The organism is Laspinema olomoucense D3b (assembly GCF_025370785.1).
GTDB lineage: Bacteria > Cyanobacteriota > Cyanobacteriia > Cyanobacteriales > Laspinemataceae > Laspinema > Laspinema olomoucense.
Window position 1 is genome coordinate 1 of the sequence record NZ_JAMXFA010000026.1, and the last position, 97006, is coordinate 97006.

At 47.3% G+C, this 97006-nt stretch carries 60 protein-coding genes and 1 pseudogene; 28 read left to right on the top strand and 33 right to left on the bottom strand.

What is annotated here, in order from left to right; translation table 11 throughout:
- Window positions 1-33 precede the first annotated feature (33 nt).
- The 3 genes from NG792_RS18380 (at window position 34) to NG792_RS28980 (ending at window position 7930) form a co-directional block, all read left to right on the top strand.
- The gene (locus tag NG792_RS18380; RefSeq protein ID WP_261236342.1) at window positions 34-492 is read left to right on the top strand and encodes a peptidylprolyl isomerase; all 459 of its coding nucleotides are present in this window, start codon (window positions 34-36) and stop codon (window positions 490-492) included.
- Between the two features lie 5 nt (window positions 493-497).
- Entirely contained in the window at window positions 498-5156 is a 4659-nt protein-coding gene (locus tag NG792_RS18385) for a two-partner secretion domain-containing protein (protein ID WP_261236343.1), read from the top strand.
- 89 nt (window positions 5157-5245) lie between these two features.
- A complete protein-coding gene (locus NG792_RS28980) occupies window positions 5246-7930 on the top strand; it encodes a CHAT domain-containing protein (RefSeq protein WP_261236344.1) in 2685 nt (894 codons plus the stop codon).
- Window positions 7931-8044: 114 nt separating this feature from the next.
- Here the strand turns inward: NG792_RS28980 and NG792_RS18395 are convergent, their stop codons facing one another.
- The 4 genes from NG792_RS18395 to NG792_RS18410 all read right to left on the bottom strand — a co-directional run bounded on the left by NG792_RS18395 (window position 8045) and on the right by NG792_RS18410 (window position 14719).
- Window positions 8045-8731 carry a DUF928 domain-containing protein gene (locus NG792_RS18395; RefSeq protein ID WP_261236345.1) on the bottom strand — a complete coding sequence of 229 codons (687 nt, stop codon included), beginning with the start codon at window positions 8729-8731 and terminating at the stop codon, window positions 8045-8047.
- A 106-nt stretch (window positions 8732-8837) separates the two neighbouring features.
- The gene (locus tag NG792_RS18400) at window positions 8838-11336 is read right to left on the bottom strand and encodes a CHASE2 domain-containing protein (RefSeq protein WP_261236346.1); all 2499 of its coding nucleotides are present in this window, start codon (window positions 11334-11336) and stop codon (window positions 8838-8840) included.
- A gap of 40 nt (window positions 11337-11376) precedes the next feature.
- Window positions 11377-12834 (bottom strand): DUF1822 family protein, encoded by a 1458-nt coding sequence (locus NG792_RS18405; protein WP_261236347.1) that lies wholly within the window; start codon window positions 12832-12834, stop codon window positions 11377-11379.
- Window positions 12824-14719 carry a SigE family RNA polymerase sigma factor gene (locus tag NG792_RS18410; protein ID WP_261236348.1) on the bottom strand — a complete coding sequence of 632 codons (1896 nt, stop codon included), beginning with the start codon at window positions 14717-14719 and terminating at the stop codon, window positions 12824-12826. Before NG792_RS18410 ends, NG792_RS18405 begins: the two co-directional genes overlap by 11 nt.
- 775 nt (window positions 14720-15494) lie before the next feature.
- Here NG792_RS18410 and NG792_RS18415 point away from each other — a divergent pair.
- The gene (locus NG792_RS18415; protein ID WP_261199255.1) at window positions 15495-16082 is read left to right on the top strand and encodes a sugar O-acetyltransferase; all 588 of its coding nucleotides are present in this window, start codon (window positions 15495-15497) and stop codon (window positions 16080-16082) included.
- Window positions 16083-16387: 305 nt separating this feature from the next.
- The gene (locus tag NG792_RS18420; RefSeq protein ID WP_261236349.1) at window positions 16388-17446 is read left to right on the top strand and encodes an NAD(P)-dependent alcohol dehydrogenase; all 1059 of its coding nucleotides are present in this window, start codon (window positions 16388-16390) and stop codon (window positions 17444-17446) included.
- A 380-nt stretch (window positions 17447-17826) separates the two neighbouring features.
- On the opposite strand, the gene NG792_RS18425 is transcribed toward NG792_RS18420, so the two are convergent.
- A complete protein-coding gene (locus NG792_RS18425) occupies window positions 17827-19668 on the bottom strand; it encodes a sensor histidine kinase (RefSeq protein ID WP_261236350.1) in 1842 nt (613 codons plus the stop codon).
- A gap of 167 nt (window positions 19669-19835) precedes the next feature.
- On the opposite strand from NG792_RS18425, the gene NG792_RS18430 reads away from it, so the two are divergent.
- Entirely contained in the window at window positions 19836-20027 is a 192-nt protein-coding gene (locus tag NG792_RS18430) for a hypothetical protein (RefSeq protein WP_261236351.1), read from the top strand.
- Between the two features lie 766 nt (window positions 20028-20793).
- On the opposite strand, the gene NG792_RS18435 is transcribed toward NG792_RS18430, so the two are convergent.
- The 13 genes from NG792_RS18435 to NG792_RS18495 all read right to left on the bottom strand — a co-directional run bounded on the left by NG792_RS18435 (window position 20794) and on the right by NG792_RS18495 (window position 38796).
- Window positions 20794-20964, bottom strand: coding sequence for a hypothetical protein (locus NG792_RS18435; RefSeq protein ID WP_261236352.1), 171 nt, complete (start codon window positions 20962-20964; stop codon window positions 20794-20796).
- Window positions 20965-21018: 54 nt separating this feature from the next.
- Complete coding sequence (locus NG792_RS18440; RefSeq protein WP_261236353.1) at window positions 21019-22980, bottom strand: sensor histidine kinase; 1962 nt, start codon at window positions 22978-22980, stop codon at window positions 21019-21021.
- A 376-nt stretch (window positions 22981-23356) separates the two neighbouring features.
- Window positions 23357-23560: a hypothetical protein gene (locus tag NG792_RS18445; RefSeq protein ID WP_261199247.1), complete on the bottom strand. Its 204-nt coding sequence runs from the start codon at window positions 23558-23560 to the stop codon at window positions 23357-23359.
- Window positions 23561-23756: 196 nt separating this feature from the next.
- Window positions 23757-23969, bottom strand: a complete 213-nt coding sequence (locus tag NG792_RS18450) for a hypothetical protein (protein WP_261199246.1) — start codon at window positions 23967-23969, stop codon at window positions 23757-23759.
- A 451-nt stretch (window positions 23970-24420) separates the two neighbouring features.
- Window positions 24421-24972 (bottom strand): porin family protein, encoded by a 552-nt coding sequence (locus tag NG792_RS18455; RefSeq protein ID WP_261199245.1) that lies wholly within the window; start codon window positions 24970-24972, stop codon window positions 24421-24423.
- A 400-nt stretch (window positions 24973-25372) separates the two neighbouring features.
- On the bottom strand, window positions 25373-27244 hold the full coding sequence (locus NG792_RS18460; protein WP_261236354.1) for a hypothetical protein: 1872 nt from the start codon (window positions 27242-27244) through the stop codon (window positions 25373-25375).
- 542 nt (window positions 27245-27786) lie between these two features.
- On the bottom strand, window positions 27787-29919 hold the full coding sequence (locus tag NG792_RS18465; protein ID WP_261236355.1) for a CHAT domain-containing protein: 2133 nt from the start codon (window positions 29917-29919) through the stop codon (window positions 27787-27789).
- 24 nt (window positions 29920-29943) lie between these two features.
- Window positions 29944-32775, bottom strand: a complete 2832-nt coding sequence (locus NG792_RS18470) for an NACHT domain-containing protein (RefSeq protein ID WP_261236356.1) — start codon at window positions 32773-32775, stop codon at window positions 29944-29946.
- 41 nt (window positions 32776-32816) lie between these two features.
- A complete protein-coding gene (locus NG792_RS18475) occupies window positions 32817-33845 on the bottom strand; it encodes a DUF1822 family protein (RefSeq protein WP_261236357.1) in 1029 nt (342 codons plus the stop codon).
- Window positions 33842-34555, bottom strand: a complete 714-nt coding sequence (locus tag NG792_RS18480; RefSeq protein WP_261236358.1) for a hypothetical protein — start codon at window positions 34553-34555, stop codon at window positions 33842-33844. Before NG792_RS18480 ends, NG792_RS18475 begins: the two co-directional genes overlap by 4 nt.
- 147 nt (window positions 34556-34702) lie before the next feature.
- On the bottom strand, window positions 34703-34897 hold the full coding sequence (locus NG792_RS18485) for a hypothetical protein (protein WP_261236359.1): 195 nt from the start codon (window positions 34895-34897) through the stop codon (window positions 34703-34705).
- A 163-nt stretch (window positions 34898-35060) separates the two neighbouring features.
- Window positions 35061-36797: a protein kinase domain-containing protein gene (locus NG792_RS18490; protein ID WP_261236360.1), complete on the bottom strand. Its 1737-nt coding sequence runs from the start codon at window positions 36795-36797 to the stop codon at window positions 35061-35063.
- A 64-nt stretch (window positions 36798-36861) separates the two neighbouring features.
- A complete protein-coding gene (locus NG792_RS18495) occupies window positions 36862-38796 on the bottom strand; it encodes an NB-ARC domain-containing protein (protein ID WP_261236361.1) in 1935 nt (644 codons plus the stop codon).
- A 614-nt stretch (window positions 38797-39410) separates the two neighbouring features.
- Between NG792_RS18495 and NG792_RS18500 the strand changes: the two genes are divergently transcribed.
- The 5 genes from NG792_RS18500 to NG792_RS18520 all read left to right on the top strand — a co-directional run bounded on the left by NG792_RS18500 (window position 39411) and on the right by NG792_RS18520 (window position 45594).
- Window positions 39411-39851, top strand: a complete 441-nt coding sequence (locus tag NG792_RS18500; RefSeq protein WP_261236362.1) for a hypothetical protein — start codon at window positions 39411-39413, stop codon at window positions 39849-39851.
- 125 nt (window positions 39852-39976) lie between these two features.
- Entirely contained in the window at window positions 39977-41203 is a 1227-nt protein-coding gene (locus NG792_RS18505) for a hypothetical protein (protein WP_261236363.1), read from the top strand.
- Between the two features lie 312 nt (window positions 41204-41515).
- Window positions 41516-42919 carry an FHA domain-containing protein gene (locus NG792_RS18510; RefSeq protein WP_261236364.1) on the top strand — a complete coding sequence of 468 codons (1404 nt, stop codon included), beginning with the start codon at window positions 41516-41518 and terminating at the stop codon, window positions 42917-42919.
- 28 nt (window positions 42920-42947) lie between these two features.
- Window positions 42948-44456: a caspase family protein gene (locus tag NG792_RS18515; RefSeq protein WP_261236365.1), complete on the top strand. Its 1509-nt coding sequence runs from the start codon at window positions 42948-42950 to the stop codon at window positions 44454-44456.
- Window positions 44457-44490: 34 nt separating this feature from the next.
- Entirely contained in the window at window positions 44491-45594 is a 1104-nt protein-coding gene (locus tag NG792_RS18520) for a protein kinase family protein (protein WP_261236366.1), read from the top strand.
- Between the two features lie 123 nt (window positions 45595-45717).
- On the opposite strand, the gene NG792_RS18525 is transcribed toward NG792_RS18520, so the two are convergent.
- Window positions 45718-45849: a hypothetical protein gene (locus NG792_RS18525; RefSeq protein ID WP_261236367.1), complete on the bottom strand. Its 132-nt coding sequence runs from the start codon at window positions 45847-45849 to the stop codon at window positions 45718-45720.
- Between the two features lie 893 nt (window positions 45850-46742).
- Here NG792_RS18525 and NG792_RS18530 point away from each other — a divergent pair.
- Window positions 46743-48602: a 3'-5' exonuclease gene (locus NG792_RS18530; RefSeq protein WP_261236368.1), complete on the top strand. Its 1860-nt coding sequence runs from the start codon at window positions 46743-46745 to the stop codon at window positions 48600-48602.
- The gene (locus NG792_RS18535; RefSeq protein WP_317619516.1) at window positions 48581-49327 is read left to right on the top strand and encodes a Uma2 family endonuclease; all 747 of its coding nucleotides are present in this window, start codon (window positions 48581-48583) and stop codon (window positions 49325-49327) included. The genes NG792_RS18530 and NG792_RS18535 overlap by 22 nt, the downstream gene beginning before the upstream one ends.
- 49 nt (window positions 49328-49376) lie before the next feature.
- On the opposite strand, the gene NG792_RS18540 is transcribed toward NG792_RS18535, so the two are convergent.
- A complete protein-coding gene (locus NG792_RS18540; protein ID WP_261201444.1) occupies window positions 49377-50276 on the bottom strand; it encodes an alpha/beta fold hydrolase in 900 nt (299 codons plus the stop codon).
- Window positions 50277-50483: 207 nt separating this feature from the next.
- Between NG792_RS18540 and NG792_RS18545 the strand changes: the two genes are divergently transcribed.
- On the top strand, window positions 50484-51152 hold the full coding sequence (locus tag NG792_RS18545) for a ParA family protein (RefSeq protein WP_261201443.1): 669 nt from the start codon (window positions 50484-50486) through the stop codon (window positions 51150-51152).
- On the top strand, window positions 51152-51853 hold the full coding sequence (locus NG792_RS18550; protein ID WP_261236369.1) for a hypothetical protein: 702 nt from the start codon (window positions 51152-51154) through the stop codon (window positions 51851-51853). The genes NG792_RS18545 and NG792_RS18550 overlap by 1 nt, the downstream gene beginning before the upstream one ends.
- A 48-nt stretch (window positions 51854-51901) precedes the next feature.
- Here the strand turns inward: NG792_RS18550 and NG792_RS18555 are convergent, their stop codons facing one another.
- Both NG792_RS18555 and NG792_RS18560 read right to left on the bottom strand, forming a co-directional pair.
- Window positions 51902-53608: a methyl-accepting chemotaxis protein gene (locus NG792_RS18555; protein WP_261236370.1), complete on the bottom strand. Its 1707-nt coding sequence runs from the start codon at window positions 53606-53608 to the stop codon at window positions 51902-51904.
- Window positions 53609-54125: 517 nt separating this feature from the next.
- The gene (locus NG792_RS18560; RefSeq protein WP_261201440.1) at window positions 54126-55268 is read right to left on the bottom strand and encodes a leucine-rich repeat domain-containing protein; all 1143 of its coding nucleotides are present in this window, start codon (window positions 55266-55268) and stop codon (window positions 54126-54128) included.
- Between the two features lie 818 nt (window positions 55269-56086).
- Here NG792_RS18560 and NG792_RS18565 point away from each other — a divergent pair.
- Entirely contained in the window at window positions 56087-56437 is a 351-nt protein-coding gene (locus tag NG792_RS18565) for an FHA domain-containing protein (RefSeq protein WP_261201439.1), read from the top strand.
- Window positions 56438-56466: 29 nt separating this feature from the next.
- Here the strand turns inward: NG792_RS18565 and NG792_RS18570 are convergent, their stop codons facing one another.
- The 6 genes from NG792_RS18570 to petC all read right to left on the bottom strand — a co-directional run bounded on the left by NG792_RS18570 (window position 56467) and on the right by petC (window position 61686).
- Complete coding sequence (locus NG792_RS18570; RefSeq protein ID WP_261236371.1) at window positions 56467-57573, bottom strand: NAD(P)/FAD-dependent oxidoreductase; 1107 nt, start codon at window positions 57571-57573, stop codon at window positions 56467-56469.
- A 125-nt stretch (window positions 57574-57698) separates the two neighbouring features.
- Complete coding sequence (psbQ, locus tag NG792_RS18575; protein ID WP_261201437.1) at window positions 57699-58142, bottom strand: photosystem II protein PsbQ; 444 nt, start codon at window positions 58140-58142, stop codon at window positions 57699-57701.
- 122 nt (window positions 58143-58264) lie between these two features.
- On the bottom strand, window positions 58265-59113 hold the full coding sequence (locus tag NG792_RS18580) for an alpha/beta fold hydrolase (RefSeq protein WP_261236372.1): 849 nt from the start codon (window positions 59111-59113) through the stop codon (window positions 58265-58267).
- A gap of 141 nt (window positions 59114-59254) precedes the next feature.
- On the bottom strand, window positions 59255-59707 hold the full coding sequence (locus NG792_RS18585; RefSeq protein WP_261236373.1) for a nitrate reductase associated protein: 453 nt from the start codon (window positions 59705-59707) through the stop codon (window positions 59255-59257).
- A gap of 363 nt (window positions 59708-60070) precedes the next feature.
- On the bottom strand, window positions 60071-61060 hold the full coding sequence (petA, locus tag NG792_RS18590) for a cytochrome f (RefSeq protein ID WP_261201434.1): 990 nt from the start codon (window positions 61058-61060) through the stop codon (window positions 60071-60073).
- A gap of 86 nt (window positions 61061-61146) precedes the next feature.
- Complete coding sequence (gene petC, locus NG792_RS18595) at window positions 61147-61686, bottom strand: cytochrome b6-f complex iron-sulfur subunit (RefSeq protein ID WP_261201433.1); 540 nt, start codon at window positions 61684-61686, stop codon at window positions 61147-61149.
- 261 nt (window positions 61687-61947) lie between these two features.
- Between petC and NG792_RS18600 the strand changes: the two genes are divergently transcribed.
- On the top strand, window positions 61948-62265 hold the full coding sequence (locus NG792_RS18600; protein ID WP_261201432.1) for a DUF3067 family protein: 318 nt from the start codon (window positions 61948-61950) through the stop codon (window positions 62263-62265).
- Window positions 62266-62513: 248 nt separating this feature from the next.
- On the opposite strand, the gene NG792_RS18605 is transcribed toward NG792_RS18600, so the two are convergent.
- On the bottom strand, window positions 62514-63701 hold the full coding sequence (locus tag NG792_RS18605) for a PAS domain-containing sensor histidine kinase (RefSeq protein ID WP_261201431.1): 1188 nt from the start codon (window positions 63699-63701) through the stop codon (window positions 62514-62516).
- Window positions 63702-64491: 790 nt separating this feature from the next.
- Complete coding sequence (tatC, locus tag NG792_RS18610; RefSeq protein ID WP_261201430.1) at window positions 64492-65298, bottom strand: twin-arginine translocase subunit TatC; 807 nt, start codon at window positions 65296-65298, stop codon at window positions 64492-64494.
- A gap of 851 nt (window positions 65299-66149) precedes the next feature.
- Between tatC and NG792_RS18615 the strand changes: the two genes are divergently transcribed.
- Window positions 66150-66935: a COP23 domain-containing protein gene (locus tag NG792_RS18615; protein WP_261201429.1), complete on the top strand. Its 786-nt coding sequence runs from the start codon at window positions 66150-66152 to the stop codon at window positions 66933-66935.
- Between the two features lie 326 nt (window positions 66936-67261).
- Here NG792_RS18615 and NG792_RS18620 read toward each other — a convergent pair whose 3' ends face one another.
- The 3 genes from NG792_RS18620 to NG792_RS18630 form a co-directional block, all read right to left on the bottom strand.
- Window positions 67262-68899 (bottom strand): LCP family protein, encoded by a 1638-nt coding sequence (locus NG792_RS18620; protein WP_435387590.1) that lies wholly within the window; start codon window positions 68897-68899, stop codon window positions 67262-67264.
- 239 nt (window positions 68900-69138) lie between these two features.
- Window positions 69139-69651: a magnetosome magnetite crystal formation protein family gene (locus NG792_RS18625; RefSeq protein WP_317619431.1), complete on the bottom strand. Its 513-nt coding sequence runs from the start codon at window positions 69649-69651 to the stop codon at window positions 69139-69141.
- Between the two features lie 49 nt (window positions 69652-69700).
- A complete protein-coding gene (locus NG792_RS18630; RefSeq protein WP_261201427.1) occupies window positions 69701-71374 on the bottom strand; it encodes a S8 family serine peptidase in 1674 nt (557 codons plus the stop codon).
- 51 nt (window positions 71375-71425) lie between these two features.
- Between NG792_RS18630 and rpe the strand changes: the two genes are divergently transcribed.
- The 10 genes and pseudogenes from rpe to NG792_RS18680 all read left to right on the top strand — a co-directional run.
- Window positions 71426-72142, top strand: coding sequence for a ribulose-phosphate 3-epimerase (gene rpe, locus NG792_RS18635; RefSeq protein WP_261201426.1), 717 nt, complete (start codon window positions 71426-71428; stop codon window positions 72140-72142).
- A 1047-nt stretch (window positions 72143-73189) separates the two neighbouring features.
- The gene (locus NG792_RS18640) at window positions 73190-77872 is read left to right on the top strand and encodes a PAS domain S-box protein (protein WP_261236374.1); all 4683 of its coding nucleotides are present in this window, start codon (window positions 73190-73192) and stop codon (window positions 77870-77872) included.
- A gap of 220 nt (window positions 77873-78092) precedes the next feature.
- Window positions 78093-80648 carry a penicillin acylase family protein gene (locus NG792_RS18645; protein ID WP_261236375.1) on the top strand — a complete coding sequence of 852 codons (2556 nt, stop codon included), beginning with the start codon at window positions 78093-78095 and terminating at the stop codon, window positions 80646-80648.
- 653 nt (window positions 80649-81301) lie between these two features.
- Window positions 81302-83866: a sensor domain-containing protein gene (locus tag NG792_RS18650; RefSeq protein WP_261236376.1), complete on the top strand. Its 2565-nt coding sequence runs from the start codon at window positions 81302-81304 to the stop codon at window positions 83864-83866.
- 161 nt (window positions 83867-84027) lie between these two features.
- Entirely contained in the window at window positions 84028-84849 is an 822-nt protein-coding gene (locus tag NG792_RS18655; RefSeq protein WP_261236377.1) for a PHP domain-containing protein, read from the top strand.
- Between the two features lie 15 nt (window positions 84850-84864).
- Window positions 84865-85203, top strand: a complete 339-nt coding sequence (locus NG792_RS18660; RefSeq protein ID WP_261201419.1) for a cupin domain-containing protein — start codon at window positions 84865-84867, stop codon at window positions 85201-85203.
- A gap of 238 nt (window positions 85204-85441) precedes the next feature.
- Window positions 85442-91369: a PAS domain S-box protein gene (locus NG792_RS18665; protein ID WP_261236378.1), complete on the top strand. Its 5928-nt coding sequence runs from the start codon at window positions 85442-85444 to the stop codon at window positions 91367-91369.
- A gap of 198 nt (window positions 91370-91567) precedes the next feature.
- Window positions 91568-93652: a hybrid sensor histidine kinase/response regulator gene (locus tag NG792_RS18670; protein WP_261201417.1), complete on the top strand. Its 2085-nt coding sequence runs from the start codon at window positions 91568-91570 to the stop codon at window positions 93650-93652.
- 135 nt (window positions 93653-93787) lie between these two features.
- A complete protein-coding gene (locus tag NG792_RS18675) occupies window positions 93788-95065 on the top strand; it encodes a response regulator (RefSeq protein ID WP_261236379.1) in 1278 nt (425 codons plus the stop codon).
- Between the two features lie 948 nt (window positions 95066-96013).
- A pseudogene (locus NG792_RS18680) lies at window positions 96014-96928 on the top strand (RNA-guided endonuclease InsQ/TnpB family protein); the annotation flags it as partial.
- Window positions 96929-97006: the final 78 nt, after the last annotated feature.

The following is a 97006-nucleotide window of genomic DNA, read 5'->3' on the forward strand; positions in this document are numbered from 1 at the left end:
CAGACGGCTGTGCTCTAACTCTATAATTTCTCCTTGTCAAGTACAATTTATACCAAATTAGATGAGCTTACCCTGTATCCACGTATATTGGTAAAATGGTTAGTTGTAATTATTAAAAATAAGCTTAGGGAAACAATCCCATCCCTGACAGCAGAACAATTAAAACAAAAAATTGATAGCAATGAACAATCTTTTGAAACGTTGGCGCGGAAGCATTCCATCGCCCAGGAAGCAAATGCTAATGGAATGATGGGGCCAGTACGAGTCTCTACCTTGCCGGATGGTATCAAAACTGCCCGGGAAAATGCTACCCCTGGCGAGGCGATCGCGCCTGTGGAATTTGAAGGCACTTATGGATTGTTTCGGGTTGAAGAAATTCTCCCTGAACCCGAACTGAACGATAGTTTAAAACAAACTATCCGTAACCCCTTGTTTGAGAAAGGGTTGCAGGATAAACTAACAAAGATGACCCTTACCTTGGAGATGGATTGAAAACGGTGAAGCCCCCTGTTTATGATATCAAGCATCTACTCGCGCTCACGGTGACAATTTCTCTGGGTTGTTTTAGTACAACTCACGCCGCTTTCTCTCAAATTGTACCCGACGCTACACTTCCGGAAAATTCCACTGTCAGCCCTAATGGGAATATCATTGAAATTAATGGCGGCACCGTTCGCGGCAACAACTTATTTCATAGTTTCCAAGAATTTTCTCTGTTCACAGGCGAAACCGTATTTTTTAATAATAATTTAACCCTGGAAAATATCTTTTCCCGCATCACGGGCGGCAATCCTTCCAATATTGATGGGGTAATTCAAGCCAACGGTGCGGCAAATCTATTTTTACTTAATTCTAATGGCATCGTTTTTGGCCCTAACGCCCAACTCAACATCGGGGGTTCATTTTTAGCTTCAACCGCAAATCGCCTCAACTTTTCTGATGGGAGTTTTTTCAGCACCCAACCCACCCCGAGCGATTCCTTACTAACGATTTCGATACCAACCACCTTGCAGATGGATAACAATTCTGCTGAAATTCGTGTGGAAGGGGCGGGTCACAATTTTAGTTTAAATCCATTCACCGTAGAAATTATTCGAGGTGAACTTTCTGGAGGGTTAAGGGTACAACCGGAAAAAACGTTAGGATTTGTTGCAGGAAACGTTACTTTAAACGGGGGAAATCTAATTGCTGAAAGTGGAAATATTGAACTGTGGTCCGTGCAAAATGGAGCAGTTCAGTTCAACAATTTTAACGGACAATTTCAACTGGGAAATTCAGTAACTCCTCCGGAATATGGCACGATTCAACTTTTAAATGCTGCTTCGGTTGACGCCACGGGTTCCAGGGGTGGCCACATTCAAATCCAGGGAGGACAACTGCTGCTTACTGACGGTTCTACTATCTTAAACCAAACTGAAGGAGGGCAAACCGGAGGCGATTTGATTGTTAGAACATCAGAATCAGTAGAATTAATTGGCACTACTTTAGAACCGAGATTACCCGAAGGATTTTTAGAATCCTTAGCAGGAGAAGATGGAGAGATTCCCAGTCCGGAAGAATTGCCTTTTCCGCCGGATGGCTTGGTTTTTCCGACGACTATGGCAGTGGAAACAGTAGGAGAAGGAAATGCTGGCAATCTGCTGTTAGAAACGGGACAGTTAACGATTTTTGATGGCGCTTCAGTTTCTACTTCGACATTTGGAGCGGGGAATACGGGAACGCTAACAATTCGCGCTAGAGAGGCGATCGCGATTGAGGGATTTTCTATAGATGGATTGCCTGCTGGTATCTTTTCCACTGTCACCCCGGAAGTAAGTGGTTTGGGACAAACGATGAGTATTGAAACTCGCGAACTAACCATCGCAGTCGGAGGAACAATTGCTACGGGCACTTTTGGAACGGGAAGTGCCGGAGATGTGACGATAAAAGCGGCTAATTTTGTTGAAGTTCTTGGAGGCGTTATCTCTTCCCAGACGGAAGGATTGGGTTCTGGTGGTAATTTACTCATTGAAACGGGGCGAGTTTTGGTCAATGATGGGGGTGGAATATCAGCCTCTACTTTTACAGAGGGAGATGCCGGAAATTTAGATATTCGTGCGGTTGGTTCCGTTGAAGTTAGCGGAGGATTTCAAACCTCAGAAGATGAATTTTTTCCGAGTGGTATCTTCTCTCAAGTTAATTTTATTACCCAGGAAAATCCGGAAACTCAAGAAACGCAAATTTTTCCGGCGGTGGGTTTTGGGGGAAATCTAACTATTGACACGCAACGAGTAATTGTTGAAAATGGAGGCTTAATTTCCGCCTCTACAACCAGTGAAGGAGCCGGAGGAACCCTTAGCATTAATGCTACGGAGTTTATTGAACTCCGGGGAATTGCGCCGAATGGTACTCCTAGTGGCTTATTTGTGATTACGGAAGGAGAAGGAACGGCGGGGAATGCGATCGTTAATACTGCTCAATTAACCGCAACAGATGGCGGACAGATTGCCGCTTCTACATCGGGTTCGGGAAATGGTGGCACGGTGACAGTCAATGCCACGGAGTTTATAGAATTGCGCGGGGTAGGAATTTTACCCAATGGAGAAGTTGCACCCCCGGTTGCGGTATTAGCAGATGGAACCGTCGCACCCACTGATGAAGATGATATTTTGCGCAGTGGAATTTTTGCTCGCAGTCGAAATCAGGGGTTAGGAAATGCAGGGACGGTTAACGTAACTACTAATGAATTAACCCTCGCTGATGATGCCACCCTCACAGTCAGCAGTCGTCTGGGTGCAGAAACTGCCGCTGCTGGAGATTTGAATATTAATGCGGAAGAAATTAATTTAGACAAAGGCATTCTCACTGCTGAAACCAATGCGGGAGATAGCGGCAATATTAATATAGAAAGCGAGATTGTCCTGTTAGGCGATCGCAGTCAAATCACTACGAATGCTGACAGTACCACCGGGGGTAATATTCGCATTGAGACAGATATTTTAGCGGCATTGAACAATAGCGACATCACCGCTAACGCGCGACAAGGGCCAGGGGGTCGGGTTACGATTGAAGCACAAGGTCTTTTTGGTACCGAATTTCGCGATCGCGAAAGTTTTGCCACCAGTGACATCACCGCCACTTCGGAACTCGGTCCCGAATTTGATGGAATTGTCGAAATCAACACCCCCGACATTGACCCCAGTCGTGGGACGGTGGATTTAGAAGACGACATCGTAGATGTCGCCTCCTTAATTGATCGCGATCCCTGTCGCATTGTTCAAAACAGCGAATTTGTCCAAACCGGCAAAGGCGGTATCCCCCCCAGTCCCACGGATACCCTCACTCCTACCGATGCCTGGGAAGATTGGCGCGTCTTACAAGTTGAAGAAACTCCCGCTACCCTAGAACCCATCCCCAACACTCCCTCACCGGCACAAACTCGCCGCATCTCCAAAATTGCAGCAACCGGCATGAGACTCACCGATCGCGGTGAACTGGAACTGATTGCACCGGAATCTGCCGTTCCCCTCACGGATCAATCCTCACTCTCCCCCGGTTGCCTCTCGGCACAACAACCCAAAACCCTCCCTGCCACCCCCATCGCTGCCGTTCCCGAAACCCTTACTGTTGAAAGATTTGAACTGCGCGACAGCAGTGCCATTTCCCCGGAACAACTCGCCGCGATTACCGAACTTTACAGCAACCGCAATCTCACTTTTGCAGAACTTCAGGAAGCAGCAGAGGCGATCGCCCAGTTTTACCAACAACAAGGATATATCGGTTCCGGTGCGTTTCTTCCTCCTCAAATCGTGCGCGATCGCGTTGTCACCATTCAGGCGATCGAAAACCGTCTCGAAGATATCAGCGTTACCGGCAACTCCCAACTCAACAACCAGTATGCCACCTACGTGAGAAACCGTCTCAAATTAAACCCAGGGGACATCGTAAATGCCGACACCCTATTAGAATCCCTCTACCTGCTGCAATTCGACCCCCGCCTGGAAAAAATATCGGCTGAACTTGCTGCGGGGGTTGAACCTGATACCAGCTTCCTCGCTGTTAGAGTCGAAGATGCGCGATTTTTTAGCCCTCAATTGGCAATCGATAACGGGCGATCGCCTTCCGTTGGCAGTTTGCGTCGTCAAGCACAACTTACCCAATACAATTTGTTAGGACTCGGTGACATTGCCACCTTCAACTATGCCAATACCGATGGCAGTAACAGCTTAGAATTGGGTTATGCCGTCCCCCTCACTGCCAACAATGGCACCCTCAGTTTCCGTTACAGCACAGGAGATAGCAACATCGTCGAACCGCCTTTCGATGAAGTGGATATCGAAGCGAATTCTCGCACCTATGAACTCACCTATCGCCAACCCATCCTTCAACGGATTATTTCTCAATCTCCTACCCAATCCCTCCAAAATGCCAGTGACTTAATCCGCACAGAATTGGCGTTAGGAATTACCGCGTCCCGTCGTTCAAGTGAAACTTCTTTATTAGGGGTGAATTTCCCCCTTTCTCCTGGTGCAAATGACCAGGGTGAAACCCGGGTTTCGGCGATTCGATTCTTTCAAGATGCCTTATGGCAAGACAGTCAACAAATCTTGGCAGCGCGATCGGAATTCAGTTTAGGGGTAGGATTGTTTGATGCTACAATAAATGACAACGAACCCGATAGTCGATTTTTGGCATGGCGGGGACAGGGACAGTGGGTACGCCGAGTCGCGGGACTGGGAGGAAAACGCCAGGATCCGTTACTCATCCTACGCGGAGATCTCCAATTAGCGACCACTTCTTTACTCCCATTAGAACAGTTTAGCGTAGGCGGCTTCAATAGTGTCCGGGGCTATCGCCAAGATGCTTTACTGGTGGATAATGGTGCATTTGCTTCCCTGGAGTTCCAATATCCCCTTGTCGAGTTTCCTAAGTGGCAAGGCAGTTTGCAAGTGATTCCATTTCTGGATCTGGGGGTGGGGTGGAACTGGGATGAAGGAAATCGCGCGAACCCGGATAAAAATACGTTACTTTCTACCGGATTGGGTTTACAATTACAACTGGGAAATGATTTCTCCGCTCGCTTAGACTGGGGAATTCCTTTAGTTGAAATTGATTCGAGGGACAGAACGTGGCAAGAAAATGGGCTGTATTTTTCCGTGAGGTGGAATCCCTTTTAAAGCGGGGGTTTAGATTCTTCCTGTTAGGGATGTTGGGGGTAATTTTCGCTCTCGGCATCCCGGTATTGGAGATAGCACAGTCACGGGAAGTGTCCCAGACAATTTCACCACAAGCAACGCCTCAGCAATTAATGGAAAGAGGCAGGGAATTGTATCGGCGCGGTGGCTATTCTGACTATTCTGAAGCGGCAGAAATATTGCGACAAGCAGGGGATATTTATGCAGCAGAAGGCAACCGTTTAAATCAGTCTTTGGCATTGAGTTATTTGTCCTTAAGTTATCAAAAATTGGGACAATGGGAAGAAGCGCAGCGGGTGAGTGATGCTAGTCTGCAATTAGCGGGGATGGGAGGAACGAGAGGCGATCGCATTGCTCGTGCAGTAGCATTGAATAGTCAAGGTCATTTATTCTTATCTTTGGGAGAGGCAGAAACTGCCTTTGAACGTTGGCAAAAAGCCGCCGATGAATACCAACAACTGAACGATAAGGAAGGAAAAATCGGAGCGTTGGTGAATCAAGCTCAGGCGTTAGAGCAGATGGGGTATTATCGGCGATCGTGCAATACTTTATTGCAGGCAATAGGTGCAGAAAATCCGTCTTGTGACGAGATAAAAACCGAGGAAGATATTAAGTTGTTGCAAAACCGTCTGGCAGCAGAAAACAATGGGGGACTTAAGACGATCGCCTTGCGGAGTTTGGGCAATGTATTGCGCGCGATCGGCTATTTGGAGCAATCCCAACAAATTTTAAATTCCACTTGGGAAGTAGTTAGCCAAACTAATTCTAACACCGATAAAAGTTTAACTTTATTTTCTTTAGCCAATACCCAAAAAGCGTTAAGTAAGCAGCAAGAAGAGTATGGGGATAACCCAACCGCTCAGAATTATCGAGATAAAGCGGTACAAAATTATAACCAGGCGATTACCCTTGCACCTTCATCCCCTATCAAACTCTTAGCTCAATTAAATCTCTTCAGCTTGCTGCGTCAATCAGAAACTAATACAAAAGAATTACAAACCTTACTGGCGCAGATTCAATCTCAGATGAGCGAGATGAGACTGAGTAAACCGCTGGTGGAAGCGAGAATTAAGTTAGCCTGTAGTTTGATGCAGTGCGAGAAATTGGTGCAGGGAGAAACAGCAGAATTAGAACTGGTTTCCATTGAAGAGATTGATGGATTATTGCAGCAGGCGCTAACAGAAGCGGAGACATTAAAAGATGCGCGACTGAAATCTTATGCGATAGGGACTCAAGGGAAACGGTATGAATATTTCGTGCCACCGCAAGCGCAAAAACAGGGAGAAACTACTACTTGGGAGAAAGCGAAGACTTTAACCCAGGAGGCATTAGAGTTAGCGGTAAAGAGTAATGCACCGGAGTTAAGATATCAGTGGCAGTGGCAGATGGGACGGTTGTTAGCGGGTGAAGAAAACCTGGAAGATGCGATCAATAACTATACCGTTGCGGTGGAAACCCTAGATTCGCTGCGAAATGATTTATTAGCAGTTAATACCGATGTGCAGTTTTCATTTAGAGATAATGTGGAACCTATGTATCGGCAGTTTGTGGATCTGCTGTTACAATCTGCCGATGGAAATCGCGATCGCCTGCAAAGTGCAATTCAGTTTATTGATGCGCTGCAACTGGCTGAACTCGAAAACTTCCTGCAATGCAATCTCAGCGTTTCTAACTCCGGACAATTGCTAGATTCAGCCGCTCGAATTGAGCGATCGCTGAATGAAATTACCCGAGATGCTGCACTCATTTATCCCATTCTCTTGCCGAATCGGATAGAACTTTTGTTTAAATTACCAGCTCGACCCTTAGAACGTCATATCGTTCCCATTTCTCGGATAGAAGTGCAAGAAAATGTCACCCAACTCCGAGGTAAACTAGCCAATCCTTCATCTTTAGCAGAGCGGTTAGAGAGTTCTGATAATCTTTACCGCTGGTTAATTCAGCCTCTGGAACCCAGTTTAGAAACTAGCACTGAAATCAAAACTTTGGTTTTTATCTTGGACGGGGAGTTAAAAAATATTCCCCTCGCCGCATTATATGATCGCGCAACTGAAAAATATGTAGTGGAAAAAGATTATGCGATTGCTCTCTTGCCCAATTTACAAACTTTTGACTTAGAACAAAAGTCAGCCCAACGCCGGGTACTGGCAACAGGAGTTACAGAAGCTCTAACAGTAGAAAATAAAAATTTTCAAGCCCTTGAAGTCCGCACGGAACTAGAAAGTATTAGCAATCTAGTTTCGACTCAAATTTTATTAAACTCCGAGTTTACCCAGCCCCGCCTAAAACAAGAGTTAAATATCGGACCCTTTTCCATTGTCCACATGGCAACTCATGGACAATTTAGTTCAAATCCCCAGAATACTTATATCTTAGTTTATGGTTCAGCAGACTCCACCGGTGAATTAATTCGCTCTAACGAATTTGATAGACTACTTCGCGATCGCTCTCCCTCTACTACCATTGAATTGCTCGTTTTGAGTGCCTGCAAAACCGCCGATGGAGATAACCGCGCTACTTTAGGATTAGCGGGGTTAGCAGTCCGGGCAGGAACTCGCAGTACCCTGGCTACCCTCTGGCGAGTTCAGGATGACTCAACCACTCAACTGATGAAACAGTTTTATTTGGAATTTATCCAAAACGGACTCACAAAAGCTGAGGCACTTCATCGCGCTCAAAAAGCTTTATTAGAAAATCTTAACTATCAAAATCCGACATCGTGGGCATCTTACATTTTAGTCGGAAATTGGCGCTAAAGTTGCCCAGCTCTAGGAAGGAGGACAGAGCCTCAATAAATGGTGTAGGTTTAATTGATAAATTTCCCCTACACCCAAAAATAGGAGACTGATAGCTATACTACCAAAATGCTCTTACTCGTCGGCTTCTCCACTCACCACTGGGTTAATCAATGGCTCTTGACTCAAGTGTTCTCTGCCTAACGCTTGCAACAAATTCTCCCACGCTTCTTTAAATGCTTGGTTCTGGGGATTAGAGGCATAACTTTGAGCCACAAGGCTAACGGCATCGTACCAAATTCCCTCATTCATATAGGTGATGTATTGAGGAATCGAGGGATTTTTTAACGCAGCCTCCAGTTCTTCCGTCATCGGTTTGCGATGAATCCAGCCGTTAATTTCCACGTCTGGGCCATCAGTCCGGCGTTCTGAACAATAGGCGGTAAGATACCATCGATAGGTTTGATTAACCTCTAAAGCATAATCAGCCTCTTCGGGAAGCCTCAGTTGGATAATTCCTGGATTTTCACTGGGTTCTATTTGAGTTTTATAAATGGTGCGGCGTTCGCCTTTGTCATAGAGGGAAAACTCAATCAAATCCAAATTTTCTGGGGAATAAGGATTATAAAAGAAAAAAATCGGATATTCGCCTAGGGTAAAATCACTCTCGTTTCCATGATTAATGGCCGTTAGAGGTGTTTCCGTTGGTGGACAAGTTGATTCGGGTCGGCTTCCCGCTGGTTCAGAAGTTCCTCGTGGAGTTCCTGGATCGTTTCGTGGTGCGCCTTGGGCTACTTGCTGTCGTCCCACTTCCGTGCTCATGGAGCCCGGAACCCTCAGCATACTGGTCAGAGGAAAAACGCTCGCTAATAACAATTGAATCAGCAGTTTCATCATAGAAAATAGAAAGAGCAATCAGTGCATGATTTTAATCAAAAGACTTCAGCTTGAAAAAGGTATAGAAAGTCAAGCAGAAGGTGGGGGTTAAGAGAGTTAGAAGGGGGGGGATTAGTGGAATCCAGCCCCCTTGAGTTAAAGCCCACAAACAGATTCCATATAATATCAGAATAGCACCGCTAAGGGCTATCCATCGTTGTAAGGGTTGAGGAAAAAGCCAGACGAGCATTCCACCCAGAGATGACCATAATAACACCCAAAGTGCATTAACCCATTGAGGCCACCACCAGATCGAGGGCCGCTTATTTTCGCCCTTCAATTCGCCCTCAACACTACTAAGAATCTGGCTCACTACATGGGCATGAATGTTTAACCCGTTAATTTTCCCATAAGGGGTAGAAAACGACCTCTGTACCGTTGGAGCGGTCACACCAATCAAAACCACCTTTCCTTCAATTCGAGATGGCTTAAACGGATGGCGTTCTTCCAACAGATCTCGCACGGTAATTTGGTGAGCAATTTGATTCGGATCTGGAGTATGGCGATAACGAATCAGTATTTGATTGCCTTTGGCATATTCTCGCAAATTCTGGTATCCACCACTACGATTTGCGAGGGTTTGGATCCGAACTGGGTTAAATTTTGAGTCGCTATGGAAGAGGCTCAGGTCAATAGAGTGATGAGCTGTTAAATAACGCTCCACTAAATGCCAAACTAACGAGTAAGGAGTATGACATTTCGTCGGTTCGGGAACGGGATTATCACTGCGATATAAGAGATAGCGACGTAAGCGATTGTGCGGTGCGAAATCCCGATCATCAAACACATCCAGAAAGCCCACTTGTTGATTGCCCTCTAAGAGTCCCGGTAAAGGCGCTGTACTATTATCCAAACTATTTCCTATAAAACAGACTAAAGCTATATTTTTAGAAGCGTTTATATGATTGATTAGGGTGTCATGGCCACCGGAATAATTTTTATTTTCAACCGGCTGGTCCCGGATAATATTCAAACCTATGGCTGCTGGGTTATACCTGTTTATTTTTTCTAAAACTTCTGTTAAAATAGCATCGGGTAAAGGATTTCCATACAAGCTCAGATCGGTTTCATCAGCTCCCACAATTAAAAGCCTGCGATCTATATCTTCCACGGGAAGCCGCCTCATTAAGTGGTCAAAGGCTTGCAGTTCCCAACTTTGAAGTTTTCCTTGCCATTGTGCGCTTAGAACAAACAGCGCGATCGCAAAACTTACGGCTAAGGAGCGACCCAGTTTTCTCCATCCAATTTGATGACGGCGAACTGGAGAACGAGTGAGTTGATCCGGCGCTGGCTGTTCCCGATCGCTGAAAATACTTCCAGAATTGCTTACCTCTATCGGTTCGGAAATAGAAAAATTTTTCGGTTTCCTCCCGCGCAACTCCTCCCAGGTTGGCGGCACTTCGGCGGGATTCTGACAGATGATCGGCAAGCCGGTACATCCTGGAAAATCCAGAAATTCTTCTAAACATTTTTGCGATCGCCTGACTGCCGTATATAAATAGGCTCCAGCGGCATATTCTTTCAAAAATTCTTTTAAGAAGCACTGCGCCACCTGATCTGGAACGGGTTCTTTCATCACGATTGCGACTGGCAGTTGCAACGCCGCCAGCTTTTGAGCTAATCCTAATCCGTCACAAGAATTAAAAATTGCTAATTGCAACCCCTGGCGAATCGCCTCCTTTAAAGCCTCCTTAAACTGTCCAATTTCTAGGCTTTCACGTTCATTTATATAAATAATTCCCTCATTCCCTTTCGTTTGGCTATGACCGGCAAAAAAGAAAATATCCCATCCTCTCTTATCCCGTAACTTCTGAATGACTTCTGCTGCCGACGGTTGGTTTAACGGTTCTAACTCTACATCCGGCAGTTGCGCGATCGCCTGTTTGTCCGGTTCCAAATCAATGTTCTCGTTGTTGCCAAACACCGCCAAAATCCGCACCACAGCGCCTTGCTTATCACTGCGGGCGATCGGCTTGGGTTTCTGATACTCAAGCGGACTAAACCCAATTCCCACCTCGGGATACTTTATATTGTCAAATACATCCCATTCCAGCCAAGGCATTTTCCATAATTGGGGATCAGCTTGAATCATTATCCGAACGTGGCCTTTATTTTCCGCTAATTCTTCAACGACTTTTTCTCGGATTTGTTGCCATCCTGCATCAACAGTATGCAAAAGCCAAGTTTTCATATTTTGTTCTAACAACTTAGCAAACTTGCGGCAAGCTTCCAGATCGTCATCACCGCCCACCTGTTCAGGTAAGTCGTCCTCAAAACCCCAGTCCAACTCCTCACCCCGATTTGGACTATTTAACCGGCAAAAACGCGTTTGCCAGTTAAAATAATATCCTTCCAAATGCAGATGAGGTGGAAGATAACCCGACTTATCTACAGAAGGAAAACCGCCGCAGTCGTGCCAAACTTGTAACCCCACAGAAAATCCGCTGTCAAAATTACCACAAATTATTTTTAAAACAATCACTTTTTCCATGACTGTAGCTCCCTATTAATTTGCTTGAAGGCGGCAGATTTTAGGCGACAAACTCCTCCGTAATGCTAACCTCATTCAGTGAAACTCTGACCTGAAATCGAGTGCCAGAACGCGGACTAAACCGCAATTGAATCAAATTATCTGTCCCTTCTCCTTCCTCATCACTTCGAGTTTCCACTTCTCGCTTCGTTTCCCCCGATTCCGAAAGCACGCTCAATTTTAGATGGGGTGGCAATTTCCTTCCCTCAATCGGTTGGACTTGCAAAAACACGCCGAGTTTGTCATCATTTCTGGGCATAATTGCCACAATCAGCGCCACGGAATGACCCTCTAACTGCATTCCAAAATCCAGGTATCTAGCTTTTCTAATTCCTGCTTGAGGATGACCTGGACTAACTTTACCCAAACTTAGTGCCGCTTGCCAACGGGTTTCTTCATCGCGAGCCGTATGCAACAATTGGATTAAGGCATCGATCGCCTCGGGATTACCCACTCCAAGTTCTCCTAATACCCCCGCAGCATGACGACGAGTCTGTTCGATTTGGTGGGGTTCCAGCAACCGAATCACCGGCGCGATCGCACCCACAACGTCTCCTTTTCCTCGCACTGCGCTGGGTTCCGGTGGAGATACCAACGCCTCAAACTGTTGCCATCCATCTTCTAAGGTATTCTTTCCCAATTCAAGCACATTCTCTAACCATTCTCGTAATTTCACCGGCGTTGTTTTTGCCGCTACTGTCTCTAATTGTCCCATGCGCCGATCGCACAGTTGTTGTCTGAGGCGATCGTCTGTTAGCAGCGCTGCCCATTTCTCAAAAGGTACTTGTAATTGTAAACGCGGCGAATACAGGGAGGCATCTCCCAACTGCTCTAACCATTGTTTTGCCTCTATTTCTGATAACTGTGGCAACGGTTTCACCGCTTCGCGCACTTGAAGTCCCAAAGTTATCTCCATGACCGTTAAATCTTCAGTTAATTCTGCCAGGGGGACCGAATAACTGCGATTGTTTGCATCATATTTTCCTTGATTTTTTACCTGGCGATGAGTAGCAAATCCCTCTACTTCGAGCCAACAGTCATCTTCATCCCCTTCCAAACTGACCTTCACCGCTAAATAATAATCTCCGATCCAGTTGGGATTGTCTACCCATTCCTGGGGTACGATTAAGGATTCGGGTTCTATTTCATCCGATGGAATCAGAATTAAGCGAGTTTTACCCAGTTGAATGGCAGTACCATTGACGAGTTCTAAAATACTAAGTAATGTGGCTTCACTCGGCCAAATTGAGGGATTAGGTAACTCTTCTTCTAATGCCCATTCCTCCACCCAAGGTAAGAAAGTTTTGACACTCAGCCAGTTGAGATAAGCCTGATACCGAGCGATCGCATTAGAATGGCGATCGGCAAGCTCCCATCCTAATTCTTGGTCATCCGGTGCAATCTGCAACAGTAACGATTCTCTTTCCATGCTGCTTGTTTGTGCTAGACTAAATCTCATTTTCTTGTACTCCTGCTTCAAAAACATAAAAATTTTTTAACCAATTTTCTACAATTTGATTAATCTTCTTCCGTTCTTCATTTCCAGTTAGGGCAATATCCAAGCAGTCGGCAGTCCACTGGATTAAACCCTCTTCTAGTTGACATCTTCCTTCCCACAATAGAGTAAGCTCTGGGGCTTCACTTTCTTCCCGATTTTGCTCTATCTGTTCCCGAAGGACGGACTGTTTATAATAAAGTTGCAAACCCTCCTGAATGCTATCTGGAAGCCCCTTAAGTTGATGGATTAATGCTTCTTTAAGGGGTGTTTGATAAAAAATATGCAACCAGTGGTTAACATACTCTTTCATCCACTTCCCTATACAGTTTAGTAAAAAAATATGCAATTGTGTTTCAATAGAGGCAAGTTTCGCTTTGACTTCATCTGCGGAACATCCCCAGCGATCGCCAATTACGCTAACAACCAGTTTTTCTCCATAACGCAGGGACAATAACTCTCGTTCTGCTCCAGTAAGCTGTTTTAAAGATTCCACTAAAGCCGCGTGAATAATATCCGCACGATTGGGGGAAGGAAAGTATTTCTGCAACCACTCCGTAACATAATCAGACACCCATCCTTCGGGCTGACTTAATTGAGTTAAAGCCTTCAAAAGCGGTTTTGTATATTTATTCGTCAGGTCCCGACTGACTTTACATTGTTGGATGCCACACAGAACAGCAATCTGCTTTTGAGTCAAGCCAAATCCGTATTTAAGCGGCAGAATTTTAGCTTTGTCGATTAACCAAATGCGTTCGCTCAGTGGCACTTCGATAATATTCCCACACCGTTTTAGTTCGGTTTCCAAGAGTTGCTTAATTTCCTCGGTTTGATTAAACCATGCCAAAGATAGCTCATCTTCCCCGAATTCCCCCCAAGCCGAATCTTCTGGTTCGGTTTTGGGGTCAGCAATTTCTATTCCTAGCTTGGCATTTAGTTCGTCAAGAGAACAGGTTTGATATTCTAAATTTTTGCACTCTTTTACCGCTTCAAAGCAGCTTTCCATCCAGCGTTGAATCTGTTCTGCCGTTACTGGATGGGGATTAGATGCCACTTCAGGCGGTGCGGAAGGTAAAAGCCTTTCGGCATTATAACAGTGGGCAGTTTCGGCAAAATCTTCCGGTTGGGGGAGCGGCCAAGTTTCTCCGCGTCTTCTCGTTCGCCCTTTAACTCGGTTGAAAAAATAAACCTTGGTGAAATATTTCTGGGCAAAGAGAATCTGCGATATTTCTCTTTGTCCATAGTGGGCAGTTTCCAAGGCATTTAATAATTTTTTTTCAGACGTCTTGCAGACTAAGCGCCAATATGAGTAGCGGCCCACCGCAGTTTCGGATTTAATCGTTCTCGTTAAAACTTCGTGCAAGTAAGTGGAAAGTTTGGCGCTTCCTTTGGTTTGAAACTTCCTTAAAATGTCTGCCAATTTTTTGGGATTATAAATAAAGGCGCGGGCAATTGTCAGGGTTTCTTCCCAAGACACTTGGGAATGTTTATGGGCGATCGCTTTGGCCGCTTGATGACAAATGGATTCATAGTAACTCGCTAAATGTTGGAATGCCAATTCGTGGCGATTGGCCGGTTCCCACTCTTGTGGCGGCGGGGGATTGAGCGCGAAATTTATCCAGAACTGTTCTAATTGTTCTTCTAAATCCCCAGCGTCGCGCAACCGGGGAAAGTGGGGGTCGTGGGCAGCATATCGCTGAAGGTTGCGCCTCAAACGGGGTTCTGCTATCCATTGCAACACCACACGCCCCTGGTGATTATCCACCATCAGATAGGTAGAAAATCGGTCGGTATTATTGGACCGTTGGGGTGGGTTGGGCATTCCATCGCGCTGGAAAGGAGTTGACATTCTTGTTCTGCCTGGGGAAATCATGTGAGATACGGGAAATGAGTTTTTTGACGGCTATCGGTTTACTAGGCGACTCCGCCGTGAATTATGCAAGGATGCTGCCAATGTTGGCTGACTCTAGCAGATGGACCCGCGCGATCGCTACTGGGGTCACACCCCCTTTTAGGTAGTTTATTAATAATCTGTAACTCAGCAAAGGAAAAAGTTTTCTATCGTTGCATATTTGCTTTTGCTCCATCCCAGTGACTTTGTTGTCGGGCGATCGCCCTGTGTCTCTCAGGCCGAGTGTAAAGGAATGTTACAAACAAACCCCTCAGCCGTAAAAGTCGCGGATTTTTACCCAGAGAAGAAACACAGAGGTTGCTTAATCACGCGGTTGAAAGCAGAATCCTTGGCTTCGCCCACTGCATTCAGAGAACTGCTCATAGCGGGGGCCCGGTTGCAGAACAAGATGCCCCAAAGCATAATCACTAACCATTGAGACCCATCCTCACGGCTGAATGTGGGCCGTAGACTTTGGAGGATTTGCTCAACTCGCTGTTGAGTGTGCTTAATAGGAGCACTGGTTAAGCTTAGACTCTTGAACAGTATGACTTAGGGACGGGTTTTAGGCCGGTCCCTTTTTTTGAGGCCCCATGAAAGACCGAGGAGGGGTTATACAGAACTTTTAACTGTCCAGTAGAATAACATCATTGAATTTGTCTCTAGTAAGCATTTAGCGAATTAGAGATCCAACAGGCGAGGAATCGCACCTACTATAGTTGAGCAATAACCCATGAATCAATCGAACGCCGAGAAATCGATGTGCCAAAGAATGCTGGCAGGAGAGCCTTATCTGGCAACCGATCCCGAACTGGTGGAGTTGCTTGTGCGATCGCAACGAATTTTACATACTTTCAATCTCTCAGTTCCTGATGCCACCGAAGAACGACAATCGCTCATCCAAGAACTGTTTGGGGCGATTGGAGCAGGTTCTGAAGTTAAACCTCCATTTCGATGCGACTACGGCTTTAATATTTTTGCAGGGGAGCGCCTGTTTATCAACTACGATTGCGTAATTCTCGACTGCAATACAGTCCGCCTGGGCGATCGCGTCCTGATAGCACCCAAAGTGCAAATCTACACCGCCACTCATCCGCTCAATCCCACTCAGCGCCAAGAGGGATGGGAGTCTGCTTTGCCAGTGGAAATCGGTAGCGATGTTTGGATTGGCGGAGGTGCGATTATCTGTCCTGGGGTTACCATTGGAGATGGCGCTACCATTGGCGCGGGGAGTGTCGTGACGCGAGATGTGCCGCCGAGGGTCGTGGCGGCGGGAAACCCCTGTCGGGTGATTCGCCACCTCGATAGTGAGATCCCATAATCCGTCATCCGTTTACAGCTTTGTGCCAGAGTCGAATCAATGCCAAGGGTCGCACTTTGGAGGGACTCCACTCCGGCGGTTGAGACAGGCGATCGCCTCGCCACAGACAGACCCGAACGGAATTTTCTAATCAATTTAACTTGACCCCAATGCGGTAAACAGACCAAAATAGTATCCAAGCTACCCTTCCTTTAAAAAAATCCCATCCCACTGATAGAGCAACCCCTCCCTGTTCAGTCTTTACAATGGGGAGCGCAACCTCGACGCCATTCAAGTCCAGGAATCCCAAAAAGGAGCATCAATTTATGTACAAAACAAAAGCTTATTCCGCTGCCAGTGCAACATCGCCCCTAGCCTCCGATACTATCCCAAGGCGCGATCCCACCGAACATGACGTCCAGATTGAAATCCTCTACTGCGGCATCTGCCACTCCGACCTCCATTCGGTGCGCAACGAGTGGAGCAACGTCATGGCTACAGTCTATCCCATTGTTCCCGGTCATGAGATCGTGGGCCGCGTCACCCAAGTTGGTTCGGCAGTTACGAAGTACAAGACGGGCGACCTCGCTGGGGTCGGCTGCATGGTCGAGTCGGACGGGACCTGCCCCCATTGCCAAGACGGTCTTGAGCAGTTTTGCTCAAACCTGACCCTTACCTTCAACTCCCCGGACAAGCACCTTGGAGGTGTTACTTATGGGGGCTACTCCGATAGCATTGTCGTGGATGAACGCTTCGTTCTGCGCGTTCCCACGAACCTCGATCTCCCTGGAGTCGCGCCACTCCTGTGCGCCGGAATCACAACCTACTCGCCCCTGCGTCACTGGGGGGTCACCAAGGGCCAGAAAGTTGGCGTAGTCGGTCTTGGCGGATTGGGACACATGGGTGTGAAATTTGCTCATGCCTTCGGTGCGCAGGTCGTTGTCTTTACCACCTCACCCAACAAGACGGAAGACGCACTCCGCCTCGGTGCTGATGAAGTAGTCATCTCCCGCAATACGGACGAGATGCAGAAACAGGCGGGTAGCTTTGATTTCATCCTCGATACGGTCTCGGCCCAGCACGACATTAACGCTTATCTCAACCTACTGCGCCCTGATGGGAACATTACCCTTGTCGGCGCACCTGAGAAGCCTCTGGAAATCTCAGCATTCAACCTGCTCATGGGCCGCCGCCGTCTCTCCGGCTCAAATATTGGTGGCATCCCTGAAACCCAGGAGATGCTGGACTTTTGCGGCGAGCATAACATCACTGCTGATGTTGAAGTTATCCCCATCCAAAAGGTCAACGAAGCTTATGAGCGACTGCTCAAGTCTGATGTCAAGTACCGCTTCTGTATTGATATGGCATCGCTTAAATCGGAATAGTCCTCAATGAGGCCACTTCCCCTGACCCGCATAACGGACAAACCACAGAAAAAATCAATTTTTTACCAGGGGATCATTTGAGGAAAGCAAGTATTTACTCGGCCCCGGGTGATGTACGCATTCATAGGGTTCCCGAACCTGTAATATCAAGGCCGTTTGATTAACCTAAAAAAACAGTTCTTTCTCTTGTGCCCCATCCGGGCAAAGGATGGGGGGAAAGGGGGTTAGGTCTGTATGGGTGCGCGTGCAAATATGATATGATGCTAATTTAGCTCGGCGCGAGATGCAGGTAAATCAAGTGTGGGCGATCGCCGGTTTGATAATTTGCCCTTTTATTTTCCTGTGCCTCTTTTTTTTGATGGCCAACGGCCCCGAAAACTCTAAGACGCCTCGGGTTTGTGAACTACTGCGGGAAGGCGGCAGGTGAAACTAGACCCTACTCCGGGTTGACTTTCTACGGTAATACTTCCCCCCATCATCTGACAGAAATTCTGACCGATCGCCAACCCTAAACCCGTCCCCCCATATTTGCGGGTATATTTCTCATCCGCTTGGACGAAAGGCTGAAATATTTTCTCAATTTGTTCTGGAGTCATGCCAATCCCCGTATCAGTGACGGTAAATACAAAGATTGCTGCATCGGGATTTGGGTCCAGTTCTCCATTGACGGTAACGGCTTCAATCCGCTCTACGGAAAAGGTAATTTGTCCATTGTGGGTAAACTTGGCGGCATTACTGAGCAGATTAAACAGCACCTGCTTAACCTTGGTGCGATCGCCAATCATCGTCCCCAGTTCATCCCCATACTTTACCTCTAGTTGATTGCTATTTTTCAGAATTGATAAGTGGGTATTGCTTTGCACTTCGGCAATCAGGGCCGTCATATTAAACCGTTCTAAATAAAGCTTTGTATGACCCGCTTCAATTTTAGAAATATCCAGAATATCACTAATAATTGTGAGTAAATTCAAACCGGACTGATGAATTTGCTCTAAATCCGACACAAACTCCTCTAATCCGTCTTCCTGAGCTTGATCTCGCAACAGGTCACTATACCCAAGAATCGCATTTAGGGGTGTTCGCAACTCATGACTCATGGTGGCTAAAAACATACTTTTAGCATGACTCGCCGCTTCAGCGGCTTCCTTGGCCTGTTCTAATTCTAATTGAGTTAATTTATTCGCCGTAATATCCCGAATAATTGCTAAGACTTGTTGATGACCGCTGACCACCATGCGGACTTCAAAATAACGGCGGGTTTCATTAATAAACCAATCATATTCAAATACCTGAATATCATGGGTTGCCAGGGCAATCTGGACATATTTAAAATACAGACGGGCTAATCCTGGGGGTAAAATACTGTCGAGATTTTGAGTTAATAAGTCTCCCGCCGGTCGCAGCAGGGTATCCCCCCTGCCCCCCTTAAAGTCCATGAAAGTCCCGTCTTGACTAAATTGCAACATTAAGTCGGGAATCGCCTCTAAAAGGGCGCGATTTTTGGCTTCACTTTGGTGCAGAGCTTCCGCACGCTCCTCTAGGGTGGCGATCGAGGTTTTGAGTTGCTCGGTCATGCTATTAAAGGATTCCGCCAGCAGGAAAAGCTCGTCATGGCTGCCCACCACGATGGTTTGATCCAGGTCCCCTTCGGCAAGGCGCTCAGTCGCTGCGGTCATTTCCTGTAAAGGTCGGGTGATGGAACGCGCCAGGAATAAGGCGAAGAGGGTACCCGCTAGGGAGGCGCTCAAGGCGGCGATGACCCCTTGATTCCGAACGGCTGCCATTTTTTCCCAGAGCTGGGCAGTGGAGAGGCCAATACTAACGGCTCCTAGGAGTTGCTCATCTCGGATGACTGATTTCCCAGCAATCAGGCGATCGCGTTCCCATTTAAAGACGGTCTGCTTACTGTTAACCAAAATCACGCCAAAGGCATCGGGTTCGGTATTGTAACGCCAAATATCATCGCTATAGATATCGGCCACAATTCGTCCATCTGCGCCATAGATGCGGCCAACGACCAAAATTTGCTCACTGCCGAGTTGTTCTAGAATTTCTTCTAAAAAGTCCGCCTGCTGGTTCTGGAGTGCATGAGCGGTGGTGACCGCTAAGGTCGTCACTACGATCTCGGCTTGATTTTCGAGTTCGCTGCGAAAGTTTTGTTGGGTGCGGCGAAGGAAAAGCCCGGTGACGCTCCCCACGGTGAGGATTGCTAACGTGGTCATGGCTAACGCTAGTTTACTGGCAAGGGAAAGCCCTTTTTTCCTGTTAAAGATAACCATCCCACTCACCTATGTTTTAGCCTGGGATATAACTCCGGCATTTCGACCTGAGGTCGATCCCGAGCCACTTTATCAAGTTGGGCAGTTTCTGCAAACTGGGGGAGTCGAGCTTGGACCTTTTGGGGGTGGAGTATATGGGGGTGGGGAGTATTGATGCGATCCCGGAGAATCGGGCGATCGCCGTCGCTCCTCGGGACCCTGATGAAACTGGATGGCGAGATGTCTTGGGACGATGCGGGTACGGATTGACAACCCCAATTGATCGCCGTGGCGATCGCACTTACCGGCGCGATTGTTCTTAAGTCGGTTTTGAACATGAGGTTAGGGTTTGGGTTTGTACAGCGATGGTAGATTAAGAACTCAATGGTATTATGAAATGCTCGCCCACCGATGCCTGAAGGGAGCGCTACGCCTTCGGTTGATTGAGAGTCCCTGAATCCAAATGGGCCTAGATGGGCGATCGCCACTCAATGAGCGCTTGAGAGCCACCGCTGTTTTTTCCCAGCAAAGGGCGCTCTGGTTTGGACGAAGCAAACAGTCCCAGGGGAATTGGCTGGAACCCCATTTATTACTCGGGGGTAAACAACCGGGGTTCTTCACAAAATTTTTACTCATGAGTCACGTTCTGTGGGCCCCCAACCCGCTTTCTGGTCCTATTTATCTGAGCCTGTTACCGATACCCTAGATGCTCAACCTTTGCTCCTGTCAGCTTTCAGGTTCCGACCTTCGGGGCGATCGCGAGTAGTTATGCTCACGGATTACCCTGGGTTCGACCGGATTGGCTGCCCCTTCTAACTCAATCCGATGCCAAATACTTAAATGACTCGATCATTCTACCAAATCCCTTTGACTCGATGTCGAGTCACTCACTCCCTCAGCAATTTTACGGATTTTTTTTCAGGACCCCGAAAAATTTTCAGAAAAACTTAAGCTCTTGCTTTAAATTCCTTGAAAAAAGCGTTAAACTCTGCATACCAATTCTGAAACGTTGCACCAGGAAGATGTTAAAAATTCTGCCATAGAAACGAAATCCGGTGCCACTTTCGGGGGAGAACTCCCCCAGGAAACTTAGAGTAAAGGTCCCTCCGTAAAATCCACAGGAGAGTTCGGGGTGATGCCGAGATGGGGATGATGGCGATCGCACTCAAACCCGCACCTGATCTGGGTATCTAAGGCGATCGCACAGCCCGAAACATTTGGGTTTTTCCCCTCCGAGCAAATATTGCCCTCTCCCCTCAAAGACTGGGCAATTCTTCCCTAGAGGCCCTTGCTCTATCTCCGAACCCCCTCAGCTTAATTATACTTTTCTACCGACCAAGATACATTCTTGGGAGGTTTGACAATCACTGGGAGACAGACGGTAAAGGTTGAGCCACTATCCGACTGACTGTCCACAAAAATCTTACCCCCCATCAACTTGCAAAACCGTTGACCGATCGCCAAACCCAAACCCGTCCCGCCATATTTGCGCGTTGTGGAGGGGTCCGCTTGGGCAAAAGCCTTAAAAATATACTGCTTCTGTTCCGGGGTGATTCCGATTCCCGTATCTTTCACGCGAAAAATTGCATATTCCGTCGAGTTTACTTCCTCAGATTCTGTGGGAGATTCAGCAGGAGAGGGGGTGGGAGATTGAGTGGGTTCATCCTTCGCTGTTTTTTCCTTTTTAATCTTTTTAACGGACATAGAAATCATCCCTGATTCCGTAAATTTGGCCGCATTACTGAGCAGATTTAACAACACCTGCTTAACCTTGGTGCGATCGGCATACATACTACCCATATTGCGCGGGCATTGGATTTCCAGGCTATTCCCATTTTTCTGGACTAAGGGCAAAACTGTCGTTTGCACTTCTAACAGCAAGGTTGAAATATCAAAAGTTTCTAAGCATAACGTCATTTTCCCCGCTTCTAGCTTAGAAATATCCAGAACGTCGCTGATAATTCCCATCAGATTTTTTCCGGCTTGTCTGATTTTGTCTAGGTCGGAAATAAAATCTTGATAGCCCAAATCCTCCGCCTCTTCCTCCAACAAATCCGTATAACCAATAATGGCATTAAGTGGAGTTCTCAGCTCGTGACTCATGTTAGCGAGGAAGACACTTTTGGCATAATTGGCGGCTTCGGCGGCTTCCTTGGCTTGTTGCAATTCAAATTGAGCTAATTTACCTTCGGTAATATCCCGAACAATCGCCAGCACTTCATCTTGCCCACAAACCGCAAATCGGGCTTCAAAATGGCGACGCTTGCCGTTGATAAACCACTCATATTCAAAAATCTGAATTTCCCGCGTTTGTAAGGTGCTATTAACGTATTTTAAATAAAGATCGGCCAGTTCGGGCGGAAAAACTAATTCCACGCTTTTTTGTAACAATTCCCCTTGGGGTTTTAAGATGGTATCGCCTCTTCCTCCTTTGTAATCAATAAAAGTGCCATCTTCGCTGAATCCAAACATTAAATCGGGAATTGCCATGAGCAATGCCACATTTTTAGCTTCGCTTTGATGCAGATCCGCAGTGCGATCGGCCATGTTTTCAAATAGCTCTCGCAGGCGATCGCTCATGGTGTTGAACGAGTGAGTCAGCAGGCCGATTTCCTCATAGGCAGGAATTTCAATGGTTTGGGTGAAGTCCCCTTCGGCAATCCCTTCCGTGGCAGAACCCAACTGGTACAAAGGTCCGGTGATCGACTGGGCGAGTTTTCGTGCCACAATCACGGCCACAAATCCAGTGACCAGAATTGCTACAAGTCCCGTCGCGATCGCCTCCAACATTTTCCGCTCCAACAGGGCCTTAGAAAGCTCAATCCGCACAGCTGCAACAGGAGTACCTTCTACGATGACTGCTTTCCCCGCAATCAAACGGTTATCCTGCCAACGAAATAGAGTTCGCTCTGTCTCTAGCAGTTGGCCCACAAAAGGTTCTACTTCTGGGCCTACACGCTCCTGGGGAGAATCCTCGGCGATGACTTGTCCGTCAGTTTGATAAATGCGGGTAGAAAGCGCAATTTCTCGTCGCTGGTTCTCCTCAACGAGAGTTTGCAGAAACTTTTCGTTCCCTCCCGTGACGGCATTACCGACACTAATGGAGATTGTCTCTAGCAACTGATCGGCTTGTTGTTCGAGTTGTTTGCGCAGAGTCTGTTGCTGACTCCAAATCGAGATCGCTGTAATGGTCGCCATCGCGACAAGGGTTAAGGTCGTGACAGAGACGGTGAGCTGGGTAGTCAGGGACCGTTTTTTTTCGATGAAGTTTCCCATGAAAATGATTTGTTTAGACCCGCCTAGACCCCACCTGGGAATGTCTCGTTGTCAAGACAAACAGTATGGGGCTTGAATTGCCTCTATTATGAACTTTTTTACCTTTTATTGTTCGACTTCGATTAACACCCTTGCGAATGGTTATAAGCTAATTTGACAGCTTTGACGTTAATCTGTTATATTTATTTACATTTTATACACATTCTCTTCATCTTGGGAAGACTGAGGTTCAAGTTGCAAGAGCAACGCCCCTCCATCGGAGCGCTCAGAGCCACCCCCTCTAGGATAGAGGAGGTGGCTCTGAGCAGGAAACAATTATTTGAACATCCGCGAGTCCCGAGGGATGGGAGTTCAGTTTGGAGCGGATCAAGGCGAGTTAACCCGAATCCCCCAGATGGTCCGGTGGGGTCCGGTGGGAGGTGTCGGGGGATCTGGCTGCCGGAGGCTGGCGATCGAGCAAACCCGTCGCTTTCCAGGCCCAATAAACTGTAAAGGCTCGACCCAATTCGTGAAAGGCTTTTTCAACTTCCTCCGATGACTGAATCGGTTCGTGAGTTGTGGGGGTTTGTTGTCCGTTCATGGTGGTAAATCAAAAGTAAAGTTGAGATATTTCTACAATCCGCGATCGCCTAGAAAATGGGTGTGATCCAACTCAGCGATCGCTCAGGATAAAATAGCCATTTAGGGGTGAGGCAAATAACCGACCAATCCGGTTCCCATCCCCTCAAGTTGCGCTCAGAATTCTTCCCACAACTTTTCCCTTGCTAATCTCGGTGTTACCTACCCCCGGGCATCCAAGCCTGCTGGATCATCCTTTCTCCCGGGGGAATCCCGTCCTCCTGTTTCTCCTGCAACTCCTGCGTTTTAGGGAGCGCAAGTTTCGGGTCCAGATTAGGATTTTCTGCCGTTGTATCCACCTTTGCTTCAAGAGAATGGGCAGGTTTTTTGGCCGTTGAAAAATCAACAGGCTTGGGTTCAGTTTCAGGCATAGCTTAGACTCCTGGAATGTAGATAAAAAATCAGCAGGCCGAGACCAGCAATAAAAATCTGTGCATTAAATTTTAAAAAAAACCTCTCAAAATCCGTAATAAACTTTCAGCAATTAGTTTATCTTTAACCAAAAATAATAAAATTTCCTCTACCCATAGGAAGAAATGAGAAACAGGAAAAATGGCATTGCCGATAGAGCAAAAACCCGCACCCTCAAGGGGGAAGGCTCACAAGAGGCTAGGATTCCCCTAACGCCCAGGCTAAAGAGTAAAGTCAGTCTTTGACAACGGGATTGAGTATAACCCATACTATACTAATGCCCTAGGACTCATGAAATTGCCCACAAAAGCACAGTGGGGCAGGTTATACCTGCCCCACTGCTCTTTCTTACTTACAATTTAACCGAGTGCCACACCACACTCCACCCAAATCCGGGTAAAATTAGCAAAATTAGAAGCGATAGCCCGCACCCAGCAACAGACTAAAGGCAGCTTCATCCGTATTGCGATAAGCATCAAACGCGACTTTAGCATCCCCAAACAGAACAATGTTTTCCTTAACGATTGCCTCCACTCCCGTGGCAACCGTTAAGGCATCTTGGTTACCCAGAGCCGTTTGTTGTCCGCGTTCGGTGATGAAGGAATAACCGCCTCCTAAGTATAAGTTGGCGTTATTCGTAACGGGTACATCGAGAGATAACATCGGCACCAATGCTGCCGCATTATTATTAATCAAGGCCGATCCCCGCACAGATAAGGCAGAATTAGGAACTTGATAACGACCCTGGACGTTACCGCCATAGCTTTCACTGCCTTGTCCCTCCTCCCAGTTGTGAACGTTACCACTGAAACCTGCACCGATATAGTGACCCGCCATTCCTTGCTTGCCGGTGAGGGTTTGTAACCCTTCGGCATGAGCGGCACTGCTGGAGAGGAGTGCAGGGATCATCATCACAACGGACAAAGCAGACAGAGTTGCAACAGACTGAAGAATTCGTTTCATAAAAGTCGGTTGGTGAATGAAATCTTGACAACCGTTGATACTTTGACTGTAGGGGGTGATGGTTATGGACTGGGGAGGGGATGTGGAAGTATTTAAAGTGACTGTTATACCGTCGGAGTGTTTCCCGGGAGATTTGCGGGAACGAGAGCGAAATCAGCTTGCGCTGTAAGGATTTAACTCAAACCGTTCCCGGGCGATCGCCCGAGGGTATAACTGGGGAAAATCCCCCTCATCCAGACAGTCCCTAAACTGGCAAGGGAACTGGAACAAGTGGATTCCATCTCAGTCCTTTCCAGGTGCGATCGCACCTCTGGGACAATTCTCTCACTACAAAAAAGTCGGTTGAGTTACCCACATTAACTCGACCGACCTATCCGGACAAAACAGCGAAACCCCGAGCTTACACTGAAGCACGATTCGCCACAACTTTATCCAGCAATTTTTGCTGAGTAATGTAGCCTAACTCATAACAATATCCCGGTAATAGATCTAATTTTTGCCGGACTCGGTGACAAGCTCGGCTCCGTCCAAATTCGGTCGGTTTGCTCATCACCCAGTTAACATGAGCTTCTTTGTTCAGCGCCTTCCGGATTTTCACAATCTGCTTGATTAATTTCTGGGCTTTTTCCGCATCATCACTTTCTAAATACTCCCATTGGCCGTAATTAGACACCGCATATTTATGGGCCTTGTCTAATAAATAATGCAGGGCTTTAAATAGTAACTTCAGGTCGGACTTCATCAGCATTTCTACCTTTAAAGTCTTTTGCATGATTTCCGGGTCGCTCATGGAGACAAATTTCTGTAAATCGCAGAACTTGTATTCCAAAGCCGAAACGGCTTTATAGATATCCTCCAAGGTGCGCTCAATTTCATCAGAAATCAGTTGTTGTTGTTCCGGTAAAAATAGAGTACCTTGATGAGCGCGATAGGCGATTCCTTCTAATACCGGATAGTCACAAATCCCGGTTTTCCGATATTGAGAGGTAAATTGAGCAATCAAGCGTTCCTCATACCGTTCTTCTTTAGAGGGGTTGGGGCTGTGGCGATTCAAGTTCATTTGACGAATGGTTTCTAACCATTCTCTTACGGCTGTTTCCACCTCGGGATTATGAGAAATTTTGGTGTTTTTACCCCGCGCATGAGCTACGGTAATGTAACAAGCGGTGATACTGGTAATCGTAGAGAGAAAAAAGAAGAATAAAGAAAATCCCAGCCGGGAAAAATTCAGGGCCCATAGATTTCCGAAGAAATTACTAGAGGCGAGGCGGACTTCTTCAACCCCCGAGGTGATTTCTCCATATTCGTTAAAATAGCGACTAAAAACCAGGGGTAATTCTCGGTTGAGAAAAATCAGGTCATTTCCCAGTTCACTGCGAATTTTCAGCTTTTCTTCCCACTCTTCTCGCACTGCAAAGGTTTCGCTGCGGATGCGATCGGCTTTTTGACAGAGGGGGAGATTTTCCGCCGGGACGCGACTCCAATCCCGTTCGCGATCGGCTACGGACCCGTTTGTTTCCACGTAGAGGGAATCCCAACGCGGATCGGTGCGGGGAATTTGGGATAAAAGTTGGAGGTTTTCCTGACATTGCGCAAAGGTGCGTTCGTAGGCGTCAGTATTGGGTTCTATTTGGCGAATTTTGCGGTCATGTTCGGCAATTAATTCTTCGGCGAGTTTATAGCCTAAAGCGGGACGGTTGTTAATTAATTCTGATCCAATTCCCGCCACGAAAGATTGCAGAATACTCATGAGTAAAAATCCAGCAAAACCGACCTGCGCCCAATATTTTTTACCGGGTCGGTTTCCGACGGTAGCAGTTCCGGCTAGGTTGGTCCAATTCAGGAGAATGAGGTTTAAGACAAAACTGGCGACTGGAGCTACCCAAACATTTCCTATTCCTTTAAAGGCAAACAACAGAATGGGGAAGTTTGTGATAGCATTAATTAAGGTGGCACCGGAAACAATATCGGCGGTAATTTCCGAATCCCTGCGGACATCTCTGGGGACAAAGGCTTCGCCATCAAAATGCCGGGGGTTGGCTTGGAGAAAGCCTAGGACGTAGAGAATGGGCGGTTTAGGGTTGAGGGAATAGTATAAATTCCAAAACCATCCTTGCCGTCTGGACCGTTTGACGAGCCCCACGTAGTCGGGATTTTTTTCCAACCAGTGAATTAATAATAAATCGTCGCTGAGTGATGCTGAAGGGCGATGCGATCCGTTCAGCGGTTCGAGTTCGTTAGAGCGCACTAAATCGAATTTGTCGCTTTTCATAGAAGGTGTATGCCTACCGAAAAAGTGTGGGGAAACCCTGATTGCAGTGGGGATAAGTTCAGCACAATTCTGAGAGTCAGATTATTGCCGACTAAAATTGCGATCGCTCGGGGAGTAAGAGGGCGCAATTCTTGCGTGTGGGAACAGTTGGGGACAAATACGCAAGCTATCACGGAATGGGGTTTATCTTTTGAATGCCATTAATGAGAAAATATTTCCGGCTAAATTGTGGCAATCGGTAGTGCATACAGAGGTTTGGCGTTGAGAAGTGGGCTGATGGATTGCCAACCAGCATTGGCCGATGCTCGGTTTGGCAACAGGTCATGCTTATTTTACTAAAGCAAACCGCAGGTTGGGGGAATTTGGGACAAACTCTGCTGAAACTGCCTTCATAGCAAGGGAAGTGAGTTTTTTGGGGCGATCGCACTCCGTGCAAATTAGGCTCCTGGCTCCTCAACAGGGTCCTTGGTGAATCCGTGACTTTATCGGATTCCCCCCCTGGGGCGACAAGAAGCTCGCGGAAGGGGCCTAAATAGACGGGTTTACAGCGGCGATGACCCCTGGGGAAACCACCGCCAAATTTTAATTGTTTTGTCTTGACTCCCACTGATTAAAGTCTGTCCATCCAGACTAAATGCCAGCGAATTCACCGAGTCGGAATGTCCAAGAGTCTGCTGAGTTTTTCCAGTGGTTAAATCCCAAATTCTAATGGTATGATCTCGACCTCCACTAGCTAAGGTTTTGCCATCGGGGGCGATTGCCACCGCTTGGATGGTATCTGAATGACCTTTGAGGGTCTGCTGCAACTGGCGATCGCCCCACCGCCAAATTTTAATCACATCCTCTGTACCCCCACTCGCCAAAATTTCTCCATCGGAACTGAGGGCTAAACTATACACTTCTACATCGCGACTAAACCAAGCTTGCGCCGGACTCAACCAACCCGAAGGTCCAACTAAGGTATGAATCAGTTGTCCTTGTTCCGGATCCCAAATTTTAATCGTGCCATCCAAACTACTACTAATAATTGAGCCATCTTTAGGATGAAAAATCACCTGAGAAACCGCCCAAACATGACCCCGCAAAGTAGCAATAATTTTTTCTCGATGAATATCCCACACCTTAATCGTACTATCAACATTGTGACCACTGGCGATGTACTTGCCATCGCGATTAAAGGCGATACTCCAAATCGCTAAACCCACCCAATCATTCCCTCGCAGGGTGGTTTTTAATTCGACCTTATTCTGTTCCCCTTCCACCTCCCAAAGTTTAATCGTCCCATCGGGAAAGAAACTGGCACTCGCCAGAATTCCCTCGGTACTAAACTGCACTGAAGTCACCGTTGCCGTATGTCCTTTCAAAGTTTTTTTGAGTTCCCCCCTGTGCAAATCCCAAAGTTTGATGGTTTGGTCAAAACTGCCACTGGCAATCATCCGGCCATCGGGACTCACCGCCACCGATTTGACCCCGGCCAAATGTCCCGTGAGCGTCTTCACTTCTTGCCAAATCGGTGTTGGTTTGAGGAGTGGGGATACAAGAACTGGCCTGGTTTCTGGCAATTTCAGCAATTTTGGCCAGGTGAACGGGGGTTGGGCGGGATTCTGGCAAAGAATCGGTAACCAACACACCCCTGGATATTTTTTATTCCAGCATTCTAAACTATCTTTGGCCTGTTTCAGGGCAACATATAAAGATTTGCCCTCAGAAAAAGCCTGAAGAAACTTTTTAATAAACGCCACGGCAAAATCCCCCGGCACAGGTTCCCGCATCACTATCACTTGGGGAATATTTAAACCTGCTAATTCTGTGGCCAAACCCAATCCATCACAGGAATTAAAAATGGCCAATTGTAGCCCGCGACTTAGAGCTTTTCGGAGGGATATTTTCAAAGAATTAATGCTTAATCCATAGTCACGCCTAATAAAAAATTCGCCGGTTTCTCCCATTTTGGAACTGGAACTATGTCCCGCAAAAAAGAGAATATCCCATCCCATTTCATGTTGTAGTGCATCATATATTTCAGCCGGTTCATGAGGATTGGGAAAGAAAGTTTCCGCATGAGGCAATCCTTCCAGTTTTTGTTTCTCTTCTTTAAGATTTAGATCCTCGGCTGTGCTGAGGATGGCTAAAATTCTCACTTGTTCACGGGCGATCGCATCCGGGGCCAGATTGATGCGACTATATTCGGGCGGCACTAAGGCAATTTCTGCATAAGTATATCGCTCAAAAATATCCCATTCATTCCAGGGGAGTTTTTTCAGCCCGGGGTCACTCGTTTGAATAAAGACCCGAATCTCTTCAAATTGATCGGGGAGATGGGTGAAAAAAGTTTCACGCATCTTTTGAAGTTCTCTGGATTCTGAGTTCAGCCAATCTTTAAATGATTTTTTTAACTCCTCCTGAGAGGTTTGGCATTTTTCTAGCGGTTCTTTCGTGGGAGGAACCGCCACCTTCGCTGTCCCTTTAGGCACATCCATTCTCGAAGTGACAAATTTTATATTTATAAAAGCGCACTGCCAAATTTGGTAAAGCTCAGGAATCCTAGATGATGGAGGCAACTTCCCCATCACTTCGGACAGAGGATTGCCTCCTTCTTCCCTAATTTCCAGTCCCATAGGAAACCCAGTCTTAAAATCTCCTTGACCAATGGTGAAAATCGCGATTTTAGTCATGGCAATTATTCAGGGAGTAAAACTCTATAATTTAGGTTTAGATACCATCGCCAAATGTTCCAAGAAAAGCCGATGAATAAAAATATAACCCCCTCCCACTCTTTGTAAAAAAATAAGTTTTCTAGCATAATCGAGAAAGCGGGTATAGTTCCAAGGAATCGAGCCATTCCAATACAATAACACCCGCATAGTCAAATGTTGAATGCAGGCAGTCCCCGCTTGGTTCAGTCCATAAAATAAGCCGACGAGGATTCCTGAAAGGATAGCACGAACTGTAAATTCTTGCATCCAAGCTGTCCCCAATCTCGCAGAGGCAGATGCGGGTCCGATAATCAGGGTGAGGATTTGTTCGCTCATCAATCCGGCAGTGAACCCCAAGACTGCCGCTGCGATCGCCGCTAAAATTGCTGCATTTTTCAAAGACTGCCAAATCCCTTGATTGGGAAATTGTTTGGAGTCCAGATTCCCCCCTTTGAGTTCATAAACCAGCACAATTAAAGGCGCCACGATTACAAACCCAATCATCCTAGAAATCATCCAAGTGATTACCCCTAAACCTAACCCCAGGGTCAAGGCTTTTTTGACTGCATCCCAGGACCAATTCAGGGTTTCTACAGGTTGAATTTTTTTCTCTTGTCCCACCGTCAGGGTCGCCCAAATTCCCAACGGTAAACCAAAAATTACTACAAAGATTAAACTAATGATCATTCCCCAAAATGGCTCCAAGAAAAAACCCACTGTTAACCAGAGAACCATCCCCACAATCGTCCCGCCAATCAGTCCAAATAGGAGTCCTACCCCCCAGGTAATCTGTTTTTGGAGGCGTGACTCTAACCATTTGGGTTGCAAGCGGTCCAGAAAAAATAGGGTTTGGGATTCCTGGTGCATCAACTGTGCCAGCCAACTCAACCATTGGAGCATTGTTTCTTTATGATACGGTCTTTTTTCTGGGGGGTGACGATACCACATCTCGTTAATATACGCATCAAATAGCCAGCGCCGACGAGCTTCTAAAGACCCTGATTTTACTCCATTTTCAAGGTAATTTCCCTGACAAACAACAGCGATAATATTCAACATTAAAGGGGTTTTTGCCAATTCCACCAACAGGGGATCGGATTGGAATGCGGCAATATCTATATCGTGGATTTTCCCTAAATAAGCTATATATTCGGCAATTTGTGTTAAATTTAAAGGCTGCAAATAAATTGCGGATTTAAAATTAAATTGCAACTGGATTGCTTCATAGTCTTCTCGACGACTGGTGAGGACGATTTCTGTTAGAGGGTATTGCTTGATGAAGGCATTTAAAGCGGTTAAACAGACCTTTCGCATTTCTGATTTGACTTCATCTAAACCATCTAGTAGTAATAACAAGCGCCCTTTTTCAAGGCTAAATTTGATCCAACTGGGGGAAACTTCATAATTTACCGTTCCTTCCTGTATAATCCAGTCCTGAATTGGCAGGGTTTTCAGTCCCCATGAGGACAGAGTGAAAACTAGGGGAATCGGTTGAGTATAGTCTCTTTCTCCTCGGGCGATCGCATCCCGAGCGAATTCCAGCAAACTCACGGTTTTTCCCGAACCGGGTTCTCCCAAAATAAGCAGAATTCTCGGGGTTTTCAGTCGGTCAAAATACTGAATCATTCGGGTATTTTCCGGGAGAATAAGTTCTGTTTGGTCTGGGTTTTCCCCAAGTCTTTCCACCGATTTTACACGGGGATACTGTTGTAGTCCCGGGGTCAGGAAAAGTTGCTGTTGCAAAGAGTTTTCTAAAATTCCTTGAATCCAGTAGTTTTTAACTTTCTGGAGTAACGTTTTCCGGGTTTGATATTCCTCTCGGGTTTGAGGAGTATCAACCGGCGGTTTTCCCAGGATGCCTCGCCAAGTTAGGGCGGGTTTGAGGGGATGTTGACAGAGGATGGGTAAGCCCATAATTCCGGGAAATTTTTGTTCACAAAATTCCAAACTTTCTCGACCCTCTCGCACCGCTGGGTATAATAATTTACCTTTAGCAAAAGCGGTCAAAAAGGCCGAACAAAATTTAGCGGCAAACTGTTCTAAGAGTGCCTGTTTAAAAACTACGATAAGCGGGGGATTGACTAAGTTTGACAGCAATTCGGCTAGATCTAATCCATCATTAAAGATGGCGAGTTTTAAGCCGCGATCGCAGGCAATTTCCAGGGCTTTTTTAAAATCGGAAATATTCAATTTTTGAATTAAATCCTGATTCCCAATAAACAATATATCCCAACCCGTTGTATCCTGGAGTTGGAGATATAGCTGCTGGGGTTGAGAGGATTTTAAAATCAGATGTTCCGCATCGGATAAGGATTTGAGAGTTCCGAGGGTAGACAAGGTTTCTGAGTGAGGGCGATCGCCAACCACAGCTAAAATCCTCACCCGACTTCTAACCGGCGTATCATCAAAATCCGGCAGGGGACTATACTCGGTTAAAGTGAGGGCAAATTCTGCCTGGGGATAGTTCTCACGAAAAATATCCCACTCCTGCCAAGGCAGTTGTCGAAGAAGGCGATCGCCAGTTTGAATCAACAGCCGAATTTCGGGCGGGCGATCGGTTAATTCCAGCAGGATTGTTTCCCGCAACTTTTGGACATCACCCTCACCTTTTAACCAGTCCTGAAAGCAACCGATGAGCGCTTGATAACTCTGCGCCAACTGAAAGCGATCGCCCTTTTCTAAATATAAAATCTCCCAATTCCGATACATCTGGGGAAGTATTGTATTCGGGGTTAAATTGACAAGAATTACCGTTTTTTGAGAAAAAGAAATCCGAACCCTAAACCCCGTTTCAAAGCTGCCTGATTCAAATCTAAATTGGATTAAATTTTCCATTGCTTTTCCTCCCACCCCCCGAGAATTAAGTCCAGAAAACCTTAGATTATAAAACTTTCCGTAGCACTGACTTCTCCCCATTCCAGCTTAATGACAAACCCCTCCCCCGGTTCCCCACTTAAGGGTTGTTCAAGGCAATTGTTACCCCGTCCTGCGGTTAATTCCTCCAAAATATCTCCCTCTTCATTCAAAACCATCAATTTGAGTGGCTCAGGCAAATCCGTTGACTCTTGAATCGGAAAAACTCGCACTAAAATATCAATTCTCCCCTCAGATTCCTGGGAAAGCTTCACCAATAGCGCTAAAGACGTCGTTCCCAAAATAATCGATTTTCCCTGTTGAATCGTCGGGAAATCCGGTCCCGGTTTGACATCTTTGGCGTAACTGCTTAAATCCCCAAGAAACGCAGGCGATCGCATTCCAAACAGTTCATCAATCGTCTGCCATCCCTCATCAATCGCTTCAACTAAGTCATTTAAGCGCCATTTCAAGAGATTTGTAATATTCCGCTCCTCTCTTTTAGAAGAGCGATTGACAGCCTCTGTAGGCTTTCCCTCGGAGGTATTTTCCACTATATTATCAGCTTGTTGCAATCCGTGAAGAAAAACAATTAAATCATCAAGGGGTTGAATATCTGTAAGGGATAGCTTGATTCCAAACTCAGCTATATTGATTGCCGGAAAAAATCCCAGTAGTATAGCTTCATTGAGGCGTAATTCAAATTGAACAGCTACATAACAAATTCTAGTTTCCTGAACATATTGACTAAGATCAATGACAGCTTGTCCAGGCAATAAGGGACAACATTCTATTTTACCCAAACCAGGTATCACTAAATCCGCAACATTATAGAAAGCCTGTATCCCAGGATTCCAACTATCACTTTCATTAAGGGAATTGTCAATTTGCAGCCAATTAAAGTAATTGTGTAGGGCATATACAGCTAGAGTATTGAGATAAACTTGTTTTCCTTTCTGAGGGGTTTCTTGTTCAACGGCAAACTCTCTAGCAACACGATGAGCACTTCGACCTAATGGGATTGTTAAGGAGGAAATAGGCGTGGGTTTCATGATAGTTTATCCTTTTCGTATCCTAGCTCTTTGGCAATTTTTTTGAGTAACGTTCTGCATCGGCCATACCAATGATTAGTGAGAGTTGAAATCGGCATATTCCAATCGCTGGCAATCTCGTGAAATTCGTCTGGGGGTTCTTTTAATCCCCGTCTTTGACTAAGTGCTTGGCAGGTGCACTTGGGATAGGTATCGGGATGACAGCCTTGCAATCGCCCGAGTGGATCTTGGTCTATATAATCCTTTAGACGTAAAGCAATTCGTTTGAACTTACGTTCTTGAGCTTGTTGTATTTGAGACTCGATTTCATCTAAAAAAGGAGCCTCAAAACCCTCTGACGCCAGCATATCAAGTCGCGTTCTTTGCTCGCCAGCCTCACTGAAATTTCGGGGCTGATCTAAACTGATACAATTCGGATCAACAATAGGAGATAAAAAACGCTTTCTACGCTTATACAAATCCGCATTAATCCATTTTGTTAAACTCTCTTCTAAAGAATCTCCCATCTGTTGAAAATTTTCACAAATATTTTTACTCACCCGTTCCCAAGTTTCATTGAGAGCCTCTAAATCATCCAAATGATAGGATTTATACAGTCCGGGCAGTTGCTGGAGTTTAATCAGCAGCCGATTCATACCTTGCTGTCGCAGCAGGCTGCCTGTCGGGTGTAGGCACACCTCTTCAATCTGTTTGCGTAGCCAGTCATCCATACGAGTTTTAATGAAAAATGGGCTGTTTTTCTATTGTGCATCAAAAACAGCCTCATAAATCATCTATCCTAAATTGAGAGAACGCTGTCCCACTCGGGATTGACCCTTGGAGTCCCATCCTCAGCGGGAATGCATCCTGGATCTACGTCAGTTGCCAGCAGGGGGCGTTTTGGGGCCTTCGCACTTGTTACCCTGGGACTGAATCATTTCCCCTAAGCCACTCTCAGAAGCTGCTACTGCCGAGTTTGTCTGGGTTTGCAAATAAGTGGCGTTGAGTAAGTTGGCGAGCGCCAAGGGAATAACTACAATCTCTACTATTAAGGAGATAAACTTCTTGTCCATTTGTGAATCCTGGTTATTTCGATTAGGACAAGGGGGTGCAGAACTAAAGTGCTCAGCTTGAGGTTCTGCATCCCCTCACCGAAATAACTGAGTTTTTGAAATTTTTTGGAGTTTTAAGCTATTTAAAAAATATCAAATTTTACTTATATTTAATAAGTAAAATTTATAATTGGTCAAGATCATCTTCTGCTTGAGGCCCTAAGCGCAGGAGCGCCTGGTGGATCCATTGGTCTACCTCCGGCAGATGTTTGTCATTTGGAGCATTTTTAATACAACTTCTCCAGGCTCCTAATGCGTAGGAGGAGTTTCCTCCAGCTTCTAGCAGTTGTGCTAATAAGCAGTAAGCGGAAGCGCGTGAAGGAGCTAAATGGATCGCTTCACTCAGGTGGCTATGAGCCTCTTTTTGCTCTCCTATTTCCACCAAGGCCCAGCCCATATTTTTGTGCAAGATGGACTTTAACTCCAGATCTTTGACTAGCTGCAACCCTTTTTGAAGCCTGGTAATAGCAGAAGAAGGCTGTCCTTCTAAAATATCTAATCGACCCAAATTGTTGTTCACTTTGTCCGGAACACAAGGCATTGCCATTTCGTAGTAGCGACGGGCAACGGTAAAATTTTGCTCGGCGTCACTAATCAAGCCTTTGATATAATGAGCTTCGCATAATTTGGAATTTAAAAGTAATGTTAAATTTATATACAATTTTGCCTTATTAAAATCTCCAGATTGGTAGTAGTCTGAGGCTGCATTGTTGGTCTTAAAACTTAACTGAGGTAAATTCAAATAAAACAAAATGAACACTACAACAGATAAAACGCCCCAATTTAATTTTAGTGGGTTATACTTAATTGCACTCTTTCCTTTTAAAGAGTTAATTTTTTGTATAAAGATTGATAATTTTGGAATAAAAAAGAAATTACCGAGAGTTGAGTTTAAGTTGTTTTGAGGTTTTATCTCAATCTCATCTAACTGGTTTAACAGCCGTTCAGGATTGCGAGTGCGCTGAGAAGAGATGGGGTGAATTAACTGATTAATCGCCGATGCTAAAGCGGGATTCAAATTGGGACAACCGCCTTGCCAGCCGACTAATTCTCCCGTTTCTGGGTCCTCAAATTCTAGGGGTGACCTGCCGGTTAGTAAATAAACCATCGTGCGTCCTAGGGCAAATAAATCCGATTTGGGAAGTCCTTTTCCTTGCCGTTGCTCTGGTGCGGTATATCCTTCGGAAATCACGCGGGTGACGGTTTGCTGTTCTCGTTTTTCGACTAAGCTGGCGGTGACTTCCCGGGCGGTTCCAAAATCAATTAAAACCAGTTTACCATTGGGACGACGCATAATATTAGCGGGTTTAATATCTCGATGAAAAAAGCCTTTGCTATGAACAAATTTTAAAATTTCTGCTAATTGACGTAAAATCTCTAAAGCCTGATGGTGAGAAATTGGGCCATGTTGGGTGATCCACTGCTCTAAATTTACGCCATCAATTTTCTGCTGAACTAAACATCGGAGAATGGTTCCTGAGTTTAAGGTAACCAGAAAGGGACTATAGGGTTCAACGGTGGGAAGTTGGGGATGTTTGAGGGCAGTTAAAACCCGCGCTTCTTGCTCAAACAGGCGAATTAATGCCCGGTTATCGGTGGGTTTGAGGACTTTTAAAACTTTCAGGGGGTTGCACGCTTCAGCGTTATCCCCCCAATCCTCGACTTCAAATAGTTCCGTGGAGGTGGGTTGATTCAGGGGTCGTAGAGGAGAGATGAGGCGATAGCGATCGCAGACAAACAAGGGTGTACCACAGCTTTGACAAACTTTCCCCATCTCCGGGTTTTGTCGCTGTTGGCATTGGGGATTAATGCAGTAGCTTACCCACTCTGGTGAAACGGTTAATCCGTGGCGATCGCTCATGGTTCACACGCCCTTTTATTTCAGGTTTTGGAGGGATTTGAAATCCGTTAAGCCTATCATAGCTTTAGCCCTCAGACTTAGGCAAGAGCTTGAGCAAATTCTGAAGATTTTCGGCGACATATCCCACTTCTAGGGCGGATTTTCCAGCCAGCATGACGAGCATCTGAGTAAGATAAACCCCTAACCGGCGATCGCTTCTCCATTTCATCACAAGTTTCTCTTTGATGGGAGTGAGAATGACTCGCGTTTGAAGAGAGTGGATTTCCGAACTTAAAGCATAATTTATAGCGATTTGATGGGTGCGAAGTCGGTCAAATATCTCTAGGTTTTGAGTGTGAATTACTGTACTTATTTCTTGGCAAACTCTGTCGATTAAGTCTTTCGTGATATATTTCATCACCGCTGGTTGGAGGCTAAAGTGCGCTTCATCCTCCATTGTGCTAATCTCCAGAAGCGATCGCCGACTCAGGGATGTGATAATTTGGAGCCATTCTGATTCAGAAAAGGTTGATAATATCTGGGGTTTTAATGCAGCCACGGAAATGGGTTTTCTGGCGATTGCTAACCCGTACATGATTTGTTGTTCTCCCTCGGACACAGTTTCCCACTGTTGTTTCAACACCTCCTGCAAGGCATCATCGACCACCACGGTATTTTTTTGAATAAAAGTAGAGACTTTTCCGTTAAAATAATATTTTATGAGTGGACCAATTGTCATCAAAGCCAAAGGATTAGCCCGATACAGTTCAATTAATTTGTGCCAATCCTCGGGATTTTTGAGTTGGTTATCTTGTAAAATTTGGCGGGCCGCTGCGGGTTCTAATCCTTGAACAGTGAACAGATGAGTCGTCAAATTTTCTTGTTCTAAATAAGGCATAGACTGGGATGGTTCCCGACTGGTCAGGAGTAAACAACTTTGATGGGGTTCCCTGCTGATTTGGCGAATTAGTTCACCGTAGTCCTTATATCCATTTCGGTATTGTCCGGCTAATTCGCCACTCGCTAATAGGGTTTCCCATTCATCCAAAATGAGTAGACATCGGTGCGATCGCAAACCCTCCATCAGCCGATTAATGGCCTCTAAGGAGGTTTCGGGTAAATTAACAGCAAATTGAGGGGACAGACATTGGATGACATTTCCTAGGAGTTCGAGTAGGGGAGGAGCATGGCGCAGGGAAATCCATTTTATTCGGTCAAAATCATGTTGAATCATTTGAGCGCAACGGATTGATAAATAAGTTTTACCCATTCCACCCAATCCGAGCAACACCACTAATCGAGCGCGATCGCTCACAATCCACTGCGCCAAATTGCCTAATTCTTCTTGGCGTCCATAGAAATTAGACAGTTCCGGCGCTTCGTCTTCCCAAGTTCTCAAGGGGAACTCTACAGGCAATTTCCAATCCCCCAACGGAGGCATTTTTTGCTCAGGATCTTTTTCTAAACCGGGAGGATTGATATCCGTTTGATAGAAAAACTGCTGCATCCATTCTTCATAGAGACAGTCCAGAAAAATCTGAGATAACCCATTAACCACCCAATGTTCACAAGTCTCGTAATCGAGGTTGAGAAACTTTCTAATCGTTTCTGAACTGGGAGGAAATAAATCATTGAGTTTTTCAACCCAAACTTTATTAAATTTCCCCCAAGCAATGCCTCGACCCTGCTTGAACTGCGCTAATTTTTGGGCGATCTCCTGTTTCAATTCCCGAGGGACATTTTGATGACTGTAGTCCCGATAAGGACGATTCAGCAAGAGGCGACATAACCCATCAATCAACCAATATTCGCAGGTTGAAGCCGTATCTTCCAAAATTCGTTTGACCTCCGCTTCTGTTGGCGCATCTCCCAAACTAGCCGATTCTCTACGCCACTCTTGTACAAGGTTAGTAATTTTATTGCCATAGTCTTTGAGGAATTTATCCTGTAACCGTCTTCGCTGTTCTGAACTCAGCGGAACAGGATGAAGATTTCTTTCCGGCAGAGTGGGTTGATACATAAAAGTCCTACAAGTTAGTAAAAACGACGTTCAGCCTCTAATTCAGATGTAATTGATAAATGGTGTTTTAAATAGGGTTTACTTAGGTTTAAATCTCCTCTGCCTTCTAATTTAATTAGGGTATCATACTATTTTCACCGATTTTGTGAATTTTGGAAAGAGGGGAAAGGGTGATTTTTTCCGGTTGCAGAAATCCGGGAATGGAGGAAGTGGAGGAATCTGCCGTTTTAGGGAAACATTCGATCGCCCTTTTGCAACCGCACACCTTAGCTCAGACTCCCTAAAAAATCAAGCCCTTCATTCCCAGGGGACCGTGGCGATCGCCTCTGTGACCCCCCTTTCAGTCAAATTGGCTTTAACTTGTTGTCAAATTGGCTTCAAGTTTAGAGGTTTTTAAAATCAACTTGATACAATGGGCAAGTCAGAATATTTTAGGTGAAATTTACCCCCTAATTAACTCCCCATTTCCCGTACTTGAGGAAAATTATAGGAGTTTAAAAAGTTAGGGAGGTTAAATCTCAAATATTCAAGGGATTAAGCTGGGCTCAACTCCTCAGTTAAGGGAGTAATCCCCTTTCTCCCCATCTTGACTTGACCTTTTTATAAATGACAGTATGGCTATCAATCTTGACCTGTTTTCGGGGACCAACTTTCGCTCGACCATTCAAAACTATTGCACCCAACTCAAATGGCGGATTCATGACATTAATGACCGTCGGGCAATTTTGCGCTTTAATGCCGCTTCAGGCAATACGCAAACTCTCTTTATTATCCGCTATGAGAATACCCTGGAATTTTCCGTGCCTAGCGGGTTGAAATTTAACAGGGATTCTGAAATTCCGGGGGTATTTTCCACCTACTTGCTGGTTAAAAATGCTTCATATAAGCTGGGATTTTGGTGTCTTGAAGAAATTAGCGGCCAAAAAGTGTTTTCAATTATGCACAATGCGGAGATAAGTCTCATTAATTCCAATTACTTTGAGCGGGTTGTTTTAAAACTCGTGAGTGAGTGCGACGAATTTGAACAAGCCATCACCAATCTTTTGAATTATTAATCCGTTCCTCGCTAATCTGACGGAAAAGCCGGGGAGATAGCCTGTTTATTTGCGGTTTAAATGGAGTTAAAGTGATCCTTACGCGCTACCTCCTGTAAAAAATTCAATGGCAACCTAAATGTTCTATGATGATTATTCGTCAACCCCTTTATATTTATCCTGGCGATCGCCTGGAATTGGAACTCGATCGCCTCCGTCAACTCTTCAGTGCTACAGAAATTAAATCGAGCGAACCCGGACCGCAATTAAACAACTTTTTTCTTCTCGGACCCCGCACCACTAGGACCGCTTTTCAACTCTTAAAATATCGAGGTTTAACCCTCAAGCAACCCCCTAATTCTACCCCCATTATTGCTTGGGGAGTCTGGATGCCTTTTGAAGATAACCCACTCCATGCTCCCTTAGTCCAAATTTATCGCCCCCTTCCCCAATCTGGCGATCGCCCCCTGCTGATTTCCGAACAACCTTTACTACCGGGAGAACTGATGATCGTGACAGAACATAGCGAGTCCTTAGTAACTTTATCACCCTGTGAACTCACTCAAACTCTACCGGATAACCTCCAGTGGTTTGCATGGTATTCTGACCTTACCCGGAAAACTGAACGCCCAATTTGGGGTAAAAATTATCCCCTAATTCCACAACATAAAATTGCAGATACTCCCCTCTATCATCCCGGTCCAACTCTCCAAAATTCGACTCCATGCTTGAAGGATTTATCCGGTAAAATTTCTTACCAATTAACCCCAAAAAACTCTTCATTTCAAATGATTTCTATTTTGCCGGATAACGAATTATCCGACCTAGCTCTGGCCTTGGATGCTGCCCCTTGGACTCGGCAAATTCAGGAAAATTATAGTCACGATACCTGTAATATTTTAGCCTGGAGTCACCATCCTGACTGTCCCTTAATCGTCAAAGAACTGGTTTGGCAACTTCAAAACCCCGCCCTCAAAAAGAAAATTGCTCAACTCACCGGAATCCCCCTGATAACGCGGCGAACATTAACTTGCGATCGCCTCCGTCCGGGCGATCGCCTGTTCCCGGGAAAAAATTCCCCCAGTGACGGCAAAGTCAGGGTTCAACTTCATTGGATCTTGCAAGTACCTCATACTCCAGAACGTCCTTGGGATTTACGAGTTCGCTCTCTCAATGCTCCTGACAAACCCCAAACTGTTTACGCCGCAAAACCTAATTCTGCCCTCTGCTTCCTAATTGGAAAAGACCACTCCTACGAGATTCCTGTGATTCCCAAGGATGCCACAGACCGCCTATCCATTATGATGACCTTTGAGTCCCGAGTTGACCCTCCTACTCCCATTTGGGACCCGACGTTTAGGGACTCATATTAAGGTAGAGGAGGCAACCAGATTGCTGGTGCTTGGGGTGCGATCGCCTCGGAAACCGGCTCATCCCCACCCACCAAAAAATGTAGTGCAAATTACATTTAAAATTCAACATAAAAATTTACAAAAGGATAGGTTACCAACGCAAAAACTATGGGATAATCAGCCTAAGATTTTAAATTATTCCTGGTTTCAGCACGACGGTACACCGGGCTTTGATTGGTGTGAACACTCCCCTCGACGAAACCTGGGGAAACTTGTTCTGGGGCAACCCTTTTGCTTCCCTGTTGATTCATACATTTAACCGGAATTATAGCCATGAGCGAACTCAAACTGTTGATAGAACATACGGGTCATACCTATACCCTGAAACCGAATCGGGAATATGCGATCGGGAGTGCTTCTGACTGTGAGATTCGCTTGACAGACCCCCAGGTTTCCCCCTGGCATCTCAAGTTTAGTTTTGACCAATTTAGTAAAACCTGGCATATCTATGATTTAGGGAGTAGTACCGGCACATTGATTGATAATCAACCGATTAGCGATTATCCGTTGGTTGCCCAAAAAAGAGTGAGTTTAGGCAGTGGAATTCATCTCATTGCTACCCCAGAAGGAAGCAAAACCACCCCCGCCTCCCAACCCGCACCACCCACGACGCCTCAACCCGTTCCCGCACCGCCTCCACCATCGCCTGGTTACGCCGCAGCACCCCCTTCCTATCCCACCACGATGCCTGCTGCCAAACCAGCAGTGGTTTCCTCAGAACCGGATAGAGCGTTAATTCGTGAATATTTTGAATGTCTCAGAAAACGCCGGACTGCACCCAAAGAACAAGAACAATTAGGTCAAAAAGCCCTGGATGACTTCATCCTATCTATCAAGGAAAAACGGTGGCCCACAAAAGAAGGACGTTATATTTATGGGTTGATAGCCATTCTTTTAATTTTAGCGTTATTTCAACAATTTATATGGGCAATACTTTTATTAATTGTCGGTTTAATTGTAGCTTTTTATACCGTAGAGCGCCCTCCCAACCTACCAAAACCTACAGCTACAGATGAGGAGATTCTTCAATGGTTACTCATGGATAGAGAAAATTTAGTCAAAAAGGGAAAAGCCGAACTGAGACTTTTAGAGACAACCGGACAAGAAGTAGGAAATATCCTTGATGCTCAACCGATTGTATTAATTAGTGGGGTTAGTGAACAACTCAATGAAGCAAATTTCGGAAATTGGGGTCTGCTTATGAGCATAGTGGGGTATAACAATTATTTTGTGGAAAAAGGACTTGATGATGAGTATAAATACAGCATTTATAATTTTATAGCTATTTATCCTTGTCAAAATTTTATTGCGTATTATCGATGCACATGGAATTTTATAACCGGATTTTCTTTGCGGGATGAAACCTGTGAATATCTCTACGATAGCATTGTTTCGGTCAAGACTCAAGAGTTGTCAAATATGTCTAAAGCATCGGTCTACAAAGAAATATCGTATGAAGTTATTGAAATTACTACCACTGATAGCCAGAGCATTAAATTCCCTGTCTTAGAAGACCACAGAATTGTGGCTGAAAATCAAACCTTTAATTTTGATAAAGTCCAGGAAAGTTCGGCCCGAAATACGGCTCATACGATTCGGCAGCAGGTGCGGCAGCGGAAACCTGGATTTATCCGAACTCAATCTGTTAATGAAATGCGTCAGAATTTGCTAGAATAAATCGAAGTAAAACCGGGGAGGGAGAGAGATGGTTACTACCTTTGATGATGGCTATGCTTTGTTGATTGGGGTGGGAGAATGCAAGGACAAAAGCTGGTCTTTGCCGGTGACTGTGAAAGATATTCAAGCGCTGTATCAAATTTTGATTGCACCGGAACTCTGTGGATATCCTGAAGAGAATATCCAGTTATTGCATGATAAAACTGCGACGCGGACTAACATTTTAGATAGTTTAAGTTGGCTGAAAAACAAGGCGCATCAAAATCCCAATTGTACGGTTTTGATTTATTATTCCGGTCATGGGTGGCTGGATAAAGACACCGGGAATTACTATCTGATTCCTCATGATACTGATTCAAAAAAGGAGGAATTTGCGGGGTCTGCGTTGGCGGCGGAGGTCTTTACGAAAGCCATTCAGCAGATTGAATCTCAGCGAGTGTTGGTGGTGATTGACTGTTGCCATGCTCAGGGAATGGCGGCGACGAAAGGGGAGCCGATCGCCGTGAAAATTCCCGGGAGATTTGCGGAAACTGCTACGGCAAAAAGTTTAATTCATGCGCTTTCTCAAGGCAAAGGACGAGCCATCTTTACCTCTTGTACGGGGAATGAAAAGTCTTGGATGAGAAAGGATAATTTGATGAGTATCTACACTTACCATCTGATTCAAGCTTTGCAAGGAGCAGGAAATTCCCCAGATGATACCGTGGTGCGTCTTTCTAATTTGATGAACTATCTAGCCAAAACGGTTCCCGATAGTGCAGCGAGTGAATTTGGTATCACTCAAACCCCAAATTTTGATATTTCTAATGAGGATTTTGCGGTGGCGATCGCCTTGCTGCGGGGAGGAAAAGGATTGCCGCCGGGAGGATGGGATGCGGTGAAGGATGAGGCGGCACAAAAAATTCGGCAAGTGGTGCAAGCGGGTCGAGATGTGATTGGGGTGGAGGGAAGCGGCAATGTAGCGATCTCTGGAGGAGCAATTCATAATACCAACAGTCAAGATACTTATACGACGAATAATCAAGGGTCAACAACTTATCAAAATCCAGTTTATAACCAACAAGGTTCGACGACGTATCAAGTGGAAGGGGAAACGGTGTACACCACTCAGGGTGGAAAAATGTACAACAGTCAGGGTGGAGAGATACATATTGGCGATCGCATTTATAATCCCCCTCCCGAAAAACCCAAGGCCACTTTTGAAAAACTCATCCGGGGAATTGCCAAAAAATTCACTTATTTAGAGCAAATTCCTCCCTTTGATGCGGATGATATTTGGAAAATGGTCCGAGATGGAAATGGGGAAGGATTTGAACCCCTGGATTTAAAGGTCTTTCAATTAGTATTGAGCTATTGCTGTTATTACTACAATCATCGCATTACCCCGATGAAAGACTATCAAAATTGTGGGGAAATGGACTACTTGCATCAAGCTCGGCAGTTGAGTCAGACTGTCCGGCTTACTCAAAGCAATTCTCCGCTGAGTTCTATTATTAAATCTCGGGAACTGGCGGACATTATCCGAACAATGGAATAAACTTTTTCCACTCATTTTGCTCAGGTGAACGGCTATGAATATGAATGGGGGCTCTCAAAGTTACCGCCAATTATTAGCACAACGTCCGGGGGGACGGTTTTTGGAAGATGAAGTAATAGTGATTTTGCAACAAGTGCTTTCTCAACTGATGCAGAATGGCACAGAAGTGCAGGGTTCTATTGCGTTGGAGACGTTGGTACAAGATGCTGACTTGCAACAGGCGCGGTTTGTGCGATCGCCCGATGTTGTCGTTCCAGAGGCGTATCTCGCACCGGAACGCCAAAAAACCGGCTTAGTCACCCCAGGGAGTGATATCTACGCTCTGGGAGTGACAATGCTGGTATTGCTGACGGGGAAAGCGCCGGAGTTGTTAAAAAATCCTGACGGAACTTGGAAGTGGGAAGACTATTGTATGGTGAACGATCGCCTTGCAGAAGTTCTAAATCGGGCGATCGCTCACCATCCCGAACAGCGCTATAGCAATCTGGGGCAGATGTCCGCAGCGCTCAATCCTACCCCTGTGACCCCGGTATCCCCCAGGGTGATTGAATCGCCTTTACCCCCGTCTTTCCAAGGAAATCGACTGGATACTACACCCACTTCTGTCGCAACACAACTCCCTCTGCGATCGCCCCATCGGTTCGGGGTGTGGCAATGGGGACTGAGCGCTGGAGTGGCAACAGTGATCTGTGGATTAGCCGGGTTTGGATTCAACCATTGGCTCAGTGCCAATCAGACCCCCTCCCTGTCCACTCCTTTCAATTCCGTCAGTTCTTCAACGCAGTCACCCCCCGCTTCCGAACTGCCTGCCGAACCTCTCAATCCGTTCAAAACGGCTGTTTATCCCCAATCTAGCTGCGGCGATCTCCCTCCCGCTGAGCCGAATGCCTATCCGGTACGATTTTATCCCGTTTTCCTGGAAAAAAGTGAGAGGAATTTGCAACAAGTGAGAGCGCGATTCTGTCGAGATGCCTATCCGATGCTTCGCAAAGATAACAATCAGGAAGCCATTCAGGTTGCTTCTTTTTTGAGCCGGGAACGAGCCGAATTATTCCGAGACTTTTTAGGGGAAAATGTAGGCTGGGCTGAGGTGGGAACCGTGACGATTATTAATGAAATGCCCGCATCTTTACGATAGCCACCGCCAACCGAAATGCGGTTTCTGCCTCGTGTTTTTAGAAAACCCAGGCTTGTGGGTTGATAACGGTTGGCGATCGCAATTGTAGAATCGCAATGGAGAAAAGAACGGGTAGTCCCGGTTCTAAACGTCAGACTGTTCTGAAGGTTTGGGGAACGGTTCGTAGTCAATCCCGAAGGCTTCCGCTAGGACTTGGCGCGCTTTTTCTGCCCAATTTGGGTCTTGTTTAATGCGATCGCGAAATCGTTCAGACACGCGAATGGTGATCAGTGCACTCAGAGGCTCGTTGCGCTCAGTCCGAAAGCTGAGTGATTTACCAAAGTCTGGGTTTCCCCCGGTCTTCCTCGTCCCACTAGGCCCTCCTGGGTTGAAAGTCAGCCCTGATTATAGCAGAGTCGAAGGGATAACAATTTAAGCGCTGCTTGTTTTAGAGCGGGGTAGCCATGCCACCGAAACCGCGCTGTTGAATTCGGCTTAAGAAAGCTCTAAAAATCTATTTATATTTTTGTATAACGTATGAATTAATGCCTTTAACGGTTAACCTTTATACTCCCTTCGAGGTCAGCGAACGGGCTAAAGCGCGAGGAAATAGTGTACCTATAGTGAATGCAAGCGATCGCACCACGGGGAATTAATATAATAGACCTCTTGCAAAATTCTTTAAAGCCCCCCTTAATAAGGGGGGGGAAAGGGGGATCAATCCTTTTTTTTGCAAGAGGTCTAATTTCCTAAATGGCAGTTGGCACTAGGTCGTGACCAAAGAGATTTCCAAAATTGCCCGGGTTTGTCCCTATTTGGGGACAGTCGGATACCATAATCATGGATGGGAGTCGCGGTGGGTATGTCTGCTTTAAACTTCCATTAGCCCAGAACTCTTTGGGACTGCTTAGGGAACTTGCGCAAAAACTCCGTATTCCCACCAATTGACAAAACCGCGCCTGTTTTACCCAAATTTTCTAAACAATAGATTAATAGATTACCATTAGTAATTTTATAAACCAAATCGACCCCAACGGTGAGACAATAAAGTTTAATAAGCCAGTAATTTTAGCCTTCTCAATTCAGAGGCAGTTATCAGCTTAGGAATAGATTCATGTCGTTATGTAGCGACGGCGCTGCAAGCATTAAGCCAGTTAGAGGAGAGGGTCATGGCTGCAATTGTTCCCGATGCTGTCCCGGCAAAGGCAAGTCAGGGGGAAAAGAAAGTCTTCCAGTTGCTCAGAGATGAGTTGCCTGATGATTTTTTCGTCTACTATGAGCCGAGCGTGAATGGGCTATATCCAGACTTTATTATTATGAGTCCAACGTTTGGGTTACTCATATTGGAAATTAAAGGCTGGCGTGCCAACCAGATAGAAAGTGCTGATAACCAGTTTTTTCTGATCAACCAAGGGGAGCAAATTGAAAGTTGTCAGTCTCCACTTCGGCAAGGGAAGGGTTACCTGGATGCTCTGCTGCACCAATTCAAAAGTTATTCTATTCTTTGCCAGGATGACGGCGAACATCAAGGAAAGTTGAGATTCCCGGTCGGGGTTGGGGCCATCATGACTGGAATCACCGAACCTGAAGCGCGGGTCGCTAATCTATATCCCCTCCTCGAAAAACCCCAGGTTTGTTATCGCGATGAATTGCTTGAATGGGAAGAGCTAGGAGATAGCAGACTGATCAAGCGCTTAGAGAAATTCTTCACCCATCGGTTTAAGTTCTGGGGATTAGAAGAAGACCAAATCAGCACGATTCGCGGCATCATCCACCCCGAGGCCAAAATTCGGGAAGAACCCGCCCAACCCACTAGCGTTCCGGTTGGACAAGAGGTTTCCCCCAACGCGCAGCGCATCCGCACCCTGGACCATAAACAAGAACAACTGGCTCGTTCACTGCAATCGGGGCATCGGCTGTTCTGTGGGGTTGCGGGTTCCGGGAAAACGTTGATTTTGCTGAGTCGCGCTCAAATTCTTGCCCGTGGACTGTTTGAGAAAAGGGTGCTGCTGTTGTGCTTCAACGTGACTTTGGCTTCTTGGTTGCGATCGATCATCCAACAGGATGACAACCGGGCCTATCGGGAACGAATCGAAGTGATGCACTTTCACGAGTGGGCCAAGTCGATTTTGGGCGGGCTACCGAATCCCCAGGTTTATAAAGAGAATTACGACGACTTACTCGGTGAACGGCTCGTCAAGATTTTAGAGCAAATGCCGTTAGAAAATAAATGGGATGCGGTGCTGATTGATGAAGGCCATACATTCTCGCCCTCATGGTTTTCCGCTTGCAGACTCGCACTCAAAGACCCGGAAGATGGAGATTTGCTGATCGTTTCCGATCGCTCCCAAAGTTTCTACAACCGTCAAAAATTCACATGGAAATCTGTAGGCATCAACGCCCAGGGTCGGATGCGGAAGCTCAACCAAAACTACCGCAACACTGAGGAAATTTTATCTGCCGCTTGGGAGATAATTCAACCGTTGTGCGGAAATGACGACGATGAAACCTTCCCGATTGTGGAACCGAAAAGCGCAATCCGACGCGGGAAACGCCCCCTCCTCCATCTGATGGACCACCGGCAGGCGGAAGTCGAAGGGGTACTCTCACAAATTCACGAGCTCGTCGCCCAAGGCTATCAGCCCGAGGATATTGCCATTATCTATCGCTATTTGGGCCAGCATGAGCAGGATTCGTTCACATACCTGACCCAACAATTGGAAGCCTCGGAACTGGGATGTTGCTGGATTACCAAAGGCGATGAGGAGAAAAGAAACTACAGCGCCGCGCAACGGGGAGTGCGAATTGTAACGGTCAAGTCAGCATTAGGACTAGAGTTCAAAGTGGTGATTGTGCTTTGGGTTCAACAGTTTGGTGCGAAGGTTGGTGTAGAAGATGCTGTTGATGCCAAACGCCTACTCTATGTTGCCATGACCCGTCCACAAGACATTTTACACCTGTTTGGGTCGGGAAATTTCTCTTTCCTGGAGGAATTACAAACCTGCGAATGTTTAGATATTGCCTCCTAAACGATGCTAAAACCGGCACGAATGGACTGGCTTGCTCCAGAAATAAATCGCACCCCAACTTACAATGGGTGATCACAGGGACGGGGGAATTGCTAATAGATGTACTAGGGGATGTAATCATGACGATCGCCACTCAGAAAAACTTAACCTTTGACCAATTTCTCGCGCAGTATCCCGAAGACGGGGGATTTTACGAACTGGTGAATGGAGAACTGGTAGAAATGCGAGCCACTCGAAATCACGATGATGTTGCGGATTTTATTGCCGATGGGTTTAAAGGTGAAATCCACCGGATGAATTTAAACTATGTTGTTAAAAATACAGCGGTAATTAGAACGGTGTCTGCGGCAGGAATTGAGCAAGGGCGTCAACCGGATGTAGCCGTTATCGATCGCGATGTCTGGCGCAGCGATCGCTCGGACTACAATGGATTACGAGAACCGATTCAGGTGGCGGTAGAGGTGACTTCAACGAATTGGGAAGATGATTATCTCGATAAGTTTGAGGAATATCAACGGTTAGGAATTCCTGAATATTGGATCGTGGATTATTTAGCCGTTGGCAGTCGAGGATTTCTGGGAAACCCGAAAGTGCCCACGGTTTTTGTGTTTACCTTAGAATCCCCGGGTCAATATCGGCGCACCCAGTTTACCGGAGGCGATCGCATCCTCTCCCCAACTTTCCCCGAACTGTCCCTGACGGCACAACAGGTTTTGACAGCCTAGCCTCCGGATTTAATCACAACTTTTTGGGTCAATTTCGAGGCAATTCTCCCTATTCAACTGCTCTTTCTACCCATTCCACGATCGCTTGATTGACCAATTCCGGACTTTCATCATAAACCACATGACCGGCATCGGGAATTGTTACCAATTGGATGTTAGAATTTAAGTTAGCCAATTGCATAGCACTCCTAAAGGGTACAATCCGGTCTGCTTCTCCCCATAGTAATAAAATGGGTAGAGTTAATTCAGGCAATAAATCTTTGAGAATGGGGCTATATTCCGGATCGCTGCGGGTGAGGGAGAGTCGATAAAAGACTTGCAATGCTCTTTGATCCCGTGCAGGTTTGGCAAAGAGTTCGACTAATTCATCGTCCACTAAGCCAGGATTTTGATAGATTTTTTGCAAAACAAATCGTAATAAACCCGGTTGCCGGACGATTTTAAATAGAGGCCATAATAACAGAGGTGAGGAGAAAAATTGCTCGATCGCCCTCGCCCAAGCGGGGGGTTGTCTCGGTTGCGGATCCGGTAGGGTAAGCATGACTAATCCTTGGGCCATTTGGGGATAGTTGGCAACGGTCGTTAAGGCAATTAATGCACCCAGAGAATGGCCGATGACGACAGCGGGTTTCGCAATGAAACTCCGCCAAAAATCATAGACTAATTCGGCCCATAAACTGACGCGATAATTGGCAGAAGCTTTTTCGGAAGCACCAAAACCTAAAAAGTCTAGGGCGTAAATTGTATGATATTCGCTAATAGGTCTTAAATTGAACCGCCATTGTCCCAAGGAAGAACCAAATCCATGTAGGAAAATTAAGGGGATGGCATTGGCTTGAGCTTGAGGCGATCGGATATAGGTGTAACGGATTTGATATCCGCGCCAAATCCAATCCCGTTGAGCGCCGAGGGGGGGTGTGTTGGGGGGTCTGTTGGGTTGCGATCGCATGGTTAGGGTCTGAGTAGGGGGGATGGGGGAGAATTGGGGATGGGGGAGAATTGGGGGATGGGGGAGAATTGGGGGATGGGGGAGAATTGGGGGATGGGAGTATTATTCTATGGTTTGCCAATCTGTTACAAACTGTCATGAATTTGGGGCGCGTCAAGGGGTATAGTAAAAGCGATCGCCTCTTTGCGCTTTTGAGGAATCGTCGTTTTGCCAAAACCGTCATCTGCAACCCCCGACCTTCCCAGCACCCAAATCCTTGCAATTATTAATGGCAAGGGGGGTGTGGGGAAAACCACGACTTCAGTCAATCTCGCTGCTACGTTTGCCGAGCACCAGCGCATCCTCCTCGTGGATGCCGACCCTCAAGCTTCGGCAACGTGGTGGGTTCAGCGTAGCAAAAAAGGCTTTGCTTTTGATCTGGCGCAGGAGACGGATCCGAGTCTCTTGAGTCAATTACGCCAAGTTCAAGGTTACGATTTAATTGTGGTGGATACTCCTCCGGCATTGCGATCGCAGGCGTTAGCGGCGGTGGCGAATGCAGCGGATTATGTGCTGTTGCCGACTCCCCCGGCGCCGATGGATTTAGCGGCGTTGATTGAAACCGTGCGCGAGGCGATCGTCCCCGTGGCGGTGGCGCATCGGGTGGTCCTGACTCGGGTGGATTCCCGGTCCTTGGGGGAGGCGCTGGAGGCTCAAAACACGCTTATGGAAGAAGGAATCCCCACCTGCCATGCGTTCGTTCGGACCTTTAAAGCTCATGAACGGGCGGCCCTCGATGGAGTGGCGATCGCCCAATGGCGTGGCAAAAATGCAAAAGAAGCTCAGGCGGATTATCGTCGGGTAGCTGATGAATTACAGCGTGATTGGAGAAACTGATGCCTAGAAAAAAAATTTCTGATTTAATTAGAAACGAAGCGCAAAAAACGGGCGATTCTGAATTAGAATTCGCGGAAAATACTCAAGGTGAACCGATTGAGGGTGCTGGAGAAAATCCGGGTTCGGAGTTACAAGCAACGGTGACTGAGTTACAGACGGCGTTACAAGAAGCTCGCGCAAAAGATGGCGCTCTTGATCGCACCCTCGCCCAGGTTCAATCAGAATTAGAGCAACATCGGAGTTTGATCCAAAATTTAGAGGGTCAGCTTAATCAAGCCGAGCAGCGCAATGAAGAATTTGGTCGTCTCAATGCCAATTTACAGCAGCAATTGGAGGACCAAAAAACTCACGTCCAACAATTAGAAGCGGAATTAGGCGCTGCGAAAAAACTCGCCGATCAGGAAAAAACAGCTCAAACGAAGTTAACGGCTGAGTTGGAAAAACAAAAACAAGTCAATCAAAAACTCACGGAAGAGCTTCAGCAACTCTCTAAAGTTCGGTCGGAGTTAGAGGAGACAAAAAAATCGGCAATTCAACTGGCGGCAGCGAATGAAAAAGCCCTCCAAGAGTTGACGCAACTTCAACAAAAACAGCCTTCGTCAAACCCGAAAAATTTACCGATGAGAATATCTCGTCCGACAACGGCAGATCAAAATACTTTCCCCCCATTTTCCACAACAGACCTCACCTGGATGGATTAATCCCAAGGAACACTCGCCCCTTGGGTGACCACCGAGGGATAATATCCCTCAACCTGAAGTTTTAATCATATCCATTGCCGCCACCAGTTGTTGAATGGCAACCGCTTGTTCGTGGGTGGCGAGAGAAATTTCCTGAGCACTGGCGCTCACTCCTTCGATCGCATTCAGCACTCCGGTTAAGGAAACGGCAGTTTCTTGAACAATTTCAAAATTCACCTGCACTGTTTTTGTTCCTTCTTGAGTCGCCTTGGACGTTGCCCTAACTGACTTTTGGATATCCTCCAATAAGATATTAATTTTATCGGTGCTTTGGCGAGAGCGATCGGCGAGTTTGCGAATTTCTGTAGCAATCACGGAAAAACCCTTTCCGCGATCTCCGGCGCGGACTGCCTCCACTGCGGCATTGAGGGCTAACATATTGGTTTGATCTGCCAAACTCCCCACTAGGGAGGCGATCGTCCCAATCTGCCGCGCACCTTCGTGGAGATGGTCAATTTGGAGTGCGATCGCTTCTACATTGTCTTTGAGGGTCGTCATTCCCGCTAGGGTACGCTCAACCGATCGCCCTCCTCCCGTGGCGATCGTTTGCGCTTCTTGAACCCCAAAATTCGCCGTCGCACAGGCATCGGCAACTTGTCGCGAAGATGCCTTTAATTCATTCATTTGCTGTAATGCTTCCTCCACTGCCTCCCGTTGACGCTGTTCGGTTTGCAATGCAGCAGTTTTTGCCTGTAATAAAGCCGATTTTTCCTGGATTTGTTGTTCCAACTCATCGGTTTGCACGATCGCTTTATTCGTCAGCGGACGGAGCAATATCACCATCCCCCCCGTTCCCAACAGGGTCAGAATGGCAATGGCAATCCCTGTATCGAAAATCTGTTTTTGCACAGGTTGATAGAGTTCCTGGCGCTCCATTTTGACCGCTAATCCCCAATTAGCGATAGCGATCGGATTAAAAGCAATCACTTCTGGACCATTGCTCCCAGAGTCAGATTGCATGAATCCCGATTCCCCCAAAACCGACCGTTCTATGGCATTTTTCACCCCCCCAGAGATGCCATTTTCGTTATTTCTTGGCTCAAAAAAAAGTTCGACTCTTCCATCGGTAACCCTTCCTAAAATAATCTCCCCCGTTTCTCCCAACCCTGAATTATTTTGAACGATTCTTTCTAATCGCGGGACTTTAAACAACACCAAATCTCTACCCAGCACTTGAGCAGTCTCGTTATTGATCAGCGTCCCCACGATTAAATAAGAAAGTCCGGCAATATCCACGGGACCAATAAACACCGTTTGGTTGCCGGACAATGGCATGACTTGCCAAAATTCCTCGGGAATTGCTAATCCGATCTGAGTAACGGTTTGTCCATTCGCATCGAAGCGCATGATTCCTTCAATCTCCTCTGATTGATTGAGGGCATCGGTTAAAATATCCCTGGAAACCTGCACTAATTCATTCCGTTTAACTTGCCCTTGATTATATGCCGCTAACTGATTCCGCGCTCGGGTGCGACTGGCAATTTGTCCGCCAATATCCTGAGCTCTTAAGAGGAATTCTTCGATCGCCAGGGTGCGAGTTTGGGCCGCAAATTCCAGATTGCGTTCCTCTGCTTCTTTGAGTCGTTCCGAAAGGGGCATAATACTGGCGATCGCCACACTCGCACCAATCGCTATTGCTCCCAAGGCGGAATAAATGAGCAATCTACTCTGTAACTGCAAAGCAGAGTTTTGCTTTCTTTGATCAGTCTTCACCATTCCAACCCCTTGCTACGTTCTGTGGCAAGTAGAGCGCCATAAATCAAATTAATCCCCCTGAACCGTAGAAAAAACTGTCATTCGCCCATAGGCGGAAATACCGACATTTTTTGGGACGATTACACTTAGGTTAAATTATGCCGCCCTACTTATCTGTGTTTTTCTCCTTTATTTTATCGATAATTTAGTTTTTTTCGCCGCCAAATTAAGCGCTTAATCGGCTCAGTTTCTCTAGGACGATCCCCTTGAGGCGCAATCAGTGTTATCCCCGAAACCGACAAATTACTGGAAAATTTCGCCGGTTCGGCGAGGGCAATCCCCAGACTTCTTTTCTAAATTGCTTTCGGGATTCAATAAATTAGACCCGATTGACTGAACTAATCCGTAAAATCACTTATCCCCCTCAAATATTCGGGTGTATTAAAACATGAGATGGGTTCCCTCTAATTTTATTGGCGTGAGGATTTGGTGTTTTAATAAAAAATTTCTCCCCGCTTAATTGGCGTTAATTCCTGCTCTAAAACCGGCAAGCTGAATCGGGAATAATCGGGCAGACTTTCTGGCGGATCGGATTTCTTCTCACTTCTATTTGAGTTAAGTTGGGTAGAGGCTGTAATGGGCTCAAGTCGGAAATATCATTGCTGCTTAAGTTAACTTCAATTAACTCCTTCAGAGCAGATAAAGGTGTAATATCTGAGATTTGATTGACACTGAGGAACAGGGTGTTTAAGTTGGTTAAAGTCTCCAAAGGTTTGATATCGGAAATTTGATTCCCACTTAGAAATAAAATTTTTAAATTCGTGAGAGAACTGAGGGGGCTGAGATTAGAGACAGCGTTACTACTCAGAAACAGTTCCGATAGTTGGGTCAGGGAGGTTAGGGCAGTTGCATCGGCAATTTGATTAAAGTCTAAAGACAGTCTCGTTAATTGTTGTAATGACCGTAAAGAAGTGATGTCGGAAATTTGATTTCGTCCCAGAAATAGGGTGTCCAGTTGGGTTAAAGACTGTAAGGGGGCCAGGTCTGTAATCCGATTGTCATACAAATCCAGGGTTGACAACTGGGTTAAGGAGGAAAGGGGACGAAGATCAGAAATTTGATTGTCACTTAGATAGAGATAAGTGAGTTGTGTCAGGGAGGCCAGGGGGCTAATATCGGAGATTTGATTGCGACTGAGATAAAGTAATGTGAGTTGTCTGAGGGAGGCGATGGGTCTGAGATCAGAGATTTGGCGATTACTAAAGGGGAGGACTTGTCGTCGGGAAAGAATGGAGGAGGCGCGATCGCACTCAGGGGTTCCCGCTTCTGCTAATAACGCATCTACAGTTTTTTGAGTTTCGGGCGTCAGGGTGTCTCGATTCTCACACCACTGGGCAAATGTTGTATAATTTTCTAGACGGTTGGATTGGGCAATGGCGGGGAGTCCCCCGGCCATCACCCCAGTCAGGGAAAGACCCAAGACAAGGGCGATCGCACCGGGAACGGTCCTTCGGTGCCCCCATTTCGTCGGGTCTTCTCCGGTTTGATGCTTCGCGGCAGAATATGACGCCAACAGGTTCGGGCGGGGCCTTTTCGGGTCCCCACCGGCGATCGCTAATCTGGACGCCGATCGCGTGAATCTCATCCCAATAGATCCGATCGATAAACTGAGTTTGAACATCTTTCTCTCCCAATGTATTAGATAAGCATTTATCGCTCAGGACTTCCGCATTCCCTCGATAGAGAGGTCTTTTTCATCATAGATACTACTCATCTTCTCGGGTTACATCCCCCTCCAGAAAGTCAGTCCTCTCTATTTAGATGAAAAAGTGAACTTTCCAGTTGCCGATCGCCCCTGCGGTTTTCCCCCGATTTAGCAGCGGCACTCACCTCCTTGCTCCATCGTTTACTATCCACCTCGTCGTCCATCCGTAACCCCCTGACCGGGTATTCCTGCTCAGGGAAATAAAGTCAAGGTATCTGGGGTGTGCCATCTGGGCGATCGCCCCCATTGTCTCGGGAAGCACTACATTTAAGTGACCTTTCTTGGTTTTCCCCCGGTTAAAAAATGATTAAGATTTATAACTGTAAAAATGGGTCATCCAATTGAGGGGTAAGATACCTCACGCTACCACTTAGTTCTTCATGAACAAAACTACCCTTTCAATGAAGTTTTTAAAAGGGTAAATCCGGTTAGACGCAGACAGTCATCCGTGATTCTACGCAGACCCCCTTAGAGAACCCAAAATCGTACAGGTCAAAGAATTTTTTATTTTTTAGATAGAATTTAATCCAGTCTGCCCGAATTTATTTAAAAGATTACGGAAATTTACTGAAGCGCAAAAATCATCTTCCAATTACGATAAAAAAGGCTGATATTTCACGGATTAAATTCAAGGAAAAGGTGACAAAAATTTCCCTTTTGTAAGGAACATTTGCAACCGAGATGAGTCCTAAAATTTTAAGAGTGATATTTTTATGAATAATCCGGAGTAGATAGTGATTACTCTGCAATTGGTGCATCCTACACAAACTTCCCCCTCCCAAAGCTGGGACTTTCAGGACCAAGACGTGATTCGGATTGGAAGAGCGCCGGATAATCACGTCGTGCTCTATAGTGCAGTGGTCTCCCGCCACCATGTCGAACTACATCGGATTGGGTGCAACTGGAAAATCGTCAACTTAGGGACTAATGGTACTTATGTTAACGATAGCCCCATTATCCAATCCCCACTGATTGATGGGATGATCCTGCGCCTAGCCCGTTCTGGTCCCCAAATCCAAATCCAAAAAAAAGCCAGAGAATTTGAAAACGTCCGAAAGCACCGCCAGGGATTGATGGCGGGATAACTCCCGATCAATCCCGCTGAATTTAAAGGTCAACTCCCGGCGATCGCGCGCCGAATTTCCAAAGCAGTGCCTGGAGCAAGCAACACACCGTTGCGATAATGTCCAGTAGCCAATAACACATTTTTGAATCCCGCTAAGGGACCGATAATGGGCGCGGGTTGCCCTTCCGGACGGGGGCGCAATCCCGACCAAGTTCTCACAATTTCCCCCCGGGCTAAATCGGGACAAAATGCGATCGCCCGTTGCAACACTTGCTGGAGCAATGCGGGATCTCCCTCCATCGGGTCACCTTCCCCGGTAAATTCTACCGTTGCCCCCACCCAATAATCTGTAGCTGAGTAATCACCGCCCTGACTGGGGACAATATGAACATCATCCCCCGTAATTACAGGTTGGCGATCGCCCTTTCCCATCGGATTCGGCAAACGCAGTTGTACCGCTTGTCCCAGAACCGGGCGAATCTCTACGGGCGACTCCAGTTCAGCAGTCAGGGGCGTGGAACCTAATCCTGCCGCCATCACCAGCCAATCTACCTCCAGATTGCCCCCAGTCATTTCTAGGCGATCGCAACGCTTCAAGGACTCTGTTTCAATAGAATTAATCCGTTCAACCCTCTCCCCAAATCTAAACCTCACTCCGTTCCCTTGGGCTGCCCTCACTAAAGTGCGAGTCAAGACAACCGGATCAACTTGTCCATCTTGGGGAGAATGAACCGCCCCCACAATTTCCACCTCTCCCAATTGCGGATAGCGTCGCCTCACTTCCTGGGGTTCTAAAACATCTAATTGCCAGCCTTGAGTGCGACGAGTGGCTGCCCGGTTCTCCCATTGTGCCATATCCTCACCGTCCAAGCAGAGCATGAGAATACCTTGGCGGTTAAAGGAAATCGGCGCAATCGCCTCTAATTCCGGAATCAGGGTTTGATAGCGGCGAATACTCTGTTCCCGTAACCGCCACAATCGGCCTTTGACTTTATGGCTGATAATCCCCATCAGCACTCCTAAAGCCGCTTGGGTCGAACCCTGGGCCGGTTCATGACTGTCAATGACTGTAATCTCTAAATTGGGTACTAAGCTTAGTTCATAGGCGATCGCCGCACCCACAATACCGCATCCAATGATCGCAACCCGGCTCATATTTTAACTCTCAACCTCTCCCCTGGTTTCAGAAAGAGGGGATCATAATAATAAGTCAAGATAGGGTGAAAAACAAGAGAATTTCCCATTCTCACCCTATCGTTCACAACTCAACTGCAGTCAACTTATCCCTTGGGAATCAGACTCAAGAAGGCATCAAAATCTTTAATCGCTTGTGCGTAGTTTTGCACGGCCAGAGAATAGTTACCTGCATCCGCTGCCGCATCGATCGTCTCGAAATGGACAAATAAATCTTTAGCAGTTTGACTGGCGGTTTTTTGGGCTTTGCCACTGAGATTACGGGAAATGTATCCCATATCGCGACGTAAGTCACCCAGAGGTCCATGAATAAATGTCCCCACATTCACCCAATCGCGATTGACGATGAACTGTTCGAGTTCAGTCATGCGATCGCGCAGTTTCAGTACATTTCCTTCATACTGCTGGACGATTTGTAACTGAGTAGGCGAGTAGGCAGGGGGTTTGGCCGCTTGCGGCGAACCGCAGCTAACCAAACATACCATCACCAATGCCAAAATAGAAGCGAGAATCGAACGATAACGTCTCATAGCCAGTTTTTTGCCTTTCACTAAAAAATGATCTTCACCAAAATATATCAAGATTGGGTACGGCGATCGAGGGGTGAGGATTCTCGCCCCCCCCGATCGCCCCCCAAAGTCAATATCCCCGGTTAAACTTCCATCCGGCGAAAAAATGGAATCAGTGCCTTTGTGACTTCTTCGGACCAATGTTCTTGGGGGTAATGTCCCGCTTCTGCCAATTTCACCAATTCAGCATTCTTAATAGAACCGGCAAAGCTTTCTCCTTGAGTTAGGGGCAACCAAGGATCCTGCACCCCCCACAAAATTAGAGTGGGTTTGTCCCACTGGGGAAACCCTTCAGCAATTTCTGCCATTGCCTGCTTCAGTTTGAGATTGCGGATTGTCCACATCAGCGATCGCCCTGCGGCAGAACTTTTCAGAAACGGGCGACGGTAGATATCCAAGTCTGCGTCAGAGATGGTATATTTGCTTCCCGCTTCCAGGGTGCGATCGACTAGCAAGGGGTCCTGGGTCATCATTTCCCCCATCAACGGCAACCCCAGTTGCTGCATCTTCCAAGGCAGTTGGGAATCGGGAGTTACAGGGGCATTGAGCACCGCTAAGCGCAGGACTTTATCCGGATGTCTCAGGGCAAATTGTAACCCCACAGACCCTAAAAAGCCTTGGACCACTAGATAGCAGCGATCGATGTCCAGAGTGGTCAGAAAATTATCTAAGGCAGCAACAAACGCATCGGGAGTATAAGCAAATTTGCTTTTTTCCGGTTTCCCCGATAACCCAAACCCAATCCAGTCCGGAGCAACTGAACGGAATCCCTCCTGTGCAAGTCCGGGCATTACTTCCGTCCAGCAAAAGCTTAGGGAGGGCATCCCATGCAGCAACACCACCGGGGGTTTGTCTGTTTCTTTTGCAGGCCGTTGCTCCAGATAATACCATTCCACGCCAGCGACTTCGACTCGCTTTTCTTCTAGTCCCACAATCCTATTTTCTCAACCTGAATGAATGTTATGAGTTTACTCCCCCAAGGACAAGGGAGCAAGGGTTCTGCCAAGTACAGAAAACAACCCGACCCTGGGCTAGATGACCCGGTGATAGGTCTGAGTCCATTTCTATCGCCTTTAAGTCAGGTTCAATTCTTTTAAAGCCGGTAAAAAATTAGCATTTTCATGACTAGACCGACTTAATTTAATTAACGCAAACCGCTCGATCGCTTCTAATTTAGCCCATTGTTCTAAAGTCAACGTAATTCCCAACTGTTGGGCTTTATCTTGCACCCCGTCCGGTATTTCTGCCTCATTCATCCAAGGGGGGTTGTCCTCCACAGTTAAATCTTTGGCCGATTCCCCAGTCCGGTCTAAAACTAACCCTTGCAAAAATCCCCGATACTGGGTAATTTCTTCGGGACTCTGACAAGGGTTTTGGATCAGCGCTTCTCGGTCCTCTTTGTTAAACTGATTCCAGTGATTCAGTTTGAGTTTAATGCCACAAGTATCTAATTTCAAGCGAACTTGCATGGGAATGCAATGGAGAGATTCAACAAAATCGGCTTCAAATTTAAAAAAACGAGTCATAAGCCTTACCTTTTGGATCTTAGAGTAATTTGTTGGGTCTTATAAAATGTATAGCGTGTCTCAATAGAGGTTAGAAACCGGCTTTCTTCATAAAATCACTGCCATTAGCAACAAATCTAGGTTAGAAACCCTATTTCTTGTCCCGGAATTTATCTATCTGAATTGTTTCAGCTTTTCTATGGATTGGGGATGGGTTTAATCTAATACCAATTCCGGTTGTTAAAAGTCGATTTTCTCTTCAGCCCGCGCTTCTCGGGCTTTGTCCGTAGAGCCAGACCATGCATGGGTGCGGGTTTTTATTACGGTTACCTCTAAAAAAAGGGGGCATTTGCCCCCTTTTTTTAAAGTAAGTTGCCACAGAACTTAGAAGTTCATTTCGGCTGCTTGTACTTTTTCGACCTGCTTTTTCTTGAGGACGAGCATAATTTGAGAGAGAGTAACGATCGCAAAGAAAGCCAGCAATCCTTTAATCCGACCAGAACTTTGCAGGACGATTTCTCCATCCACCTGACCAAAACCACCCACATTCGGATTATTAGTCAGCACTTGAGCCGCCGTCACTTCGTCCCCTTGCGAGACGATTAACTCAGGACCGGCGGGAATGCTATCAACCACGGTCGATCCATCGGCAGTTTGAATGGTGACTTCATAACCGCCGCCTTCAACTTTGGCAATTTGGGAAATAGTTCCAGCAGCCGAAGCATTGAAGACTGTATTATTGCTCTTATCCCCAGTTGGATACACCTGTCCGCGTCCCCGGTTACCCCCGACATGAACGGGGTATTTACCATAATGGATCTTTTTATCGGTTTCCGGATTGGGAGATAGGACTGGGAAGACAATTTCTTGATATTGTTCACCGGGTAAGGGGCCAACAATCAACACATTATCCTCACCTTCGCGATAGGGTTGGAAGTAAAGACCCCCGATTTTTTCCTGCATTTCTTCAGGAATGCGATCGGCAGGTGCAATTTTGAACCCTTCGGGCAACATGATCACAGCGCCGACATTCAGCGGTCCGCGATCGCCACCGCCGACCACTTGTTGCACACTCGTGTCATAAGGAATTTTCACCACGGCTTCAAACACCGTATCCGGGAGCACTGCTTGAGGCAATTCCACCTGGGTGGGTTTCTCGGCGAGATGGCAGTTGGCGCAAACGATCCGACCCGTTGCTTCGCGGGGGGTTTCTGGAGCGGTTTGTTGCGCCCAAAAGGGATAGGCGGCTGCTGACTGGGGCACGGCGATGTCAGAAGCTAGGAAAAGGGCGAGAGTTGCCACAGCCAACAGCACGCCTTTGGCTAAAGTGCGTCCACTCTGCCGCAGGATCCGCGACAAGGAAGTATGTTTCATCGGGAAAGAGAAGAGGTAAGCTAAACAGTCAAACAATGAGAAATTGAAATATATTGCATTCAGCGGCTTTTGGTGGGCCAAAGCGCTTATGACCACCAGGGGTTTTCCCCGGTGCGGAAGTCCGTTTCGGTCCAAGGCGTAAAGACGACTTTATCATCGACCTCGGTGGCATGAGCCAAGGCCAGAGACAGAGGCGCAGGGCCGCGAACCACTTTACCCTCACTGTTGTACTGGGAACCGTGGCAGGGACACATAAATTTGTTTTCGCTGGCGTTCCAGGGTACGACGCAGCCGAGGTGAGTGCAAACGGCGTTGATACCGTATTCGGTCAGGGTCTTGTCTTGATCGACCACGAGGTAGGTGGGGTCACCTTTGAGACCTTGTGCCAAAACGCGATCGCCCGCATTGTGGCTCCCTAAAAACTGGCTAACGCTGACGTCATTGCCCAGGGCATCTTTAGCGGTAACGCCACCCCCTGCCGCACCACTGGAGGGCGGGATAAAATACTTGACCACCGGATACAAGGCTCCCAGTGCCGTCCCCGTGACTGCACCGAAAGTCAGTAAGTTCATAAATTGGCGACGCCCCATGCTGGGGACGTCAGGATTTCCAGAAGCTTGAGCCATGACCTATCTTGCTACGTCTGTGTTAAGTTGTATGTCTTAGCCTCTCATCTAAGGGCTAAAATTGGTGAACCCTAGTTTAAACAATTCCTCATATCGAGTCTGTCACTACCGGGTAAAGGCAGGGACAATCCCCAGGGAAATGCTGATCTCCAGCCTTTCTCAACAGATTATTACATTCTTTGACACTTCGATCGCATTTTTGCATTTCGCTGTCAATTTTTGTAACAAACTGTAAAGATTCAGATTTTACGGACTCTCTCTATGACCGGACAGGACTTACACCAGCTCTTGCTTTCTAAGTGGGGCCGCTCTTACGATATCCAAATGCGGCGCACTCAGGGGAAAATTTTCCTGCTGATTATGTGGAAATACCTCGAACAAGCCTCGTTCCCTATGAATGAGTCGGAATATCTGGCTCATTTGGATGTAGTTGCCAGTTATCTCAATGCCTGGGGTGGCATTGAACAGGTGCAGCTTTACCTGGCAACCACCCGCGAACGTCCCCGCTTAGGCAAGGCGGTGAGCATTCCGATTGATTTGGGCGATCGCGCTTCCGAATGGATGCTCGAAAATTTCTAAATTGCCCATTGTCTTGAGCGCTTTCCTCACCTTCACTGAGGCGATCGCTAGACTCATTCCTGACCCTTTAACCAATTGACAACTTGCAATATTCCGAACAAAAGTAGAGAGGGGGAACCTCTAGTCCACAGGGATCAGCGGCTTACCCATGATGAATTTAACCTGATGATTCTATATTGAGTTAAGCAACAAGGGTATAACGTCACATTCAGCGGACAAAAATAACAAGGTTAAAAGAGCAAATCACCTCAAGCGCTGAGCGAATGATAATCATCAATTTGATGGGAAAGCCCCGGTAGTTTTGGGAGGGTTACGGTAAAAGTTGTCCCCTCTCCCACGGTACTTTCTACCCAAATTTTACCCCCGAGTAAATCCACCGATCGCTTAACAATTGCCAATCCCAACCCACTCCCCGCATTAGCGGCCACATTTTTCGCCCGATGAAACAGGGTAAACAAATTCGCCCGATCTTCCTGTGGAATCCCGATTCCCCGGTCCTTGATTCTAAAAATGATTTCCCCTTCATTAAAGGTAAAATCACAATAAATCGAACTCCCCTGGGGAGAATACTTCACCGCATTCACCAGCAAATTCAAAATAATTTGTCGGAGTAAGGTGGGATCAGTCATCAGGGGTTCAGAATTGCCGGTAGTGGTCAAAATCATGCGATGAGTCACATCCGTTAATTTTTCCACATCCTGCCATACATCTTCGCAGAAACTAGCAAAATAAACCGGAACCGATTGAATATGTAATCCGCCGCACTCCGCCTTACCTAACGTCAGGAATCCTTCGATAATATTGCTAGTATGTTTAACGGTTTCATCAATTTTTTGAAAATACTTGAGGCGTTGCTCGGGTGTCATTTTTTGACTGTGGAGTTTGAGCAAATCATTCGCTGCAGCAATCACCGTTAAAGAACCGCGTAATTCATGAGATAGCATCGACACAAAGTTGGGCGTGATGGGAGTTCGTAAATTTTCGGGTTCCGAATCCGCCGGAGAACTTACGCGATCGCTCAGCGGCTCCTCCATGGGTTCAACAATCCCCTGATAGCCAATTATCTGACCTGTGCGATCGCGCATAATCCGAATCGTATCTCGCACCCAGGCAATACTCCCATCTTGACGATAGACCCGAGATTCAAAATTTTCCACCTCTTGCTGAGTGCGTAACACTTGCATTAATTGTTCATACCGTCTCTGTTCCACATACAGTTGATTCCCCATATTTTTGACCCTCACCATCAGTTCAGCCCCCGACTCATAGCCATAGATGCGAGCTAAAGTTCGATTAGCCCTTAAATAGCTGCCCGTCGGAGTGATCTGAAAAATTCCCACCGTAGCATTATCCAAAAAACCGGAATACTTGAGAACCATTGGCTGGAGATTGGAACATTGAACATCGGGCAAGTCGAACGCAAGAATTTTCATCATGATAGGTGAAAGCTTTGGTATAAAACGATACGCAGCTCTATTTTTAGGTGTCGCCAATCAATCGTCGATCACCACCTGAATTAAAACCGAAGGAGATGGTTAGCATCCGTGCTGAGTGGGTTTCCATCCGGATGGGTGTATTATATGGGCCAACGGATATTTAACAACGTATTCAGCATTACAAAGTCGTGAGTTAATCATCAAAAAAATTGATGGGAATCACACTTGTTCCGTCAACTTCCGGAAATCATAAATCGCACCGAGGGGTTTCATGACTAGGTTAACATTATTTGGGTACGGTCATAACTCACAAGCGCCACATTTGGCAAGCACTTGAACCGATTACACAGAGCGTTCACTTTATCCGTGCCATCCGGTTAACAACCAGAATCCTGATAGAGAAAGGGTTAGCAAATTTAAAGTCTCGAATTTAAAATCTCAAATTTAAATTTGCTGCTACGAGAGGAACACCATAGGGTACACTGATCTTGCCTGGGCACTTTATCCAATCCCGCCTAGCAGCCAGAATCCTGCCCTAGAAAGAGTTTAAAAATCTCCACGGTAAACTCTCAACTCTACAATTTTACCCCAGATTGAGCCTAGACGGGGGATATATTATTTGGGTCTGGCACTCGCTCAAGGAGCGCTTGGAGGGGGAGAATCCTGACTTATAAAGGGTCTGTAACCCTAACGGCTAAACTCTAAAATTGTATGACAGATCGCACAAGGGCGATCGCCTCCAGGACCCCTCTGCCCATCGGCGATCGCCCTACGACTGAACCAAAACCGCTTATTTTCCCATTGCCTTCACCAATCCCACTCCCCCAAAATATAGAGTCAGGACTGCACCAGCAAATAAACTTTGGGTCAGCGGATCAGTAGAGGGGGTTAAAATCGCCCCTAAAATTGCAGCACCCACCACCACATAGCGCCAACCCGCCAGCATTTTTGTAGAGGAGACGATTCCCAGCACACCCAGCAGCGCCTGGATCACCGGGATCTGAAACGCTAATCCCGTGCTAAATAATAGCAGCAGCACAAACTCAAAATAGCGATCAATCGACCACATTTGTTCGACTACCCCTGCTCCATAGCTAACGAAGAAATTTAGGGCAGCAGGAATCAAAGCAATATAGGCAAAAACGAGACCGACACCAAACAGCAAAGTTGATCCCAGAACAATCGGACCAATAATCCGACGTTCCCGCAGGGACAGTCCCGGGAGGACAAACTGGATAATTTGGTAGAGCACAAATGGACTGGCAACGACCAATCCGCTATAACCAGCAACCTTGACGGAGACAAAGAAAAATTCTCCCGGTGCCAGTTGTAAAAATTTGGCTCCTTGTGCTGGGACCTCTAATAAGTGAACAATCGGTTTGACAAAAATGAAGCACCCAACCATCCCGGATACTACCCCAATCAGGGAATAGAAGATTCGCATCCGCAGTTCTTCGAGGTGATCGAAGATAGACATCTCCACCTCATCCGGGAAGTGGTTGAGAGGGTCATCCTCAGTGGGTTCAGGGTCACCGGGGTTATAAAGTTGGGGGGGGTCTTGCTGGGTCACGGTCTCCAGGTCTGAACTTGGGGTCATGAGTCAGTTGCGAGAGAGGTTTCGTTTTCTATTTTAGAGGGAAGCGTCCGGTGGTCGGCATCTTTTCCCCACAGAGATCCCCCAACCCGCTCAAATCCCCGCTCGTTAGCAGGGGGCGAATGCCATAGACTTTGTTCCCAATGGATGAGACACTCAGAACCCTCAGAAGGATTGCATCAGCGATCGCCCCAGGGTCAAACAACGGGGTTTGAGAAATCCCGTCCCCGAGTTTTCGATGGAGGGTCTAGTCACAAATCCAGCTCATCTGGAGAGAGGCTGCTAGGTATGATTCGTGAGAATCTACCGCGACCTTGCGGTCTGTAATCCCAACCTCAAAGCCTTAATTTGTATAGAGTATAAGTTGATTTTAAAGACATGGTATATTAAAGAGCCGGATCAGCCCAGGTTTCAAACAATTTAATAGGATTTGTGGGGTTCAGGGTAGGGCGATCGCCCTCGGAAAAACCCCGGCTTCTCACCCTACATTCAGTGCAAAAGAACATCTATTTTTCCCAGAAAATGGGGGTTTTAACCCTATACTGACGGCCTAAGCATTTCGCCGATTAATTTTATCTCACCAGCACAAAATAGAGCGCCCCCTGGAGAATGAATTTCCATCCCCCATTCAGAATCTTTTTACCCCGAGAAGACGTCATAGGAAAAACAGGACCCTTCTTTTATGAATTTGCACTCTTGTGTTTCATCTATATCTATTCGGGAACCGCGTCAGGGGTTGTTGATTAACACCGGGAGCGATCGCCCAAGTGGAATGGGGGGACTTCAAGAATGGCCTTGTCATAATTAAAGAAGGATTAATGATAGACGTATAATAATGATTGGAGATCTTTGCTATGTTTCACCCCAAATATAAATCGCCCGTAGCGAGTCCCCTTGCAGCAATCCGAGGGGTCAGTGCATCCCTGGGATTAACCTTGCTGCTGGGTACAAGTGGTACAGTCTTAGCCCAGGAGTTGCCGACCCCGAATAACGTGCGAGTTCCACCCAATTCGCCAACAGAAACAGGGGATTCCAATCAGGGAGATACCCCCACAGCCAATAATGCCCGGTTTACTTGTCAAGTCGTGGATGGACAGTACACCGTAATGTACTCCCCTCAAAGTCAACCCGGGCAGGTTTATGAGTGGGCCAAACCCAGTACCTTGGGCGGGGGTTGGACCGAAGACCGACGCTGTAACGAAATTGCCCGTCGCTTAGAGTTTTACCGGGAAGACGGGATGCAAGAACTGGCGATCGGGACAGAAAATGGGTATGACACCATCTGCGTGACCACCGAGAAAAATCCGACCTGTCAGATAGTCCTGACCGTCCCCCCGGGAGAGAACCCCCAACTAATTCGCGATCGCGTCTTTGAAAACTTGACCGTTGCCGATAGCGGTCGTGAAACCGAAGCCGTGAATGCCATAGTGGATAACGGCCAAGGGGGCAACCTATTGCAGACCCTAGAAGATGTTTTCGGGATGCCCATTCCCGGCAGCGGCACCCCAACTCAAGTCCAGCCCGGAAATATTGATTTACGGCCTTTCTTAGACCCAATGGATGGGGGGACAGGGGTGCAACTTAGAGAAAACAGCAGCAACGGATCCAGCCATCAGCTCAACCCTGAGAATTTTCGCTAAAACTGGGAGATGGGGAGGATACGGGAGATGGGGAGGATGGGGAGGATACGGGAGATGGGGAGGATGGGGAGGATACGGGAGATGGGGAGGATGGGGAGGATGGGGAGGATGGGGAGGATGGGGAGGATGGGGAGGAGGAATTAAGAACGATAGTTTGTAGTAACGATTTGCTGTCGTTATCGCCCATCTCCTCAATCTCCCCAATCTTCATCCCAGGGGCCAGATAGAAACCCGGTGGTCTTCCCGATACTGTTCCCTCATCCTAGAAACCCGACATCCTAGAAACCCGGTTTCTTGTCCCCTGGATTTAATGATGAACCCCAACCCTAGTAACCAGGGGATTGCCAATAGCCCTCTTCCTGGGGAACTGTGGGCTCTATATAGGGGGTAGCCGAGGGGTCAGCGTAGGGGTCCCCATAAGAGTCTACAGAGGGTTCACTCGGGGTCCACTCTGTATATTCCTCCGTGACAGGAGGTTCGCTAGGGTACTCATCCGCAGCAGGCGGTTCAACCGAGTCCTCGGAATAATAAGAGTCCTCTGGGGAAGACTCCTGAACCGAGGGGGCGGGATTCGGGAGAGTTTGTTTAGCCAGCCAATCCCTACCGATCTGAATGGTGATATCCGATCGCAAACTGCCCGTACTTTCCACCCTCACCTCCCCAAGGCCCAGGGCATCTCGAATCGCCTGGGCACTTTCGAGATCGCCATTTTGAGCAACAATCCGCGTCACCGCTAACGGTTGGTTCCAAGGATTGGAAACATAAACATTCCAATACCCTTTTTCCGAGAGGTTATTTCGCAACAGATCAACCGCATCCGAGTTATCCGTACTATCTTGAATTGCGACCCGGACATAAGCCGGATCCACGGAATCATAATGCCTGCCATGAAGGTCGAGATCCAAATGTTCAGCGATCATCGCGTCCAGGCGTTCATAGTTGGGTAACCAGTAACTGGCTTCATATTCCTGGGGATCGCTGAAATCTCCTGGCACCATTAACATTTGCACATTAGAAGATTCAGTTTGGGCAGCAAAACCCGCTAGAGCAGCGATTTCTTCAATCGTTAAGTTTGTATCAATGAATTCTTGAACTACCGAGAGGATTTTCGGTAATCGGGTGATGGTATTGATATTGAGGGTTTGATCCATCAGCGATCGCATCATCATTTGCTGACGCTGGATCCGACCAATATCCCCTAACTTATCGTAGCGAAACCGCAGAAATTGTAGTGCCTCTTTGCCCGCGAGATATTGCTCTCCCTGCTTGAGATCGATGTACAGGCGTTGGCTATCATCCTGGTATTTCATATCCACCGGGACATACATCTTGACCCCGCCGAGGGCATCCACTAATTTTTCAACCCCTTGAACATTGATGCGAATATAACGGTCTATGCGAACACCGCCGAGGAGTTCATTAACCGCCTTAGCGCTCAGAGCAGGGCCCCCAAAATAGTTGGCATCATTAATTTTGCGGACGCCATATCCTTCCACTAAAGTTCGGGTATCTCTGGGGATAGAAAGAACCGTTAACTTATTAGCTTCAGGGTCAAAGCGGACCAACAGCATCACATCCGCAAGACCATCCAGGGAATTAACCGGGGCATGGTATCCTAATTCGGGAACCTTCTCTTCTTTGAGGTCAGACGTTAAAACGCTAGTACCTAGGATTAAAATGTTAACTGAGCGGGTGAGCTCAGGCAATTTAAGATTGGTCCGCGCCAGATCGCTGTTAGAAAATATAGCTGCATCTTCAGCACTGAGTCGGCTTTGCATTAAAGGGGTGCTGGACAAAGATACGGCGAGCAAGGCTCCTGCTGTTGCCGAGAGCATTGCCACACCACTTAAGCCAAAACAAAGCCAAAGCCAACGTCCCCGATTTTCTTTATTGAGCTTTTTAGTCCGGGGTGTAGCGGTCGGTTCCGCTATCGGGCGTTGCTTGGATACGTTCTGATTTGGCACGGGCTTCCTCACACACTCAACAATATATCGATCAAATCGGACGAGCATCCTCACGCTCGATTAGACAAACGGCTGTGGAGGTGTTAAACACCCCGTACCGTTGATTGGTTGATTGGCTATTTCCTGTTCCCTGGGATTGGGGGGTCGCCGTCTAGCCAGTCATTCGCCGTTGTCGGATCCTAAACCCCAAGTGAGCTTTAGGCATGGCGATCGCCGGGAACGATCACTCCCGGAGAGGTCTAGGATAAATGCTTGCCAACAATTTCCTCAGCGACCTGTGATACTCCCGGTAATCGCAGTGGCCGACCTTGCCACAGACGAACCATCAGCCAAATATTTACCACAAAATAGCCCGAGGTTAACACACTACTCATTAATAACAAGGGAATTGTTAGTAATTCCGAACTTCTTGCGCCGGTTTCCAAGAAAATATATGCGAGTAGCCAACCAAAGGCTAGGGTAATGGCTAGGCGAGAGGCAGCTTTTTGTTCCCGGCTACCTCGGTGGCGATATAAGGTCCACAAGGCGGGGAAAAAGCCGAGGATGGGGAGGAAGTAGAAAAAGAGTCCTAAATGGGCGAGGTCTTTGTTTTCTAAGTCTTCAGGAGGCAGGGTGGGGGGGGGACTGTTCAAGTCCTTTTCAGACCAATCCGATGCAGCATAACGAGAGCGAACTCGGCGATCGCTCTCGTCCAGGATTTTAGAAGACTGGCGTTTGGGGCCAGCAGGGGAATTAGGCGGAAACTTGGTCATAGCTGGGGAGTCCTAGCCATCAGCGTTTTAGGCATCAGTTTAAGCACTTTTAAGGAGCTGGGGTCGTCCACCAAGCCAAACTGTAAGGTTGGGTGGATTCATTCACTCGATCGCCAAAGTACACCCGGATTTTATAACGGCCTGTTTGGGGAATGGGGTGATAAATATGTTCGGTACTATCGACCTTGCTAACCGAGGACCAGACACTCTTGCGAACATCGGTTTCATCGGCTGGCATCAGATAGAGTTCTAGGTTATTCAACCCGCGATCGCGAAACCCTTCCCCCATATCATATTTGTCATTATTATTCTCATCAACCAGATCGACCCACCGACTCCAGGTTAGAGAAATCGACACGAAGCGGCCCGCCTCTAAAGGTTGGTCTAAAACATACTCTTGATAACTATTGGCCTCAACCGTGCGATAATCCCACCCGATTCCCGGGACAGCATTTCCCGGACCCCACTGACCCGCACTAAACTGTTGGTAGGCCCGGTAAGCATTCAGATGGCCCGTTCCCAGGTCTCCATCCAGGGGAATTTCTGGACTGCTATAAGCGTCGGAATCTAACCAGGTGCGGTTCTGGTGGGCAAAAACTGTGCGAGTCATTTTTAAATGCTGACCATCGCCAGTATCTTCGATTTTTTCCGCCGAGTTCATTAAAACAGCTTTCATTACCTCGTGACGGCGGGCATCGAGGGTCCATTGGGGAGTGTTGGCTTGTTGATGGAGTTGGCGATCGCCATATTCTTGCAACAGGGCGACCGTTGCCGTGACATGAGGGGCCGCAAAACTGGTGCCACTGGTCCGAGTGACTTGACCATCTAAACTCAATAAATCCAAGTTACTGCCTGGAGCCACCAAGCTGATGGCGCGTCGGTTGTCCACATTCCCCTCTAAGCCAATCAAGCGACTGCTAATGCCACTAAAGGCACCGCCAATATTCGCCAAGTCTACTTTGGCAAACTTGCCCTCATAGAGCGTCGTAAAGGCGACATTGATGCCATTATAATTATCCGTCGGAATAGGAATGCCCCCGCGTCCTTGATTTCCAGCCACCACATGAAGCACATTATGGACCCGCGCTGACCAATCCAAACATTGAGTCAGCAGGGCGTTTCCATCTAAAACCGCATTGGGACGCGGATCCAGGTCTAGGGATTCCCCAAAACTGTAGTTAATCGCCCTCACATCTCCGCTATTTTGTTCAGCCAGATTTTGAGCCGCTAAACATTCTTCCGGTTGTCCACTACGCTGCAACAAACCGATCCCAGCCGCATAGAGGGTGGCATTTGGGGCAACCCCAGTAAATGCCTTATCCGAACTAATCATCACCGAAGCCACGTGTTCGGCGTGTTGTTCAGCCGGTTTCATTTGGGGATCATCTGTGGGACTGGTTTTAGCCGGTGCATCCTGCATGAAAACTTGCTGGACGGGGATTTCTCGATAGAGGTTCGCTTGTTTGTCGAGGCCAAATTTTCGAGGGCGGCCAATGTCTACTTGACCGATCGCAATTTTTCTCCCGGTTAAGTTATAGGGCGCATCATGCAGCCGACGAGCATCAATGCCGATTTCACTAATTGAAGTGGGAAGGGCAACGGCGGGAATTCCCATTAAAGCCATACTGACGCCGCCGACGAGTCCGCTTAACCCAGTCCGAAATTTTAAGCGCGTTCCCGTTACTGCTCCACACACCAACCAATAATTAGGGAGTTTCTTCATATTTTGTTAAACTGAATACGACTTGACGGACGGATGAAATATTTGTTAGCCATGACCCAAACGCAATCAAACAAACCTATTGTCGTTGCTCCCTCCATCCTATCAGCAGATTTTAGTCGTCTGGGAGAGGAAGTACAGGCCATCGATCGCGCTGGGGCAGATTGGATCCATGTTGATGTCATGGATGGCCGGTTTGTCCCCAATATTACGATTGGCCCTCTCGTGGTCCAAGCCCTTCGTCCTGTGACATCCAAGCCCTTGGATGTGCATTTGATGATTGTTGAACCGGAACGGTATGTCGAGGATTTTGCTAAAGCCGGGGCCGATATTATTTCGGTTCATGCCGAACACAATGCCTCCCCTCACCTCCACCGGACCCTCGGTCAAATTAAAGAACTCGGCAAACAAGCTGGTGTGGTCCTCAATCCTTCCACGCCGTTGGAGTTGATCGAATACGTTCTGGATCTGTGCGATTTGGTGTTGATCATGAGCGTTAACCCCGGTTTTGGCGGTCAAAGTTTTATCCCCGGTGTGGTTCCCAAAATCCGGAAGCTGCGCCAGATGTGCGATGAGCGCGGTTTAGACCCCTGGATTGAAGTCGATGGCGGTCTCAAAGGAAACAATTCCTGGCAAGTCATCGAAGCCGGTGCGAATGCGATTGTTGCTGGTTCCGCCGTGTTTGGTGCTCCGGACTATCAAAAGGCGATCGAAGGGATTCGCCATAGCCAGCGTCCGGCCCTGGAAGCGCAACCGTTGGCCGCAGTGTAGTGACAGCAGCGGATTGCTTCTAATCCGGACCCGTGGAAGCGAAACGACGCAATCGAATCGCTTCCTTTATTTTTGAGCAATTTTGTGGCTGATTTTTGACAGAAATAGATCCCGATGGTGCTTGAGTGCTGATCCCGGTGGCTACCCCGAGGACTTACCCATCACCTTGATCGGGATTTATAGAAAAAAAAATCCTATTTTGGGGGGAGGGACAAAGCATCCTCCTGTCCCTCTGGGGATGAAGCGGTTGATTTGAGGATTGGCTCTTCCCATCGCTCGGATTCAGGCAGGAATGGCCTGTGGCGATCGCGTTACATCGGAAAGCGCGTGTAAGTCCTGTTCTCCTTAAAAAGGGGCGGGGTAGAATAAGAGGGGAGGAGTTTGAGCCGGGGAAATCTGTCCGATGATTCACCCTAGTTCAGTCAAGGTATTGACCCGGGCTAACTCACTGATTCACTCGGCTTGTATGAGGATTAATCTCTCCTTCGATCGCCACTGGCTGACGCAAAATCTATTTTTGAAGTATGAGAGGGAGTCTCTATCAATTGGAGCATTCTGGGGGACTCTCTTTCGCCAAAATAGAGGTGTGCTTCCCTTGGATTACCCACGAGAATGATTTGAACTGATCTATAGCAGCTAACGGCGTCAGCGCTTTTCGGGCAATGGATCCCAAGGTGAATGGCCAGAAAATATCCTTAAAAAAATGATAAAATTAAAATCAATTCAGAGGGCGGAAATTAAGACTAACCAACCTATGGAAAACCCGGGGATAGATTACACAGAAAACAATAGAGATGGCCGAATTATTCCCCTATTGATTAGGAACCCCCCGGATGGGAATCGGTCAGTTCCTCTAAAGAGGAAACAAAAAGACTCTATTTCTGTGGACCAACGAGGGGTAAATCGCTCTAGGGACAGAAAGACCTTAAACTCCCACGCCGAGGCGCGATCGCTCGCCACGCTAAACTAAAAGACGTTGCTGCAAATATGGACGCGCAGGTAAGGCTCCTGCCCAGAGCGCGGGCTAGCTAACTCAGAGGGCAGAATATGTTCTGGAAATTCAAGCGCTCCCATCTGCTAAATTATGGCGCTGCTACCGCATCAGTGGCGATCGCCTTGGTGCTGACTCAACTGCTATTCCCACTGATTGAAGTGACTCCCTCCGTCCTGTTTTTTGCGGCGGTGGTGGTCGCTGCTCGATATGGGGGAATCGGACCGGGGTTATTTGCAACCTTGCTCTCGGCAGCGACGATTGACCATTTTTTTACAAATTCCCCTTTTACCTGGAGCATAGGATGGGATGATCTGCTCTGGGTGGGGGTATTAAGTTTGGTGACGGTTCTGATTCATGCCCTCAACCAGTCTAAACGGGCCGCTGTAGAGGAATTACAAAAAAAACAAGAGTTTTTGCAGGTGATGACGGATTCCTTACCTGTGGCAATTTCTTATGTGGATGCTTTAGAACTCTATCGTTTCAACAATCAACGCTACGAGGAGTGGTTTAGACATTCGCGGGATTTTCTGGCAGGGAAGCACCTTAAGGAGATTCTGGGAGAGGCGGCCTATCAAGTGATTCGGCCTTATGTCAAGGTGGCGTTATCGGGACAGTCTGTGACTTATGAAACCCACCTTCCCTATCACGAGGGAGGGTCCCGTTATATTCGGGCGACCTACGTTCCGGACTGGGGTTACCGCCAAGAGGTCAAAGGATTTATTGCTTTTATTGAAGATATTACCCAACAACGGAAGGCGGAAGATAGCCTGCGGGAGTCCCAACAGCGGAGTAAATTAGCCCTAGAGGCGGCTCAAATGGGAACTTGGGAATGGAACCTCAAAACGGGGAAGGTGAAGCGATCGGCGATGGTGGCGCGGATTTTTGGCAGCGACCAGGGCAGTTTTGATGGAACCTACGAAGCTTTTGTGCAAGGGATTTATCCCGAGGACCGCCCCAGTTTCCAGGAAGCGGTTCAAGAGGCGATCGCCAATCGTACTGATTATCAAATAGAATTTCGGATTCCCAGAGGCCATCTGGGGATCCGCTGGGTGTTATGTAAGGGTCAAGTGTTGTTGGATCAGGATGGGGAGCCTCTGCGGGCGCTGGGGGTCTGCATGGATGTGACGGAAAGTCGGTATGCTTCGGAAGCACTCCGGGTGAGTGAAGAACGCTTTCGGCACATCTATGAGTCGAATTTGATTGGATTAGTTTTTGGCGATCGCAATGGCAATATTAGCGAAGCGAACAATGCGTTTTTAAATATTGTGGGCTACAGCCCGGAAGATTTGCGATCGCGGCGGGTGATTTGGCAGAATCTTAACCCCTTTGCTCACAGTGATGATGAGGAAATGACCGTCAGTGGGATGCAAGGAGTGGCAACCCCGACGGAAACGGAATTAATTCGCAAAGATGGTCGGCGCGTCCCGGTTTTGATGGGCCAAGTGCCTTTACAAGACTACACCAATATGGGGATCAGCTTTGTTCTGGACCTGAGCGAACGCAAACAAGTTCAAGCGGCTTTAAGTGAAAGTGAAGAACGTCTCCGCCTCGCTTTGGAAGCGGCCCACATGGGAATGTGGGATTGGGATATCGCTACGGGCAGAATTGCTCAGTCTGAGATTGTCGATCGCTTATTGGGGTTGGAAGTGGGTAGCTTTGGGGGGACCTACAATAGCTTAATCAAAATCGTTCATCCCGATGATCGGGCGCGATTCAATGCTCACGCGATCGCCACGATGGAACGAGGTCAAGATTTTAATGTGGAATTCCGGGTGGTGAAGCGCGATGGCACCGTTGCCTGGGTCGCCAGTATTGGCAAACGACTCCCGGATAAAGCCAAAAATAGCGATCGCTTGATCGGGGTCTGCATGGATATCACCGAACGCAAGCAAATCGAACAGGAACTCTACCGTCGTGAACAGGAATTCAAAGCCCTGGCCGAAAATGCCCCAGATATTATTGCGCGGATGGATTCGGAAGGGCGCTATCAGTATGTGAATCACGCGATCGAACAAGTAACGGGCATTTCCCAGAATGCCTTTATCGGCAAAACCTTCTCGGAATTGGGCTTCCCCGAGGAAATCGATACTTTGTGGAAACAAAGCGTGAGCGAAGTCCTCGCCACGGCAAAAGAGGGGATTGTGGAAGGCTATTTACCCACCCCGAAGGGAACGCGATACTATCAATCTCGATTGGTTCCCGAACAGGCTCTCGATGGGTCCCTGGACCATGCCATCTGCATCAGTCGGGACATCACGGACTTTAAACAAACCCAAGAAGCTTTACGGGAAACAAATCAAACCCTCAAAGCCCTGATTCAAGCTTGCCCCTTGGCGGTGATGGTGTTGGAGCCCACGGGGAAGGTAAAAATGTGGAATAAAAGCGCCGAGCGAATTTTGGGCTGGAGTGAAGCGGAAGTGATCGGGCGTCAATTCCCGGCTATCCCCTCCGAAAGACGGGAGGAGTTCCAAGAAAATATTTCCGCTACCCTAGCGGGGAATTCTTTAATGGGCGCGGAAACTCGTCGTCTGACTAAAGCCGGAAAGCAAATTGATGTGGCTATCTGGACGGCTCCTTTGCGGGATGCTAAGGTCCAGGTGAGCTACCTGTCAATCTTGGCTGATATTAGCGATCGCAAGCAAGCTGAAGAAGCCCTGCGCGACAGTGAGGAACGCTTCCGCACCTTGGTCAACTCGATGGATGACATCGTTTTCACTTTGGATCGTCAAGGTCGGCATACAGCGATTTTTGGCCGCTGGTTCGAGCGCACCCAAATCCTGCCGGAAAACTTTCTCGGCAAAAGCGCTGGGGATCTGTTTGGTCCGGAAGCGGCAGCCATTCATAACGATGCGAATCAAAAAGCCCTGACTGGGGAGAGCGTGATCTATGAATGGAGTTTCCAGACGGATGCTGGCACTCAATACTGTCAAACTTCTCTCTCTCCCTTGCTCGATCGCCAGGGTCGAGTCACGGGAATTGTCGGGGTGGGACGCGATATTACTCCCCGGCACCAAGCGGAACAACGGCAATATTTCCTGGCGGAGGTATCTTCGGTTTTGGCTTCTTCCCTGGACTACCCGACAACCCTCATGAGTTTGGCGAATCTGGTGGTGCCGATGATCGCCGATTACTGCGTCATTTATATTGTGGAGGATGGCGGACAAATCTCGGGATTGGCGATGGCTCATACGGATCGGGCCCAGGAGGCGTTGTTGCGTGAGATGGAAGAGTATTATCCTCTGGACTTAAATCATGATGATGGAATTGTCCAGGTTGTCTCCTCGGGTAAGCCGATCTTGATTCCGGAATTGACTGATTCTATGCGGGTTGCAGCAGCTCGGGATCCGGAACATCTTAGGCTGATGCGCCAATTGGGCTGTCAGTCCTGTACCATTGTCCCCTTGGTGGCTCGGGGTCGGACTTTGGGTGCGATTAGCTTTAATATTGCGGAATCGGGGCGGCGGTACAAACCCGAGGATCTGATGTTGGCGGAGGAATTGGCGCGGCGGGCGGGGTTTGCCATTGATAATGCTCGGTTGTATCGCGAGTCCCAGGAAGCTAACCGGATGAAGGATGAGTTTTTGGCGATCGTCTCTCACGAGTTGCGAACGCCGTTGAATGCGATGTTAGGTTGGGCGCAGTTACTGCGCACTCGCAAGTTTGACGAGGCGACAACGGAGCGAGCATTAGAGACAATTGAGCGTAATGCCCGGGTTCAAACCCAGTTGATTGAGGATTTACTCGATGTTTCCCGGATTCTGCGGGGGAAGGTGGCTCTGAGTTTGGAGCCGGTGGATTTGAGTGTGGCGATTTCTTCGGCGATCGAGTCTTTGCGTCCCAGTGCTGAGGCTAAGCAGATTAAGCTCATCCAGAATGTCAATGACTCGGTGGGGGTGGTTTCGGGGGATATTAATCGGATTCAGCAGGTGGTGTGGAATTTGCTCTCGAATGCGATTAAGTTTACTCCAAGTGAGGGACGGGTTGAGGTCCGGTTGAGGCGATCGCGCAATTTTGCCATTTTGGAAGTGGTGGACACGGGAATGGGGATAGCACCGGACTTTTTGCCGTTTGTATTTGAGCGGTTCCGGCAGGCTGATAGTACCACGACGCGCTCTTACGGGGGTTTGGGTTTAGGATTGGCGATCGTCCGTCATTTGTTGGAAATGCATGGGGGCAGTATTCGGGCTTACAGTGAGGGAACGGGCAAGGGCGCAACTTTTACGGTGACTTTACCTCTGTTACAACGCCGACTCGGGAATGAAACTGTGGCGGATGGTTCGGATGTGATTCCTGATGATTCTAATCCGGCGGATGATGACCTGCTTTTAGCGGGGTTGCGAGTGCTGGTGGTGGAGGATGAAGCGGATACTCTGGAGTTTTTGATGACTACCCTGGAAATGGCTGGGGCGATCGTCCGGGGGGTGTCCTCGGCAACTCAAGCATTAGCGGCGATCGCTGAGGACAAACCCGATGTTTTGGTCAGTGATATTGGGATGCCTGAATTGGATGGGTATTCTTTGATCCGGCAAGTGAGAAGTCAAGAGTCTGATTCGGAGCCGGTCCTTCCGGCATTGGCACTTACTGCTTATGCCCGGGATAGCGATCGCGCCCGCGCTCTGAATGCTGGCTTTCACCAACATCTCTCTAAACCCATTCAACCCGATCGCCTGATTAGGGTGGTCAAAAATTTGGCAGTTCAAAGGATAAAGGAGGTCCCAGAGAGCGGCGGGGTTTGAACCCTACCCGGATCTGGAAAAACCTCCCACCCCCTTGAAGTGTCTGAGAGTGGATTGCGGTTTCTGGCCCTGGGTTGAGAGGGGTTAAAATCTGAGCGGTCGTTACACCAAACAGAGTCCTAGATGGGTGCGGCTATCGGGCCCAAGCCCCTGGGTCTAATCCTAAACCCAATCTTTGACCGCTGACTTTGTATTACACTCTCATTGTAGCGCTGATTTCATGATACCCCAGTTTCGTAAAGGCTTGCAAATCTTCGGGGCGATCGCTGTAATTCTCACGGTTACAGTGACCTCGCTTACCTTATATTGGGTTACGGATTCTTGGCCACAACAATCGGGCCAGATTCTGTTACCCCAACTGAGCGATCGCGTTGAGGTGCGACGGGATGCTTATGGAATTCCCCATATTTATGCTTCAAATTCTCATGATTTATTTCTAGCACAAGGCTACATTCATGCCCAAGACCGCTTTTGGCAAATGGATTTTTGGCGACATCTGGGGGCCGGTCGTCTTTCGGAACTCTTCGGTGAATCTCAACTGAAAACCGATCAGTTTTTACGCACTTTAGGATGGGCCCGGATTGCCCAACAAGAAATCCCCACGTTACCAAATGAATTCCTAGCTCCTTTAACTGCTTATACTGAAGGGGTGAATGCCTATCTCCAAGAACATCATAGCACAGATTTAAGTTTGGAATATGGGATTTTAAAGGTGATGAATCCCAGCTATAAACCTGAACCTTGGCAACCGGAACATACCCTGACTTGGGCGAAGGTTATGGCCTGGGATTTAGGCACAAATCTGGATGAAGAAATCGAACGGGCTGTCTTACTTCAAACCTATTCTCCAGAACAGGTAAATGAGCTATTTCCCCCCTATTCTAATCAAGCGCCGGTGATTTTGCCCGATTGGAAAATTGCCCAAAAGGACTCTAAGTTAATGGGGAATCAGTTGGGCGAAATCACATCGGTAGAAACCGAAGTTCCTATGGAGGCGATCGCCGAGCTGCTTTCCCCCAGTTTCAATTCCATTTCTGAGCAAATATCCGCCCTAGCAAGTCTGACGGGTCCCCGAGGTGGGGAAATAGGGTCGAATAGTTGGGTAGTTTCCGGTGCAAAAACTTCCACCGGAAAACCCCTGTTAGCCAATGACCCTCATTTAGGAATACAAATGCCTTCGATTTGGTATGAAATGGGCTTACATTGTACTTCTAAAACTGCTGATTGTCCCTACGATGTCACTGGATTTTCCTTTGCTGGCATGGTGGGAATTATTATTGGTCACAGCGATCGCATCGCCTGGGGATGTACCAATGTTGGGGCGGATACGATGGACCTTTATATCGAAAAAATTAATCCCGAAAATCCCAATCAGTATGAAGTGAATGGGAAATGGGTGGACATGGAGCAAGTCACCGAAACCATTCAAATGGCGGGCGGAAAGACGGAATTACAAACGGTTCGCTACACCCGACATGGGCCACTGATCTCAGAAACTTACTCCAAACTCAAACCCTTGCTCGTTCCGGATTTAACCCGCAATAACCCCGATATCTATGCGATCGCTTTGCGCTGGACGGGTTTAGAACCGGCCCGTCTATTTACCGCGATTCTCCAACTGAATCAAGCCCAAAATTGGCAAGATTTTCGCAAGGCTGCCCAGGATTTTGATATCGCCGCCCAAAACCTCGTTTATGCCGATATTGACGGTAATATCGGCTATCAAATGCCAGGGAAACTGCCCATTAGAACCAAGAGTGATGGCCGCTATCCGCTGCCCGGGTGGACCGATGAACACGAGTGGAATGGCTATATTCCCTTTGAGCAACTCCCCTTTACGTTCAATCCTCCTTCCGGTTATATTGTCACGGCGAATAATGCAGTGGTTGATGAGAGTTATCCCTATCTGATTACCAAAGATTGGGACTATGGATTTCGCGCTCAACGGATTTTGGAACTATTGAACACCAAAAAAACAGGGTTTGATTTTGAATCTTTCCGAGAAATGCAAGGAGATAATTATAATCTCAATGCTCAAAAGTTAGTCCCGATTTTACTCAATTTGCCTCTAGGGGATTCTCACCTAGAAAGGATTCGAGATTTATTAAAAGATTGGGATTTTCAGATGGGGGAGCAAAGCTCAGCAGCAGCTCTTTTTGAATCATTTTGGACTCAATTACTAACGGCAACTTTTCATGACAATTTTCTGGCCGATTTTTGGCCCAATGGTGGGCAACGCTGGATGAAAGTCATGGCCGATTTAGTTGAGCGTCAGGAGAGTTTCTGGTGGGATAATGTACTGACTCCAGAGGTAGAAAATCGCAATTTAATCTTTCAAAAAGCTTTTAGCGCAGCAGTGGCAGAACTTGAAAACCGCTTAGGGAAAAATCCCCAGGGTTGGGAATGGGGAGATCTGCATCAGGCAACCTTTAGAAATCAAAGTTTAGGTCAGTCGGGAATTGCTCCGATTGAGGCAATTTTTAATCGGGGTGGAGTAGCGATCGCCGGTGGCAATGCCATTGTGAATGCAACAGCTTGGAATGCTCGAAAATCCTTTGAGGCGACCTGGATTCCATCCATGCGAATGATTCTGGATTTGAGCGATTTGAATGCTTCCGTTGCCGTCACATCTCCGGGTCAATCGGGTCATGCTTTCCACCGTCATTATGCTGATTTGATACCGCTGTGGCGCAATCTGGACTATCACCCAATGGTTAGCAGTCGTCCGGGGGTCGAAGCGAATACGATAGATACCTTGATTTTACTGCCGAATTAGACCAGTCGCTACTTAGAAAGAGGAGGCGATCGCAACCAGGGGAAAGGGCGACCCTAACCCCCGGGGTTATTACCTACAGTGGGTGGATTGTCCTCAACCTTTTATTTTAACGGACATCCATCTACGGGTTGACCCTCGTCTGGCCATTCAACTTAATCGCTATCAATCAATTAATTGTTACTCCTAAAGACCCGGTTTCATCAATTTTCCGATGAGGGGTGTTACACACTCTAAATTATTTCAAAAATCTGCTAAAATGTGAAAGTCACTCCAGCGCTGGTGGCGACTAACTTTTAAACAGCGGGGTGATTTTTTCCAGGACCGGACTCGCCAAACCGAACACAAGAGCCAGGAAAATTATGTTATGGAGGTGCAGAATTGACGGAAAAATTTTAATACAATTCCCGAGGATTTACTACTTTATGCCTTCCCCGAGGGGCAACCCCCGGCAACGGAATAGCTCCGCCAAACTGCTGAATCTGGATAGAAGGCGACAATCAAATTTAAAGTCTCATTTTAAGCTGAACAATTTGACGGCATTTTTTCTAAAAAGTGAGGTACTTTACTCCGATGAGGATAGCTAGCGCCTATCTATGATTTCGAGGGGACAACTCACAAAAGTTAGAAGGATTTTTAAAAAAAAGCGAAAGCTTATGAAACGAGAGCGCGCCGATGAATGGGAATTGAACTTCGCAGGTCCAGGTAGAGTGATAGTCTGGACCCGTCCTTGCCTAGTCTGCTTAGGACTGTTCCAAGTCCGGGTTGTACCGGAGGTGATCGCCCTGACCCCAGTCCCGGGGGTGGAGTGGCTCTTTAGCCTAGTTGTGGCAACTTCGACATTGCTTTATCTCGCGATCGCCCGCTACCGAAAATCAGGCTTAACCGCCACAGCGCAACAGACCGATCTCCCAGAGGAGCAGGAAGGAGGTCAAGCCATCCCCGGGGAAAACTCTCAGGTCCTTCTCGACCCCCGGGAGCGGGGAGAACCCGGGTCTACCTTAAGTATAAGCCAGGAAACAGCACAACAATCAGTGGGAAGTTTTCTCCCTAAAGCTGGCTCTCCTCACATCAATCCATTGTGTCCTCCAAGCGACGAATTCGCAGAGAACGGGCTACAATTTTTGGAACTCCATATCCAGCGAATGCCGATCGCACATATTCTCTTGGATACCGAAGGTCGCTTTCTGGGGTGGAATGCGGGGGCAGAACGACTGTTTGGGTATAGTAGTCAGGAAGTGTTAGGACAGACCTCGGATCTGATCGTCCCCCCCCAGACGAGATCGCAGGTTGCCCAACTTTTGGATCGCCTCAACCACGGGGACCTCAATGCCCATAGCATTAACGAAAACCTCACGAAATCGGGGCAGACGATTGTTTGTGAGTGGTATAATACCCCTTTGTTTAACGACCCAGGCCGATGTACCGGAATTCTTTCAATGGTGCAAGACATCACCGATCGCTGGCAGAGTGAGGTTACCCTGCAATCGGTCAATATGGAAATGACCACCCTCTTAAATGCCATTAATGAGGTGGTCCTGTTGTTTGATGTCCGAGGATGCTATCTGAAAATTCTGCCTACGGATTCTCCCTTGCTGGAACGTGCTGCATCCCAACTGGTGGGCAAAACCCTCCATGAGATTTTTGAGGTACCCTTAGCCGATCGCTTTTTAGACTACATCCAAAGAGCAGTCCAGGAGCAAAAGTCCTTTGAGCTGGAGTATGAACTCACCCTGAGCGATCGCCAGGTGGCATTTTCCGCCAAAGTCTCCCCCCTCGATGGCGATCGGGTCCTGTGGGTAGCCCGGGATATCACCGATCGCAAGCATATCAAAGATCTCCTGCGGCGTTATGCCTTCACCGATCCCCTGACGGGATTGGCGAACCGCTGTTCATTTGTGAGGAATCTGGGAATCGCCATGCAGACGGCTCACAATGACCTGGGCACCCCGCCATTCCCCAGGGAGGTGCGATCGCCCAAAGTCGCGGTCCTGTTACTGGATATTGATCGCTTCCGAATTGTCAAATATAGCCTAGGTCATTGGGTGGCCGATCGCCTCCTGATTGCCACCGCCCACCGCCTCCAGTCCTGTTTAACTCCCGGGGCGACCCTTGCTCGAATTGGGGGAGATGAGTTCGCCATTTTGCTCACTGATATCACCGCCCTCGCCGATGTAACCCGGCTTGCCGATCGCATCCAATCCGCCATGCGCTTTCCCTTCTCCCTCAACGAACATGAAATTTTTTCCTCGGTGAGTATCGGAATTGCCCTCGATCACGGAGGGTATGCGCGATCGGGGGAACTCCTGCGCGACGCCGATACCGCACTTCATTACGCCAAACAGCAAGGTCAAGGTCAGTCTGTTCCCTTTGCCCGGGATATGCATGACGGCGCGATCGCTCGCTTACAGTTGGAAACCGATCTCCAACGGGCAATCGCCCATACGATCCATCCCACCCCCCCAGAAAGCCAGCCCTTTCAAGTGTACTATCAGCCCATCGTTTCCCTCGCTACAGGAAACATTGTGGGATTTGAAGCCCTTGTGCGCTGGCATCACCCGACTCGGGGTTTAGTCTCTCCTGGGGAATTTATCCCCCTCGCCGAGGAAACGGGGCAGATCGGCGCGATCGATCGCTGGGTGATGACCGAAGCCTGTCGGCAGTTGGGGTGGTGGCAACAGCGATATCCTGCGGCAGCAGATTTGACCGTGAGTGTGAATGTTTCCGGGGTCAACTTTGGGCAAGTCGGTACTATCGAACGAATTGAGCAAACCCTCCGTTCCAGTGGGATTTGTGGCCGTTACTTAAAGTTGGAAATTACTGAAAGTGTGATTTTGAAAAATACTGGGTCCGCCTTAGCACTTCTGGACCGGATTAAAGCCTTGGGAATTAATCTGTCCATTGATGATTTTGGAACAGGTTATTCTTCCTTGGCGCGGTTACATGAATTGCCCATCAATACCCTAAAAATTGACCGCAGTTTTGTGAGCCGGATGCGCGGATTAGATGAAAGTTGTGAAATCGTTCAGACGACCATTGCTTTAGCTCACACCCTCGGTTTGGATGCGATCGCCGAAGGGGTGGAAACCGCCGAACAGGTCGAACTCCTGCGCACCCTAGATTGTGATTATGCTCAAGGATACTTTTTCTCTAAACCCCTGGAGAGTGAAGCCGCTTTAAACCTGATTTTAGCTGAACGTCAGCTTTTTAACAAAGGATAAAGTGTTTCCCGGTGGGCCAAATTCTGAGCCCGCAGTACCCTGATCCGCTCAATTCCCCGGTAATCCCATCCGGTTTTGTTGCTTCCTGGAGTCAGAGAATCGGCTATAATTGTGAAGAACTTAAGCAGCAATCACTGGGCTATTTTGGGTAGAATTAAATCATGCTAGAACTTCACTGTCACACGACCTATTCTGATGGTACCTTGACCCCGACTGAACTGGTGGAACAAGCAGTGGCCGCAGGGGTCCGGGCCTTAGGGATTACGGACCATGATACCATGTCCGGATGGCCCGAAGCGATCGCCGCTGCGGAATCGGGCGCGCTGGAAATCGTTCCGGGACTGGAACTGAGTACCGTGCATAACGGGCGATCGCTGCATATTTTAGGCTTTTATCCCGACCGAGAAAAATTACAACAGCCCTTAAACGAACGGCTGCAAGGGCGAATTGACCGTGCACAACAAACCCTAGACAAATTAGCGGCCCTCGGCTATCCTGTGGAATTACCCCCCTCAAAAGGCGGAATGGCCCCCGGACGTCCCCACATTGCCGCCGCTTTACTTAAAGCCGGTTATATTAAAACCTGTCAAGAAGCTTTTGAACGGTGGATTGGAGAAGACAAACCCGCCTATGTTCATTATGAAAAATTTTCCATTCAAGATGGAATTAATCTGTTGCGTAGCTGTGGTGGAGTTCCCGTCTGGGCGCATCCCTATTTATTCCGGGGTGGACCTGTGGAAATGGTCTTAAAAGAGATGGTCGAAGCCGGTTTAATGGGGGTGGAAGTTTATCATCCTCATCATACCCCCTACCAAGTCCAGAAATTAGAACAATTTTGTGCCGAATATGGGCTACTGAGGACCGGCGGGAGTGACTATCATGGACCCAGCATTGATGGCAAGCAATCGAGTCAACTCAATCAATTTAATTTGTCTTTGGAGTTACTTGAAACCCTAAAAACCGCTGCTCAACAAGTGCGCTAATATTGCCCAATTTCTATGAAAATTACATCTTTAAACAGTATCCTAACCGAATCCGTTTCCCATAATCCGGCCATTCAAAAAAAAGTGATGCTTAAGGCCGGAGATTTGCCTCACCTTACCAATTTTTCCCAGGCCAAATTTGCCCCGGGTCAAGTAGCTGCTGCCCATACTCATGGCGATATGTGTGAGGTGTTCTTTGTCTCCCAAGGTTCCGGATTAATTCGCATCAATGGCACCGACTATCCGATAGAAATGGGAACTTGCATCGCTATAGAACCGGGAGAAGTTCATGAGGTAATGAATAATAGTTCGGATGATTTAATTTTAACTTATTTTGGCTTAAAGGTTTCCTGAGTTGAGAATAATTAAGGGAATTTATAGGGAAGGGAATACTTTTTTAAATTCTAGGAGACGGAGGCCAAAGAGTAAGAGAAAATGCCTATTAACCTGGGGTAGCAGGGTGATTTCATTACCAGAGATTAAGGGCAAATTAATCTGAATAGGGTACTATTTTTTAAGGGAGAGATGAAAAAGGCGGGTTAGTGGGTAACTCGTCGTTCATTGCTCGCGTCAATTCTATAAGATTTACTTTATGTCAAACCCTTTGGTTCTGAAAATTCTGTGGGTTGAGAATACCCTGAAAAAAGAGAAACCGATTCAAGCGCTTTATAAAGCAAACCCGACCCTGGAAAGCGAGTTAACCTGCATTGACTGCGTAGAGGGGGCGATCGCCCAATTAAAACAGCAGCGGTTTGATGCGATCGTCCTGGAGTTGTCACGGGAGGAGACAGGGGAACTCGACTGCCTGCATCGCCTGTATGAGACGATATTACCGGGAGAATTGCCCGGGTCGAGAACCCACTTTGTACCGGGAATTGTGGCAGTGATTCCCAGAGAGGATGAGGAATTTGCATTAAAGGCGATCGCCGCTGGAGCACTCGGCTGTTTGTTTACTGCGCAACTCACCGAACCCTTGCTGATTCGGACAATCCGCCAGGGGATTGAACATCAAGACCGGATCATCCGCGATCGCCAGCTTGAACCGCACAAACAACGGATTATCCAACGACAAAACGACGCTCTATTAGCCCTGACGACTTCTCATCGGGGGAAAGAGGGAGATTTTGCCAAAATTTGCCAGGAGATTACTGAAGTTGCGGCACAAACCCTAGAAGTAGACCGAGTGAGTATTTGGTGGTATAATGGCGATCGCTCCGCTATTCGATGTGTGGATTTGTTCGAGAGTCGGGAACACCGCCATTCCGAGGGACTCGAACTGTTTGCCCAGGACTATCCCGACTATTTCCAGGCCCTCGCCAGCAACCGGGCGATCGCGGCGGATGACGCTCACACCCATCCCGCAACCCGAGAATTTTCCGCCAGTTATCTCACACTTCTGGGAATTGCCTCCATGTTAGATGCACCCATTCGCTTGGGGGGTCGAGTGGTGGGGGTCGTCTGTTGCGAACAAATGGAAAATCGGCGAAATTGGTTGCTAGAGGATCAACAACTGATCTCCTCCCTCGCTGACTTTGTAGCATTAGGAATGGAAGAGTGCGAACGATTCCGGACCCAGGAAGAGTTACGACATTATCAGGAACATTTAGAAGAATTAGTGGGCGATCGCACCGTAGAACTACAACGCATTAATCAGCAATTACAAGCCGAAATCGAACAACGTCACCAAACTGAATTAGCCCTTCGCAGCAGCGAATCTAAATATCGATCCGTGGTCGATCATATTAAAGAAGTTATTTTTCAAACCGATCAACAAGGCTGTTGGACCTTCCTCAATCCCGCTTGGATTCAAATGACCGGATTTACTGTAGAAGAAAGCCTCGGACAATCCTTTTTAGCCTTTATTGTCGAAGAAGACTGGTCCCGGGGTGCCGAAGGATTGGCTTTACTCACTGATGACCCAATTCACTACAATTGCTTTGAAATTCAGCTACGGACCCAGGATGGACAGCGGCGATGGGTTAATGTTTGTGGCAGTCATTACTTGGACGAAGCGGGAACAGTTTTGGGCCTCTATGGTACCCTCGATGATATCACTGAACGCAAGCAAGTGGAGCAAGCCTTGCGGGAAAGTGAGGAACGCTTTCGAGCCATTGCTCAAGGCACGTCAGTCCCCTTATTGATTAGCCAGATTTCTGATGGCACGATTGTTTATGCCAATGAACTCCTCGGGGAACTGCTCGGGATGTCACTCCCCCAGTTAATCGGGCAAAGAACTCCGGACTTTTATGTTAATCCCCAGGATCGCGCCGTGATGCTGGCTCAATTAAGGAAAGAGGGATTTCTTTCCGGGTATGAATTGCATATTAAAAAGGCCAATGGTACTCCATTTTGGGCTTTGATTTCCATTCAGTTTATTGCCTTTAATGGCAAAGCCGCTATGTTGACGACGTTATCCGATATTACTTATCGTAAACAAGCGGAAGAAACGATTCGAGCCAGCGAACGTAAATATCGCGATTTAGTGGATACTTCCCAAGATTTAATTTGGTCCGTGGATAGGGAAGGCTGTTGGACTTTTTTGAATCCGGCAACTCGTCATATTTACGGCTATGAACCCGAGGAAATGTTAGGGCGTCCGTTCACCGAATTTCAGACCCCGCTGGCGGCCCAAATCGATTGGCAAATTTTCCAAGAACTGTTAGCTGAAAAGTCTTATTCTCAATATGAAACGGAGCATCTTCGTAAAGATGGGAGTCCGATTTATCTCAGCTTTAATGCTGTGGCTTTGCATGATGAACAGGGAAATGTATTAGGAACAACGGGGACGGCGACGAATATAACGGAACGGAAGCGGACTGAAGACAAATTGCGAGAGCGATCGCAACAAGCGAGTCTCGGTGCTGAAGTCGGCGTTGCTCTCACTCAGGCGGGAAGTTTACGTCAGATTGTCCAACGGTGTGCCCTGGAGATAGTCCGCCATCTGGATGCCGCCTGTGTTATCATCTGGACGGTGGATTCCGGTCAAAACTTGGAATTGCAAGCCAGCGCCGGACCCTATATGCCTCGGGAAGGCGATCGCACCCCTCTGGGCCAATTTAACCCGGAACAGATTGCTAAATTACGCCAAGTTTACACGAGCAATGATGCGCTCACTCACCCTAGCGTTGGCGACTGGTTGCAGCAATCGGGACTGGGAGCGTTTGCAGGCTATCCGTTGATTGTGGATGATCTCGTCGTGGGGGTCATGGAAATTTTTGCTCACAACCCCTTCTCGAAAACCACTCTGGATTATCTCAGTACGATCGCCGATCGCATTGCCATTGGCATCGATCGCAAGCAAGCCGATTTAGAGCAACGCATGGCAACGGAACGCCTGCAATATTTGCTCCGGTCCAGTCCCGCTGTGATTTACAGCCGCAAAGCCACCGGGGACCATGCCGTTACCTTTATTAGTTCCAATGTTAGCACGTTGTTAGGATACGATCCGGGGGAATTTATAGAACACCCCAGTTTTTGGGGAAATCGAGTCCATCCGGAGGAAGCCAGTCGCCTCCAAGTCGGTTGGACTCACTTGCTGGAGTCCGGGACCAACCGCGATGAATACCGCTTTCAGCATCAAAATGGGGAATGGCGATGGATGCGAGACGAACAGAAATTAGTTCGAGATGACGCTGGAAACCCCTTGGAAATCGTCGGTTATTGGGCCGATATCAGCGATCGCAAATTCGCCGAATCCGCCTTACTCGAAACCAGTGCAAGGCTGGATAACATTCTCAGTTCAATTGATGATACTTTGTGGTCGGTGTCTCTCCCCAATCGCACTCTTTTATACATGAATCAGGCTGCGGAGAAAATTTACGGACGCAAAGTGGAAGAGTTCTTTAATAATCCCAATCTTTGGGCCACCGTGATTCATCCCGAGGACTCAGCACAACTAGAACCGCTGTTTGATATTCTCACATCGCCCAAAAGTAAAGATATCGAATACCGGATCGTGCGACCGAACGGAGAAATTCGCTGGCTGCGCGATCGCTCTCGGATGATTTATGACGCCTCTGGTACTCCCATCCGCATTGATGGACTCGCCACGGATATTACAGAACGCAAGCGCTACGAAGCAGCACTGGAACAAGAACGTCAGCAATTACGGCAAATTGTCACTCATGCTCCTGTCGCGATGGCAATGTTTGATCGGGAAATGTGCTATCTGGCCTATAGCGATCGCTGGTGTCTGGATTATCAGATTACTGAGCCGCACCTATTAGGGCGCAGTCATTATGAGATTTTCCCCAACCTGAACTCACGCTGGAAAAATATTCATCAACAGGCACTCACGGGAACCGTGATGTCCAGTTCCGAAGATGTCTGGGAAAATGCCGATGATAGCCAGCGTTATGTGAGGTGGGCGATTCATCCTTGGTATTCTGCGGACATGGCGATCGGGGGAATTGTGATAGTGAGCATCGAAATCGATGAATTAGTTCAGGCGCGGGAACAAGCCCTAGAAGCTGCTCGACTTAAATCGCAATTTCTGGCAAACATGAGTCACGAAATTCGCACTCCCATGAATGGGGTTTTAGGCATGACCGAATTATTGCTAAGAACCCAACTCACGGAACAACAACGGGACTTCATTCAAACCCTAAAAATTAGCGGAGAAAATTTATTAACCCTGATTGATGATATCCTAGATTTCTCCAAATTAGAAGCCGGAGAGATGCGCTTGGATAGCCATGAATTTGACCTAAATCGCACCCTAGAAGATGCGGTGGATTTGTTCACTTTATCGGCGGCTTCTAAACAAATCGAATTAGCGGTGCTGGTTGCTCCGGATGTTCCCCGATATCTCAAAGGTGATGCTAGTCGTCTGCGGCAAATTCTCACCAATCTCCTGGGCAATGCCATCAAATTTACAGAACGGGGAGAAGTCGTAATTACCGTAAACTGGGCAGAATCGACACCGGAACCGCCGGATTTATCAACACCCTTGACCCTACGCTTTTCAGTTCGCGATAGTGGGATTGGGATTGCCCCTAGCGATCGCAAAAAACTCTTTCAATCCTTCTCCCAGGTTGATGCTTCAACGACTCGTAAATATGGAGGAACTGGCTTAGGATTAGCCATTTGCAAGCAGTTAGCCCAGCTAATGGGCGGTGAAATAGGCGTGGAAAGTCAAGTCGGTGCCGGTTCGACCTTCTGGTTTACAGTGCAATTTGAAGGGGTCAAAACTAATAATCCGAATCTAGGCTTTACCCAGCCCTCATCCTTAGATGCTGCCTGCTCCATTCTCCAGGGAAAAAAACTATTAATTGTTGATGATTCTCCGATTAATCGCCAAGTGGTGCGCCAGCAAGCGAGTCACTGGGGGATGGAGGTATCAGAAGCCGAGGATGGTTTGGAGGCGATTAAACTCTTGCGAAAAGCTGTATCTTCGGGGAATCCTTTTCCTCTGGCTTTGTTGGATATGCAAATGCCCAAAATGGATGGAGAAATTCTCGGACAGCTCATCCTCACTGAACCTATTTTAGCCAACACTTCTTTAATTATGATGACTTCGATTAATGAAAGTTATCAGGCTAAAAAGTTTTTAGATTTAGGGTTTTGTGCCTATTTGATTAAACCCATCAAAGAAGCACGTTTGCTTGAATGTTTAATTCGCGGGATTAGTTCAGAATTTCATGAAGGTTCTTTACCTGCCGCTTTTGATAGTTGGGGCGCACCCTCCCGGGTCCCGGAAAAAAGGGCAGAACCAGACCCCAAAAACACTTTGAATATTTTATTAGTGGAAGATACACGGATCAATCAAAAAGTGGTTCTGAATCAGTTACAGTCCCTAGGATTTGAGGCGGATTGTGCGAATAATGGACAAGAAGCACTAGACAAAATGGAAGTAAAAACGTATAATATTGTGTTTATGGATTGCCAAATGCCGGTATTAGATGGGTATGACGCGACCCGAGGCATTCGCCACAGAGAAGGAGACTTGCGACATACGGTGGTGATTGGATTGACCGCATACGCAATGGAAGGCGATCGCCAAAAATGTCTGTCAGCAGGTATGGATGATTATCTCACGAAACCCGTTTCAGTCAAAGATTTACAGCGGGCGATCGCCCAGTGGAGCCACCGTAGCCCGGGTCCGGCGAGTGCCTCCCCCCTGAACCCGCCGCCCACCGAGGGACCCGCACCCGACCTATCCCCAGAATCGGCGTCATCGGGTGGGGAACATCCGATAGATGAAAAACATCTATTAGAGATTGCCCGAGGCGATCGCCCGTTTGCCGTGGAACTGATCATGGCATTTATAGAGGATGGCAAACAGTATCTGGAAGATGCTAGTCAAGCCTTGATCCAGGGCGATGCAGTCACTTTAGAGCGTAAGGCACACCAAATTCAAGGGGGAAGCGCCACGATTGCGGCGATCGCCATGCCTTCGTTAGCTGCTAACCTAGAAAAGCAAGCCAAAGATAGTAATTTTGAGGAGGCCGAGGAACTGGTGGGACAACTGAAAACGATTTTAAACCAAATTGAAAAATGGGTGAAAGATTGGCCCGTCTAAGCCCTCGTTAACCCCAGGCGATCGCCCGGATAAAAATGCTTTATCCCACCCAAAATAAGAGCTGATCAACGATTGAAATTTGATTAAAAATAGGAAAGAATGTACATTAAAGAAGAGTTTATTTTACTTTTTTATTCAGTCTGGGATGCTTGCCAAGCAACCCCGGCCCTCTAAACCCAAGTCCCCCACTACCTACTCATGTCAAAAATACTCGTTATAGATGATGATGGGGTAACACGCTTACTCCTGAAACGGAACCTCCAAATGCAGGGATATGATGTAACCTTGGCTAAAAATGGAGCCGAAGGACTGCGACTGGCCGAAGAATTGCGTCCGGATTTAATCGTTTGCGACTGGATGATGCCGCTAGTAGATGGTGTGGAAGTCTGTCGCCGCATCAAAGCCCACCCGATCTTAGCCACCACCTTTTTTATCCTCCTCACCGTGCGCGGACAAGTCGATGATCGTATTCAAGGTCTCGATTCGGGAGCCGATGAATTTCTCTCCAAACCGATAGAAACTGATGAATTACTGGCCCGAGTTCGTGCCGGATTGCGACTGCGCCAGCTAACCCAGCAATTAAGCCAAGCCAATCAACAGTTATCCGCCCTAGTAGAAGTTCAACAACAGTTATTAAGTGCCGTAGATTCCGCCCAGGAAGACGCCAATTCCTCCTATATTCAGTTACTCGCCCCCCTCGGACAAGCGGCGCAAGCGAGTCGCGCTTATATGAGTGAACTTTATCAGGATCAGGCGGGAATCGAACCCTTAGTGTTATGTGAGTGGTTTGCAAAGGACCGACCGGGCAAGCCCAAACCACAGCCTTCCCAAGAAGCAGAGGGTCTAATCCCGCCCAACCCCTTGCCCTCCCGCTGGGTTGAAACCTTCCACAAGGGCGGAATTGTGGGGGGGAGAGTGAGGGATTTTCCCGAAGCAGAACGGGAGATTTTGGAGCAAGCGCACCTAGAATCCGTGTTGATGTTACCCCTCACCCTCAAGGATGAATTAGTGGGATTTATCGGCTTTGAGAATTGTGCGATCGCCGATCTCGATTCCCTGCTGCCGATTTTGCGGGCAGCAGCAGCAGCGATTTGTCTGCATCGCGATCGCTCCGCTGCCTTACTCGCCCTCAGAGCCAGTGAAGCCCGCTATCGGGCGATTATCGAAGACCAAACTGAATTTATCTGTCGCTTCGCCCCCGATGGGACCGTCACCTTCGTCAATGATGCCTATTGTCGGTACTTTACCATGACTCGCGAGGAACTGATGGACGGTTCTGTAGTTCCCTTTCGCCCCGACTTTGATCGCGATTTTGTCAACCAGCCCGTGATCAACCGAGAAGAATCCGCCGTTTTACCCAATGGAGAAGTGCGTTGGCATCACTGGACCGAACGGGCAGTCTTTTCCGGAGATGAACTCGTTGAGTTTCAAGCCGTTGGGCGCGATATCACCGAACGGAAGCAAGCCGAAGAAGAAACCCTAAAAGCGCTGGCGAAGGAAAAAGAACTCAATCAGCTCAAAACTCACTTCGTATCAATGGTCTCCCATGAATTTCGCACCCCCCTCACCACCATTCTTTCCTCTGCGGACTTGCTGGAATATTACCAAGAGGACTTTCCCGACTCAAAAGGTGATAAAAAGCTGCAAGCCATCCAACGGATTCAAAGTGTTTCCGTCAATATGACCCAAATGATTGATGATGTCTTGTTAATCGGTCATGCGGAATCCGGAAACCTACAATGCAACCGCAATCCCTTAGACTTGGTTCAGTTTTGCCAACAATTAGTCGAGGATATGCAGTTCATTGATAATGGCTTACATGGGATCGAATTAATTCTTTCTCAATCCAGTCTTTCCGCCTGTATGGATGAAAAATTACTGCGGCATATCCTGACCAATTTACTGTCCAATGCCCTCAAATATTCCCCCGAAGGGATGCCGATTCAACTGGAACTGTGCGATCGCCAAAACCTCGCCGTCTTTCACGTTAAAGATCGCGGAATTGGCATTCCCTCACAAGACCTACCCCGCCTGTTTGAGCCATTCCAACGGTGTCGGAATGTAGGTAAAATTTCCGGCACCGGCATGGGACTCGCCATTGTGAAAAAGTGTGTAGAAATTCATGGCGGAGAAATCTCCGTACAGAGTGAAGTGAGCAATGGAGAACGACCCGGAGGCACCACCTTAACCGTCATTTTACCCCGGTTTCCCATGAATAACCTCACCCCCAGCCTAAACGGTCAAGTTCTGGAAATCTGTCGAGGCAAAAGGGCAGAAGACTAAGCCTTAAACCGGCCCATTTTCCATGATGATCTGCCCAATTCTCTGCGTCATTCAACTTGGATTGCCTCGAATTTTAAACTATGATACCATAAAAAATATACTCCCTAAAAATTAGGATAAAATCTACTAAATTATATGGATAAAATTCTAGTTATAGATGATGATTCCGCGACCCGCTTACTCCTTAAACGAGACTTAAAATTAGAAGGCCATGAAGTTACCGTTGCCAAAGATGGGGAAGAAGGGGTAAAACTCGCCCTCGAACTTCAGCCCGCCTTAATTATTTGTGATTGGGTGATGCCTTATTTTGATGGCGTAGAAGTCTGTCGGATCATCAAATCTAACCCCGAATTAGCCCCAACCTTTTTTATTTTACTGACCTCCAAAGTAGATTTAGAGGACCGGATTCAAGGACTCGATGCCGGGGCCGATGATTTTCTCTCTAAACCCGTCAATCCAGCAGAACTCTTAGCCCGGGTCAGGGCCGGACTGCGCCTGTATCATTCCCAGCAACAATTAAGCCAATCCAATCAACAACTCAGCCAAACCTTACGGGATTTACAACAAACCCAGGCTCAGTTAATTCAAAGCGAAAAAATGTCCTCTATCGGTCAAATGGTAGCTGGAATTGCGCATGAAATTAACAACCCCGTTACCTTTATTGATGGCAATTTGAATCATGCCGTAAAATATATCCGCGAATTGCTAGAGTTTATTGAATTATTTCACAAATACTATCCCAATCCTCTTCCCGAAATGAAAGAAGCAGCGGAGGAATTAGATTTGGAATTTTTAATGGCCGATTTTCCTCCTCTAGTAGAATCTATGAGAAGAGGAGCCAAGCGGATTCGAGAAATTGTGGAATCCTTGCGAACCTTTTCTCATCTGGATGAAGCCGAAATCAAGGACGTGGACCTGCATGAAGGGTTGGATAGTACCCTGTCTATTTTAAAAAGTCGTTTAGAAGGGATTGAAACCCAGCTTAACTATGGAGAATTACCTCGGGTGGAATGCTATCCCAGTGATATTAACCAAGTATTTTTTCACCTTCTTAACAATGCGATCGATGCCGTCGGAAAACGCAGCCCTCTGCAAAACTCCCCAGTCGATCAACCCGACTCCAACCCCGCACCCCCCCGGATTCGCATTTGTACCGAAACCCGCAGCGCTTCCCATGCGGTGATTCGGATCTTCGATAATGGCGTTGGCATCCCCAAAGAGACAGTGACTAATATTTTCAACCCCTTCTTTACCACCAAAGACGTGGGTGCCGGAAAAGGACTGGGTTTAACTATTTCTTATCAAATCGTGGTCGATAAACACGGAGGAAAATTAGAAGTTTATTCCGAACCCGGTCAAGAAACAGAATTTGCAATCATCATCCCCATTCATCCCCCCAAAAAGTTAGTTTAACTACTTCCCCGGCTTTCTTCCCCTCCCGCTCCTCGTAACGACTGCGGTCATGGTTTATCAATGTTCATCGTCCCGAATTCACTCCGTATTTTTCCCGATTTTCTATCCCCCATTTAGTTTTTATGTCTTTAATTGTTCGTCCTAAATTTCGAGAGGATGAGATTGGTTTTTATATGATGTTTGCTGGCTCACCTATACTGACATAACCCCCTTTCCCTCCATCCTTGCCCAGGAAGGGCGAGAAAAAAACAAAGGATTTTTAGGTTAATCCACTGGACTGGATATTTAACCCCCGCCATCAATTTAAAAAAGTTATCCCCCTAAAGCCGGAACAGCTATCCTTTCCTTTTTGATATAAAAATGTGGTTAATTGAAGATAATAGACGCAGTTCGGGTGCGATCGCCTCGCCCCAATGAGCTAACGGGTTGCCGATCGCCTGCTATGGCCTCGTATCACTCCCCAAGCCCCTGATCGCGGGGCATGGCAACAAATGGCCCTAAATGAAATAGTGGAAGAACAGAGCGATCGCGCAGAAACCCGGGCAGGGCCTAGAAATCGGGTTTCTTAATTCAGGAGATGCTCCCCTATATTTGGGGTTCTTTAAACCCTGAAGTCTTTACCCCATAAGCGTTATAGCCTTAAAACCCTGAACTGAAGATTTGGGGAGCTTATGGAGCAATGATTTAGTCGGAGATTTGCTAGACATCTTAGGACAATAAAGTATAATTCTCAAGAAGATTTGCCACTCAATAATGGATATATAACGGTTCTGTGGACTGATGAGGTACGTTTCAAAGCCCTCGGATGTTCTGGGCCGCCGACGGTTTGGGGCCGCCATCGCGGTACCCTACCCTTCTGGAGAAACGCTATACAGTTAAACCCCAAACCATGCCAAATTTCGCATTCCCACAAACTCAATAAATTCGGATTTATGGTAAGATGAAATCATGCCTTACAAAGCCTTCCGTACCAAACTAAAACTCAATGACCGTCAAGCTACCTTGATGGCCAAACACGCGGGGTATGCTCGGTTTGTATTCAATTGGGGATTACACTTATGGAGGTCAGCTTATGAAGAAGGACTCAAGCCTAACGTCAACTCCATCAAAAAGGTTTTTACGAATTATGTAAAACCTCAATATCCTTGGATGTCTGAATTGTCTTCTAGAGTTTATCAATATGCCTTCATTAATCTAGGCGATGCCTTCAAACGCTTCTTTAAGGGAATAAGCAGTTATCCTAAATTTAAGAAGAAAGGCCACCATGATAGTTTTACGCTTGACAATTCTGGAAAACCATTTAAGCTCTCAGGAACTCGCCATAAGCTGCCTTTTGTGGGCTGGGTTTCTACATTTGAGGCTCTACCCGAAAGTTGGGTTAAGAAAATCACCATAACGCGCCAAGCTGGTGACTGGTATATGAGCTTTTTTGTAGAAATTTCCCAAGAAATTACACCTAAGTGTCGAGAAAGAATCGGGGTTGACCTAGGAATTAATACTTTAGCGACTTGCTCTGATGGGACAACATTCTCTAACGCATCGGCTTATAAAGCAGCCACCAAAAAACTAGCTCGATTACAACGTCATTTAAATCGCAAAGTCAAAGGGTCAAAAAATCGGGCCAAATGCCTCTTAAAAGTCCAAAAGCTACATCAAAAGGTAGCCAATATTCGGCGGGACACAATTCATAAAATAACTACTTTTTTGGCTAAGAACCACAGCCAAGTAGTCATTGAAGATTTGAATGTGTCAGGTATGTTGAAAAATCATTGTTTGGCCGGTTCTATCGCGGATGCTTCATTTTATGAGTTCCGTCGTCAACTCGGTTACAAGGCAGAACGCTATGGTTCAAAGTTGATTATTGGTGCGATTCGTTCAGTCGAAATGAGTAGCAACACTCAGGGATGACTGGCAGGGATGAAAAGAAGGGGGCAACCCCAA

Excerpts from the sequence above, each read along its gene's own strand:
- NG792_RS18395 (WP_261236345.1), bottom strand. The coding sequence starts at position 8,731 with ATGAGCACGGAAGTGGGACGACAGCAAGTAGCCCAAGGCGCACCACGA.
- NG792_RS18400 (WP_261236346.1), bottom strand. The coding sequence starts at position 11,336 with ATGGAAAAAGTGATTGTTTTAAAAATAATTTGTGGTAATTTTGACAGC.
- NG792_RS18405 (WP_261236347.1), bottom strand. The coding sequence starts at position 12,834 with ATGAGATTTAGTCTAGCACAAACAAGCAGCATGGAAAGAGAATCGTTA.
- NG792_RS18410 (WP_261236348.1), bottom strand. The coding sequence starts at position 14,719 with ATGTCAACTCCTTTCCAGCGCGATGGAATGCCCAACCCACCCCAACGG.
- NG792_RS18415 (WP_261199255.1), top strand. The coding sequence starts at position 15,495 with ATGAATCAATCGAACGCCGAGAAATCGATGTGCCAAAGAATGCTGGCA.
- NG792_RS18420 (WP_261236349.1), top strand. The coding sequence starts at position 16,388 with ATGTACAAAACAAAAGCTTATTCCGCTGCCAGTGCAACATCGCCCCTA.
- NG792_RS18425 (WP_261236350.1), bottom strand. The coding sequence starts at position 19,668 with ATGACCACGTTAGCAATCCTCACCGTGGGGAGCGTCACCGGGCTTTTC.
- NG792_RS18440 (WP_261236353.1), bottom strand. The coding sequence starts at position 22,980 with ATGGGAAACTTCATCGAAAAAAAACGGTCCCTGACTACCCAGCTCACC.
- NG792_RS18445 (WP_261199247.1), bottom strand. The coding sequence starts at position 23,560 with ATGAACGGACAACAAACCCCCACAACTCACGAACCGATTCAGTCATCG.
- NG792_RS18450 (WP_261199246.1), bottom strand. The coding sequence starts at position 23,969 with ATGCCTGAAACTGAACCCAAGCCTGTTGATTTTTCAACGGCCAAAAAA.
- NG792_RS18455 (WP_261199245.1), bottom strand. The coding sequence starts at position 24,972 with ATGAAACGAATTCTTCAGTCTGTTGCAACTCTGTCTGCTTTGTCCGTT.
- NG792_RS18460 (WP_261236354.1), bottom strand. The coding sequence starts at position 27,244 with ATGAAAAGCGACAAATTCGATTTAGTGCGCTCTAACGAACTCGAACCG.
- NG792_RS18465 (WP_261236355.1), bottom strand. The coding sequence starts at position 29,919 with ATGACTAAAATCGCGATTTTCACCATTGGTCAAGGAGATTTTAAGACT.
- NG792_RS18470 (WP_261236356.1), bottom strand. The coding sequence starts at position 32,775 with ATGGAAAATTTAATCCAATTTAGATTTGAATCAGGCAGCTTTGAAACG.
- NG792_RS18475 (WP_261236357.1), bottom strand. The coding sequence starts at position 33,845 with ATGAAACCCACGCCTATTTCCTCCTTAACAATCCCATTAGGTCGAAGT.
- NG792_RS18480 (WP_261236358.1), bottom strand. The coding sequence starts at position 34,555 with ATGGATGACTGGCTACGCAAACAGATTGAAGAGGTGTGCCTACACCCG.
- NG792_RS18485 (WP_261236359.1), bottom strand. The coding sequence starts at position 34,897 with ATGGACAAGAAGTTTATCTCCTTAATAGTAGAGATTGTAGTTATTCCC.
- NG792_RS18490 (WP_261236360.1), bottom strand. The coding sequence starts at position 36,797 with ATGAGCGATCGCCACGGATTAACCGTTTCACCAGAGTGGGTAAGCTAC.
- NG792_RS18495 (WP_261236361.1), bottom strand. The coding sequence starts at position 38,796 with ATGTATCAACCCACTCTGCCGGAAAGAAATCTTCATCCTGTTCCGCTG.
- NG792_RS18500 (WP_261236362.1), top strand. The coding sequence starts at position 39,411 with ATGGCTATCAATCTTGACCTGTTTTCGGGGACCAACTTTCGCTCGACC.
- NG792_RS18505 (WP_261236363.1), top strand. The coding sequence starts at position 39,977 with ATGATGATTATTCGTCAACCCCTTTATATTTATCCTGGCGATCGCCTG.
- NG792_RS18510 (WP_261236364.1), top strand. The coding sequence starts at position 41,516 with ATGAGCGAACTCAAACTGTTGATAGAACATACGGGTCATACCTATACC.
- NG792_RS18515 (WP_261236365.1), top strand. The coding sequence starts at position 42,948 with ATGGTTACTACCTTTGATGATGGCTATGCTTTGTTGATTGGGGTGGGA.
- NG792_RS18520 (WP_261236366.1), top strand. The coding sequence starts at position 44,491 with ATGAATATGAATGGGGGCTCTCAAAGTTACCGCCAATTATTAGCACAA.
- NG792_RS18530 (WP_261236368.1), top strand. The coding sequence starts at position 46,743 with ATGGCTGCAATTGTTCCCGATGCTGTCCCGGCAAAGGCAAGTCAGGGG.
- NG792_RS18535 (WP_317619516.1), top strand. The coding sequence starts at position 48,581 with ATGTTTAGATATTGCCTCCTAAACGATGCTAAAACCGGCACGAATGGA.
- NG792_RS18540 (WP_261201444.1), bottom strand. The coding sequence starts at position 50,276 with ATGCGATCGCAACCCAACAGACCCCCCAACACACCCCCCCTCGGCGCT.
- NG792_RS18550 (WP_261236369.1), top strand. The coding sequence starts at position 51,152 with ATGCCTAGAAAAAAAATTTCTGATTTAATTAGAAACGAAGCGCAAAAA.
- NG792_RS18555 (WP_261236370.1), bottom strand. The coding sequence starts at position 53,608 with ATGGTGAAGACTGATCAAAGAAAGCAAAACTCTGCTTTGCAGTTACAG.
- NG792_RS18560 (WP_261201440.1), bottom strand. The coding sequence starts at position 55,268 with ATGTTCAAACTCAGTTTATCGATCGGATCTATTGGGATGAGATTCACG.
- NG792_RS18570 (WP_261236371.1), bottom strand. The coding sequence starts at position 57,573 with ATGAGCCGGGTTGCGATCATTGGATGCGGTATTGTGGGTGCGGCGATC.
- psbQ (WP_261201437.1), bottom strand. The coding sequence starts at position 58,142 with ATGAGACGTTATCGTTCGATTCTCGCTTCTATTTTGGCATTGGTGATG.
- NG792_RS18585 (WP_261236373.1), bottom strand. The coding sequence starts at position 59,707 with ATGACTCGTTTTTTTAAATTTGAAGCCGATTTTGTTGAATCTCTCCAT.
- petA (WP_261201434.1), bottom strand. The coding sequence starts at position 61,060 with ATGAAACATACTTCCTTGTCGCGGATCCTGCGGCAGAGTGGACGCACT.
- petC (WP_261201433.1), bottom strand. The coding sequence starts at position 61,686 with ATGGCTCAAGCTTCTGGAAATCCTGACGTCCCCAGCATGGGGCGTCGC.
- NG792_RS18600 (WP_261201432.1), top strand. The coding sequence starts at position 61,948 with ATGACCGGACAGGACTTACACCAGCTCTTGCTTTCTAAGTGGGGCCGC.
- NG792_RS18605 (WP_261201431.1), bottom strand. The coding sequence starts at position 63,701 with ATGATGAAAATTCTTGCGTTCGACTTGCCCGATGTTCAATGTTCCAAT.
- tatC (WP_261201430.1), bottom strand. The coding sequence starts at position 65,298 with ATGACCCCAAGTTCAGACCTGGAGACCGTGACCCAGCAAGACCCCCCC.
- NG792_RS18615 (WP_261201429.1), top strand. The coding sequence starts at position 66,150 with ATGTTTCACCCCAAATATAAATCGCCCGTAGCGAGTCCCCTTGCAGCA.
- NG792_RS18625 (WP_317619431.1), bottom strand. The coding sequence starts at position 69,651 with ATGACCAAGTTTCCGCCTAATTCCCCTGCTGGCCCCAAACGCCAGTCT.
- NG792_RS18630 (WP_261201427.1), bottom strand. The coding sequence starts at position 71,374 with ATGAAGAAACTCCCTAATTATTGGTTGGTGTGTGGAGCAGTAACGGGA.
- rpe (WP_261201426.1), top strand. The coding sequence starts at position 71,426 with ATGACCCAAACGCAATCAAACAAACCTATTGTCGTTGCTCCCTCCATC.
- NG792_RS18640 (WP_261236374.1), top strand. The coding sequence starts at position 73,190 with ATGTTCTGGAAATTCAAGCGCTCCCATCTGCTAAATTATGGCGCTGCT.
- NG792_RS18645 (WP_261236375.1), top strand. The coding sequence starts at position 78,093 with ATGATACCCCAGTTTCGTAAAGGCTTGCAAATCTTCGGGGCGATCGCT.
- NG792_RS18650 (WP_261236376.1), top strand. The coding sequence starts at position 81,302 with ATGAAACGAGAGCGCGCCGATGAATGGGAATTGAACTTCGCAGGTCCA.
- NG792_RS18655 (WP_261236377.1), top strand. The coding sequence starts at position 84,028 with ATGCTAGAACTTCACTGTCACACGACCTATTCTGATGGTACCTTGACC.
- NG792_RS18660 (WP_261201419.1), top strand. The coding sequence starts at position 84,865 with ATGAAAATTACATCTTTAAACAGTATCCTAACCGAATCCGTTTCCCAT.
- NG792_RS18665 (WP_261236378.1), top strand. The coding sequence starts at position 85,442 with ATGTCAAACCCTTTGGTTCTGAAAATTCTGTGGGTTGAGAATACCCTG.
- NG792_RS18670 (WP_261201417.1), top strand. The coding sequence starts at position 91,568 with ATGTCAAAAATACTCGTTATAGATGATGATGGGGTAACACGCTTACTC.
- NG792_RS18675 (WP_261236379.1), top strand. The coding sequence starts at position 93,788 with ATGGATAAAATTCTAGTTATAGATGATGATTCCGCGACCCGCTTACTC.